114 protein-coding genes, 4 tRNA genes and 1 pseudogene (2 of these 119 running past the window's edge) are annotated in these 110,546 nt (G+C 62.8%); 79 read left to right on the forward strand and 40 right to left on the reverse strand.

All coding sequences use genetic code 11. From position 1 onward, the window contains the following. The 11 genes from cobD to HU763_RS06370 form a co-directional block, all read left to right on the forward strand. A protein-coding gene (cobD, locus tag HU763_RS06325; protein ID WP_186689607.1) for a threonine-phosphate decarboxylase CobD crosses the window boundary here: on the forward strand, positions 1 to 462 show its final stretch. Its footprint begins 531 nt before the window's first position; only the last 462 of its 993 coding nucleotides appear in the window; its start codon lies beyond the left edge, outside the window; its stop codon occupies positions 460 to 462. Beyond that, entirely contained in the window at positions 459 to 1,913 is a 1,455-nt protein-coding gene (locus HU763_RS06330) for a cobyric acid synthase (protein ID WP_186689605.1), read from the forward strand. Before cobD ends, HU763_RS06330 begins: the two co-directional genes overlap by 4 nt. Before the next feature lies 1 nt (position 1,914). Next, positions 1,915 to 2,436: a bifunctional adenosylcobinamide kinase/adenosylcobinamide-phosphate guanylyltransferase gene (gene cobU, locus HU763_RS06335; RefSeq protein WP_186689603.1), complete on the forward strand. Its 522-nt coding sequence runs from the start codon at positions 1,915 to 1,917 to the stop codon at positions 2,434 to 2,436. After that, complete coding sequence (cobT, locus tag HU763_RS06340) at positions 2,433 to 3,488, forward strand: nicotinate-nucleotide--dimethylbenzimidazole phosphoribosyltransferase (protein ID WP_170028732.1); 1,056 nt, start codon at positions 2,433 to 2,435, stop codon at positions 3,486 to 3,488. Before cobU ends, cobT begins: the two co-directional genes overlap by 4 nt. Beyond that, positions 3,485 to 4,051, forward strand: a complete 567-nt coding sequence (gene cobC, locus HU763_RS06345; protein WP_170028733.1) for an alpha-ribazole phosphatase family protein — start codon at positions 3,485 to 3,487, stop codon at positions 4,049 to 4,051. Before cobT ends, cobC begins: the two co-directional genes overlap by 4 nt. 1 nt (position 4,052) lies before the next feature. Beyond that, complete coding sequence (locus tag HU763_RS06350; RefSeq protein WP_186689601.1) at positions 4,053 to 4,775, forward strand: adenosylcobinamide-GDP ribazoletransferase; 723 nt, start codon at positions 4,053 to 4,055, stop codon at positions 4,773 to 4,775. A 198-nt stretch (positions 4,776 to 4,973) separates the two neighbouring features. After that, positions 4,974 to 6,089: a glycoside hydrolase family 5 protein gene (locus HU763_RS06355; protein WP_225931955.1), complete on the forward strand. Its 1,116-nt coding sequence runs from the start codon at positions 4,974 to 4,976 to the stop codon at positions 6,087 to 6,089. 62 nt (positions 6,090 to 6,151) lie between these two features. Continuing rightward, the gene (locus tag HU763_RS06360; RefSeq protein ID WP_186689598.1) at positions 6,152 to 6,556 is read left to right on the forward strand and encodes a MarR family winged helix-turn-helix transcriptional regulator; all 405 of its coding nucleotides are present in this window, start codon (positions 6,152 to 6,154) and stop codon (positions 6,554 to 6,556) included. Between the two features lie 63 nt (positions 6,557 to 6,619). After that, the gene (locus HU763_RS06365; RefSeq protein WP_189665877.1) at positions 6,620 to 7,822 is read left to right on the forward strand and encodes an MFS transporter; all 1,203 of its coding nucleotides are present in this window, start codon (positions 6,620 to 6,622) and stop codon (positions 7,820 to 7,822) included. After that, positions 7,819 to 7,941: a hypothetical protein gene (locus HU763_RS24850; protein WP_264081902.1), complete on the forward strand. Its 123-nt coding sequence runs from the start codon at positions 7,819 to 7,821 to the stop codon at positions 7,939 to 7,941. The genes HU763_RS06365 and HU763_RS24850 overlap by 4 nt, the downstream gene beginning before the upstream one ends. 46 nt (positions 7,942 to 7,987) lie before the next feature. Continuing rightward, positions 7,988 to 8,539 (forward strand): glutathione peroxidase, encoded by a 552-nt coding sequence (locus HU763_RS06370; protein WP_186689597.1) that lies wholly within the window; start codon positions 7,988 to 7,990, stop codon positions 8,537 to 8,539. 184 nt (positions 8,540 to 8,723) lie between these two features. Here the strand turns inward: HU763_RS06370 and HU763_RS06375 are convergent, their stop codons facing one another. Then, the gene (locus tag HU763_RS06375) at positions 8,724 to 8,984 is read right to left on the reverse strand and encodes a DUF2798 domain-containing protein (protein ID WP_186689596.1); all 261 of its coding nucleotides are present in this window, start codon (positions 8,982 to 8,984) and stop codon (positions 8,724 to 8,726) included. A 115-nt stretch (positions 8,985 to 9,099) separates the two neighbouring features. Between HU763_RS06375 and HU763_RS06380 the strand changes: the two genes are divergently transcribed. After that, positions 9,100 to 10,029, forward strand: coding sequence for a LysR family transcriptional regulator (locus tag HU763_RS06380; RefSeq protein ID WP_186689595.1), 930 nt, complete (start codon positions 9,100 to 9,102; stop codon positions 10,027 to 10,029). Positions 10,030 to 10,071: 42 nt separating this feature from the next. Here HU763_RS06380 and HU763_RS06385 read toward each other — a convergent pair whose 3' ends face one another. The 3 genes from HU763_RS06385 to HU763_RS06395 form a co-directional block, all read right to left on the reverse strand. Continuing rightward, a complete protein-coding gene (locus tag HU763_RS06385; RefSeq protein WP_186689594.1) occupies positions 10,072 to 11,352 on the reverse strand; it encodes an OmpP1/FadL family transporter in 1,281 nt (426 codons plus the stop codon). Between the two features lie 147 nt (positions 11,353 to 11,499). After that, positions 11,500 to 11,982 carry a hypothetical protein gene (locus HU763_RS06390; RefSeq protein ID WP_186689593.1) on the reverse strand — a complete coding sequence of 161 codons (483 nt, stop codon included), beginning with the start codon at positions 11,980 to 11,982 and terminating at the stop codon, positions 11,500 to 11,502. A 249-nt stretch (positions 11,983 to 12,231) separates the two neighbouring features. Then, entirely contained in the window at positions 12,232 to 12,456 is a 225-nt protein-coding gene (locus HU763_RS06395; RefSeq protein ID WP_003257337.1) for a hypothetical protein, read from the reverse strand. 1,103 nt (positions 12,457 to 13,559) lie between these two features. On the opposite strand from HU763_RS06395, the gene HU763_RS06400 reads away from it, so the two are divergent. Beyond that, complete coding sequence (locus HU763_RS06400; RefSeq protein ID WP_186689625.1) at positions 13,560 to 14,933, forward strand: DNA recombination protein RmuC; 1,374 nt, start codon at positions 13,560 to 13,562, stop codon at positions 14,931 to 14,933. Here HU763_RS06400 and HU763_RS06405 read toward each other — a convergent pair. Further along, positions 14,905 to 18,381, reverse strand: coding sequence for a hybrid sensor histidine kinase/response regulator (locus HU763_RS06405; protein WP_186689592.1), 3,477 nt, complete (start codon positions 18,379 to 18,381; stop codon positions 14,905 to 14,907). The genes HU763_RS06400 and HU763_RS06405 overlap by 29 nt on opposite strands. Before the next feature lie 183 nt (positions 18,382 to 18,564). Continuing rightward, entirely contained in the window at positions 18,565 to 19,743 is a 1,179-nt protein-coding gene (locus HU763_RS06410; RefSeq protein ID WP_186689590.1) for an MFS transporter, read from the reverse strand. A gap of 206 nt (positions 19,744 to 19,949) precedes the next feature. On the opposite strand from HU763_RS06410, the gene HU763_RS06415 reads away from it, so the two are divergent. The 3 genes from HU763_RS06415 (at position 19,950) to HU763_RS06425 (ending at position 22,938) form a co-directional block, all read left to right on the forward strand. Then, entirely contained in the window at positions 19,950 to 20,681 is a 732-nt protein-coding gene (locus HU763_RS06415; protein WP_186689588.1) for a GntR family transcriptional regulator, read from the forward strand. Positions 20,682 to 20,805: 124 nt separating this feature from the next. Further along, entirely contained in the window at positions 20,806 to 22,080 is a 1,275-nt protein-coding gene (locus tag HU763_RS06420) for an MFS transporter (RefSeq protein ID WP_186689586.1), read from the forward strand. Between the two features lie 24 nt (positions 22,081 to 22,104). Then, positions 22,105 to 22,938 carry an amidohydrolase family protein gene (locus tag HU763_RS06425; RefSeq protein ID WP_186689583.1) on the forward strand — a complete coding sequence of 278 codons (834 nt, stop codon included), beginning with the start codon at positions 22,105 to 22,107 and terminating at the stop codon, positions 22,936 to 22,938. Positions 22,939 to 23,036: 98 nt separating this feature from the next. Here the strand turns inward: HU763_RS06425 and HU763_RS24995 are convergent, their stop codons facing one another. Together HU763_RS24995 and HU763_RS25000 are read right to left on the reverse strand one after the other, a co-directional pair. Next, the gene (locus tag HU763_RS24995) at positions 23,037 to 23,900 is read right to left on the reverse strand and encodes a methyl-accepting chemotaxis protein (protein WP_372241563.1); all 864 of its coding nucleotides are present in this window, start codon (positions 23,898 to 23,900) and stop codon (positions 23,037 to 23,039) included. Further along, positions 23,892 to 24,956, reverse strand: a pseudogene (locus HU763_RS25000) (methyl-accepting chemotaxis protein); the annotation flags it as partial. The pseudogene HU763_RS25000 and the gene HU763_RS24995, both read right to left, overlap by 9 nt. Before the next feature lie 238 nt (positions 24,957 to 25,194). On the opposite strand from HU763_RS25000, the gene HU763_RS06435 reads away from it, so the two are divergent. Continuing rightward, positions 25,195 to 27,072: a 1-acyl-sn-glycerol-3-phosphate acyltransferase gene (locus tag HU763_RS06435; RefSeq protein ID WP_186689579.1), complete on the forward strand. Its 1,878-nt coding sequence runs from the start codon at positions 25,195 to 25,197 to the stop codon at positions 27,070 to 27,072. 9 nt (positions 27,073 to 27,081) lie between these two features. On the opposite strand, the gene sugE is transcribed toward HU763_RS06435, so the two are convergent. The 3 genes from sugE to rdgC all read right to left on the reverse strand — a co-directional run bounded on the left by sugE (position 27,082) and on the right by rdgC (position 29,647). Next, positions 27,082 to 27,399 carry a quaternary ammonium compound efflux SMR transporter SugE gene (gene sugE / locus HU763_RS06440; protein ID WP_170028748.1) on the reverse strand — a complete coding sequence of 106 codons (318 nt, stop codon included), beginning with the start codon at positions 27,397 to 27,399 and terminating at the stop codon, positions 27,082 to 27,084. Positions 27,400 to 27,569: 170 nt separating this feature from the next. Next, on the reverse strand, positions 27,570 to 28,547 hold the full coding sequence (locus tag HU763_RS06445) for a bile acid:sodium symporter family protein (RefSeq protein WP_186689577.1): 978 nt from the start codon (positions 28,545 to 28,547) through the stop codon (positions 27,570 to 27,572). A 179-nt stretch (positions 28,548 to 28,726) separates the two neighbouring features. Beyond that, the gene (gene rdgC / locus HU763_RS06450) at positions 28,727 to 29,647 is read right to left on the reverse strand and encodes a recombination-associated protein RdgC (protein ID WP_170028750.1); all 921 of its coding nucleotides are present in this window, start codon (positions 29,645 to 29,647) and stop codon (positions 28,727 to 28,729) included. Between the two features lie 216 nt (positions 29,648 to 29,863). Here rdgC and HU763_RS06455 point away from each other — a divergent pair. From HU763_RS06455 to HU763_RS06470, 4 genes are all read left to right on the forward strand, one after another. After that, a tRNA-Val gene (locus HU763_RS06455) sits at positions 29,864 to 29,939 on the forward strand. 13 nt (positions 29,940 to 29,952) lie between these two features. After that, a tRNA-Asp gene (locus HU763_RS06460) sits at positions 29,953 to 30,029 on the forward strand. Positions 30,030 to 30,198: 169 nt separating this feature from the next. Beyond that, a tRNA-Val gene (locus tag HU763_RS06465) sits at positions 30,199 to 30,274 on the forward strand. 13 nt (positions 30,275 to 30,287) lie between these two features. Continuing rightward, positions 30,288 to 30,364 (forward strand) — tRNA-Asp (locus HU763_RS06470). 81 nt (positions 30,365 to 30,445) lie between these two features. On the opposite strand, the gene HU763_RS06475 is transcribed toward HU763_RS06470, so the two are convergent. Then, complete coding sequence (locus HU763_RS06475) at positions 30,446 to 31,531, reverse strand: AraC family transcriptional regulator (RefSeq protein WP_338052984.1); 1,086 nt, start codon at positions 31,529 to 31,531, stop codon at positions 30,446 to 30,448. Positions 31,532 to 31,841: 310 nt separating this feature from the next. Here HU763_RS06475 and HU763_RS06480 point away from each other — a divergent pair, with 310 nt between their 5' ends. The 8 genes from HU763_RS06480 to HU763_RS06515 all read left to right on the forward strand — a co-directional run bounded on the left by HU763_RS06480 (position 31,842) and on the right by HU763_RS06515 (position 42,917). Further along, on the forward strand, positions 31,842 to 35,867 hold the full coding sequence (locus HU763_RS06480; RefSeq protein ID WP_186689576.1) for a bifunctional nitrate reductase/sulfite reductase flavoprotein subunit alpha: 4,026 nt from the start codon (positions 31,842 to 31,844) through the stop codon (positions 35,865 to 35,867). 304 nt (positions 35,868 to 36,171) lie between these two features. Continuing rightward, a complete protein-coding gene (gene nirB, locus HU763_RS06485) occupies positions 36,172 to 38,724 on the forward strand; it encodes a nitrite reductase large subunit NirB (RefSeq protein WP_186689574.1) in 2,553 nt (850 codons plus the stop codon). Further along, a complete protein-coding gene (nirD, locus tag HU763_RS06490; RefSeq protein WP_186689572.1) occupies positions 38,724 to 39,086 on the forward strand; it encodes a nitrite reductase small subunit NirD in 363 nt (120 codons plus the stop codon). The genes nirB and nirD overlap by 1 nt, the downstream gene beginning before the upstream one ends. Positions 39,087 to 39,310: 224 nt before the next feature. After that, a complete protein-coding gene (gene pcaQ / locus HU763_RS06495; RefSeq protein ID WP_186689570.1) occupies positions 39,311 to 40,243 on the forward strand; it encodes a pca operon transcription factor PcaQ in 933 nt (310 codons plus the stop codon). 360 nt (positions 40,244 to 40,603) lie between these two features. Further along, entirely contained in the window at positions 40,604 to 41,356 is a 753-nt protein-coding gene (locus HU763_RS06500) for a BamJ family beta-barrel-assembly machinery protein (protein ID WP_170028755.1), read from the forward strand. A gap of 296 nt (positions 41,357 to 41,652) precedes the next feature. Further along, on the forward strand, positions 41,653 to 42,093 hold the full coding sequence (locus HU763_RS06505) for a YkvA family protein (protein WP_170028756.1): 441 nt from the start codon (positions 41,653 to 41,655) through the stop codon (positions 42,091 to 42,093). A gap of 120 nt (positions 42,094 to 42,213) precedes the next feature. Next, positions 42,214 to 42,552: a helix-turn-helix domain-containing protein gene (locus tag HU763_RS06510; protein WP_170028757.1), complete on the forward strand. Its 339-nt coding sequence runs from the start codon at positions 42,214 to 42,216 to the stop codon at positions 42,550 to 42,552. Then, entirely contained in the window at positions 42,549 to 42,917 is a 369-nt protein-coding gene (locus HU763_RS06515) for a hypothetical protein (RefSeq protein WP_013971408.1), read from the forward strand. Before HU763_RS06510 ends, HU763_RS06515 begins: the two co-directional genes overlap by 4 nt. A 48-nt stretch (positions 42,918 to 42,965) precedes the next feature. Here HU763_RS06515 and HU763_RS06520 read toward each other — a convergent pair whose 3' ends face one another. Both HU763_RS06520 and HU763_RS06525 read right to left on the reverse strand, forming a co-directional pair. Then, on the reverse strand, positions 42,966 to 43,949 hold the full coding sequence (locus tag HU763_RS06520) for an EAL domain-containing protein (RefSeq protein ID WP_186689567.1): 984 nt from the start codon (positions 43,947 to 43,949) through the stop codon (positions 42,966 to 42,968). A gap of 118 nt (positions 43,950 to 44,067) precedes the next feature. Next, positions 44,068 to 46,149, reverse strand: coding sequence for a carboxy terminal-processing peptidase (locus HU763_RS06525; RefSeq protein WP_186689565.1), 2,082 nt, complete (start codon positions 46,147 to 46,149; stop codon positions 44,068 to 44,070). A gap of 143 nt (positions 46,150 to 46,292) precedes the next feature. Here HU763_RS06525 and HU763_RS06530 point away from each other — a divergent pair, with 143 nt between their 5' ends. After that, the gene (locus HU763_RS06530) at positions 46,293 to 47,255 is read left to right on the forward strand and encodes an NAD(P)H-quinone oxidoreductase (RefSeq protein ID WP_186689563.1); all 963 of its coding nucleotides are present in this window, start codon (positions 46,293 to 46,295) and stop codon (positions 47,253 to 47,255) included. 123 nt (positions 47,256 to 47,378) lie between these two features. Here the strand turns inward: HU763_RS06530 and HU763_RS06535 are convergent, their stop codons facing one another. From HU763_RS06535 to HU763_RS06560, 6 genes are all read right to left on the reverse strand, one after another. Further along, on the reverse strand, positions 47,379 to 48,032 hold the full coding sequence (locus HU763_RS06535; protein WP_186689561.1) for an HAD family hydrolase: 654 nt from the start codon (positions 48,030 to 48,032) through the stop codon (positions 47,379 to 47,381). 12 nt (positions 48,033 to 48,044) lie between these two features. Beyond that, a complete protein-coding gene (locus tag HU763_RS06540; protein WP_186689559.1) occupies positions 48,045 to 49,034 on the reverse strand; it encodes an ABC transporter ATP-binding protein in 990 nt (329 codons plus the stop codon). 1 nt (position 49,035) lies between these two features. Continuing rightward, complete coding sequence (locus HU763_RS06545; protein ID WP_170028763.1) at positions 49,036 to 49,830, reverse strand: ABC transporter permease; 795 nt, start codon at positions 49,828 to 49,830, stop codon at positions 49,036 to 49,038. Then, positions 49,820 to 50,671 carry an ABC transporter permease gene (locus HU763_RS06550; protein WP_170028764.1) on the reverse strand — a complete coding sequence of 284 codons (852 nt, stop codon included), beginning with the start codon at positions 50,669 to 50,671 and terminating at the stop codon, positions 49,820 to 49,822. Before HU763_RS06550 ends, HU763_RS06545 begins: the two co-directional genes overlap by 11 nt. After that, entirely contained in the window at positions 50,668 to 51,474 is an 807-nt protein-coding gene (locus HU763_RS06555) for an alkaline phosphatase family protein (protein ID WP_186689557.1), read from the reverse strand. The genes HU763_RS06550 and HU763_RS06555 overlap by 4 nt, the downstream gene beginning before the upstream one ends. A gap of 144 nt (positions 51,475 to 51,618) precedes the next feature. Continuing rightward, on the reverse strand, positions 51,619 to 52,683 hold the full coding sequence (locus HU763_RS06560; protein WP_186689555.1) for an ABC transporter substrate-binding protein: 1,065 nt from the start codon (positions 52,681 to 52,683) through the stop codon (positions 51,619 to 51,621). A 328-nt stretch (positions 52,684 to 53,011) separates the two neighbouring features. On the opposite strand from HU763_RS06560, the gene HU763_RS06565 reads away from it, so the two are divergent. Next, entirely contained in the window at positions 53,012 to 53,725 is a 714-nt protein-coding gene (locus tag HU763_RS06565; RefSeq protein WP_170028767.1) for a UTRA domain-containing protein, read from the forward strand. Between the two features lie 60 nt (positions 53,726 to 53,785). Here HU763_RS06565 and HU763_RS06570 read toward each other — a convergent pair whose 3' ends face one another. Then, complete coding sequence (locus HU763_RS06570; protein WP_170028768.1) at positions 53,786 to 55,942, reverse strand: mechanosensitive ion channel family protein; 2,157 nt, start codon at positions 55,940 to 55,942, stop codon at positions 53,786 to 53,788. 44 nt (positions 55,943 to 55,986) lie between these two features. Beyond that, positions 55,987 to 56,154 (reverse strand): hypothetical protein, encoded by a 168-nt coding sequence (locus tag HU763_RS06575; RefSeq protein WP_170028769.1) that lies wholly within the window; start codon positions 56,152 to 56,154, stop codon positions 55,987 to 55,989. A 687-nt stretch (positions 56,155 to 56,841) separates the two neighbouring features. On the opposite strand from HU763_RS06575, the gene HU763_RS06580 reads away from it, so the two are divergent. Then, positions 56,842 to 57,624, forward strand: coding sequence for a hypothetical protein (locus tag HU763_RS06580; RefSeq protein WP_186689553.1), 783 nt, complete (start codon positions 56,842 to 56,844; stop codon positions 57,622 to 57,624). Here HU763_RS06580 and HU763_RS06585 read toward each other — a convergent pair. From HU763_RS06585 to minC, 5 genes are all read right to left on the reverse strand, one after another. Further along, entirely contained in the window at positions 57,600 to 58,889 is a 1,290-nt protein-coding gene (locus tag HU763_RS06585; RefSeq protein ID WP_170028772.1) for a M18 family aminopeptidase, read from the reverse strand. The genes HU763_RS06580 and HU763_RS06585 overlap by 25 nt on opposite strands. Before the next feature lie 169 nt (positions 58,890 to 59,058). Next, positions 59,059 to 59,694, reverse strand: a complete 636-nt coding sequence (locus HU763_RS06590; protein ID WP_186689551.1) for an RluA family pseudouridine synthase — start codon at positions 59,692 to 59,694, stop codon at positions 59,059 to 59,061. A 154-nt stretch (positions 59,695 to 59,848) separates the two neighbouring features. Continuing rightward, entirely contained in the window at positions 59,849 to 60,103 is a 255-nt protein-coding gene (gene minE / locus HU763_RS06595) for a cell division topological specificity factor MinE (RefSeq protein WP_003252572.1), read from the reverse strand. 3 nt (positions 60,104 to 60,106) lie between these two features. Beyond that, positions 60,107 to 60,919, reverse strand: a complete 813-nt coding sequence (gene minD / locus HU763_RS06600; RefSeq protein WP_019097102.1) for a septum site-determining protein MinD — start codon at positions 60,917 to 60,919, stop codon at positions 60,107 to 60,109. Positions 60,920 to 61,019: 100 nt separating this feature from the next. Next, positions 61,020 to 61,778, reverse strand: coding sequence for a septum site-determining protein MinC (gene minC, locus HU763_RS06605; RefSeq protein WP_170028774.1), 759 nt, complete (start codon positions 61,776 to 61,778; stop codon positions 61,020 to 61,022). 111 nt (positions 61,779 to 61,889) lie between these two features. On the opposite strand from minC, the gene HU763_RS06610 reads away from it, so the two are divergent. After that, positions 61,890 to 62,825: a lipid A biosynthesis lauroyl acyltransferase gene (locus tag HU763_RS06610; RefSeq protein ID WP_186689549.1), complete on the forward strand. Its 936-nt coding sequence runs from the start codon at positions 61,890 to 61,892 to the stop codon at positions 62,823 to 62,825. 148 nt (positions 62,826 to 62,973) lie between these two features. After that, positions 62,974 to 64,122, forward strand: coding sequence for a patatin-like phospholipase family protein (locus HU763_RS06615; protein ID WP_186689547.1), 1,149 nt, complete (start codon positions 62,974 to 62,976; stop codon positions 64,120 to 64,122). Positions 64,123 to 64,177: 55 nt separating this feature from the next. On the opposite strand, the gene HU763_RS06620 is transcribed toward HU763_RS06615, so the two are convergent. Beyond that, positions 64,178 to 64,921 carry an MlaA family lipoprotein gene (locus HU763_RS06620; protein WP_420831050.1) on the reverse strand — a complete coding sequence of 248 codons (744 nt, stop codon included), beginning with the start codon at positions 64,919 to 64,921 and terminating at the stop codon, positions 64,178 to 64,180. 73 nt (positions 64,922 to 64,994) lie between these two features. Then, complete coding sequence (locus HU763_RS06625) at positions 64,995 to 66,293, reverse strand: ferredoxin reductase domain-containing protein (RefSeq protein WP_186689543.1); 1,299 nt, start codon at positions 66,291 to 66,293, stop codon at positions 64,995 to 64,997. Positions 66,294 to 66,483: 190 nt separating this feature from the next. On the opposite strand from HU763_RS06625, the gene HU763_RS06630 reads away from it, so the two are divergent. Continuing rightward, complete coding sequence (locus HU763_RS06630) at positions 66,484 to 66,861, forward strand: hypothetical protein (protein ID WP_186689541.1); 378 nt, start codon at positions 66,484 to 66,486, stop codon at positions 66,859 to 66,861. A 123-nt stretch (positions 66,862 to 66,984) separates the two neighbouring features. Here the strand turns inward: HU763_RS06630 and HU763_RS06635 are convergent, their stop codons facing one another. Beyond that, complete coding sequence (locus tag HU763_RS06635; RefSeq protein ID WP_186689539.1) at positions 66,985 to 68,553, reverse strand: glycoside hydrolase family 17 protein; 1,569 nt, start codon at positions 68,551 to 68,553, stop codon at positions 66,985 to 66,987. Positions 68,554 to 68,749: 196 nt separating this feature from the next. Here HU763_RS06635 and HU763_RS06640 point away from each other — a divergent pair, with 196 nt between their 5' ends. The 3 genes from HU763_RS06640 to HU763_RS06650 all read left to right on the forward strand — a co-directional run bounded on the left by HU763_RS06640 (position 68,750) and on the right by HU763_RS06650 (position 71,825). Then, positions 68,750 to 69,610: a glycine betaine ABC transporter substrate-binding protein gene (locus HU763_RS06640; RefSeq protein ID WP_186689538.1), complete on the forward strand. Its 861-nt coding sequence runs from the start codon at positions 68,750 to 68,752 to the stop codon at positions 69,608 to 69,610. 242 nt (positions 69,611 to 69,852) lie between these two features. Next, entirely contained in the window at positions 69,853 to 70,164 is a 312-nt protein-coding gene (locus HU763_RS06645) for a DUF485 domain-containing protein (protein WP_170028782.1), read from the forward strand. Beyond that, entirely contained in the window at positions 70,161 to 71,825 is a 1,665-nt protein-coding gene (locus HU763_RS06650) for a cation acetate symporter (protein WP_186689537.1), read from the forward strand. Before HU763_RS06645 ends, HU763_RS06650 begins: the two co-directional genes overlap by 4 nt. Positions 71,826 to 71,880: 55 nt before the next feature. On the opposite strand, the gene HU763_RS06655 is transcribed toward HU763_RS06650, so the two are convergent. Continuing rightward, entirely contained in the window at positions 71,881 to 72,033 is a 153-nt protein-coding gene (locus tag HU763_RS06655; RefSeq protein WP_003252624.1) for a DUF3309 family protein, read from the reverse strand. 213 nt (positions 72,034 to 72,246) lie between these two features. Between HU763_RS06655 and HU763_RS06660 the strand changes: the two genes are divergently transcribed. Both HU763_RS06660 and HU763_RS06665 read left to right on the forward strand, forming a co-directional pair. Next, the gene (locus tag HU763_RS06660) at positions 72,247 to 73,056 is read left to right on the forward strand and encodes an SDR family oxidoreductase (protein ID WP_186689536.1); all 810 of its coding nucleotides are present in this window, start codon (positions 72,247 to 72,249) and stop codon (positions 73,054 to 73,056) included. Between the two features lie 120 nt (positions 73,057 to 73,176). Beyond that, the gene (locus HU763_RS06665; protein WP_186689535.1) at positions 73,177 to 73,356 is read left to right on the forward strand and encodes a carbon storage regulator; all 180 of its coding nucleotides are present in this window, start codon (positions 73,177 to 73,179) and stop codon (positions 73,354 to 73,356) included. Between the two features lie 19 nt (positions 73,357 to 73,375). Here the strand turns inward: HU763_RS06665 and HU763_RS06670 are convergent, their stop codons facing one another. From HU763_RS06670 to HU763_RS06710, 9 genes are all read right to left on the reverse strand, one after another. Further along, positions 73,376 to 73,603, reverse strand: a complete 228-nt coding sequence (locus tag HU763_RS06670) for a YheU family protein (protein ID WP_051099660.1) — start codon at positions 73,601 to 73,603, stop codon at positions 73,376 to 73,378. Positions 73,604 to 73,773: 170 nt separating this feature from the next. Then, entirely contained in the window at positions 73,774 to 74,958 is a 1,185-nt protein-coding gene (locus HU763_RS06675) for an osmoprotectant NAGGN system M42 family peptidase (protein ID WP_170028786.1), read from the reverse strand. A 124-nt stretch (positions 74,959 to 75,082) separates the two neighbouring features. Next, complete coding sequence (ngg, locus tag HU763_RS06680; protein ID WP_186689534.1) at positions 75,083 to 76,828, reverse strand: N-acetylglutaminylglutamine synthetase; 1,746 nt, start codon at positions 76,826 to 76,828, stop codon at positions 75,083 to 75,085. A 3-nt stretch (positions 76,829 to 76,831) separates the two neighbouring features. Then, the gene (locus HU763_RS06685) at positions 76,832 to 78,619 is read right to left on the reverse strand and encodes an N-acetylglutaminylglutamine amidotransferase (RefSeq protein ID WP_186689533.1); all 1,788 of its coding nucleotides are present in this window, start codon (positions 78,617 to 78,619) and stop codon (positions 76,832 to 76,834) included. A gap of 36 nt (positions 78,620 to 78,655) precedes the next feature. Continuing rightward, positions 78,656 to 79,846, reverse strand: a complete 1,191-nt coding sequence (locus HU763_RS06690) for a site-specific integrase (RefSeq protein ID WP_186689532.1) — start codon at positions 79,844 to 79,846, stop codon at positions 78,656 to 78,658. A gap of 290 nt (positions 79,847 to 80,136) precedes the next feature. Next, positions 80,137 to 80,355 carry an Arc family DNA-binding protein gene (locus tag HU763_RS06695; RefSeq protein ID WP_186689531.1) on the reverse strand — a complete coding sequence of 73 codons (219 nt, stop codon included), beginning with the start codon at positions 80,353 to 80,355 and terminating at the stop codon, positions 80,137 to 80,139. Then, positions 80,345 to 80,536 carry a carbon storage regulator CsrA gene (gene csrA / locus HU763_RS06700; protein WP_186689530.1) on the reverse strand — a complete coding sequence of 64 codons (192 nt, stop codon included), beginning with the start codon at positions 80,534 to 80,536 and terminating at the stop codon, positions 80,345 to 80,347. Before csrA ends, HU763_RS06695 begins: the two co-directional genes overlap by 11 nt. Before the next feature lie 90 nt (positions 80,537 to 80,626). Further along, a complete protein-coding gene (locus tag HU763_RS06705; RefSeq protein ID WP_186689529.1) occupies positions 80,627 to 81,037 on the reverse strand; it encodes a LuxR C-terminal-related transcriptional regulator in 411 nt (136 codons plus the stop codon). A 118-nt stretch (positions 81,038 to 81,155) separates the two neighbouring features. Further along, positions 81,156 to 81,920, reverse strand: a complete 765-nt coding sequence (locus HU763_RS06710) for an XRE family transcriptional regulator (protein WP_186689528.1) — start codon at positions 81,918 to 81,920, stop codon at positions 81,156 to 81,158. Positions 81,921 to 82,045: 125 nt separating this feature from the next. Here HU763_RS06710 and HU763_RS06715 point away from each other — a divergent pair, with 125 nt between their 5' ends. From HU763_RS06715 to HU763_RS06905, 39 genes are all read left to right on the forward strand, one after another. Continuing rightward, positions 82,046 to 82,321, forward strand: coding sequence for a transcriptional regulator (locus HU763_RS06715; RefSeq protein ID WP_225931956.1), 276 nt, complete (start codon positions 82,046 to 82,048; stop codon positions 82,319 to 82,321). Further along, positions 82,321 to 82,548, forward strand: coding sequence for a Cro/CI family transcriptional regulator (locus HU763_RS06720; protein WP_225931930.1), 228 nt, complete (start codon positions 82,321 to 82,323; stop codon positions 82,546 to 82,548). The genes HU763_RS06715 and HU763_RS06720 overlap by 1 nt, the downstream gene beginning before the upstream one ends. 272 nt (positions 82,549 to 82,820) lie before the next feature. Further along, complete coding sequence (locus tag HU763_RS06725) at positions 82,821 to 83,138, forward strand: hypothetical protein (protein ID WP_189665876.1); 318 nt, start codon at positions 82,821 to 82,823, stop codon at positions 83,136 to 83,138. Beyond that, positions 83,135 to 83,449, forward strand: coding sequence for a hypothetical protein (locus HU763_RS06730; protein ID WP_186689526.1), 315 nt, complete (start codon positions 83,135 to 83,137; stop codon positions 83,447 to 83,449). The genes HU763_RS06725 and HU763_RS06730 overlap by 4 nt, the downstream gene beginning before the upstream one ends. Beyond that, a complete protein-coding gene (locus HU763_RS06735; protein ID WP_186689524.1) occupies positions 83,443 to 83,739 on the forward strand; it encodes a hypothetical protein in 297 nt (98 codons plus the stop codon). Before HU763_RS06730 ends, HU763_RS06735 begins: the two co-directional genes overlap by 7 nt. Next, positions 83,736 to 84,515: an ORF6N domain-containing protein gene (locus HU763_RS06740; protein WP_186689522.1), complete on the forward strand. Its 780-nt coding sequence runs from the start codon at positions 83,736 to 83,738 to the stop codon at positions 84,513 to 84,515. The genes HU763_RS06735 and HU763_RS06740 overlap by 4 nt, the downstream gene beginning before the upstream one ends. Further along, the gene (locus HU763_RS06745; RefSeq protein ID WP_186689521.1) at positions 84,512 to 85,117 is read left to right on the forward strand and encodes a hypothetical protein; all 606 of its coding nucleotides are present in this window, start codon (positions 84,512 to 84,514) and stop codon (positions 85,115 to 85,117) included. The genes HU763_RS06740 and HU763_RS06745 overlap by 4 nt, the downstream gene beginning before the upstream one ends. Next, entirely contained in the window at positions 85,114 to 85,344 is a 231-nt protein-coding gene (locus HU763_RS06750; protein WP_186689520.1) for a hypothetical protein, read from the forward strand. The genes HU763_RS06745 and HU763_RS06750 overlap by 4 nt, the downstream gene beginning before the upstream one ends. Before the next feature lie 23 nt (positions 85,345 to 85,367). Beyond that, a complete protein-coding gene (locus tag HU763_RS06755; RefSeq protein ID WP_225931957.1) occupies positions 85,368 to 86,096 on the forward strand; it encodes a helix-turn-helix domain-containing protein in 729 nt (242 codons plus the stop codon). After that, a complete protein-coding gene (locus HU763_RS06760) occupies positions 86,077 to 86,877 on the forward strand; it encodes an ATP-binding protein (RefSeq protein WP_186689519.1) in 801 nt (266 codons plus the stop codon). Before HU763_RS06755 ends, HU763_RS06760 begins: the two co-directional genes overlap by 20 nt. Then, the gene (locus HU763_RS06765; RefSeq protein ID WP_186689518.1) at positions 86,874 to 88,256 is read left to right on the forward strand and encodes a replicative DNA helicase; all 1,383 of its coding nucleotides are present in this window, start codon (positions 86,874 to 86,876) and stop codon (positions 88,254 to 88,256) included. Before HU763_RS06760 ends, HU763_RS06765 begins: the two co-directional genes overlap by 4 nt. Further along, positions 88,253 to 88,540 (forward strand): hypothetical protein, encoded by a 288-nt coding sequence (locus HU763_RS06770; protein WP_186689517.1) that lies wholly within the window; start codon positions 88,253 to 88,255, stop codon positions 88,538 to 88,540. Before HU763_RS06765 ends, HU763_RS06770 begins: the two co-directional genes overlap by 4 nt. After that, on the forward strand, positions 88,537 to 88,905 hold the full coding sequence (locus HU763_RS06775) for an antiterminator Q family protein (protein ID WP_186689516.1): 369 nt from the start codon (positions 88,537 to 88,539) through the stop codon (positions 88,903 to 88,905). Before HU763_RS06770 ends, HU763_RS06775 begins: the two co-directional genes overlap by 4 nt. A gap of 302 nt (positions 88,906 to 89,207) precedes the next feature. After that, on the forward strand, positions 89,208 to 89,615 hold the full coding sequence (locus HU763_RS06780) for a hypothetical protein (RefSeq protein WP_186689515.1): 408 nt from the start codon (positions 89,208 to 89,210) through the stop codon (positions 89,613 to 89,615). A 166-nt stretch (positions 89,616 to 89,781) separates the two neighbouring features. Next, a complete protein-coding gene (locus HU763_RS06785) occupies positions 89,782 to 90,063 on the forward strand; it encodes a hypothetical protein (protein WP_186689512.1) in 282 nt (93 codons plus the stop codon). An 86-nt stretch (positions 90,064 to 90,149) separates the two neighbouring features. Continuing rightward, positions 90,150 to 90,401 carry a hypothetical protein gene (locus HU763_RS06790; protein WP_186689510.1) on the forward strand — a complete coding sequence of 84 codons (252 nt, stop codon included), beginning with the start codon at positions 90,150 to 90,152 and terminating at the stop codon, positions 90,399 to 90,401. 161 nt (positions 90,402 to 90,562) lie between these two features. Beyond that, positions 90,563 to 90,886 carry a phage holin, lambda family gene (locus tag HU763_RS06795; protein ID WP_186689508.1) on the forward strand — a complete coding sequence of 108 codons (324 nt, stop codon included), beginning with the start codon at positions 90,563 to 90,565 and terminating at the stop codon, positions 90,884 to 90,886. A gap of 60 nt (positions 90,887 to 90,946) precedes the next feature. Next, complete coding sequence (locus HU763_RS06800) at positions 90,947 to 91,195, forward strand: hypothetical protein (RefSeq protein WP_186689627.1); 249 nt, start codon at positions 90,947 to 90,949, stop codon at positions 91,193 to 91,195. Continuing rightward, on the forward strand, positions 91,195 to 91,533 hold the full coding sequence (locus HU763_RS06805) for an HNH endonuclease (protein WP_186689506.1): 339 nt from the start codon (positions 91,195 to 91,197) through the stop codon (positions 91,531 to 91,533). Before HU763_RS06800 ends, HU763_RS06805 begins: the two co-directional genes overlap by 1 nt. A gap of 148 nt (positions 91,534 to 91,681) precedes the next feature. Continuing rightward, positions 91,682 to 92,188: a terminase small subunit gene (locus HU763_RS06810; protein WP_186689504.1), complete on the forward strand. Its 507-nt coding sequence runs from the start codon at positions 91,682 to 91,684 to the stop codon at positions 92,186 to 92,188. A gap of 2 nt (positions 92,189 to 92,190) precedes the next feature. Beyond that, a complete protein-coding gene (locus HU763_RS06815) occupies positions 92,191 to 93,882 on the forward strand; it encodes a terminase large subunit (protein WP_186689502.1) in 1,692 nt (563 codons plus the stop codon). After that, complete coding sequence (locus HU763_RS06820; protein ID WP_264081903.1) at positions 93,882 to 95,279, forward strand: phage portal protein; 1,398 nt, start codon at positions 93,882 to 93,884, stop codon at positions 95,277 to 95,279. The genes HU763_RS06815 and HU763_RS06820 overlap by 1 nt, the downstream gene beginning before the upstream one ends. Before the next feature lie 13 nt (positions 95,280 to 95,292). Further along, entirely contained in the window at positions 95,293 to 96,168 is an 876-nt protein-coding gene (locus tag HU763_RS06825) for a head maturation protease, ClpP-related (RefSeq protein WP_186689500.1), read from the forward strand. A gap of 14 nt (positions 96,169 to 96,182) precedes the next feature. Continuing rightward, positions 96,183 to 97,397, forward strand: coding sequence for a phage major capsid protein (locus HU763_RS06830; protein WP_186689498.1), 1,215 nt, complete (start codon positions 96,183 to 96,185; stop codon positions 97,395 to 97,397). Between the two features lie 43 nt (positions 97,398 to 97,440). After that, positions 97,441 to 97,830, forward strand: a complete 390-nt coding sequence (locus tag HU763_RS06835; protein WP_186689496.1) for a hypothetical protein — start codon at positions 97,441 to 97,443, stop codon at positions 97,828 to 97,830. A gap of 3 nt (positions 97,831 to 97,833) precedes the next feature. Further along, positions 97,834 to 98,310, forward strand: coding sequence for a head-tail connector protein (locus tag HU763_RS06840; protein ID WP_186689494.1), 477 nt, complete (start codon positions 97,834 to 97,836; stop codon positions 98,308 to 98,310). Continuing rightward, the gene (locus tag HU763_RS06845; RefSeq protein ID WP_186689492.1) at positions 98,310 to 98,654 is read left to right on the forward strand and encodes a phage head closure protein; all 345 of its coding nucleotides are present in this window, start codon (positions 98,310 to 98,312) and stop codon (positions 98,652 to 98,654) included. The genes HU763_RS06840 and HU763_RS06845 overlap by 1 nt, the downstream gene beginning before the upstream one ends. Continuing rightward, positions 98,644 to 99,108: an HK97-gp10 family putative phage morphogenesis protein gene (locus tag HU763_RS06850; protein WP_186689490.1), complete on the forward strand. Its 465-nt coding sequence runs from the start codon at positions 98,644 to 98,646 to the stop codon at positions 99,106 to 99,108. The genes HU763_RS06845 and HU763_RS06850 overlap by 11 nt, the downstream gene beginning before the upstream one ends. 7 nt (positions 99,109 to 99,115) lie before the next feature. Beyond that, positions 99,116 to 99,484 carry a DUF3168 domain-containing protein gene (locus tag HU763_RS06855; RefSeq protein ID WP_186689488.1) on the forward strand — a complete coding sequence of 123 codons (369 nt, stop codon included), beginning with the start codon at positions 99,116 to 99,118 and terminating at the stop codon, positions 99,482 to 99,484. 52 nt (positions 99,485 to 99,536) lie between these two features. Further along, entirely contained in the window at positions 99,537 to 100,052 is a 516-nt protein-coding gene (locus HU763_RS06860) for a phage tail tube protein (protein WP_186689486.1), read from the forward strand. Positions 100,053 to 100,061: 9 nt separating this feature from the next. After that, positions 100,062 to 100,400, forward strand: a complete 339-nt coding sequence (locus tag HU763_RS06865) for a phage tail assembly chaperone family protein, TAC (protein ID WP_054886651.1) — start codon at positions 100,062 to 100,064, stop codon at positions 100,398 to 100,400. Positions 100,401 to 100,429: 29 nt separating this feature from the next. After that, complete coding sequence (locus HU763_RS06870; RefSeq protein WP_186689484.1) at positions 100,430 to 100,684, forward strand: phage tail assembly protein T; 255 nt, start codon at positions 100,430 to 100,432, stop codon at positions 100,682 to 100,684. Between the two features lie 35 nt (positions 100,685 to 100,719). After that, positions 100,720 to 101,100 carry a hypothetical protein gene (locus tag HU763_RS06875; protein ID WP_186689482.1) on the forward strand — a complete coding sequence of 127 codons (381 nt, stop codon included), beginning with the start codon at positions 100,720 to 100,722 and terminating at the stop codon, positions 101,098 to 101,100. Between the two features lie 55 nt (positions 101,101 to 101,155). Continuing rightward, positions 101,156 to 104,557 carry a phage tail tape measure protein gene (locus HU763_RS06880; RefSeq protein ID WP_186689480.1) on the forward strand — a complete coding sequence of 1,134 codons (3,402 nt, stop codon included), beginning with the start codon at positions 101,156 to 101,158 and terminating at the stop codon, positions 104,555 to 104,557. Continuing rightward, positions 104,557 to 104,904 (forward strand): phage tail protein, encoded by a 348-nt coding sequence (locus HU763_RS06885; RefSeq protein ID WP_186689478.1) that lies wholly within the window; start codon positions 104,557 to 104,559, stop codon positions 104,902 to 104,904. Before HU763_RS06880 ends, HU763_RS06885 begins: the two co-directional genes overlap by 1 nt. 37 nt (positions 104,905 to 104,941) lie before the next feature. Beyond that, on the forward strand, positions 104,942 to 105,643 hold the full coding sequence (locus tag HU763_RS06890; protein WP_186689476.1) for a phage minor tail protein L: 702 nt from the start codon (positions 104,942 to 104,944) through the stop codon (positions 105,641 to 105,643). Between the two features lie 2 nt (positions 105,644 to 105,645). After that, positions 105,646 to 106,428 carry a C40 family peptidase gene (locus HU763_RS06895; RefSeq protein WP_186689474.1) on the forward strand — a complete coding sequence of 261 codons (783 nt, stop codon included), beginning with the start codon at positions 105,646 to 105,648 and terminating at the stop codon, positions 106,426 to 106,428. Beyond that, complete coding sequence (locus HU763_RS06900; protein ID WP_186689471.1) at positions 106,425 to 107,009, forward strand: tail assembly protein; 585 nt, start codon at positions 106,425 to 106,427, stop codon at positions 107,007 to 107,009. The genes HU763_RS06895 and HU763_RS06900 overlap by 4 nt, the downstream gene beginning before the upstream one ends. Positions 107,010 to 107,064: 55 nt before the next feature. Beyond that, on the forward strand, positions 107,065 to 110,546 hold the 5' portion of the coding sequence (locus HU763_RS06905; RefSeq protein WP_186689469.1) for a TipJ family phage tail tip protein. Its footprint extends 652 nt past the window's final position; the window shows 3,482 of its 4,134 coding nt (coding positions 1–3,482); its start codon is at positions 107,065 to 107,067; its stop codon lies off the right edge, out of view.

Raw genomic sequence — 110,546 nt, forward strand, 5'->3', positions numbered from 1 at the left:
CATGCCGATCGCCCGGGCCTGATAGTGCTGCGCTCATTCGGCAAGTTCTTCGGCCTGGCGGGCGTGCGCCTGGGCTTTGTCGCCGCCGAACGCAGCCTGTTGCTGCGCCTGGCCGAGTTGCTCGGCCCGTGGACCGTCAACGGCCCGACCCGGGTACTGGCCCAGGCCAGCCTGGCTGACCACGCCCGCCAGTGCCTGCAGGTTGAACGCTGCGCCGCCGCCAGCCAGCGGCTGGCCGTGATGCTGGACCGCGCCGGCCTGACGCCCAGCGGCGGTTGCGATCTGTTCCAGTACGTGCGCTGCGAGCACGCTGCGCAATTGCATGATTTTCTCGCTAGCCGTGGCATCCTGGTACGCCTGTTCGAGCAGCCACCGGCGATACGCCTGGGGCTGCCTGCCTGTGAAACAGATGAACTGCGCCTGGCCCAGGCCCTGGCGGCCTATCAGAAGGAAACGGCATGACCACCCTCATGGTGCAAGGCACCACCTCCGACGCGGGCAAGAGCACGCTGGTGACTGCGCTGTGCCGCTGGCTGTTGCGCCAGGGTGTCGGTGTGGTGCCGTTCAAGCCGCAGAACATGGCGCTGAACAGCGCAGTGACCGCCGACGGCGGTGAAATTGGCCGGGCCCAGGCAGTGCAGGCCCAGGCCTGCCGGCTGGAGCCGCACACCGACATGAACCCGGTGCTGCTCAAACCCAACAGCGACAGCGGCGCCCAGGTCATCATTCATGGTCGTGCCGTCGCCAGCATGAACGCGGTGGCCTACCACGACTACAAGGCCATCGCCATGCAGGCGGTGCTGGCCTCGCACCAACGCCTGAGCGCTGCCTGGCCGGTGGTCATGGTCGAAGGCGCGGGTTCGCCAGCGGAAATCAACTTGCGTGCCGGCGACATTGCCAACATGGGCTTTGCCGAAGCGGTGGACTGCCCGGTGATCCTGGTCGCCGACATCAACCGCGGCGGCGTGTTCGCCCACCTGGTGGGTACGCTGGAGTTGCTGTCGCCCAGCGAACAGGCGCGGGTCAAGGGCTTCGTCATCAACCGCTTCCGCGGTGACATCGCCTTGCTGCAGCCGGGGCTGGACTGGCTGCAGCAGCGCACCGGCAAGCCGGTGCTGGGTGTGCTGCCGTATGTCAGCGACCTGCATCTGGAAGCCGAGGACGGCATCGATGCGCGCCAGGCGGCCAAGGCCGGGCGCGTGCTCAAAGTAATCGTCCCGGTGCTGCCACGTATCAGCAACCACACCGACTTCGACCCGCTGCGCCTGCACCCGCAGGTGGACCTGCAGTTCATTGGCCCGGGCCAGCCGATCCCGGCTGCCGACCTGATCATCCTGCCGGGCTCGAAAAGCGTGCGCGGCGACCTGGCGCAACTGCGCGAACGCGGTTGGGACAAGGCCATCGAGCGGCACCTGCGCTATGGCGGCAAGCTGATCGGAATCTGCGGCGGCCTGCAGATGCTTGGCCGCGAAGTGCATGACCCGCTCGGCCTCGAAGGCGCTGCCGGCTCGAGCCCCGGGCTTGGCCTGTTCAATTACGCCACGGTGCTCGAAGCCGACAAGCAACTGCGCAACGTTGCCGGTACGCTGAGCCTTGAAGCAGCCCCGGTTGCCGGTTATGAAATTCACGCTGGCGTTACCAGCGGGCCAGCCCTGGAGCGGCCCGCCGTGCAGCTTGCCGATGGCCGTTGCGATGGCGCCCTCAGCGCCGATGGCCAGGTGCTTGCCACCTACCTGCACGGCCTGTTCGAAGGTAGCCAATCATGCGCGGCGCTGCTGCGCTGGGCTGGCCTGGAGGACGTGCAGAGCATCGATTACCAGGCCCTGCGCGAACGCGACATCGAGCGCCTGGCCGACCTCGTGGAAAAACACCTAGACACCGCGCGCCTGCGCCAGCTGTGTGGAGTGGCCTGACATGCGTAACCTGATCCTCGGCGGTGCCCGCTCCGGCAAGAGCCGCCTGGCCGAACAACTGGCCAACAGCAGCGGCCAGCCAGTGACCTACATCGCCACCAGCCAGCCGCTGGACGGTGAAATGAATACCCGTGTGCAGTTGCACCGCCAGCGGCGCCCGGCAGACTGGGGCCTGATCGAAGAGCCCCTGGCCCTGGCCGCCGTGCTGCGCGCCGAAGCGGCCGAAGGGCGCTGCCTGCTGGTGGATTGCCTGACCCTGTGGCTGACCAACCTGCTGATGCTGGAAGACGACCAGCGCCTGGCCGAGGAACGTGATGCGCTACTGGCCTGCCTGGAGCAACTGCCGGGCACTGTCATCCTGGTCAGTAACGAAACCGGCCTGGGCGTCGTGCCCATGGGCGAGCTGACCCGGCGCTATGTCGACCTGGCCGGCTGGCTGCACCAGGCCGTGGCCGAACGCTGCCAGCGCGTGGTGCTCACCGTGGCTGGCCTGCCCCTAATGCTCAAAGGACCTGCACTATGACTCAAGCCTGGTGGCGTGACGCCTGCCAACCCCTCGACACCGCCGCCATGGACCAGGCCCGCGCCCGCCAGCAGCAGCTGACCAAGCCTGCCGGTTCACTCGGCCAGCTGGAAGGCCTGGCCATTCAGCTGGCGGGCCTGCAAGGGCGTGAACGGCCAAGCCTGGAGCAGCTTGCCATCAGCCTTTTTGCCGGTGATCACGGCGTGGTCGAAGAGGGTATCTCGGCCTATCCGCAAGCGGTGACCGGGCAGATGCTGCGCAACTTCGTCGGCGGCGGCGCGGCAATCAGCGTGCTGGCGCGCCAGCTGCAGGCCAGCCTGGAAGTGATCGACCTGGGTACCATCGACCCGCATCTGCAGCTGCCTGGCGTACGCCATCTGCGCCTGGGCGCCGGCACGGCCAACTTCGCCCGCCAGCCAGCGATGACCGATGGCCAGTTGCAGGCGGCTCTGCAGGCCGGCCGCGACAGCGCGCTGCGCGCTGCCGAACAGGGCGCGCAGCTGTTCATCGGTGGCGAGATGGGCATTGGCAACACCACCGCCGCTGCAGCCTTGGCCAGCGTGCTGCTGGGCTGCCCGGCCATCGAGCTGAGCGGCCCAGGCACCGGCCTGGATGACGCTGGTGTACGGCACAAGGCCGAGGTCATCGAACGGGCACTGCGTCTGCATGGCCTGCGCGCCGAAGCGCCATTGCAGGCACTGGGCTGCGTGGGGGGCTTTGAAATCGCGGCGTTGGCGGGTGCCTACCTGGGCTGTGCACAGGCCGGTATCGCGGTGCTGGTGGATGGCTTCATCTGCAGTGTTGCCGCGCTGCTGGCGGTGCGCCTGAACCCGCAGTGCCGGGCCTGGCTACTGTTCGCCCACCAGGGCGCGGAGCCTGGGCACAAGGCGCTGCTGGCTGCATTGCAGGCCGAACCTTTGCTGGCGTTGGGCCTGCGCCTGGGCGAGGGTAGCGGGGCGGCCCTGGCGGTGCCGTTGTTGCGCCTGGCCTGTGCCCTGCACGGGCAGATGGCGACCTTTGCCGAAGCAGCAGTGGCGGACCGCCCGGCATGATCCTCGACCTGCTGCGCCATGGTGAAACAGCGCACGGCGGCCTGCGTGGCAGCCTCGATGATGCCCTGACCGACAAGGGCTGGGCGCAGATGCGCAGTGCCGTGGCCGAAGCCGGCCCGTGGCAGGTGCTGGTCAGTTCGCCGCTGCAGCGTTGTGCGCGTTTTGCCGATGAACTGGGTGCCCGCTTGAACCTGCCGGTGCAGCTTGAGCCGGCCCTGCAGGAGCTGCATTTCGGTGACTGGGAAGGCCGCAGCGCGGCGCAGATCATGGAACACCAGGCGGATGCACTGGGGCGCTTCTGGGCAGACCCATACGGGTTTACCCCGCCCAATGGTGAGCCGGTCGCGGTGTTTGCCGAGCGTGTATTGGCGGCTGTCGAGCGGCTGCGCCATGAGCATGCCGGCAAGCGTGTGCTGCTGATCACCCATGGCGGCGTGATGCGGCTGTTGCTGGCCCGTGCCCGTGGCTTGCCAAGGGCCCAGCTGCTGCAGGTAGAGGTCGGCCACGCTGCATTGATGCGGCTACTGCCGGGTGATGACGGCCACTGGATCGAAGGGCGCTGAGATGTTGCCGTTCTGGATTGCCTTGCAGTTTCTCAGCAGCTTGCCGGTGCGCCTGCCGGGCATGCCGGCACCGCGTGAAGTGGGGCGTTCGTTGTTGTGCTACCCGCTGGTAGGGTTGCTGTTCGGCCTGTTGCTGTGGCTGGCCAGCCACCTGCTGCAGGCGGCCCCGGCACCGCTGCATGCAGCTTTGCTGCTGACATTGTGGGTGCTGCTCAGCGGTGCCTTGCACCTGGATGGGCTGGCTGACAGCGCCGATGCCTGGCTGGGCGGTTTCGGCGACCGCGAGCGTACACTGCAGATCATGAAAGACCCGCGCAGCGGGCCGATTGCCGTGGTCACCCTGGTCTTGGTGCTATTGCTGAAGTTCTGTGCCCTGTGGGTACTGGTCGAGCAGGGTAGCGGGGTGCAGTTGCTGCTGGCACCGCTGATCGGGCGGGCGGCGATGCTCGGGTTGTTCCTGAGTACGCCCTACGTGCGCCCGGGCGGTCTGGGACAAGCGCTGGCCGAGCATCTGCCCCGGGCGGCGGCCGCTTGGGTGCTGCTGGGTTGTGCGCTCTTCTGCCTGGTCCTGAGCGGGTGGATCGTGGTGCTGGCGCTGGCCATATTCGGTTGGCTGCGGCAGCTGATGTGTCGGCGCCTCGGTGGCACCACCGGAGATACCGCTGGCGCGTTGCTGGAGTTGCTCGAACTGGGCGTTGTGCTGGGATTGGCGTTGGGCCTGTAGTAGCGCCCAAGACGTTTCTGTAGGCGCTTTCCGAGCTGAACGTGCCGGTAACCTCCTGAAAAAGCTTGGCAGAAGGTGCTATCGCTCACTGGCGTATGCTCGACCTTCCGCTAACGTGCGAGGAGGGGACGCATGCGTCACGTCATTCTTGGGGTTGTATTGCTGGTCGTCGGGCCTGTTGTAGCCGCTGCGGATCTCATTGCGTTCTGGGACACCCCTCGCCACGGTGGCAACAGCTTCAACCGGCTGCCTCCCGATCAAGCCTACTTCGATGCCTTGCGTGGTTATGGCGCGACTTGGGTGCGGCTGTCCTACGACAAATGGCAGCCGGCAGGACGTGACTTCCTGCTTGGCGATGCCGATGCCTATCAGGGCCTGCCCGCAGCCGACCTGGCCACCCTGCGTACCGCACTCGACCGAGCCCACCAGGCGGGGCTCAAGGTAGTTATCGCACCGCTCTCGCTGCCCGGCATGCGCTGGTCGCAAAACAACCAGGGCCCGTTCGACGACCGCCTGTGGCAGGACAAACGCTACTGGGTGCAGGCTGCCGCATTCTGGCGCGATATGGCCCGTGAGCTAAAGGCTCATCCGGCCATCGCGGCCTACAACTTGATCAATGAACCCGCGCCGGAGAAACACGGCGGCCTGGCCGAGCATGCCGACGCCAGGCAGATGCAGCAGTGGTACGCGCAAGCGCGGGGTAGCGCGCGTGATCTGCCGGCGCTGTATCAACAACTGATAGCGGCCATTCGTGAGCAAGATGCCGTGACACCGGTCATGGTCGATGCTGGTTGGTATGCGGCCGCCGACGCCTTTGATTACTGGCCAGCCCCCTTGGACGACCAGCGGGTGCTGTACAGCGTGCACATGTACGAGCCCTACACGGTCACCAGTGCGTCGAACATGAAGCGCAAGCGCCCCATCGCTTACCCCGGCCCGGCACCGTTCGCAGGGCAGATACAGCAGTGGGATGGCCAACGGGTGGCCCAGTACCTGGGGCAACCGCTCGATTGGGCCGAAACCATGAAGGTGCCACGCGAGCGCCTGGTGGTGGCTGAGTTTGGCTGCATGCGCAGGCTGCCGGGGTGCCGGCAATACCTGGAAGACGTGCTCGGCGTGCTGGAGCACAACCGCTTGCACTGGGCGTTCTACAGTTTTCGCGAAGACAGCTGGGATGGCATGGACTACGAACTGGGCTCGGCCAAGGTCCCATGGCGGTACTGGCAGGCGATCGAACAGGGGGCTCCGGACCCGTTGTCGCGCAAGGCCAGCGCGGAATTCGAACCGATCCGCAAACGCTTGAACCCGGAGTGAGGGTCATCGGCAAACTACGAAATATCTTGCAACGCTCATTATGCGGGTATATACACCTATCCATGCTGACCAGTGAATGCATCTGTACCCATCTGCGTCGTGCCGCCCGTGGGGTGAGCCGGCATTACGACGAGGCCCTTGCCGGCTTCGGGATCAATGTCGCGCAGTTTTCCCTGCTATGTCATCTGCAGCGGCTCGACCGGCCTAGTATTACCACCCTGGCCGAAGCCATGGGCCTGGAACGCAGTACCCTGGGCCGCAACTTGCGGGTGCTGGAGGCTGAAGGGTTGGTAGCCTTGGCCGATGGTGATGACCAGCGCAACCGCGTCGTGTTGTTGACCGACGCTGCTACGCAGCTGCTGCGCGACGCCTATCCGGCCTGGGAGCGAGCCCAGGCCGAACTGGTGGAACGCCTGGGAGCAGGGCAGCGGGATGAACTGGTGCGCTTGCTGGGCCTACTGGCTTGAATTGATACGACCTTAAGCGGGTATATACCCGTAAAACCTTGCGATGTGCTGGAGATAACGACAATGACTTCGGTGTGGCGAACCAGCGGGTGGGTACTGTTGGGGGCAGCGTTGATCCTGGCACTGTCCTTGGGTGTGCGGCATGGCTTCGGCCTGTTCCTGGCGCCGATGAGCGCCGACTTCGGTTGGGGGCGTGAGGTGTTCGCCTTTGCCATCGCCTTGCAGAACCTGATCTGGGGCTTGGCACAACCCTTTGCCGGTGCGCTGGCCGACCGCCTTGGTGCGGCGCGGGTGGTGATCATCGGCGGTATTCTCTACGCCACCGGCTTGGTCCTGATGGGTATGGCCGACTCGGCCTGGTCGCTGTCGCTGAGTGCTGGCTTGCTGATCGGCATCGGCCTGTCCGGCACTTCGTTCTCGGTCATTCTCGGTGTCGTCGGGCGTGCCGTGCCGGCAGACAAGCGCAGCATGGCCATGGGGATTGCCAGCGCCGCCGGCTCTTTCGGCCAGTTCGCCATGCTGCCGGGGACCCTTGGCCTGATCCAGTGGCTGGGCTGGTCCGCTGCACTGCTGGTGCTGGGCCTGCTGGTTGCACTGATCGTGCCTTTCGTCGGCATGCTGCGCGACCGCCCGCTGCCCAGCCATGGCACGGAACAGACCCTGGGCCAGGCCTTGCACGAAGCGTGTTCGCATTCCGGCTTCTGGCTGCTGGCCCTGGGCTTCTTCGTCTGCGGTTTCCAGGTGGTGTTCATTGGCGTGCACCTGCCGGCCTACCTGGTTGACCAGCATCTGCCCGCGACCACCGGGACCACGGTGCTGGCGCTGGTCGGCCTGTTCAACATCGTCGGTACGTTCACCGCGGGCTGGCTGGGCGGGCGCATGTCCAAGCCGCGCTTGCTGACCGGGTTGTATCTGCTGCGTGCGGTGGTCATCGTGCTGTTCCTCTGGGCGCCGGTGAGTGCGTTCAGCGCCTACCTGTTCGGCATTGCCATGGGCCTGTTGTGGCTGTCCACGGTGCCGCTTACCAACGGTACCGTGGCCACGCTGTTCGGCGTGCGCAACCTGTCCATGCTTGGCGGTATCGTCTTCCTGTTCCACCAGCTGGGTGCGTTTCTGGGGGGCTGGTTGGGTGGGGTGGTGTATGACCGTACCGGGAGCTACGACCTGGTCTGGCAGATTTCCATCCTGCTCAGCCTGCTGGCCGCCGCCCTGAGCTGGCCTGTGCGTGAGCGGCCGGTCGCCCGCCTGCAGGCCCAGGCCGCATGAACCGCTACCTGGGCCGCGGGCTGCTGGCCGTTGCCGCGTTGTTGCTGCTGGTGTTGGTCTGGTGGGGCTGGCACCAGGGCGGGATGGCGTTGATGCAACTGGGCATGAGTGTTTGTTAGGCGCTACCCTGCAAGCTCAAGGATTGTTTTGCAGGAGAAACGAACCATGCGTGCACATTGGTTGACGGTGTTGGTGCTGGCCCTGCTTGGCAGCGCTTCGAGCTGGGCTGCCGATTGCCCGGCCTTGTTGCAAGGCAGCCTGCCGGAGTTGCGGGGCAAGGGGCAGGTCGACCTGTGCCAGCGCTTTGCCGGCAAGCCGCTGGTGGTGGTCAATACGGCCAGCTATTGTGGCTTTGCACCGCAGTTCGAGGGGCTGGAGGCGACATACAAGGCGTATCACCAACAGGGCCTGGAAATGCTTGGTGTGCCCTCCAACGACTTCAAGCAGGAAGATGCCGATAGCGAGAAGACGGCCAAGGTCTGTTATGCCAACTATGGTGTCACCTTCACCATGACCAAGGCGCAGCCGGTGCGGGGCAAGGATGCGATTCCGCTGTTCGTCGAACTGGCCAGCCAGAGCAGTGCGCCGAAGTGGAATTTCTACAAGTACGTTATCGATCGCAAGGGCAAGGTGATCGGCAACTTTTCCAGCCTGACCAAACCGGATGACCCAGAATTCCGCGCTGCCATTGAAAAGGCCATCGCTTCGCAACAGTAATGTAACTGCTCTTGCTCTTGCTCTTGCTTCTAAGCGCGCAGTAGTCCAGGCGCCGCCGAATGCGACTTCAGGAGCCCTTCGTTCGGCCTCCTGAAGTCGCGAAGATCAAGATCAGGATCAAGATCAGAATCAAGATCAAGAGCAAGAGCAAAGTCAAAAGCGGGTTATGTGCCCGGGTGGCGTGTTACTTCGCCTGCACCGTCATCGCCACCAACCGCACTACCAACGGCCTGACCATCAATACGCAAACGAACGCCACCGGCATCGCCAATCGATAGGCCTTAAGCACATTACCCAGGTACTCCGGGTTGACCCCCGCATTCGCCGCAGTAATCACGAAGCACATCAACAGCGCCATGATCGACGACATGTAGAAGGCAAAAACATAGGGCGTGGCACCCGGATGTAGTTTGCGTCGGCCGCGCGCCTGCGACAGGTTGCTCATGTGAACTCCTCAAGGTTGGGTGGGAGGCGCAGGTTAGCAACGTACCTGTCAGCCGCTGTAGACCAGCCGTATTGAGTTCTTTATAAAGAGACTCTTACGAATCCAAGGGCCACGCATGGACCTGCTCAATGCCATCCGCAGCTTCATCAAGGTGGTTGAAGCCGGCAGCATCGCCGCCGGCGCCCGCAACTTGGGCCTGAGCCCGGCTGCAGTCAGCCAGAACCTGGCACGCCTGGAAGGCCACCTTCAGGTACGCCTGCTCAGCCGCACCACCCGCAGCATGGCGCTGACCCCCGCCGGCGCCCAGTACTACGAGCGTGTCAGGCACATCGAACGCGACCTGGCCCTGGCCGAACAAGCCATTACTACCCCCGACAGCGAGCCCCAGGGGCGTTTGTGCATTGCCTCGACCTCCGCCTTCGGCCGCCACGTGCTGGCACCGCTGATACCCGCGTTCAGTGCCCGCTACCCCATGCTGTCGATAGAACTGGTAACGACTGATCGCCGGGTCAACCATGCGCGGGAAGACGTGGATGTAAGCCTGCGCATTGCTCCACAGCTGGAAGACCAACTGCTGGCCCGCCACATTGCCCGTATACCGTTCATTTGCTGTGCCTCACCCGGTTACCTGCGCAGCGCCGGCGTGCCAGGCACGCCCGAAGCCTTGCGTGATCACCGTTGCCTGGTGTTTCGCTACCCCGTGGATGGGCGCTTCCTGCGCTGGGGATTCATGCGTGACGGGCTGCGTTTCGAGGCCGAGTTCGGTAGCGTATTGATCAGCGATGACATCGATGCCCTGACCCAGATGGCACTGCACGATGGTGGCATCACCCGCTTGGCCGAGTTCATCGTGCAGCCGCACCTGGCCTCCGGCGCGCTGGTGCCGTTGTTCGAATACAGCGACAAGGGCCAGGCCTATGCCCAGACTGAACCAATGGATATCTACCTGTGCCTGGCCGACCGTTTTGCCATGACCGCGAAAGTGCGTGTGTTCATGGACTACCTGCGCGAATGCCTGGGTGACAGCTGGCAATTGCAGGCATGAAAAAACCGCCACGCGGGCGGTTTTTCATGTAACGCGTACGAATCAGAAACGGTAGGTGAGGGAAGCACCAATACCGTGAGCGCTGTTCTCATACTTGGCTTGGTAGGTACCTTTCAACAGCTGTTGGGACGGAGAGCCCGACACATTGTTGACCTTGGTATCCTCTTCCCACAGGTACGAGTAGGCCACATCGATGGTCATGTCATCGTTCGGGCTCCAGCCGGCACCAAAGCTGACCGCTTTACGATCGCCAGTCGGAATGCGTGGCGAGCGATCGTGGTTGTTGGTGGGCGACTGGTCGACCGAGAAGCCTGCACGCAGGGTCCACTCCTTGTTGACCTTGTAGGCCGCGCCAATGGCGTGGGCCCAGGTGTCATGCCAGTTCTGCTCTTCGGTGATGGTCTGCAGCGGGTAACCCGCCGGTGCTTCGTTCTTCACAACGATGCTTTCCAGGCGGCTCCAGCGCGTCCAGGTACTGCCCGCGTACAGTGTCCAGTGGTCATCCAGCTCATGAGTGATCGAGAAGTCCACCGACTCCGGCGTCTTGATCTTCAGGCTGGCGTCGAACTTGCCGTTCAGGCCAAGCTGAGGAATCGGATAGGAAACACGGGTATCGCCTTCAAGCTTGTAGTCGACCATCGAGTGATAGGTCAGACCCAGACGGGTACGGTCTGTAGCTTGTACCAGAACACCGATGTTGTAACCGATGGCGGTGTCGTCGCCCTTGATCTTGATCTCGCCATCCGGGCCGCCGGGGCCCAGGAGCGCCTTGCTGCTCAGGTTCGAGCCCAGCTCACCCTTGATACGGTTGATGGTCGGGCCAAAGCCGATCGACACCTTGTCGTTGAAGGCATAGCTGATGGTTGGCTGGAAGGTGACGACCTCGACCTTGCTCTTCTTGCCCCAGTAGCGTGCCGCGTCATCGCTACCGTAGTCGGTGATCAGGCCAAACGGCACGTAGACGCCGAAGCCCACGCTCCAGTGATCATCGATCGGCTTGACGTAGTAACCCATGGGTACGCCCACGACCGGGACCATGTCGCCATCGGTTTCCCCCCCGAAATTGCTACCACGGCCCGAAATATCAGTCTTGGCAATGACGGCTGCGCCACCCACGGTGACCTGTTCACGCTTCAGGCGTGACATGCCGGCAGGGTTGCCATACACCGTGCTGGCATCTTCGGCAGAAGACGAACGCCCCGCAAAACCGGTTCCCATGCCGCTGATGCTTTGTTCGTTCAGCGCGAACCCGGCGGCGAGCAGCTGGCTGGATGCAAGAGCAACGGCAATGCCGAGGGAGGTTTTGAGCATTACTTTTTTCATTATTAGAAAACTCCTTGGGATCTCCGGGGCGAAACGCTACCAACAAATCACGCGCCGCGCTATAGCCTCGATCGCCGGAGATAGCGCGGTTTTGTAGGACAATCCGACCAAAATTCCTTTTTTTCCGGGTATTTTGTAGGACCCCTCTTAAGATGCTTGCGGCAATTTCCGGTCTATGCAGGTGTGCCAGGCGTGGGTGAAGTCGCGCAGACGGCCTTGCGGGTTGAAAATCTGTCGCCAGATGCGCGCCAATGCCAGCAGGTCGTCGGCGGCGGGCAAGGGGGTGGCCTGCTCTTCGACGAGCATCCAGGCAATGGCGGTGGAATAGCGCAGGTTGACCGTGAGTTCCAGGTGCGGACCGCCGAGGAAGGCGTGCTGGCTGGCCAGGCCGCGGACCAGGCTGGCCAGGTCGGGGTCGCGGGCCAGGTAATCGTCCCACAGTGCCTGGTGACGATGCTCGCCGATGCGGTACAGGCCATGCCCGCGTCGGTCATGCAAGGCCGCGCCCAAGGCCGACTGGCTAGCGGCGATACCCAGCAACAAGGCTTCGGCGCTGGCACTGTGACGGTTCAGGTAGACCAGGGTGGGTCGGATCACATACTGACACAATTCATTCGCCGCGATACCCATGATGCCCTCGAGCAGTTAAGGGCCGGACGGGCGCTGGAGCTTGGCAGCTGGTGAAGGATCAGGCCCGCCGGAAGCGGCAGGTGCCGCTCGTGTTGAAGTGTAGTGTGATAATGATGATGTAAAAGGCTGTTTTTAAATCGATTGCTGCCTGACGTGCCGGACTATATGCCTTAAGGCAATTACGCCAGGCCGGTTCAGGCAGGCTTGCGATGGAGCCATTCAGTGCTTGAATGCCGCACCATTCAGGGTTCACGCGGTGAGCGACTGACGGGTACGGGCGATAACCGCTTGCAGCGGTTCGCTGCGGCTGTATTGCTCCGGATACAGGCGCTCGGTGTGGCAGGCGACGCCATGTTCGTCCACCAGGGTGAAGCTGAAGCTGCCCTTGCGTGGGGCGACGATCAGGCACTTCAACGGCGAAAAGGCCTGGGAAAGGGTGCCAATGGCAGCCTGAATCTGATGATGAGTTTGCATATTGTTTGGAGGTTCCTGCTTTAAACACGGAGTTAGGATCCGTGCATGATAGAAACGTTCCAGTGACGCCTTTATTAAGGGACGAACGAACCTGACTGGAACAGGGCAGCCAGAGGGGGCGCAATCAAAAGTGGGCGCTTGGGCTGACTGGTAGGTACTTCGGAAGGCAGGCAGCACGCCGGGGCCAAGGTTCTAGGCCGTCGGGGTGGGATCCTGATCAATCTGTCACGTGATTCGTGCCTGAACAGCGCAAGGCTGGCGAGTGAATCATCGAATGGGCCCGTCCTGGTTTCAGCAGTGCCACTCTTGGGGGGAGCGGGTCTGCAAGGACGCTTGAGGCCAGAATTGACTTTCAGCTTGGTACTAACGAGGCGCACCTTACCGGAAATGCCAACGCTTGGCAAGCTTTACCGCTTTGCTCCGGCGAGCCGAACAGTATCGCGCGTAATGAGCGTGCTGGGAAGAGGGGCCAAACGGTCTGCAATCGGCTGGATGTTCCGTTTTCGTGCACTCAAATGAGGGTTCAGGGTGCACTTGTTCACAGTCGGTGCGGCGCTTGTAACGACTTGGCAACACGCTGTGACGGACTCGCCAATGCCTTGACTGGGCGGTTAAGTCAATGAAAAAAAACACTATTTTCAGCTGGTGAAAAAATCGTCAGTTTGAGCCAAAGCCCCGATCTACGCGGGTTTGCGGGGGATAGTAGGGGGTTGTCCACCGAGTTATCCACAGGAACTGTGGATTGTCCCAAGCGCTTGCTCTAGGACGGGCGTGCCAGCAATATAATGAACTGTCCGACAATCGACAGGTTCCAATGGGCCCTCAAGTCATTCACTTGATAACGTCAAGAAAAGATCGCTGAAAATTTTTTGGATTTTGCCGCAAACGCCTTGCCGGAATGCAAGAAATCGAGTGGCTGCGCCAAACCCGCGCCGTTAACGATTGCTGATAAGCTGCGCAGCAATCATCCAGCATCATTCGGGGTAGGCATGACAGTGGATCTGGCCAGCATTCTGCTGGGCTTGGTGGCAGGGGCTTTGCCCTGTCTGGGGTGGATCATGCAGTTACAGCGCCGCCAAGGCGCGCGGCAGGCCGAACAGGCGTTGCTTGAAGAACGCCTCAATGCCGCTCTGTTGGCCCAGGCTGGCCTGCAGGCGCAGCTGGAGGCCAGCCGCGATGAGATCAGTGACCTCAGCGAAGCCAACACGGTCAAGCAGGCCCAGCTGGCCGCCCAAGGCCGTGAGCTGGAATTGCTCCAGATCGACCGTGACAACGCCCGTGATGCCGCCCACGCCTGGAGCCTTGAGCGCGCCAACCGCGAAGCCGAACTGCGCCGCCTGGAAGCCCAGACTGCGCGCCTGGACGCCGAATTGCGTGAACAGCAGGAAAGCCACCAGCAGCGTCTGGAAGACCTGCAGGAAGCCCGGGACACCTTGCGTGCGCAGTTCGCCGACCTGGCCACGAAAATCTTCGACGAGCGAGAGCAGCGTTTCGCCCAGACCAGCCAGCAGCACCTCGGCCAGTTGCTCGACCCGCTGAAGGAGCGCATCCAGGCGTTCGAAAAGCGTGTGGAGGAAAGCTACCAGCAGGAAGCCCGCGAACGCTTTTCGCTGGGCAAGGAACTGGAGCGCCTGCAGCAGCTCAACCTGCGCCTGTCCGACGAAGCCACCAACCTGACCCAGGCCCTGAAGGGGCAGAAGACCCAGGGCAACTGGGGTGAGCTGATCCTCGAGCGGGTGCTGGAGCATGCCGGCCTGGAAAAGGGCCGCGAATACCAGACCCAGGTCAGCCTGAAGAGCAGCGACGGCGAGCGTTTCCAGCCCGATGTGCTGATCATGCTGCCCGGCGACAAGCAAGTGGTGGTGGATGCAAAGGTCAGCCTCACTGCCTACCAGCAGTTCGTCGCCAGCAACGACGACGCTGCGCTGAAGCAGCATGTGCAGTCGCTGCGCAGCCACGTCAAAGGCCTGTCGAGCAAGGACTACAACCGCCTCGAAGGCCTGCACAGCCTGGATTTCGTGCTGCTGTTCGTGCCGATCGAGGCGGCTTTCTCGGCCGCCCTGCAGGCCGAGCCGAACCTGTTCCAGGAAGCCTTCGACCGGCAGATTGTGATCGTCAGCCCGACCACCTTGCTCGCTACCCTGCGGGTGATCGACAGCCTGTGGAAGCAGGAGCGCCAGGGCCAGAACGCCCGCGAGATCGCCGAGCGCGCCGGCTGGCTGTATGACAAGTTCGTGCTGTTCATCCAGGACCTGGATGAGCTGGGCAGCCGCCTGCAGCAGGTCGACAAGGCCTATGCCGCCGCGCGCAACAAACTGTGCGAAGGGCGCGGCAACCTGGTCAGCCGCAGCGAACAGCTGAAAATGCTCGGGGCGCGCGCCAGCAAGAGCCTGCCGGCCGATTTGCTGGAGCGGGCGCTGTCCGACGAAGCATTGCCCGAAGAAGTGCTTACTGAACCAGGCTCAGATGGCGATTGAGCAGGGCACGCAGGGCCGCTGGCTTGACCGGCTTGGCCAGGTAATCCAGCCCCGAAGCGTGGACCATGGCGAGGGTTTCCTTGCTGCCGTCGGCGCTGATCACCACACCCGGCACCGGTTCGCCCAGGCGCGCGCGTAACCAGCCCATCAGCCCGATGCCGGTCTCGCCATCGTCCAGGTGGTAGTCCACCAGCGCCAGGTGCGGGCGCATGCCCTTGGCCAGCAAGGCTTCGCATTCGGCCTGGTTGCGTGCGGTCCACACCTGGCAACCCCAGCGGCTGAGCAGGCTGTTCATGCCGATGAGGATGCTGTCTTCGTTGTCCACGCACAGCACGTGCAGCCCGGCCAGCGGCTGACCGGCCTGTTCCGCCGGGGCACTGGCAACTGGTGCAGCCTGGCGGGCAATCGGCACGCTGACGCGGAATACCGTGCCTGTGCCCGGCCATGAGCGCACTTCCAGCGTGTGGCCGAGTACCCGGCACAGGCCGTCGGCGATCGCCAGGCCTAGGCCCAGGCCTTTCTCGGCGCGGGTCTGGTGACTGTCCAGACGCTTGAACTCCTGGAAAATCACCTGCAGCTTGTCGTCGGCGATACCCGGGCCACGGTCCCACACTTCCAGCCACAAGCGTTCACCCTGGCGCCGTACGCCCAGCAGGATCGGGCTCTTGCCGTAGCGCAGGGCATTGGTCAGGAAGTTCTGCAGCACCCGCCGCAGCAGCTTCATGTCGCTCTCCACCCGCAGGCGACTGCCGCGCAGGCGGAATTCCAGGCCTTTTTCGGCGGCCAGCACCTTGAACTCGGCGCCGAGGGTGTCGAACAGTTCGTTGAGGGCGAAGGGCTTGGGGTCCGGGGTGATCTTGCCGTTTTCCAGGCGCGAGATGTCCAGCAGGTCGCTGATCAGCTCTTCGGCCGAGCGCAGCGAGCTGTCCATGTGCTGCACCAGTTGCCGGGCCTCTTCGTTCATGCCTTCGGCCTGCTGCGACAGGGCTGCGGAGAACAGCCGTGCAGCGTTCAGCGGTTGCATCAGGTCATGGCTGACCGCCGCCAGGAAGCGGGTCTTCGACTGGCTCACGGCTTCGGCATGGCTCTTGGCTTCGGACAATGCCTGGTTCAGTTGCGACAGCTCGAAGGTACGTTCGGCAACCCGCTGCTCCAGGCTTTCATTGGCTTCACGCAGGGCCTGCTCGGCCTCGCGGAACGGGGTGATGTCGGTGAAGCTCATGACGAAGCCGCCGCCCGGCATCGGGTTGCCGATCAGTTCAATCACTCGGCCATTGGGGAACAGGCGTTCCGATGAATGCGCGCGGCCCTGGCGCATCCAGTGCAGGCGGCGGGCCACGTGCACCTGGGCTTCGCCGGGGCCGCACAGGCCGCGTTCGGCGTTGTAGCGGATGATATCGGCAATCGGCCGGCCGACGCTGATCAGCCCGTCGGGGTAGTTGAACAGCTCCAGGTAGCGACGGTTCCAGGCCACCAGGTGCAGGTTCTGGTCAACCACGCTGATGCCCTGGTTGATGTTCTCGATGGCGCCTTGCAGCAGGGCGCGGTTGAACTGCAGCACCTCGCTGGCTTCGTCGGCGATGCGCACCACGTCTTCCAGCTGCATGTCGCGGCCTTCGATGGCGGCCTTGACCACGGCGCGTGTCGATGAGGTGCCGAGCACCCCGGCGAGCAGGCGTTCGGTGTGTTCGATCCAGTCACCGTCGGCGTTCTGGTTGGGGTTGAAGCCCTTGCCCTGGCGATAGGCGAAGCGGATGAAGCTCTGCCGCGCGCGCTCTTCGCCGACAAAGCGCGAAGCCAGGGTCAGCAGGTCGTCGATCTGCACCGCCAGCAGCGGCTTGCTGCTGGGGCGGGCACTGGTCTGCTGGCCGATGAAGCGGCCGGCTTGCCAGTGCTCGGACACCCGCGTGCGCGATAACAGCGAGACCCAGCCGAACAGCGTGAAGTTGCCCGCCAGCGACAGCACCACGCCTTGGGTCAGCGGGCTGATCGGCAGGTTCAGCGGGTTGCCATGCAGCCACGCCAGCCCCGGAAACAGCTGCAGTGACCAGCCCACGCTGTGCGCGGCAATCGGCAGCACCAAGGTGTAGAACCACAGGAAGATGCCGGCCGCCAGGCCGGCGAACACGCCGCGGCGGTTGGCCTGCTTCCAGTACAGCGCGCCGAGCATGGCCGGGGTCAGTTGGGTCACGGCAGCGAAGGCGATCTGGCCGATGGTCGCCAGGCTGGCCGTGGAGCCCAGCAGGCGGTAGCTGACGTAGGCCAGCAGCAGGATCACCACGATGGTCACCCGGCGTACCGACAGCATCCAGTGGCGGAACGCCTCGAATGGCCGTTCGGCGTTGGTCCGGCGCAGCAGCCAGGGCAGCAGCATGTCGTTGGAAACCATGGTCGACAGCGCCACGGCCTCGACGATGACCATGCCGGTGGCGGCCGAGGCGCCGCCGATGAACGCCAGCAGGGCCAGGCTAGGGTGGGCCTCGGCCAGTGGCAGGCTGATGACGAACGAGTCGGAAATCACCGTGCCCGGCAGCAGCATCTGCCCGGCCAGGGCGATGGGCACCACGAATAGCGCGGCCAACGCCAGGTACATCGGGAATACCCAGCGCGCCAGGCGCATGTCCTGGGGTTCGATGTTCTCCACCACGGTGACGTGGAACTGCCGTGGCAGGCAGATGATCGCCATCATCGCCACGGCGGTCTGCACCACCATCGACGGCCAGTTGATGGTCTCCTGCCAGTAGTCCTGCAGGTGGACTGACTGGCGGGCCTGGCTGAACAAGTCATCGAAGCCGTCGTACAGGTTGAACACCACGAACACGCCCACGGCAAGGAAGGCCAGCAGCTTGATCAGCGATTCGAAGGCAATCGCCAGGACCATGCCACGGTGGTGCTCGGTCACGTCCAGGCTGCGGGTACCGAAAACGATGGCGAACAGTGCCAGCACCAGCGATACCACCAGCGCGGTGTCCTGCACGCGGGTGCCGGTGGCGTCGGCGCTGGCGCCGATCAGCAGGTTCACGCCCAGCACGATGCCTTTCAGTTGCAAGGCGATATAGGGCAACACGCCGACCAGGCAGATCAATGCCACCACCACCGCCAGGGTCTGCGACTTGCCGTAGCGTGCGGCGATGAAATCGGCGATCGAGGTGATGTTCTGCTGTTTGCTGATCAGCACCATCTTCTGCAGTACCCATGGGGCGAAGATCAACAGCAGCACCGGGCCCAGGTAGATCGGCAGGAACGCCCAGAGCTGTTCGGCGGCCTGGCCGACCGCGCCGAAGAAGGTCCAGCTGGTGCAGTACACCGCCAGCGACAGGCTGTACACCCAGGCACGCAGTTTCGGCGGCAACGGCGTGCTGCGGCGGTCGCCATAGAAGGCGATGGCGAACATGATGGCCATATAGGCCAGGGCGACCACGGCGATCAGCCCGCTGGACAACGACATGAAGACTCCGAAGCAAAAAAGATAACGCGGTCCCGATCAACCAGTCTGGCACGCAGGTGCCGCTTCGTCAGCGCAGACCATGGTCGCAGTGGCAGGTGGTCGCAGGGTGCAGCTGCAACCTGTGCCGGCGCCTGCGCCTGCTCCTGTTCGAGGGTACCCGCGTGGCAGCCGGCACAGGCATCGTCACCCTCGGCGGGTACCCAGCCAATAGAACACCCCCGCCAGTATCACCGACAACACCAGCAGGTAGAAGATCGCCCCCGGCCACAGCTGCACCAGGGCAAATCCCACCATCACCGGCCCCAGCGCTGCCCCCAGGTTGGACAGGTTCTGCGCGCCGTAATACACCCCGCGCAAGTGCTCCGGTGCGATCAGGTCGATGAACATGTATTCGGCGGGGATGACAATGATTTCGCCCAGGGTGAACACCAGCATCGCCAGGCACCACATCAGCGTCGACCCAGCCAGGGCAAAGCCCAGCAGCCCGGCGATGAACAGGCCCATCCCGGCCAGCAGCCAGGGCATCAGGCGCTGGCGGCTGATGCGTCGGCCGATCAGGTACTGCAAGGCAATCACCGTCACAGCGTTGGTGGTCACCAGGTAACCGACCAGGCGTGCCGCCTCGCCCGGGCTGCTGGTCACCACCAGGTACTGCGACAGGTAGGCAGTGAACTGGCCGAACACCACCGCGCTCAGCACCCCGCCGAGGGTAAAGCACACCAGCCGACGGTCACTGGCCAGGCCCAGAGCCACCTGGCCGAAGCCGGCGCCGGGCTGGTCCGCTGCGCTGGCCTGCAAACCGCGGTCGCCCAGGCGCCAGTAGGCCAGGCTCATGCCCAGGCCAAGCAGGGCCGAGGCGATGAATGGCAGGTGGCCGTCCAGCTCCAGCAGGGCCACGCCCAGCAGCGGCCCGGCAGCGTAGCCGATGTTGCTGAGGGTGTACTTGATGGCGAACACCTCGGCCCGCTCTTCCACTGGCAGCAACGCGCAGAAGCCCGCCTTGGCGGCGATGTCGACCACTGCCAGGGCCAGGTTTATCAGCACCAGGCAAATGAAAAACAGCATCGCTGCGCGGCTGGCAACGGCACCGACGAATGCCAACGCGAACAGCAGCGTGCAAGCGCTGACCAGCGTGTGGTTGCGCAAGGTATCGACCAGGTGGCCGCCATACAGGCTCAACAGCGAGGCGACAATCAGCGCACCGCCGATCAGCAGGCCGATCTGGCTGATCGGCAACTGGAAGTTGTCGGCCAGGTAGACCACCAGGTAGGGCAGGGTGAGGGCGCGAGCGACGGTGAGCGTGAAGGTAGTGAGCAGGAGCAGGCGAACGGTGTGCGGGTAGCGCTTTATGGCGGCGAGCATTGCCACATCCTTGTTGTGCTGATGTATGCCGGGCACAAGCATAAGCAATATCGCGAGGTGCACGCGATCCCGGTAAGCGTGCCTCGAGTTGCCGATCAGCATCGACGGCCCCGGCGACAGGTGGAGCATTGACAGCCCGTCAGCTAAGGGGAATACTCTGGAAAAATTCATATATATGTTTATATAACAAGACGAGAGCGAGACCCATGCACCCACTGACCGGTGATGCTCGACTGCCCCGCTACCAACAACTGCGCGACCATATGGTCGCGCAGATTGCCAACAACCGCTGGCGCCCGGGTGAGGCGATCCCGACCGAAGCAGCCCTGGCCAACGAGTTCGGCATGTCGGTCGGCACCGTGCGCAAGGCTGTCGATGTGCTGGTCGCCGAAGGCGTGCTGGAGCGCCAGCAGGGGCGCGGCACTTTCATCCGCCGGCCGCAGTTCCAGTCTTCGCTCTTCCGTTTCTTCCGCTTCGAAGCCGTCAATGGCGAACGCGTGGTGCCAGAAAGCCGCATCCTTTCCATCGAGCCGCTGGCCGCACCCTCGGCGGTTGCCGAAGCGCTGGGGCTGGCATTGGAAACCGAAGTGATCCGCATCGTCCGTACCCGTCTGCTCGGCGCCCAGCCGGTGCTGGCCGAAGAGATCTGGCTGCCGCGCCAGACCTTCCAGCCGCTGCTCGACGTTGACCTGAACAGCAAGGGCCCGCTGCTATACCCGATCTACGAGGAGCTGTGCGGGCAGCTGGTCGCCTACGCCGAAGAAACCCTGACCGCCGAGGCGGTCGACGCGGTGCATGGCCGCCTGCTGCAACTACCGGTCGATAGCCCGGTGGTGGTGATCGAGCGCCTGGCCCGTGACTACGCCGGCAAGCCATTGGAATGGCGCCGCTCGCGTGGTCATGCGCAGCACTTCCGCTACCGCATCGACATCCGCTAAGCCGGCCGCTTCCCCCGGTTACCCCATCTGCGCCGCGCTGCCACGGCGCAGTAGCTTTGCCTGCGCGGTCGCCAGCGCTTGTGCACGCCCGGCCGTAACACACACAACCAGAAGGATAACAATCATGTTCAGTTGGTATCGTCAGATCACCTCACGGGAGCGCAAGACATTCTGGGCCTGCTTCGGCGGCTGGTCGCTCGATGCGCTGGAAGTGCAGATGTTCGGCCTGGCCATCCCCGCGCTGATTGCCGCGTTCTCCCTGACCAAGGGCGACGCCGGCCTGATCAGCGGCCTGACCCTGGTGACTTCGGCAATCGGCGGCTGGCTGGGCGGCACCCTGTCCGACCGCTACGGCCGCGTGCGCACCTTGCAGTGGATGATTCTCTGGTTCTCGTCCTTCACCTTCCTCTCGGCGTTCGTCACCGGCTTCTACCCACTGCTGTTCGTCAAGGCCATGCAAGGCTTCGGCATCGGTGGCGAATGGGCTGCTGGCGCAGTGCTGATGGCGGAAACCATCAACCCGAAATACCGCGGCAAGGTCATGGGTACAGTACAGAGCGCCTGGGCCGTAGGTTGGGGGCTGGCGGTGGCGCTGTTCACGTTGATCTACTCGCTGGTGCCGCAGGAATTCGCCTGGCGGGTGATGTTCTTCGTCGGCTTGCTGCCGTCGTTGCTGATCATCTGGGTGCGCCGCAACGTGCCTGAGCCGGACAGCTTCCAGCGTTTGCAGAAAGAAAACGCCATCCCCACCAGCTTCTTCCGCTCCATGGCCGGCATCTTCCGCCCGGAACTGCTACGCGTGACCCTGCTCGGCGGCTTGCTTGGCCTGGGTGCCCACGGTGGCTACCACGCGGTGATGACCTGGCTGCCGACCTTCCTCAAGACCGAACGCAACCTTTCGGTGCTGAACTCCGGGGGCTACCTGGCAGTGATCATCGTGGCCTTCTGGTGTGGCTGCGTGGTCAGTGGCCTGCTGATCGACCGCATCGGCCGCCGCAAGAACATCCTGCTGTTCGCCCTGTGCTGCGTGCTGACCGTGCAGGCTTACGTGTTCTTTCCGCTGAGCAACACGCAGATGCTGTTCCTCGGCTTCCCGCTGGGTTTCTTCGCCGCCGGCATCCCGGCCAGCCTGGGCGCGTTCTTCAACGAGCTTTACCCGGCGGAAGTGCGTGGTGCCGGGGTGGGCTTCTGCTACAACTTCGGCCGCGTGCTGTCGGCGGTATTCCCGTTCCTGGTCGGCCACATGAGCGAGTCGATGTCACTGGGCAGTGCCATCGGCATCGACGCCGGTATCGCCTATGGCGTGGCCGTGATCGCCGCCCTGTGCCTGCCGGAGACTCGTGGTCGCAACCTCGAATCCACACCCGCTCCGGAAATGGCCGGCGCGGTCGCCAAGTAACCTGACATTGTCTATATGAGAACCATGCCCGACGCTCCTGCTGCATACCTCACCGCCATCGATAGCCACGCCCATGTCTTCAGCCGCTGGCTGAACCTTGCCAGCGAGCGGCGCTACGCGCCCAGCTACGATGCGCCGCTGGGTGACTACCTGAGCCAGTTGCAGGTTCATGGTTTCAGCCATGGCGTGCTGGTGCAACCCAGCTTCCTCGGTACTGACAACCGCTATCTGCTCAGTGCCCTGCAAACCATGCCGGGGCAGCTGCGCGGGGTGGTGATGCTGGAGCATGACGTCGAGCGTGAGAGCCTGGATGAAATGGCCCGGCTGGGGGTGCGTGGTGTACGCCTGAACCTCATGGGCCAGACGCTGCCTGACTTGACCGACGCCGGATGGCGGCCGTTGCTCGAGCGCATTGGCGAGCAGGGCTGGCATCTGGAGCTGCACCGGCAGATAGCCGATATCCCGGCGTTGGTGCGGGCGCTGCAACCTTATGGCCTGGACATCGTGATCGACCACTTCGGCCGGCCCGATGCCCGCCGTGGGCTGGGGCAACCTGGATTTGCCGAACTGCTGGCCCTGGGAGGGCAGGGCAAGGTGTGGGTGAAGGTTTCGGGCATCTATCGGCTGGAAGGCTCGGCCGAGGAAAATCTGGCGTTTGCCCGTTCGGCACTGTGTGCGCTGGAGGCGCATTATGGTGCGCAGCGCTTGATGTGGGGCAGTGACTGGCCGCATACCCAGCATGAGTCGGCGGTAAGCTTCGGTACTGCTGTCGAACAGTTCGAGGCCTTGGGCTGCTCGGCGCAATTGCGTCGAGCCCTGTTGGGGGATACCGCGCGGGCTTTGTTTGGTTTCGAGTAGGCGGTTGACTGCTACCTCTTGAGCAGTACGGTCCGCGCAGGAGCGGCCTTTTCGCGACACCAGGCCGTTCCTGCAAAAAACCTACAGCGATTCGCAGCTTACAGCCTGAAGTGGCTGATCATCTGCTGTAACTGGCCACCCAGGCGCGCCAGTTCCACGCTGGACGCCGATGTCTGCTGGCTCGCCTCCGCCGTCTGCTCGGAGATATCCCGCACCCTGACCACACTGCGGCTGATCCCTTCAGCCACCGCACTCTGCTGCGCTGATGCTGCGGCAATCTGCTGGTTCATCGACTGGATCCCGGAAACCCGTTGGGTTATCCCTTCCAGCGCCTGCCCCGCCTCGCGCACCAGCGCAACACTGCTCGCAGTCAAGCTCTGGCTTTCTTCCATCAATTCGCTGACCGAACGCGTGCCTTGTTCCAGGCTGCCGATCGCCTGCTCGATCTCCTCGGTAGACGCCTGGGTGCGCTGGGCCAGGCTGCGTACCTCATCTGCCACCACCGCAAAACCACGCCCGGCTTCACCCGCCCGGGCCGCTTCGATGGCAGCATTCAGCGCCAGCAGGTTGGTCTGCTCGGCCACCGCCTTGATCACATCCATGACCTTGCCGATACGCTGGCTTTCGCTGCGCAGCGCATTCATCGCCTCACCGGTGGCGCCTACCTGGTTGGCCAAGCGGTCGATCTGCGCCACCGCGCGGCTGACCACGTTGTCGCCTGCGCGGGCTTCGTCGTCGGTAGCGCTGGCGGCCTGCGAAGCTTCATCGGCATTGCTTGCCACTTCGTGCACGGTGGCGGCCATTTCCTGCATTGCGGTGGCCACCTGGTCGGTTTCGACTTTCTGGTTGTTGGCGCCGGCGCTGGTCTGTTCGGTGATGGCCGACAGCTCTTCGGTAGCGCTGGCAATCTGCGAAATGCCGTCGCGCACGTGGGTAATCAATGCCCGAAGGTTGCCGGTCATGCGCTGCAGTGCGTTCTGCAACTGGCCCACCTCGTCGCGGCGGGTACTGTTCGGCTGTTCGCCGAGGTCGCCCGCAGCCACCTGCTCCATGGCCTTCAGCACCTGGCGCAACGGCGCGCTGACCTGGCGGGCGATCAGTACTGCGGCCAACCCGCCAACCAGCAGGGCGAGCAGGGTGGTGACGATCTGCAGGGTCTTGGCGAACTGGCTGTCCTCGACCACTGACGTAGCCTGGGCATCGAGCAATTGGCCGATCAAGCCATTGAGCGTTTCCACGTCATTGCCCATCGCCGTACGGTAGGCCACCAGCTTGCTCACCTCGCCACGGAATGTTTCCACGGCGTCGGCATAGGCGCGCACCTGTCGGATCAACTGGTCGAATTCCCCGGCGAACTGACCGTTGAATGTGGCTACCAGTCCAGGCAGGTCGTTTACCGTGGTGGCGACCTGCGCGTTCATCAGCTTTTCGGTATCGGTGTTGGTGTTCCCGGTGTAGCCACGCACGTGGTAGCGCAGAAGGATCAGGTTTTCACGAATCTGGTTGATCGCTTCGCTGCGCACAAAACGCAGTTCGGCATCGGGCAGGGCGCGGACCTGCTCGCGAATGCGCTCGATGCTGCTGAACGACTGTGTGGCCAGCACGCCCATGTCCTTCTGTGCGGTGCGCATTTTCTGGTAGGACGCGAAGCTCAGCGCCTGGTTGCCGGCATACGCCTGCAGGGCCTGGTCAGCTTGGCCGAGCAGCGCCAGGTTTTGCGGCTTCACCAACGTGCTGCGCAGTTTGTCCAACGGTTTCTGGAAAGCATCCAGTGCCGCCTGCAGTGCCTTGCCTTCGTTTTCGTCGCCGTTAGCCATGGCATGGCGCAGGCGCGCTACGCGTAAGTCGCCCAGTGCATCGTTGAGGGCGGATACATCGCTGACCACTTGGCTGCGGCGCACCAGGCTGCCCAGCGCGTCCCAGCCAATCAGCGACTGGGCTAAGGTCAGGCACAGCACCAGACCGAAACCGAGGAAGAGCTTATTGGCGATTCTCAGGTCGCCGAACCAGGTAAACATAAACTGCTGAGCCCCTTTCTTGTGTATTGGAGGAGACCGGAGGTCTGTTTTTTCTGTCGGATATAGTCATCTATATGAATTGTCGGCGGGTGCGACGCAACCTTGATCGTGCAGCGCAAAAATAATGGCACTTGGCTATGTTTAGCCGGCGCTTGCCAGCCAACCCATTTCCCATGCAGATTTGTGGCTTGCCGCGCCTGGCAAGCCTCCAATCGAAAAGCCCTCAGGACCAAGGACGATGAGTCATTCCTCGCAATTCACCTTGCTCGGCAAGCGGCGTTTCCTGCCGTTCTTCATCACCCAGTCGCTGGGTGCGTTCAACGACAACCTGTTCAAGCAGTCGCTGATCCTGGCGATCCTGTTCAAGCTCAGCCTGGGCGACGGCGACCGTTCGATCTGGGTCAACCTGTGCGCCTTGCTGTTCATCCTGCCGTTCTTCCTGTTCTCGGCGCTGGGTGGGCAGTTTGGCGAGAAGTTCGCCAAGGACGCGCTGATCCGCGCGATCAAGCTGGCCGAGATCGCCATCATGGCGGTCGGCGCGCTCGGCTTCATCACCAACCACCTGGCGCTGATGCTGGTGGCGCTGTTCGGCATGGGCACGCATTCGGCGCTGTTCGGCCCGGTGAAATACTCGATCCTGCCGCAAGCCTTGCGCGAAGAAGAACTGGTCGGCGGCAACGGGCTGGTGGAAACCGGTACCTTCCTGGCCATCCTCGCCGGCACCATCGGCGCCGGGGTGATGATGTCGGCCGACAGCTATGCCACGGTGGTGGCCGGCGGCGTGGTCGGCACGGCGCTGCTGGGCTACCTGGCCAGCCGCTGGATCCCGCGGGCTGCCGCCGCTTCGCCGCAAATGCCACTGGACTGGAACATCTTCAGGCAGTCCTGGGCGATCCTGCGCATGGGCCTGGGCCAGCCGCCGGCGGTGTCGCGGTCGATCGTCGGCAACTCGTGGTTCTGGTTCGTCGGGGCCATCTACCTTACCCAGATCCCGGCCTATGCCAAGGACTGGCTGCACGGTGACGGTACGGTGGTGACCCTGGTGCTGACCCTGTTCTCGGTCGGCATCGCCCTGGGCTCGCTGCTGTGCGAGCGGCTGAGCGGGCGCAAGGTGGAAATCGGCCTGGTGCCGTTCGGCTCGTTCGGCCTGAGCCTGTTCGGCCTGCTGTGGTGGTGGCACTCCGGCGATGTGCCAGCTGCCGCGACGGCGCACGACTGGCTGGCGCTGCTGGGCATGGGCCAGGCCTGGTGGATCCTGCTGTCGATCGTCGGCCTTGGCGTGTTCGGTGGCTTCTATATCGTGCCGCTGTATGCGCTGATCCAGGCGCGCACTGCCGAAGACCAGCGTGCCCGGGTGATCGCCGCCAACAACATTCTCAATGCCTTGTTCATGGTGGTATCGGCGCTGCTCACCATTGCCCTGCTGGGCCTGGCCAAGCTGACCATCCCGCAGCTGTTCCTGGTGGTGTCGCTGCTCAATATCGCGGTGAACGTGTATATCTTCAGGATCGTGCCCGAGTTCACCATGCGCTTCCTGATCTGGCTGCTCAGCCATTCGATGTACCGCGTGCAGCACCGCGGCCTCGAGCGCATTCCCGAGCAAGGTGCGGCATTGCTGGTGTGCAACCACGTGTCGTTCGTCGACGCGCTGCTGCTCGGTGGGGCGATCCGTCGGCCGATCCGCTTTGTCATGTACTACAAGATCTACAACCTGCCAGTGCTCAACTTCGTGTTCCGCACCGCAGGTGCCATCCCGATTGCCGGGCGCAACGAAGACCTGGCCACCTACGAGCGCGCCTTCAGCCGGATTGCCGAGTACCTGGCGGATGGCGAGCTGGTGTGCATCTTCCCGGAGGGCAAGCTGACCGGGGATGGTGAAATCGATGTGTTCAAGGGCGGCGTCAACCGCATCCTCGCAGAAACACCGGTACCGGTGATTCCGCTGGCCTTGCAGGGGCTGTGGGGCAGCTTCTTCAGCCGTGACCCGGGCAAGGGCTTTTTCAAGCGCCTGTGGTCACGGGTAACCATCGTGGCAGGCGCCGCCATCCCGGTGGAGGCCGCGCAACCAGAAGCGTTGCGTGAGCAGGTCAGCCGCCTGCGCGGCGACCTGCGCTAGTGGCGGGTGTCAGCTGGCGCTGACTTTCAGGCCGACCAGGCCGGCAATGATCAGCGCCACGCTGACCAGGCGTACCAGGGCCATCGACTCGCCGAACAGGAGGATGCCGGCGATCACCGTGCCGACCGCGCCGACGCCGGTCCAGATGGCGTAGGCGGTGCCCAGCGGCAGTTCCTTCATGGCCAGGCCCAGCAAGCCCAGGCTGATGGCCATGGCGGCGACGGTGAGTACGGTGGGAAGCGGCTTGCTGAAGCCATCGGTGTATTTCAGGCCGACCGCCCAACCAACCTCGAACAGGCCGGCGAAGAACAGGATGATCCAGGACATGGTGCGTCTCCATCGTTGCGAAGGATGGGGCCGTCCCCGGGATGATCACGCGCTGCGTCGTGAGGTCGTCCTCACAGTGGGCACCATGGTGCACGCAGACAGTTCTCTGGGCAAGCCTGCGCTGGGCCTCTTCGCGCGGATACCTGCGAAGCGGCCCAGCGCGGGCAGCATCAATGCCTGGCAGGCTCCCCAGCTTCAGCTTCAGCTTCAGCTTCAGCCACAGGCTCACCCATGCGCCGGAACCAGGTCGACAGCAGCGCCCCGGAAATATTGTGCCAAACACTGAACAACGCGCTCGGCACCGCCGCCAATGGCGAGAAATGCGCCGCTGCCAGGGCCGCGCCCAAGCCGGAGTTCTGCATGCCTACCTCCAGCGCCAGCGCCTTGCGCTGGGCCAGCGGCAGCTTGCACAGCTTGCCGGTCAGGTAACCGAGCAAATAACCGAAGCTGTTGTGCAGCATTACCACGGCCATGATCAGCAACCCGGACTCGGCGATTTTCGCCTGGCTGGCCGCCACCACTGCGCAGACGATCATCACGATGCTGACCACCGACACCAGCGGCAGCACCTGCACCGCCGCCTGCACCTTGCTGCCGAGCAGGCGCTGGGCCAGCACGCCGAGCACGATCGGCAGCATCACCAGCTGCAGGATCGACCAGAACATGTCCATGAAGGATACCGGCAGCCAGGCCGAGGCGAGGAACCAGATCAGTGCCGGGGTCAGCAGCGGCGCGAGCAGGGTAGTCACTCCGGCAATCGCCACCGCCAACGCCAGGTCACCCCGTGACAGCCAGACCATCACGTTCGACGCCGTGCCGCTCGGGCAGCAGCCGACCAGGATCACGCCTACGGCGATTTCCGGCGGCAGCTGGAACAGCTGGCACAGGAGCCAGGCCATGCCCGGCATGATCACGAAGTGCGCGACCACGCCCAGCATCACCCGCCAGGGCTGACGGGCGAGGGCGGCAAAATCGTCGAGCTTGAGGGTGAGGCCCATGCCGAACATCACCAGGCCCAGCAGCGGCACGATGGCCACCTTGAGGGCGACGAACCATTGTGGCTGCAGGAAGGCCAGCACGGCGAATACCAGTACCCACAGGGCGAAGGTGTTGCCGACGAAGCGGCTGAGGGCGGCGAGGGCACGCATGGGGCAAGTCCTTTTTGTTATGGCTTTGTAATTTCAAGGGCGCAATCGCCGGCAAGCCAGCTGCCACAGGTACGGCCCAATATCAGACCTGTGCCGTACCTGTGGCAGCTGGCTTGCCGGCGCTTGGGCCGGTGCTGTCCGAGGATCTTCCCCATGCCAGCACCGGCATTCCATGGCCGTCAGACCCCTTGCGGAATCTCCTCGCCACCCAGCGCCTCGAACAGCGCCGGCAGGAACTCGGCAAAGGTCATCATCATCAGCTGGAAGCTGGCGTCGAACTGCTGTGCAGCTTCATCGCCGCCATCCTGTTCGGCCTGCTCCTGCAGCAGCTCCTCGAACTTCACGCGCTTGATCACCATCTTGTCGTCCAGCACGAACGACAGCTTGTCCTGCCAGGCCAGGGCCAGCTGGGTGACCACCTTGCCGGTGCTCAGGTGCAGCTGGATTTCCTCGCCGGTCAGGTCCTGGCGCTTGCAGCGCACGATGCCACCGTCTTCGGCGGTGTCGCGCAGTTCGCATTCGTCCAGCACGTAGAAGCCTTCGGCGGCCTGCTGCGACTTGACCCAGTCGGTCATGGTGGCGGTTGGCGCGATCTTCACCGTGGCCGGGCGCACGGGCAGCGAGCCCATCACTTCGCGCAGGGTCGACAGCAGGTCTTCGGCACGCTTGGCGCTGGCCGAGTTGACCAGGATCAGCCCCAGGCGCGGGGCGATGGCGGCGAAGATCATCGAGCGGCGGATGAATGCGCGCGGCAGGAAGGCCTGGATGATCTCGTCCTTGATCTGGTCGCGTTCCTTCTTGTAGACCTTGCGCATCTGCTCGGTCTCGATCTCTTCGACCTTTTCCTTGACCGCGTCATTGACCACGCTGCTGGGCAGGATGCGTTCTTCCTTGCGCGCGGCAATCAGCAGGTACTCGCCGCTGACATGCACCAGGGGAGCGTCTTCGCCCTTGCCGAATGGCGCGACGAAACCATAGGTGGTCAGCTCCTGGCTGGCGCAGGGGCGGGCCGGCTTGCTGGCCAGGGCCGCTTCCAGCGCTTCAGGCTCGAACGGGACTTCCTGGGTCAGGCGGTAGGTCAGCAGGTTCTTGAACCACATGAGGGGCAATCTCTCCTTAATGCATAAGGCGGGCATTATTCTCCGAGCGGTGCTCCGAGGCCAACCCTGTCAGAGGGCCAGCAGCTATCTGCATGCCAGGAAAATGCCCGGCAGCGCTAGGTCTTTGAAAGATCTGGAATTTTTTTTGAAAAAAGTTCAAAAAACGCTTGCCAGGGTAGCAAGCCGTCCGTAGAATGCGCGCCACACCGAGACGAAGGGTGATTAGCTCAGCCGGGAGAGCATCTGCCTTACAAGCAGAGGGTCGGCGGTTCGATCCCGTCATCACCCACCACTCGATGTTTAGCGCAGCGGTAGTTCAGTCGGTTAGAATACCGGCCTGTCACGCCGGGGGTCGCGGGTTCGAGTCCCGTCCGCTGCGCCATATTCCGCTTCCAGGGCCTACTGAACACCCGGAAGCAACAGAGAAAGCGACCTTAGGGTCGCTTTTTTTGTGTCTGTTTTTTGGTGTTTATCGAAATTTGCAAAAAAATCGATAAGTGCTTGCCACAGCGCGAAGTCGTCCGTAGAATGCGCGCCACACCGAGACACATGGGTGATTAGCTCAGCCGGGAGAGCATCTGCCTTACAAGCAGAGGGTCGGCGGTTCGATCCCGTCATCACCCACCACTCGATGTTTAGCGCAGCGGTAGTTCAGTCGGTTAGAATACCGGCCTGTCACGCCGGGGGTCGCGGGTTCGAGTCCCGTCCGCTGCGCCATATTCCACTTCCAGGGCCTACTGAACACCCGGAAGTCACAAAGAAAGCGACCTTCGGGTCGCTTTTTTTGTTTCTGCGCTTCTACAGCGCCTTTACCGGAATGCAGATGTCGCAGCTGAACTCACCGGTTTGCGGGTTGAATGCCGTAGCGGCGTAAAATCTTTCAAAGCACGGGCGGTCGTCACACTGCAGGCCGTTGGACGGCATCCACTCGCGAAGCAGCCGCGTCCAGGCGTCAGCGATGTTTTCCACCCTCCCTTTGAAGCTCGACAGCGCATAGCGCCCTCCCGGCAGGGTCTGGATGTCTGCCTGACCGCTGCTGACGAAATCGGCTGGCACCTCGACGCAAGCGTCATAACGGCACTTGTCGGCGGGCGTGATGGACGGGTCGTCATGACCGATACCGTAGCAAACGCCTTCGCTGAAACCGTGCGAGTACATCCAGGGCGTCATCTTGTTGCGCCAGAACTCGCCGATGGCGGGGCCGTAGGGGCCGATCAGGCGCTGGTAGGCCACGCGCGTTGCCGGTAAATCGATGATGCGTACATTCATGGCGGGATCCTTTGCCAATGGACAGGAGACGACAGCATCAGCGAATGCGCCCTGGTGTGCCTGATCCACATTGCTCGCAACCTGATCAGGATTGCTCTCTCCATCAGCGCGATGCTGGCCAATGGCTGCAACCAGCGCTGCTGCTCGCTGCGGAGCATTGGCCCGCCAGTCCGATGGCGTACAGCCAAACCTGAGCTTGAAGGCCCGTGCAAATGCCTCAGCCGAATTGAAGCCAGAAGCCAGGGCGGTCTCCAGCACTGTTTCATGGCTGCTGGCGGAAAGGCGCAGGGCTGCATTCTCCAGCCGTCTGCGCCGGATGTAGTTGCCCAGGGTCTCGCCCATCCAGGCAGCGAAGAGCCGATGGAAATGAAAACGTGAAAAATTGGCGACGTCGGCGAGTGCTGCGCCATCCAAAGGTTGCTCCAGGTGAGCATCGATATAGTTGAGCACGCGATTCATGCGTCGTGTGTACTCAGCGCGTGATGCCTGAGCGGCGGGGGCGGTCGTCATGGCGCAAACACTAGCCTCGGATTGGAAAAGTAGCGGCTCACGGGTTGCAGCGCAGTAGAACGCTTCCAGCGTTGCAAAAGCTAGTCTACCCGCTGCCATCAGCATGAATGTGCTCCAGCATGGCGCCAGGATGCCCGCGCGTGCCATTGCATGGTGCGCCACCAGTGCCGGCATCTTCGCCGCCCAGCCCACCCCCACAGTGCTGCTGCGCCCCCAGGCCTTGCGAAATCCTGGGGCGCGCCGGCATGCCCGCGAAAGGGCGGCACAGCTGGCCCACAAATTGCTGTTTCCCCTCCATCCTGGGCTATCAACGTCGACAGCCCGCAACATTTCACGACAAAGGCGCCGTGTTGCCCCGCTTGCCAAGCAAGCCGGGCAGCCGGCGCCTTTTTGCGTTCCAACAGGAGCCCGCCCCATGGCCAACAGCGAAGTACGCAGCGTCTGTCCCTATTGCGGCGTTGGTTGCGGCATCGTCATGAGCGTTGTCGATGGCAAGGTCGCCAAGATCAGCGGCGACAAGCAGCACCCCAGCAATTTCGGCCGCCTGTGCACCAAGGGCCTTACCGCACACCTGCCGCTGAGCGCCGCCGGGCGCCTGGCCGACGCCTATGTACGCCAGCAGCGCAACCAGCAGCCGGCACGTACCGGCATCGACCAGGCCATTGCCGAGGCCGCCGCACGCCTGCGCGGCATCCTCGACCGGCACGGCCCCGATGCCGTGGCGCTGTACGTGTCCGGGCAGATGTCGCTGGAAGCCCAGTACCTGGCCAACAAGCTGGCCAAGGGCTTCATCCGCACCCGTCATATCGAGTCCAACTCACGCCTGTGCATGGCCAGCGCCAGCAGTGGCTACAAGCTCTCGCTCGGCGCCGATGGCCCGCCCGGCAGCTACCAGGATTTCGACCACGCTGATGTGTTCCTGGTGATCGGCGCCAACATGGCTGACTGCCACCCGATCCTGTTCCTGCGCCTGCTCGACCGGGTCAAGGCGGGCGCCAAGCTGATTGTCGTCGACCCGCGGCGCAGTGCCACCGCCGACAAGGCCGACCTGTTCCTGCAGGTGCGCCCCGGCACTGACCTGGCCTTGCTCAACGGGCTGCTGCACCTGCTGCAGCGCAACGGCCATACCGACCCCGATTTCATCGCCCGCCATACCGAAGGCTGGGACGAACTGGTCGGCTTTCTCGACGACTACACCCCGCAACGCGTGGCCGCCATCACCGGCTTGGCCGAGGCCGACCTCATCAAGGCTGCCGAATGGATCGGTACCGCCAACAACTGGATGAGTTGCTGGACCATGGGCCTGAACCAGAGCATTCACGGCACCTGGCACAGCAACGCGCTGTGCAACCTGCACCTGGCCACCGGTGCCATCTGCCGCCTCGGCAGCGGGCCGTTCTCGCTGACCGGCCAGCCGAATGCCATGGGTGGCCGCGAGATGGGCTACATGGGCGCCGGGCTACCGGGCCAGCGCTCGGCGCTGGTAGCGGCAGACCGGGCCTTCGTCGAGCGGCAATGGGGCCTGGCGCCTGGCAGCCTGCGGGTAGAGGAAGGCGAGGGCACCATCGCCCTGTACCAGCAGATGAAGGCGGGGGAAGTCAAAGCCTGCTGGATCATCTGCAGCAACCCGGTGGCCAGCGTCGCCAATCGCCAGCAAGTGATCGAGGGCTTGCGCCAGGCCGAACTGGTGATCGCCCAGGACGCCTTTCTCGACACTGAAACCAACCGCTATGCCGACATCCTCCTGCCAGCCGCGCTGTGGGCCGAAGGCGAGGGCGTGATGATCAACAGCGAGCGCAACCTGACCCTGATGCCGCGCGCTGTCGCGCCACCCGGGCAGAGCCTGGCGGATTGGCGGATCATTGCCCGGGTCGCCTGCGCCATGGGCTACGCCGAGGCCTTCGACTACCCCGATGCCGAAGCGGTGTACGAAGAGATCCGCCGCTTCCACAACCCCGCAACCGGCTACGACCTGCGTGGCATCGGTTATGCCGAACTGCGCGAGCAACCGCGCCAGTGGCCCTGCGCGCCAGGCCGCGACAACCCGCGCAGCCCGTTACGCTACTGCAACGATGGCAGCAGCCAGGCGCTGGTGCACGATGCCCACGGCGAACGCCCGGCACTGGCCTTTGCCACCAGCAGCGGCAAGGCGCGCTTCTTCGCCCGGCCCTGGCTGCCAGCGGCGGAATTGCCCGATGCTGATTACCCCATGGTACTGAATACCGGCCGTGTGCAGCATCAGTGGCACACCCTGACCAAGACCGGCAAGGTGCCGGCGCTGAACAAACTCGAGCCTGGCCCTTTCGTCGAGCTCCACCGCGAAGATGCCGCGCGGCTGGGCATCACCGAAAACGACCAGGTCGCCATCCGCTCGCGCCGGGGGCAAGCCGTGCTGCCTGCGCGTATCAGCGACCGGGTGATGCCGGGCAACTGCTTTGCGCCGTTTCACTGGAACGACCTGGTTGGCGATCAGTTGGCGATCAATGCCGTCACCTGCGATGCGGTCGATCCACTGTCGTTGCAGCCGGCGTTCAAGCATTGTGCCGTGCAGCTGGAGCGGGCCGCCGGTGAACGCATCGAGGCGCTTGAACTGGACACTGCCATTGCGCAGCCAGCCTGCAGGCCGACCGCCGTCCTGGCCCGTGTGCTTGGCCTGGACACGCTGCCAGTGCCGGTGCTGGCCGAGGAACAACGCCACTATCTGCAAGGCTTCCTGCTGGGCCTGGAGCAGGCCGCTAGCGAGGCTGTGCCGTGCCTGCCAGCCAGTGCACCGCTGGCCGGCAACAGTCGGCTGTTCGTCGATGGCTTGCTGGCCGGGCTGTTCGCCCAGCCTGCGCCAGGGCACCAAGCCACGCTGGCAGCCCCTCGCCACCAGGTACTCTGGGCCTCGCAGACCGGCAATGGCGAGCGGCTGGCCGAGCGTTGTGCCGAGCGCCTGCGCGCTGCTGGCCTCGCTGTGCAGCTCGATTGCATGGATGCGGTCAGCCCACATCAACTGCAAGGCGCTGCCAGCGTGGTGTTGATTGCCAGTACCTTCGGCGATGGCGATGCGCCGGATAGCGCAGCGGCGTTCTGGCGTGCCTTGCAAGGCGAGGAGGGCGCCCATTGTGCCGAACTGCCCTATGCCGTGCTGGCCCTGGGCGATTCCAGTTACCAGCAGTTTTGCGGTTTTGGCCGCAAGCTCGACCAGCGCCTGGCCGAGCTGGGTGGGCGACGCCTGCTGCCACGGGTCGATTGCGAGCCGGATTACGACGATGCCTTCGCTGCCTGGCTCGATGCGCTGCTGCCAACCCTGGGCAGTGTCGCTGCGCCGCAGCCGCGCAGCGAAGCCGCACCGGCGGTGGCCTGCAGCAAGCAGCAACCCTGGGCTGCTAGCGTGCTGGAGAACCGCCTGCTCAACGGCGCGGGCGCCAGCAAGGAAACCCGTCAGCTGGTGTTCGACCTGAGCGGTAGCGGCTTGAGCTATGCCCCGGGTGATGCCCTGGGGGTGTGGCCGCGCAACTGCCCGGCTCTGGTCGACGAACTGCTGGCGCTGATGCAGCTCGATGGCCAGGCCATGATCGAGCTGAAAAACCAGCCTCCCATGCCGTTGATAGAAGCCCTGCAAGCGCACCTGGAAATCGCCAAGGTCACCCCGCAACAGTTGCAGGTGTTTGCCGGCAATGCCCCGGACCTGCAGCGGCTGCTGCAGCCCGAGTGCAAGGCCGAGCTGCAGGACTGGCTGTGGGGTCGGCAACTGGTCGATGTGTTGCATGCCTTCCCGCAGCAACTGCCGCTGGCCAGCTGGCTCGAGCTGCTCAAACCGCTGCAGCCGCGGTTGTACTCGATCAGCTCCAGCCCGCTGGCGCACCCTGGGCAAGTGCACCTGACCGTGTCCACGGTGCGCTATGGCTCACGCAAAGGCGTGTGCTCAAGCTTCCTTGCCGACCGCGCGCAGTCACTGAAGGTGGCGATCTTCCCGCAGGTGTCGAAGCACTTCCGGTTGCCCGAGGACGACAGTGTGCCGCTGATCATGGTCGGCCCCGGCACCGGCATTGCGCCGTTCCGGGCCTTCCTCGAGGAACGTGAGGCGCGCGGAGCCAAAGGCGCCAACTGGCTGTTCTTCGGTGAACAGTACGCGGCCACCGATTTCTATTACCGGGAGCAGTTGCTGGCCTGGCAGACCACAGGGCACTTGCGCCTGGACACGGCCTTCTCGCGGGACCAGGCGCAGAAAATCTATGTGCAGCAGCGCATGCTGGAGCGCGGCGCGGAGCTCTGGCAGTGGCTGCAGGCGGGGGCTTACTTCTATGTGTGCGGTGATGCGCAGCGCATGGCCAGGGATGTGGAGGCGGCGTTGCGGGTGATCGTGGCCGAGCATGGGGGCATGGATGCGGCGGCAGCTGCGGCTTATGTCGAGGCGCTGGGCAAGGCCAAGCGGTATCGGCGGGATGTGTATTGAATGCGCCAAGATGGGGAGTGATGCACTTGGAATGTGCGTTAACTGCGCTGGTGCTATCACCGGCAAGCCAGTTTCCACAGCTATCTCACCGCCCTGTGAAGCTGTGCCAGGCCTTGTAGACGCTGGCTTGGCGGCGATAGGGCAAGTCGTGGCAACAGCTTTGGCACAGTCCCTGCTTTAACCCGGTTACAACAACGCCCACTGATCAACGGCGATCAACCCGGGCCCCCTACCGTGATGAATACAGGCAAAGGCGCCTGGAGCTTCGGCTCCAGGCGCTTTTTTTTTGATCGAGGATCGGCTTATGAAGGCAACAGCGAGCAGCGGGCAACGACAGCGACTGGTCATCGTCGGCAACGGCATGGTCGGCCATCATTGCGTCGAACAACTGGTCAGCCGTGGCGCCCTGCAGCGCTTCGAGCTGCACGTGTTTGGCGACGAGCGGCAACGCGCCTATGACCGCGTGCACCTGTCCGAGTACTTCGGTGGCAGCTGCGCCGAAACCCTGGCCCTGTGCGGGCAGGACTTCTACAGCGCCAGCGGCGTGCATCTGCACCTCAGTGAAGCAGTGCTGGAAATCGACCGCGCGCGCGGCGAAGTGGTCACCGCCGAGGGGCGCTACGGCTATGACCAGCTGGTGCTGGCCACCGGCTCGTACCCCTTCGTACCGCCGATCGAAGGCTCCAGCGGCAACGCACGCCTGGTCTATCGCACCCTCGATGACCTCGACGCCATTCGCGCTGCCGCCGCCAATGCCCGCCGTGGCGTGGTGGTTGGCGGTGGCCTGCTCGGCCTGGAAGCGGCCAACGCCCTCAAGTCGCTGGGTCTGGAAGCCCACGTGGTGGAATTCGCCCCACGGCTGATGCCGGTGCAACTGGACGGCGAGGGTGGTGCCGCGCTCAAGGCCCGGATCGAAGCCCTGGGGGTGGGTGTGCACCTGTCGCGCGCCACCCAGTCGATCAGTGCCGGTGAAGACTACCGCTACCGCATGAACTTCGATGGCGGCGAACACCTGGAAACCGACCTGATCGTGTTTTCTGCCGGTATCCGCCCGCAGGATGCCCTGGGCCGAGCCTGCGGCCTGGACATCGCGGCGCGTGGCGGGGTGGTGATCGATAACCACTGCCGCAGCAGTGACCCACGCATCTTTGCCATCGGCGAGTGCGCGTCGTGGAACGGCAGCGTATTCGGCCTGGTCGCCCCGGGCTACAGCATGGCACGCAACCTGGCGGCATTGCTGATGGGGGAAGCCGCTGGCGAATTCACCGGTGCCGACATGTCGACCAAGCTCAAGCTGCTGGGTGTGGATGTCGGTTCGATCGGCGATGCCCACGGCGCCACCCCAGGCTCGCGCAGCTACCGCTTCATCGATGAAGCCAACAACGCCTACCGCCGGCTGGTGGTGGACGCCAGCGGCAAGCGCGTGCTCGGTGCGGTGCTGGTTGGCGACAACAGTTACTACGACACCTTGCTGCAATATGCACAGAATGGCATCACCCTGCCGGCCGACCCAGCAGCGCTGATCCTGCCGCAAGGTGGCGCGGCGCCGGCCCTGGGCGCCGATGCGCTGCCCGACAGCGCGACCCTCTGCTCCTGCCACAACGTCAGCAAGGGCGCGGTGTGTGCCGCCATCGACAGTGGCTGTGGCGACCTTGCCGCGGTCAAGGGCTGCACCAAGGCAGCGACTGGCTGTGGTGGTTGCGCGGCTCTGCTCAAGCAGGTGGTCGAGCACGAGCTGGGCGCCCGTGGCGTGGTGGTGGACAAGAGCCTGTGCGAGCACTTTGCCTACACCCGCCAGGAACTGTACGGGCTGGTGCGGGTAGAGGGCATCCGCACCTTCAACGAGCTGCTCGCACGCCATGGCAAGGGGCAGGTTGGCTGCGACATCTGCAAGCCGGCGGTGGGCAATATTCTCGCCTCGTGCTGGAACCAGCCGATCATGGACCCAGCGCTGGTGCCGCTGCAGGACACCAACGACACCTTCATGGCCAACATGCAGAAGAATGGTACCTACTCGGTGGTGCCACGCATCCCCGGCGGGGAAATCACCCCCGACAAACTCATCGTGATCGGCCAGGTGGCGAAGAAGTACGACCTGTACACCAAGATCACTGGTGGCCAGCGCATCGACCTGTTTGGCGCGCAGTTGCACGAACTGCCGCTGATCTGGGGCGAGCTGATCGAGGCCGGTTTCGAAACCGGCCACGCCTATGGCAAGTCGACCCGCACGGTGAAGTCATGCGTGGGCAGCACCTGGTGCCGCTACGGGGTGCAGGACAGTGTCGCCATGGCCCTGCGCCTGGAAGACCGCTACAAGGGCCTGCGCAGCCCGCACAAGCTCAAGTTCGCAGTGTCCGGCTGCACTCGAGAATGCGCCGAGGCGCAAAGCAAGGACATCGGTGTGATCGCTACCGAGAAAGGCTGGAACCTGTACGTGTGCGGCAACGGCGGCATGCGCCCGCGGCACGCCGAACTGTTCGCCACCGACCTCGACGACGAAACCCTGGTGCGCCTGATCGACCGAGTGCTGATGTTCTACATCCGCACCGCCGACAAGCTGCAGCGCACCTCGGTATGGCGCGAGAACCTGGAGGGCGGCCTGGACTACCTGAAACAGGTGGTCATCGACGACAGCCTGGGCCTGGCTGGCGAGCTGGAGGCGCAGATGCAGCATGTGGTCGACCAGTACCAATGCGAGTGGGCCAACGCCCTCAACGACCCCGAGAAACTCAAGCGCTTCCGCACCTTCGTCAACGATCGCCGCGCTGACCCGGACGTGCACTTCGTGCGCGAACGCGAACAGCGTCGGCCTGTGGCAGCGCTGCATCTGATCCCAACCGTCGAGGAGGCTGTGTGATGAACCTGTCCAATGCTGCAGTGAAAACCCAGGTGAACTGGCAAACGGTATGTCAGGCCGACGACCTGATAGCCGATTCCGGGGTGGTGGTATGGCTCGATGGCGCCCAGGTGGCGTTATTCTACCTGCCGGAGCAGGCCCAACCGCTGTACGCGGTGGACAACCGCGATCCGCGTTCCGGGGCCAATGTCATCGGCCGTGGGCTGGTGGGCACGTTGCAGGGCGAGTTGGTGGTAGCGGCGCCGTTGTACAAACAGCATTTCAGCCTGCACAGCGGGGAATGCCTGGAGGATTCGGCGCAGCGCTTGCGGGTTTGGCCGGTGCGCTTGAGGGGGCGTGCGGTGGAGTTGGCGGTGGATTGATGGGGGTGTTGTCGCCTGTGAGATCGAGCGCCGCTCGTGCGGCGCATCGCGGATAAATCCGCTCCTACAGCCTTGCAAACCGGCGGACAACCATGGCCTGTCAGGCATGGCCACGTTGCAACAAATGTAGAAGCGGATTTATCCGCGATGCGCCGCGCGGGCGGCGCTCGATCGCCAATACGGCGAAAATACCGCGACCAGCGCAATGGGTTAAGCTTGCGCCCATGAACCTCGACACCCGCATCAAGTACCGCCACCTGCTGTGCTTCCTGGAGATTGCCCGGCAGGGCAGCCTGGCCAGGGCTGCCGACGTGCTTGCGATCAGCCAGCCGGCCATCTCCAAGACCCTCAAGGAACTCGAAGCGCTGCTGGAAACGCGGCTGTTCGCGCGCAGCCGCCAGGGCGTCGAGCTGACTGCAGACGGGACTCGCTTCATGCGCTATGCCGGGCCCAGCGTGCAAGCCCTGCGCGATGGCGTCAGCAGCCTGCGTGGCGAAGCGCGGGCACCTTCGCAGGTCCGCATCGGCGTGCTGTCCACGGTCGAAGGCCTGCTCATGCCCGAGGTGTTGTGCCGCCTGCACCAGCGCCATGACGCGCTGGTGGTCAGTGTGGTTACCGGGGTCAGCGCGCAGTTGCTCGGCCAACTGCGCCTGGGCGAGCTGGAGCTGGTGGTTGGGCGCATGACCGACAGCCCACAGATCCAGGGCCTGTCGTTCGAGCACCTGTACAGCGAGTCGATGAGCCTGGTGGTGCGCCCGGGCCACCCGCTGCTGGCCAGCATGCCGGTCGAGCGGGCCCAGGTCGGGCGTTACCCACTGGTGTTGCCGCCAGCCGGCACAACCATCCGCCAGCATGCCGACAGCCTGTTCGTGCAATGCGGCATCCAGATGCCGGCACAGCGCCTGGAAACCCTGTCGCTGGCCCTCAGCCGGCGTTACCTGCTGGGCAGCGATGCGCTGTGGGTGGCACCGCGCGACGCGGTGCTGCTCGACCTGCGGCGCGGCGAGCTGGCCGAACTCGACCTGGGCGTGCGCGAGCCAGGTGGTTCGGTTGGCATCTGCCGCAACGCGGCCTTGCCACAGAGCCTCCCGGGGCAGTGGGTATGCGAGGTGCTGCGCGAGGTGGCCGGGCAGTACCGCGAGGGCGCCTACCCTTGAACAGCAGGGCAGGCGACCCGGGTTGGGTTGCCGTCTGGCCGATGGAGCCCTGTCAGTAATCAGCAACGCTCATTGCCCTGATTCTCTCATCAGGCCTCCCTGAAGCCTGTTTCCGATAGCCTGGCCATGCGCGGATCAGTATCCCCGCAGCGGCGGATAATGGCGTTATGGTATATCTTGGTCGAGCGAAACGTAACGAAGCATCTTTCGCATCCAATCAAGGCCTTTCTGCCGCGCGCAAGGCTGTGGAACTAATCCATGTCTGTCCGCTCTTATGCCGGTAGCCATCGGTTGGGGACGCCTGATAAGCTCGCGGCTTCTACCCTGATTGCCCTTATGGCGCATGAACAAGGAAATCACATGAAACAGCATCGTTTGGCGGCTGCGGTTGCCCTGGTAGGCCTGGTACTGGCTGGCTGTGATCAACAGACCAGCAGCCCCGAGCTGAAGACTCCGGCGCAGAAAGCCTCCTACGGTATCGGCCTGAACATGGGCAAGAGCCTTGCTCAGGAAGGCATGGAAGACCTTGATTCGAAAGCTGTTGCCCTCGGCATCGAAGACGCCGTCGGCAAGAAAGAACAGCGCATCAAGGATGAAGAGCTGGTAGAGGCTTTCACCGCGTTGCAGAAACGCGCAGAGGAACGCCTGGCCAAGGCCAGCGAAGAAGCCGCCTCTGCCGGCAAGAAATTCCTCGAGGAAAACGCCAAGAAACCAGGTGTGGTCACCACTGCCTCGGGCTTGCAGTATGAAGTGGTCAAGAAGGCTGACGGCCCGCAACCCAAGCCGACCGACGTGGTCACCGTGCACTATGAAGGCAAACTGATCGATGGCAAGGTGTTCGACAGCTCCGTCGAGCGCGGCAGCCCGATCGACCTGCCAGTCAGCGGCGTGATCCCGGGTTGGGTCGAAGCCCTGCAACTGATGCACGTTGGCGAGAAATACAAGCTGTTCATCCCGGCGGAACTGGCCTACGGCGCACAAAGCCCAAGCCCGCTGATTCCGGCCAACTCGGTGCTGGTGTTCGACCTGGAACTGATCGCCATCAAGGACCCGGCCCAGCTGCAAGGCGCCGAGCCGGGCGCCGAAGCCCCTGCCGAAGCGCCTGCCAAGTAATACCGGCTGGCCCTGCACAAAACGCCCCGTCCCGACGGGGCGTTTTCGTTTGTGCCGGGATGGTTGGACGAACCTGCACCTGCTGATACTGTCCGAGCAATTGCAGCGTGAAGAAGCTGCACGCTGGTGCTGCAAATCGTTTGCGGTGCACCGTACACAGGGTTTGAAACCACTGTGTAAAAAACGCCCGATCTGACCGGGGCCCTTGCCTGGCAGGCACCTGCGGTCGGAAACGTCGCCCTGTTCACAAGGTTATCCACAATAAATGTGGATAACCTTATCCGCCTGGAGGCTCCATGAGCGCACCTTGGAATTTCGCCCGTTTCCTGCCCTTGGCCGAACGCCTGCTCAGCCGTGGCCGGTTACCGGCCCTGCTGTTCGCGGTGGCCCGCAAAGGCCCGCGCCTCGGCCAGTTGCGGGAAGATGTAAAGCTGTTGCAGTCGCTGTGCCTGGCCTGGTGGCGTGGCGAGTACCGCGCCATCAGCGCCAAGGCCCTGGTCACCATCGTCGCCGGCCTGCTGTATTTCGTCAGCCCTATCGATGCCATACCGGACTGGCTGCTGGGAGTGGGCTTGCTCGACGACATCGCCGTGCTGGGCTGGGTACTGAAGACCGTGTCTGACGAGCTGGCGCGCTTCAAGGCCTGGCGCGACAGCCAGGCGCCGGAGCGGCTGCGCGTGGTCGAGCGCCTGCCGGCCACGGCGCAAGCCTTGCAGCTGGAGCGCAAGACGCAGTGAAACCGGCCTGAACGACACCTCGGTTGCAGCGCGACTGCACAGACCCCAGAGTTGGTAATATAATTGGCATAAGGGTTATGCCTACGGATTACATGCAGTAATCCTTACTGAGGGGGTTGTATGGGTATTCAGGTCATCAGCCGGGACGGTCAACCCGAGTACGCCGTGGTTCCCTGGGAGCAATACCAGGCGCTGCTCAAGGCAGCGGGGCAGGCGCCTGCCGAGGCGGCTGCGAGTGACCCGGGCAGCGCCGCTGCCAGCGCGCCATTGCCGGCATTCAGTGAGGTGGCGCAGATTCGCCAGGCCAAGGGCATTGCCCCTGAGCAACTGGCGCGCAATGTCGGTGTAAGCCCGGCGTACCTGGCCATGATCGAAGCGGGCGAACGCCAACCGGACGCGGCCATCCGCCGCGCCCTGGCCTGGCACCTGGGCGTGGCTGGCTGGAGCGAGCCATCATGAGCCAGGTCAGGATCAGCCGTCAGCACTGGGATAACCTGCTGGGTGAGCTTGACCTGGCCCGCCGTCAACGTCACTTGTTGACCTACCGTGCGCTGATCGAGCGCTTGCAACTGCCCAGCCCGGCCATGCAGACACTGACCGCAGCGCTGGAGTACCTGGCAGTACTGGATGCCCGCGCCGAACAGCCCTTGCGCAGTTCGCTGGTCATCAGCCAGGGCGCCAGCCGCTTGCCGCGTACCGGTTTTTTTGAGTGCGTGGAGCGCCTGGGGCGTTTCTCCGGGCCGGTGGATGGCATGGAGGCGGCGTCGTGGCATGCCTCCGAAGTCGTCCGGGTGTTCGAGTACAGCTACCCTGAAACAGCCTGATTCGTTGCCTGTTCCGGCCTCTTCGCGGGTAAACCCGCTCCCACAGGTTCACCACAGGTCTTGAGCCTTGTGTTCTATCTGTGGGAGCGGGTTTACCCGCGAAGAGGCCGGAACAACGGGCAAAGCATCCCTGTGGATCATCCCGCAAGCCCTGCCATCGGCATCCACCACCTCCAATACCTCCAGGTGCCGGTGCCGGCCAAACAACTCCAGCAACTGCCCAATCGTCGCATTGAGCCGCACCGTCGGCTGTTCGGCCTGCGGAACGTTCATCAGCGCCAGTAGCGGCCGGCTTTCGCGCACGCCCAACGCCTGCGGGCGCCCCAGCAGATAGCCCTGGACCAGGTCCACACCCATCTCGACCAGCACCGCCAGCTCCTCTGCCAGCTCGATCCCTTCGGCAATTACCTGCGCCTTCGACGCCCTGGCAATCTGCAGGATCGAACCGACGAACTCGCGCTTGAGCGGGTCGCGGTGAATGCCGTCGATGAAGTGGCGGTCGATCTTCACGTATTCCGGGCGCAGTTCCGACCACAGGCGCAAGCTGGAATAGCCTGCCCCGAGGTCGTCGAGGGCGATCGAAAAGCCCATGTCACGGTAGTGGTGCAGGGCATTGGAGAGCAGCTGGAAGTCGTCGGTCGGGGTATGTTCGGTCAGCTCGATCACCACCCGGCTGGGCGCCAGGCCGACCTGCTCGAGCAGTTTCAGGGTCTGGCCGGACGGGTAGTCCGGCTCCAGCAGCGACTCCGGCGAGACATTGAGAAACAGCTGGCCTTGCAACTGCTGTTCGCTGAACCGGCGACAGGCCGACTCCCGGCAGGCGGCCTCCAGCTCGGTCAGGCGCCCGGCCTGGCGGGCGATGGTAAACAGGTTCAGCGGAGCGTGCAGCGGGCTGTTGGACGGGCCGCGGCTCAGCGCTTCGTGGCCGAACACCCGTTGCTCGCTCAGGCGCATGATCGGCTGGAACAGGCTGTGAATGCTGCGTTGAGCCAGGATGGCACTCAAGGCACTGAGCTGTTCGGCGACGGTCATGATGGATTCCTGAAAATGAAAGGGCCGGACGCTTGCACGTCCGGCCCCTCTATTTCACGACAGCGCGATGACTGTTTGATGACAGGTCACATTAATTTGCCATCATTGCTGCCGTTGCTTACTTCTTGGCCACCTTGGTGCTTGCACTGAGGTAGTCGATCAGGATGCGGCCGGTTTCCGCCAGGTAGGCGTCGTCTTCCGGCTTGGTGTTTTCATCCTCGGTCGGCAAGGCGTCTTCGTCCTCTTTTTTCAGCTCTTTCAGCGGCTCTTCACCCTTGGCCTTGCGGCGGATGTTTTCCAACGCCAGCTGCTTGGCCTCGATTTCATCATGGCGCGCGCGGCGGTCCTGTTCGTTGAGGCTGACGGTTTTCTCGTTCAGCAGCTTCTGGGTCAGGGCCAGGCGGTCGCGGATATAGGTAAATTCCGCGTCCTTGTCGCTGCGCGCTTCATGCTGCGCCTTGAGCTGGGCCAGGAACGGCTTGAACGGGTCGGCCGCCGGCTTGACCACCGGGCGGATGGTGTCCCACGGCATGGCTTCGGGCAGTGCACTCTCGCCGATTTCCTTGGTGTCGATGATCGACGGGTAGCCGATATCCGGCAGCACACCCTGATGCTGGGTGCTCTGCCCGGACACCCGGTAGAACTTGGCCAGGGTCAGCTTCAGCTCGCCATGGTTGAGCGGCTGGATGGTCTGCACGGTGCCTTTGCCGAAGGTCTGGCCACCGATGATCAGGGCTCGGTGATAGTCCTGCATGGCGCCGGCGAAGATCTCCGACGCCGAGGCCGACAGGCGGTTGACCAGCAGGGCCAGCGGGCCTTTGTAGAAGGCGCCGGGGTTTTCATCTTCCAGCACGTCGACACGGCCGTCGCTGTTGCGCACCAGCACGGTGGGGCCTTTCTCGATGAACAGGCTGGTCAGTTCGGTGGCTTCCTGCAACGAGCCGCCGCCGTTGTTGCGCAGGTCGATGACCACGCCGTCGACTTTTTCCTTCTGCAGTTCGGTGAGCAGCTTCTTCACGTCACGCGTGGTGCTCTTGTATTCCGGGTCACCGGCGCGGTAGGCCTTGAAGTCCAGGTAGAAGGCCGGGATCTCGATGATGCCGAGCTTGTAGTCACGCCCGTCCTGCTTGAGCTTGAGCACCGACTTCTTCGCCGCCTGCTCTTCGAGCTTCACGGCTTCGCGGGTGATCGAGACGATCTTGCTGGTCTGGTCGCTAGGTGCGTTGCTGGCCGGGATGATTTCCAGGCGCACCACCGAACCTTTCGGGCCACGGATCAGCTTGACCACTTCGTCCAGGCGCCAGCCGACCACGTCGACCATCTCCTTGTTGCCCTGGGCCACGCCGATGATCTTGTCGGCCGGGGCCACCTGCTTGGTCTTGGCCGCCGGGCCTGCCGGCACCAGGCGCACGATCTTGACCTGGTCGTTGTCGCTTTGCAGTACCGCGCCGATGCCTTCGAGCGACAGGCTCATGTTGATGTCGAAGTTTTCCGCGTTGTCAGGCGACAGGTAGTTGGTGTGCGGGTCGTAGGACTGGGCGAAGGTGTTGATATAGGCCTGGAAGATATCCTCGGCACGGGTCTGGTCCAGGCGCGCCAGCTGGTTCTTGTAGCGCTTGGTCAGGGTTTCCTGGATCTGCTTGGGTTCCTTGCCGGCGATCTTCTGGCGCAGCACCTCGTCTTTCACCCGCTTGCGCCACAGCTCGTCGAGCGCGGCCTGGTCCTTCAGCCATGGGGCGTCCTTGCGGTCGATCAGCAAGGTCTCCTTGGCGCTGAAGTCGATCTTGTCCACGCCCTTGTCCAGCTCGGCCAGGGCGAAGTCCAGGCGTTGCTTGACGCGGTCGAGGTAGCGTTTGTAGATGGTGAAGCCCGGGTCCAGGTTGCCGCTCTTGAGGAAATCGTCGAATTGCGTTTTCCACTTGTCGAATTCGGCGATGTCGGCGGCGGTGAAGTAGCTGCGCGCCGGGTCCAGCAGCTTGATGTAGCTGTCATAGATGATGGCCGAACGGGCATCGTCCAGCGGCGGCTTGCTGTAGTGATGGCGCTTGAGCAATTCCACCACGTTGAGGCTGGCGACGATCTCGTCACGGTCCGGCTGCAGGCTGTCCCACTTGTTGGCGGCCGCCGCATTGCCGCCGAGCGTGAGGCTGCCCAGGCCGATCATCAGCGCCAGGGCGGTGCTTGGGAGGAAATGCTTCATGCTGATTCGACGTGGAGGCAATTGATCACGCATAGTAGGCCGTCTTTTCCGTTCGCCGGTTGCAAAAAACCGGACGCATACTGCAAAAAGCCTGGGACATAGCATTCCCAGGCTCGGTCATATGATTCAACTATGGAGGCACTGTGAAGGCATTGCAAGGCGTTGACGGACATGTGGCTTGGGTCGAGGCCGAACGCCCGACCTGCGACGCGGGCCAAGTGCGCATTCGCGTGGCTGCTGCGGGGCTGAACCGCGCCGATCTGCTGCAGATGAAAGGTTTGTACCCACCACCACCAGGCGCCAGCCCATACATGGGCCTGGAGTGTTCCGGCGTGATCGAAGAAGTGGGCGCCGGTGCCGACTGGCGGGTGGGTGACCGTGTTTGCGCGCTGCTGGCCAGCGGCGCCATGGCCGAGGAAGTGGTGGTGGATGCCCGCCACGTGCTGCCTGTGCCCGAAGGCGTGAGCCTGCACGAGGCGGCGGGGTTGCCGGAGGTGTATGCCACTGCCTGGCTGAACATCTTCCAGCTGGGTGGCGTGAAAGCTGGCGAGAAGGTGTTGGTACATGCTGGCGCCAGCGGCGTTGGCTCGGCCGCCATCCAGCTGTGCAAGGCATTCGGTAGCCCGGTGTGGGTCAGCGTCGGTTCGCAGGACCGCCTGGCCTACTGCGAGGCGCTGGGCGCCGCCGGTGGTGTGGTACGTAACGAAAACCTGGAAGCGCTGGAAGGTTTCGGCCCGTTCGATGTGATTCTCGACCCGGTGGGTGCCAGTTACGGCGAGCTCAACCTCAAGTTGCTGGCGCGTGACGGGCGCTGGGTGATCATCGGGCTGATGGGCGGGCGCAAGTTCGAGCTGGACCTGGCACAGGTATTGGGCAAGCGCCTGGAGATTACCGGCTCCACGCTGCGCAACCGCGATGACGGCTTCAAGGCCGAGCTGCTGCGCGATTTGCAGCTGCAGGTTTGGCCGCTGTTTGCCGAAGGGCGCCTGTCGCCGCAGCTTGTGGATACCTACCCGGTGGAGTTCGCCCAGGCGGCGTATGCCGAGCTTGAGACCAACCAGGTGTCGGGCAAGCTGGTGATGGTGATCGACCCTAGCCTGGCGTAAGCAGGCGCGGCCTCTCCGCGGGTGAACCCGCTCCCCCAGGGATTACCACAGGCTTGAAAACTGTGGGGTCCCTGTGGGAGCGGGTTTACCCGCGAAAGGGCCGGTGCAGGCGATGCGATTACCTCAGGCCCAGCTCAGGATCGGCCACTTGTTGATCTCGGCATGCTCTCGCAATACCGCATCGGGGTTCACCACATGCGGATGATCCACCTTCAACAACAACGGCAAATCGTTCCGCGAATCAGAATAGAAACTCGCCCCTTCCAGGTTCTCCTGTTCCTGATCCAGCCACTCCAGCAGCCGGGTGATCTTGCCCTCGCGGTAGGTCAGCACCCCATGGGTCTGGCCGGTATACACCCCGTTCACCGCCTCCAGCTCGATCGCCAGGTACTCGTCCACGCCCAGCCGCGCTGCAATCGGCCCGACCAGGTGCGTGCCCGAAGCGGAAATGATCAGGATCCGGTCCCCGCGCTGGCGGTGCTCGGCAATGCAGCGGCAGGCATCGCCATAGATGATTGGCTCGATCACTTCCTCGACCCACGGCTCGACCAAGTGCTGGACCTCTTCCAGGGTGCGCCCGGCAATCGGTTCCAGGCTGAAGGCCATGTACTCCTCCATCCTCAGGTGGCCTCTGCCATAGGCCTCCATCAGTTCATGGTCACGGCGCAGGAAGGCCTTGCCGTCGACCCAGCCCAGCCGGGCCATCTGCTCGCTCCACAGCGACGCGCAGTCGCCGTGGATCAGGGTTTCGTCCAGATCGAAAATTGCCAGTGCCATGGGTAACTCTCCTTAGGCCACTTCCCGTAGTGCCGTGGGGTCGATCGACAGGCTTACCCGCTGCCCGTCTGCGTGCAGGTCGGCCGCCGAGCGGTTGAGCACGTCGACCACCAGCTCGACCTCGCGCACCCGGACCCGGTAGCGAATCACATTGCCCAGCAGGCTGTGGCTGCGCACTTCCGCGTCCAGTGCGCCATCGCGGCCCAGGGTGATCGATTCCGGGCGGATTGCCAGGCGGCTGGCCACCGGGCGCTGCAGCAGGCGGCTGGCGCTGTCGGCGTCGAGCAGGTTGTAGTTGCCGATGAAGCCGGCGGCAAACAGGTCCACCGGCGCGGTGTAGAGGGTTTCGGCGTCGCCACTCTGGACGATGCGCCCCTGGTTCATCAGGAAGATGCGGTCGGACATGGTCAGCGCTTCTTCCTGGTCGTGGGTGACAAAGATGGTGGTCAGGCCCAGCTCGCGCTGGATGGCGCGAATCTGCTCGCGCAGGTGCTTGCGAATGCGCGCATCCAGCGCCGACAGCGGCTCGTCGAGCAGCAGCAGGCGCGGGCGGGTGACCAGCGAACGGGCCAGGGCCACGCGCTGGCACTGGCCACCGGACAGCTGGTGCGGGTAGCGCCCGGAGAAGTTGCCCAGCTCCACCAGCTCCAGTGCTTCACGCACACGCTGCTGGCTTTCATCGGCCTTGACCTTCTGCATGCGCAGGCCGAAGGCCACGTTCTGCTCCACGGTCATGTTGGGGAACAGCGCGTAGCTCTGGAACACCATGCCGATGCCGCGTTTCTGCGGGCTCAGCGGCACGATGTCGTGGCCGTCGAGCAGGATCTGCCCGCTGTCCACCGGGGTCAGCCCGGCGATGCAGCGCAGCAGCGTCGACTTGCCGCAGCCGGACGGGCCGAGCAGGGTGACGAACTCGCCGCGTTGGATGTGGCAGTCGATGTTTTCGAACACCGGGCTGCCGGCGTAGCTCTTGTGCAGTTTCTGTACGCTGACGAAGCTCATGTCAGGTCTTGTCCTTGTTCAGGCGGTTGGCGACCCAGGTCAGTACCAGCACGAAGGCGAAGTACGAGATCACCAGCGCGCTGTTGAAATGGCCGCTGCTGTTGCGCATGTTGTTCAGGTACACCTGCAAGGTCTCGTAGCGGGTGCCGACCAGCAGGTTGGCAAACACGAATTCGCCGAACAGGAACGAGAACGACAGCAGCAGGGCTACCATCAGGCCCTTGCGCAGGTTGGGCAGCACCACCAGCAGCGCCGCCTGCCAGGTACTGGCACCGAGCAGTTGGGCGGCGTCCATCAGGTCGCGCAGGTTGATCGCCTGCAGGTTGTTGGTGATGGCCCGGTACATGAACGGCAGGGCGATGGTGAAATAGCAGCCGATCAGGATCCAGGGCGTGCCGACCATCGCCATGGGCCCGCTGCCGTACAGCTGCAGCAGCCCCACCGAGGACACCACCGGTGGTACCGCGAACGGCAGCAGGATGAGGATGTTCATCAGCGCGTCGAGCCTGGGGAAGTGGTAGTGCACCACGAACAGCAGCGGCAGGATCAGCACCACCGACAGCAGCAGTGCACCCACGCACACCAGCAATGACTGGGCAAAGGCGGCCAGAAAGCGCGGCTCGCTCCACAGCGCCAGGTACCACTTGAAGGTCAGCCCGCTGGGTAGCAGGCTGGCCGACCAGCTGGTGGCCAGCGAGTAGAGCAGGGTGCCGGCCAGAGGCAACAGCAGGATGAGGAACAGCAGGTAGACCACGGCGCGGTGGTACCAGCCGCCGGAGCGCGTGTCAGCGTGCATGGTAGCTCCTTTTCAGCAGCCATTGATGCACCACCGTGACCAGCGTCATCAGCCCCACCAGGACCATGGCCAGGGCGCTGGCCAGGTTGGGGTCGAGGCTGATGTCACCGGCCACCAGGCCAGCGATGCGGATCGGTAGTACGTTGAAATTACCGGTGGTCAACGCGTACACGGTGGCGTAGGCACCGAGGGCATTGGCCAGCAGGATGACGAAGGTGCCCAGCAGTGCCGGGGTCAGCACCGGCAGGCCGATGTGCCGCCAGAACTGCCAATGGCTGGCACCCAGCAGCGCGGCCGACTCGCGCCAGTCTTCACGCAGGGCGTCGAATGCCGGGTACAGCAGCAGCACGCCAAGCGGGATCTGGAAGTAGGTGTACACCAGGATCAGCCCGCTCTTGGAGTAGATGCTGAAGTCTTCCAGCAGGCCGGCCTGCTTCAGCAGCAAGGTCAACGCGCCGTTGAAGCCAAGCAGGATGATGAAGGCGAAGGCCAGCGGCACCCCGGCGAAGTTGCTGGTCATGTTGGCGAAGGCGCTGACGAAGTCGCGCAGCTTCGAGTCCACCTGGCGTAGCGAGTAGGCGCCGAGGGTGGCAATGACGATGCCGAACAGGCTCGACCAGAAGCTGATCTCCAGGCTGCGTTGCAGGGCCTGCAGGTAGAACTTCGAGGCGAACACCTTGCTGAAGTTGGCCACGCCCCAGCCCGCTTCCGATTGCAGGCTGTTGATCGCCACCCAGGCCAGCGGGGCGATCTGGAAGATGACGAAGAACACGGCGAACGGTAGCAGGCAGAGCAGGGCCAGGTAGCGGCCACGGTTGCTGCTGCGCTTGGGCGCAATCACTTCAGCAACTCCCGGCAGACGCTCTTGTCATGCGGCGCGCCAAGCAGCTCGCAGATGGTCCCGCACAGCTCGGTCTGCAGCGGCTTGGCTGCCGGGTCCAGGCTGAACGCATCGCCGAAGACGAACAGCGGTACTTCGCGCTCCTCGGCGAGCAGGCCGTTATGCGAGCGGTCGTTGTTCATGCCGTGGTCGGCGGTGACCAGTACCTGGTAACCCTCGGCGAGCCAGCCCGGCAGGTAGTCGGCCAGCAGGATATCGGCGCTGCGCGCGGCGTTGCGGTACTGGCTGCTGTCCAGGCCGTGGTGGTGGCCGACATCGTCGATGCTCATCGGGTGTACCAGCAGGAAGTTGGGGGTATGGCGGCGGCGCAGGTATTCGCCATCGGCCAGCAGGTGCGAATCGGGATAACGGTCGTCCCAGTAGAACAGCCCATGCTGGATCGGCAGCTTGGGGGCGTGGGTGTGGCGGTCGCGCTGCGGGTCGAAGGGCGAGCGGTTGTACAGCTCGCTGATCCAGTGGTAGGCCGCCGCGGCAGTGCTCAGGTTGGCTTCGCGGGCGTAGTGGAACACGCTGCGCTGGCTGGACAAGCGGTTGACCTTGTTGTGCACGATGCCGCTGTCGATCGGCGGCACACCGGTGAGAATGCACTCGTACAGCGGCCGGGACAGCGATGGCAGCTCGCATTCCACGCGGTACAGCGCGGCGCGGTCAGCCTCGACATAGGCATGCAGGTGGCCCATGGCATGGTGGGCGACCTGGTAGTTGAGGCCGTCGAGCAGGACCAGGATGACGTTGTGTTGCATGGTGGCTCCAGTCATATACGCGTTGGCTTCTTCGCGGGCTCGCCCGCTCCCACAGGTACTGCAGAAGCCTCAAACCTGTAGAGGTCCTGTGGGAGCGGGCGAGCCCGCGAAAAGGCCGGATCAGGCACTGCAAAAGCTAGCCATTTACTCCATCTCGATGATCACTTGCTCCTGCCACATCTGCGGCAGTGCCTTGGAGGTCTTCTCCCAGGCTTCGGCATTCTTGATCGGCTGCGCCGCCTGGTACTGCTCGTTGGGCAGCAGCTTGGCCTGGACATCGTCCGGCAGCTTCAGGTGCTCGGCACGGATCGGCCGCGCATGCCCTTTGGCCAGGTTGATCTGCCCGGCATCGCTGAAGATGTACTCGCGCGTCAGCTTGGCCGCGTTCGGGTGCTTGGCATACTTGTTGATGATGGTGGTGTAGCCGGAGATTACCGAGCCGTCCGACGGGATCAGCACTTCGAAACGCTTGGGGTCGATCTGTTCGCGGTAGCTGAGGCCGTTGAAGTCCCATACCACGCCAACTTCCACCTCGCCCTTTTCCAGGGTCTGGATGGTCGGGTTGGCCAGCGACAGGCGCTTCTGCTGGGCCAGTTTGGTGAACAGCTGCAGGCCCGGCGCCACGTTGTTCTCGTCGCCATTGTAGGCGATGGCCGCTGCCAGCACGCCGTTGGCGGCCTGGGCGGCGGTACCGACATCGCCGATAGCGACCTTGTACTTGCCTTTTTCCAGGTCATGCCAGGTTTTCGGGCGCTCGCTTTCCTTGACCAGGTCCTTGTTGATGATGAAGGCGATGGTGCCGGTATAGGCCAGCGCCCAATGGCCGTCCTGGTCCTTGGCCCAGGCCGGTACCTGCTCCCAGGTGCTGGGCTTGTAGGGCTGGCTCACGCCCTTGGTCACGGCGATCGGGCCGAACGCGGCACCGACGTCGCCGATGTCGGCGCTGGCGTTGTCCTTCTCGGCTTCGAACTTGGCAATTTCCTGGGCCGAGCTCATGTCGGTGTCGCTGTGCTTGAGCCCGTACTTGCTGGCCAGGTCTTCCCAGGTGCCTTTCCAGTTGGCCCAGGCATCGGGCATGCCCACGCTGTTGACGTTACCTTCCTTGCGGGCCGCGTCTTCCAGGGCCTTGAGGTCGGTACCGGCGGCCATGGCCGTGGTGCACAGGGCGATGGCCGAACCGAGCAGTGACGCCATGAAGAACTTTTTCATCCGAAGCTCCTTTGGGTGAGTGCCTTGCGAATCGTTGTTATGAGTAAAGCCGTTGCCTGAGACCCCTTGGTCTAGGTCAGCAAACCTTGAGCCAAGGTAGGCCGCTTGCGTGACAATTTGATGTAGGGCAAAGCCTGCGCCGGTGTAAGCGGGTTCCTGGCAGTACAGCGTAGACCATGGCCAGCCCCCGGTTTTGCGGGGCTGGCCCGATTCTGGCAGTGCGTCTGGTGCAGCTTTGTCACAGGATGTTCATCAGCCCTGCCTAGGCTTGCACTATTCTCCAGATGCCCCGTTATGGGGCTGGACTAGTCCAGATAGGTAACCTTTGATGCAGTCGATGCCTCCGCGTGCGGTAACAGCCATCTGCCATGCCCTGCAGGAGCAGATCGAGCACGGCCTGTTGGCGCCGGGCGGCAAGCTGCCGGCGGAACGCAGGCTCAGCGAGGTGTTCGACACCACCCGCATCACCTTGCGTGAAGCGTTGGTGCAGCTGGAAGCCCAGGGGCTGATCTACCGCGAAGAGCGGCGCGGCTGGTTCGTCGCGCCCGAGCGGCTGACCTACGACCTGATCCAGCGCAGCCACTTCCACGCCATGGTGCGTGACCAAGGGCGGGTGGCCAGTACCGAATTGCTCTCCGCGCGACTGCAGCCGGCCTCGGCCGCCATTTGTGCGCGCCTGCAGTTGCCGGCGTTGTCCAGCGTGGTGCGCATCTGCCGGTTGCGGCGGATCGACGGGCGGGCGGTGCTGTATGCCGAGCATTACCTCAACCCGCGGTATTTCCCGGCGATCCTCGAACAGGACCTGGCCCAGTCGCTGACCGAGATCTATGGGCGGGTGTATGGCATCCAGTATGGGCAGGTGTGCTTCGAGATCTGGCCGACGGCGTTGCCGGTGGAGGCGGCCAGTGCGTTGAAAGTGTCGGCGGGCAGCCCCGGGTTGCATATCACCCGGGTCAACAGCGACCAGCATGGAAACCTGATCGACTGCGACCTGGAGTATTGGCGGCATGATGCCATCCGCATTCGTGCCCAGGTGGGTTGATCATGGTTTTTGGGGCCGCTGTAGGAGCGGCCTTGTGTCGCGATGGGGCGCGAAGCGGCGCTAGTTCGATACGGCGTTGCCATCCGCCATCGTGCCACCCGCCGCCGTCACCACCTGTACCGACAACCGCGGCGTCGCCAGGTCCAGCCCCGCTTCATCCAGCTGCCGCTTCAACGCCAGGTTGAACGCCCGCGACACCTCCCACTGCTTGATCGGCGCGGTCTTGAACCGCGCCCGCAGGATCGCCGACCCCGACTCGAAGCTTTCCACGCCCTGCAGCTCCAGCGGCGACCAGATATTGCGGCGCATCAGCGGGTCGTTGCGCAGCTTCTGCCCCACCTCGCGAACCAGGCTGATCGCCTGGTCGATGTTCATGCTGTGCGGGATGGCCACGCGGAAGATCGCGTAGCCGAACTCGCGCGAGTAGTTCTTGATGCTCTTGATCTCGCTGAACGGGATGGTATGCACGATGCCGTCGATATCGCGCAGGCGCACGGTACGGATGGTCAGCCCTTCGACCGTGCCCAGGTGGCCGCCGACATCCACGTAGTCATCGATGGCCAGCGAGTCTTCGATAATGATGAACAGCCCGGTGATCAGGTCGGCCACCAGCGATTGCGCGCCAAAACCGATGGCCAGGCCGATCACCCCGGCACCGGCCAGCAGCGGGGTGACGTTCATGCCCATGTTGGCCAGGGCGACGATGACCGCGATGATGAAAATGACCACGAACATCACGTTGCGGATCAACGGCATCATGGTTTGCGCACGGGCGTTGGCCAGGCCTCGGCGTGAACGCACCAGGGCGTGGTGCACGGCGGTGTCGGCGAGAATCCACACCAGCCAGGCGACAATCAGCGTGCCGGCCAGGCCGAGCAGGCGCAGGCTTATGTCGTGGCCTTCGCCTTCGGCGAAGCTGATCATCGACAGGCCCCACACGCGCAGGCCCAGTTCGATGAACACCAGCCAGATGAACAGGTGCACCAGCAGGTAGGCAAAATTGCGCAGGCGTTCGGCGTACACCGCCTGGCGCTTGGTGGCCCGCTTGGGGTTGGCGGCATGGCGGCGCACCAGGCCGTTGAGCACCATGCACACCACCACCAGCACGGTGCACATCAGCGACTGGCGCAGGGCGGTGCTGGTGTCGCCGGCGGAAACGAAGGTCGCGAACAGCGAGATGGCCACCAGGATCAGCGCCGGCACGAACCAGAAGCTGCCGAGGATTTCGATGGTGTCGCTGAGGGTGCGCCGGGTCAGGCGCCGTGACAGCGGCTGGTTGCGGATCAGGTGGGCGATGGGCCGGCGAAAGCGCAGGATGAACAGCCCCGTGCACAGCGCCGCAATCACGTTGGCCAGGGTCGCCAGGGCATGCGCCAGGTGGGTGCCGAGGGCGACCGTCAGGCGTGGGTCGCTCATCGCCTCGCCGAACGCGGCGAAACTGCCGATCAGCCACAGCGGGCGGAATGCCTGGTGGCGCAGGATGTACAGGGCGCGGTGGCGGTGCGGGCCGTCGAGCAGCGAAAAGGCGATCACGCAGATCGCCGAGAAGCAGGTGCCCACCACCAACGCATAGGCCAGCACCATGGCCAGCGATTTGCCCAGCGACGGCGGCAGCACGAAGCTCAGGTATACGGTAAACACCAGCGCCACCAGCCATGGGCCGAGTTTGCGCAGGGCAAAGCGCACCAGGTCCCAGGTGCGGGGATGCTGCGGCAACTCCTCGCTCAAGCCAAAGCGCAGGCGTACCCGGTGGCCAACCCAGTTGAAGGCATAGGCCAGCACACTCCATACGGCGATGACTGCCGCGAAGCCGAACAGGATGGCCGGCCACTGGTGCACCGGCACCACCAGCTCGGCCAGTTCGGCCTGGGCCTGTTCGATTTCCGCAGCCCAACGGTGGAACGGGCTGGCATCGCCGCTGAACTGCTTTTCGAGATCATGCAGGGCGCCGCCGATCAGGCCGAGCACGCCTTGTTCGACGTTGGGTTGCGATTGTTGGGTGGCATCGCGCAGCTTTTTCAGGTCGGCCAGCAGCTTGGCCCGCTGCTGGTCGTTTTCCAGGTTTTTGATCACCTCGTCCAGCGACTTGCCCAGCGGTTCGCTGGCTTCCGCTTGCGCGGGCGCGCTACCGCCAAGCAGGCCAGGCAGGCCGGCGGCTTGTACCGGTGGGAGGAACAGCAACAGCAGCAGGAACAGGCAACGCAGGAAGGCGGGCACGGGTAAAACTACCTCAGGTCAAACGATTGACCGAGTGTAGAGGTTTATGACGGCAGCTGCTCCAGGATCTTCCAGCAGGTGAGGCCAAAGATGCCCAGTGTGCCGACCCACATCATTACCACGCCGAGGTTGCGCTCGCGCAGGCTGAAGCCGACGGTCAGCAGCAACAGGAACAGGAACACCGGCACGAACAAGGAGAGGAACGGGGACATGGCAGTGGTCCTTCGGCGATGAGAGCGGTTGCGTTGAGTATAGTTCGCGCCGGGCTAAAGCGGGGTTGATCTGAATCACAGAAATTTTCAAGTAGGGTTTGTGGATTTTTCCTACATGTTTATCAGACCGACTTCCTACAAAGAATTTAGCGGTTCCGCCGATGGCTTGAGGGACACGTTGTATGTCTTTCACGGCATTTGGGGGAGCGCTTCATGAAGCTACCAGTACTCGTTGTTTTTTCGATGGTAACGCTGACCTTCAGCGGATTTGCACAAGCACAGAACAACGTTGCAACGTGACCGTCGATAATCAGACGGATTCAACTGCCCAGTTTACGTTTGAACATCTGGTGGGGACTGCCAATCCAATGTTTTCGGCTGTGCAGAGAAAACAAGCCAGCACTGCAAAAGTGACCAGTTATTCGCCCTTGGTATCGGGCATGCGGTTCACCTACACGTCCGGGGCGAAGGCTTGTCGGTTTTCGGCTTCACATACCTCTGGCACAGGTAATACGCCTGTCTGGAACAAGGACGCTCGCTCCATTGGCTCATCCAGAGCGACGTGTTCGGTAGTTTTGCAGCGCGTGTCGGCGCAGCCACCTTACGATTACACCGTCAAGTTCACCATCCAGTAATCCTGACGGATACTGCTTCAAATGCTCCCGCACATTCCTTCTGGAGAACAGAATGAAAATTACCGGTATTCCTGCCAATATCTTGCCCGTGCGAACTTCCGTGGCGCTCGAGAAGACAGAGCCATTACCACGACCAGCCTCGACCAGTGTGAGACTGTCTGAAGAAGGGCGGGATCTGGCTGCGCATTCGAATGAGACGAGAGCCAGCTATCAGCGCATCTATGGCACTCCTACGCTGGATGACCGCGTGAATATAGAATACGACAGGGTCGGGTATGAGAATTATGTCAAACGGCATTTGCCAGAGAACTACTCTGCCGAGCGCACCGAGTTATTCTACAAATCCGTGCAGTATATGGTTGACGTTGCGGATGGGAAATATCCGAAAAACAACCCGTTTGCCGGTCTGGGCAGGGATACACTGGTCGCCATACAGGAAGACGAAGGCAATTTTACCGAGATGGAGCGTGCGGCAGCCGGGCGTGCCAAGTACGAACTTGATCAGGCTTACTTTGGCCGCATTTTTGCCTACACCGACAGTACCAGGGATCTACGGGTTTTATTCAGGGGATATCTCGAATACCTCGATAACCTTACGCCTGTAGAACGTCTTGCTTATCCGGATAACGAGCACGAACTCGTGGCTGAACGGTTGGCACATGCCCAGAAAGAAACTGGCAGCCTCCCCGAAGATTTCTCGCTGTGGAAATACATCAACTGGGACCCCAAAGGCCGCCTCAACCTGGAAGCCCTGCTTGATCCGTCGAAAACAGAGCCCGCCCCGGCACTCGAGGCGGGCCCTGCCGCGGATCACGGCAGCTCGCGGCTGCGGTAGAACGCCGTCAGTACCTTCACCAGGTGCGCCAGGTCATGGCTGCCGCACAGTTCGCGAATCGAGTGCATGGCAAAGGTCGGCAGGCCGATGTCGACCGTACGTACGCCCAGGTGGCTGGCGGTGATCGGGCCGATGGTCGAGCCGCAGCCCATGTCGCTGCGCACCACGAAGCTCTGCACCGGCACCTCTTCGGCCATGCACAGGTGCCGGAAGAACCCGGCGGTTTCGCTGTTGGTGGCGTAGCGCTGGTTGTTGTTGACCTTGATCACCGGCCCGGCATTGAGCTTGGGCCCGTGGTTGCCGTCATGCTTGTCGGCGTAGTTGGGGTGCACGCCGTGGGCGTTGTCGGCCGACACCATCAGCGAGCGCTGGATGGTGCGCACGTAGGCATCGCCATCCGGCAGCAGGCGCTGCAGGGTCTGCTCCAGCATCGGGCCGTCGGCGCCGCAGGCCGAGCAACTGCCGACTTCTTCGTGGTCGTTGCACACCAGCACGCAGGTTTCATCGCTGTCCGCGGTGAGCAGGGCCTGCAGGCCGGCGTAGCACGACAACAGGTTGTCCAGGCGCGCGCCAGCGATGAAGTCGCCGTTCAGGCCGACCAGCGCGGCATCCTGGGTGTCGTAGAAGCTCAGTTCGTAATCCAGCACCACGTCGGCGATCAGTTCATGCTCGCGGGCCAGCTGCTCGGTGAGCAGGGCGCGGAAGTCGATGCGCTCGTCACCAGCCACCTGGGCCAGGATCGGCGGCAGTTCGTTCTGCGGGTTGATCGCCCAGCCTTCGTTGGCGGTGCGGTTGAGGTGAATGGCCAGGTTGGGGATGATCGCGATCGGCAGCTTGAAGTCGATCAACTGGCTTTCGACCTTGCCGTCACGGCGGTAGGTGACCCGGCCAGCCAGCGACAGGTCGCGGTCGAACCATGGCGCCAGCAGCGCGCCGCCATACACTTCGACGCCCAGCTGCAGGAAGCCCTGGCGCTGCAGCTCGGGCTGCGGTTTGACCCGCAGGCACGGGCTGTCGGTGTGCGCGCCGACCATGCGGATGCCGTTCAGCAGCGGCGCTTGCTTGCCCAGCTTGATGGCGATGATCGACGAGTCGTTACGGGTGAGGTAGTAGCGGCCGCCAGGCACGGTGGCCCAGCTGTCGCGTTCGTCCAGGCGCTGGTAGCCGGCAGCTTCCAGGCGCTGGGCCAGGCTGGCGGTGGCGTGGAAAGGCGTAGGGGAGGCCTTGAGGAAGTCGATCAGGCCAGAATTCAGTGCGTCGCGCATAGCTCACTCCAGACAGCAGTGGCGCGAGTTTAGCGTATTGGGTCGACAATTTGTGTCTGCCTCTTCGCGGCTAAAGCCGCTCCCACAAGGACCGCACCGCTTTCAAGGGCCGTGCAGTACCTGTGGGAGCGGCTTTAGCCGCGAAGAGGCCGGTAAAGGCGATACAAGATCAGAACGGCGCCGGGCACTCGAACTTCATCCGCGCCCCGGAAACCGGGTGGGTAAAGCTCAGCATCGACGCATGCAGGCACAGCCGCTCATGGGCCGCCAGCGCCTCGGGGTTGGCATACAGGCGGTCACCCAGCAGCGGGTGCCCGATCGACAGCATGTGCACGCGCAGCTGGTGCGAGCGCCCGGTAATCGGCGTCAGCTCGACCCGGCAATGGTCGCCACAGCGCTCGATGATGCGCCAGAAGGTCAACGCATGCTTGCCCAGCTCGTGGTCCACCACATGCCGTGGCTTGGTCGGCGGGTCGTAGCGCAGTGGCAGGTCGATGCTGCCGCTGTCCAGCGCCGGCTGGCCCCAGCACAGTGCGGTGTAGGCCTTTTCGGTTTCGCGGTCGTGGAACTGGCGCGACAGTTCACGGTGGCTATCGGCATCGCGGGCCAGCAGGATGATGCCGGAGGTTTCCCAGTCCAGGCGGTGCACGATCAGCGCATCGGGATAGCCGTTTTCCTGCAGGCGGGTGATCAGGCAGTCCTTGTTGTCCTCGGCACGGCCCGGTACCGACAGCAGCAGGGTCGGTTTGTTGATCACCAGGATGGCGGCGTCTTCGTGCAGGATCTGGATGTTGGACAGCGGCATTGCAGGGTCTCTGTTGAAACGGGGGAAAGCCATTGGGGCCGCTTTGCGGCCCATCGCGACGCAAGGCCGCTCCTGCACCGGGGTAGGCATTCCCGGCAGGGCGGCCTTGCGTCGCGATGGGCTGCACAGCAGCCCCAATGGCTGATTGCGCGGATCAGCGATCCGGCAACGTGATGTTCAGTTCCAGAATCGAGCAGCTGCCCTGGTTTTCCAGTTCGATATGCACGTCATCGTTGCCGATGTTCACATACTTGCGGATCACTTCCAGCAGTTCCTTTTGCAGCGCTGGCAGGTAGTCCGGCTCGCTGCGTTGGCCGCGCTCGTGCGCCACGATGATCTGTAGACGCTCTTTCGCTACCGACGCGCTGGTCTGTTTCTGTCTGCCACGAAAGAAGTCAAAAAGGTTCATGGTTTACTTGCCTCCAAACAGGCGCGCGAAGAATCCTTGCTTCGGCACTTCGATGAACCGCAGGGGCTTCTCTTTGCCCAGCAGACGGTCGACGGTATCGCTATAGGCCTGGCCGGCATCGCTCTGGTCGTCGAGGATGACCGGGATACCCTGGTTGGAAGCCTTCAGCACGGCCTGGGATTCCGGGATCACGCCCTTGAGCTTGATCGCCAGGATCTCTTCGACGTCGGCGATGCTCAACATTTCGCCCTTTTCCACGCGCTCCGGGTGGTAGCGGGTGATCAGCAGGTGTTCCTTGATCGGCTCTTCGCCGTTCTCGGAGCGGCGCGACTTGCTCGACAGGATGCCCAGCATGCGGTCGGAGTCACGTACCGAGGAAACCTCGGGGTTGGTCACCACGATGGCTTCGTCGGCGAAGTACATGGCCAGGTGCGCACCTTTCTCGATGCCGGCTGGCGAATCGCAGATGACGAACTCGAAGTCTTTCTTCAGCTCCATCAGCACCTTTTCCACGCCTTCCTGGGTCAGCGCGTCCTTGTCACGGGTCTGGCTGGCCGCCAGCACGTACAGGTTCTCCAGGCGCTTGTCCTTGATCAGGGCCTGTTGCAGGTTGGCTTCGCCGTTGACCACGTTGACGAAGTCGTACACCACGCGGCGTTCGCAGCCCATGATCAGGTCGAGGTTACGCAGGCCTACGTCGAAGTCGACGATGACAGTCTTGTGGCCACGCAGTGCGAGGCCGGTACCAATGGCGGCGCTGGTGGTGGTCTTGCCCACACCCCCCTTGCCGGAAGTAACCACGAGAATCTTGGCCAAGGTGTTTCACCCCTAAAATAATCGGGACGCAAGTCCCTGCAAAAATACAAATAATTGGCAACGACAAAAAAGTTGCACTAAAAATGCTGGCAAGTATCCGTTAAAGACGGGTGATGTTCAACACGTCGCCAGACAGGCTGACTTGCACCCCGGTGCCCCACAGCGGGTCGCGGCGCAGGTCTTCGCAAACCTTGTACTGGCCGGCGATGGAGACCATTTCGGCGGTCATCTGCTGGCAGAAGATACGCGCCTTGGTATTGCCCTTGATGCCGGCCAGGGCGCGGCCGCGCATGGCGCCGTACACATGGATATTGCCATCGGCCAGAAGTTCCGCCCCCGGGCTGACCGAGGCAGTCACCACCAGGTCGCCGCCCTGGGCGTAGATCTGCTGGCCGCCACGCACCGGCGCGGTGATGATGCGGGTCGGGCGCACCTCGGGCTCGAGGATCGGCGGCGGCACCGGGGCCGGCTCGGGCTTCTTCACCTCGGGCTCGGGCTCCAGCGGCCGTTCGCGGGCACCGGACGGCGGCAGCACCGGCAGGTCGATGGCAATGGCGGCGGCAATGTCCTCGATACGGTTGGCGCGGATGGCCAGGGTGCGCAGGCCGTGGTGGCGGCAGATCCGCATCAAGCCAGGCAGGTCGATTGCGCCCACGTCGGCCGGCAGCTTGTCCAGCGCCAGCACCAGCGGCGTGTTGCTGAAGAAGTTCGGTGCCTGGGCGACTTTGGCCGCCAGCTGGCGGTCAAGGGCCTCAAGGTCATTGCGCGCCAGTTCCAGTACGGTAATGGCAAGCATGCTGCCCTTGAGCTGGAACACGGAGGCGGAGTCGGGTGTGTGGTTTGGGCTCATGGTCTGCATAGACGGCTTGTTGCGAAAAAAGTGCCCTGACTTATAACGATAAGACCGGTTGCCCGCAACATGCGCTGATCCGTTGTAGAATGCGCGGCCTTTGTCTTTCCGGAAGCTTCAATGGAACGTCCGCGTTTTCGTCCCTATTTCCTTCACCCTCGTTTCTGGGGCCTGTGGCTGGGCCTGGGCCTGCTGTGGCTGGTGGTCCAGCTGCCGTACCGGGTGCTGTTGAAGGTCGGTGCCGCGCTGGGGGCGGTGATGTACCGCTTTGCCGGTGAGCGGCGGCGCATTGCCGCGCGCAACCTGGAGCTGTGTTTCCCGGAGCTGTCGGTCGACGAGCGGCAGCGTCTGCTCAAGGCCAATTTCGCTTCTACCGGCATCGCCTTCTTCGAAATGGCCATGAGCTGGTGGTGGCCCAAGGCACGCCTGGCGCGCCTGGCGCATGTCGAGGGGCTGGAGCACCTGCAGGCCGCCCAGCAGGCGGGGCAGGGCGCGATCCTGATGGCGGTGCACTTCACCACCCTGGAAATCGGCGCCGCGCTGCTCGGCCAGCAGCACACCATCGACGGCATGTACCGCGAGCATGGCAACCCGTTGTTCGATTTCATCCAGCGCAGCGGCCGCGAGCGGCATAACCTCGACTCGCTGGCAGTGGAGCGCGAGGATGTGCGCGGCATGCTCAAGCTGCTGCGTTCGGGCCGGGCGATCTGGTACGCACCGGACCAGGACTACGGTGCCAAGCAGAGCATCTTCGTACCGTTGTTCGGCATCCCGGCAGCGACGGTGACCGCCACCACCAAGTTCGCCCGCCTGGGCAAGGCGCAGGTGATTCCGTTCACCCAGAAGCGCCTGGAGGATGGCAGCGGCTATCGTCTGGTGATACACCCGCCGCTGGCCGACTTCCCCGGCGAAAGCGAGGAGGCCGACTGCCTGCGCATCAACCAGTGGGTCGAGCGCGTGTTGCGTGAATGCCCCGAGCAGTACCTGTGGGCGCACCGGCGCTTCAAGTCGCGGCCCGAAGGGGCACCGCGGCTGTATGACAAGAAAAACCGCTGAGCCTGCTTTGCCTGTGCCGGCCTATTCGCGGGTAAACCCGCTCCCACAGGTTCTGCACAGGCCTTGAAAGCTGTGCAATACCTGTGGGAGCGGGTTTACCCGCGAATAGGCCGGCACTGACAGCACATCAACTCCAGGAAGGACTCGTATGGCCCCACCCCCGGTAACCGGTCTTATCCTTTCTGGCGGCGGCGCCCGTGCCGCCTACCAGGTCGGCGTGCTGGCCGGCATCGCCGAGCTGTTGCCTGCCGGCGCACATAACCCGTTCCCGGTCATCGTCGGCACCTCTGCCGGCGCCATCAACGCGGTGACCCTGGCCAGTGGCGCGACGCACTTCCATGACACGGTGCAAAAGCTCACGGCGTTCTGGCAGAACTTCCGCAGCCACCTGGTCATCCGCAGCGACTGGCCTGGCGTGGTCCGCCAGGCCAGTCGCTTCGTTGCCCACAACCTGCTGGGCCTGGGCCGCCCGGGGCCGGTGGCGTTGCTCGACAGCAGCCCACTGCGCAACCTTCTGCAGTCGCACCTGAACCTGGACGGGATCGCGCATTCCCTGGCTGCCGAACAATTGCGGGCCGTCGCGGTGACCGCATTCGGCTATGAGTCCGGCCAGGCAGTGACTTTCTACCAGGGCCGCGGCACCATCGAAGCCTGGTTGCGCCACCGCCGCATTGGCATGCCGGCGCCTTTGACCATCGACCACCTGTTGGCCAGCGCGGCCATCCCGTTGCTGTTCGCTCCGGTACAGCTCGGCGATGAGTATTACGGTGATGGCGCAGTACGCCAGTCGGCGCCGATCAGCCCGGCCCTGCACCTGGGCGCCAGCCGCGTTCTGGTGGTCGGGGTCAGCGGCAACCCGCAGCGGCCAGCGCCGCCCTTGCCGGCCCAGCGCATATTCAGCGGGCAGCAGCCGAGCCTGGCGCAGATTGGTGGGCACATGCTCAACAGTACGTTCATCGACAGCCTGGAAGACGACATCGAACTGCTGCAGCGCCTCAACCACCTCAGCCGCCTGTTGCCGGCGCACCTCGATGCCCGGCGCCTGGGGCTGGCACCCATCGACGTGCTGGTGGTGGCGCCCAGCCAACCGCTGGACGAGATCGCCGCACGCCACCGGCGCGAGCTGCCGGCGGCGTTGCGCGTGTTCCTGCGCGGGCCGGGGGCGACCCGGACCAGCGGCGCGGGGGTGTTGAGTTACCTGCTGTTCGAGGCCAGCTATTGCAGCGAGCTGATCGAACTGGGGCGCAGGGATGCCTTGGCCAAGAAGCGGGAGTTGTGCCAGTTCCTCGGTATCTGATGCTGCCTGTTCAGGCCCTGTCGCCGGCAAGCTGGCGACAGGGGCGAGAGCGCTGTTATTCGGCTATCTGCAGCTTGCGCGCCTGGGTATACACATAGCGCACCTTTTCATACTCGAACGGCGAGTTGAGCTGGCCGTAGCGGAAGTTGGTGGTATAGCGCTTGTCCACCACGCGCAGGGCAAAGATTTCCGGGTGGTCACTGCTGGCTTCGGCCACGTTCAGGTAGTTGATCGCCTGCTCGCCGGCATAGTCCACCACCAGCCCGGTGGTGTCGCGCAGGTTCGACGGCCCCAACACCGGCAGCATCAGGTACGGGCCGTCCGGCACGCCGTAGAAGCCCAGGGTCTGGCCAAAGTCCTCGCTCTGGCGCGGCAGGCCCATCTTGGTCGCCGGGTCCCACAGCCCACCGACGCCGATGATGGTGTTGAACATCAGCCGTGCAGTGATCTCCGCCGAACGCTTGGCCTTGAGCTGCAACACGCTGTTGAACAGGTTCGGCACATCGCCCAGGTTATTGAAGAAGTTGCTCACGCCGGTCCGCACGAAGCGCGGCGTGACGTATTGGTAACCGCTGACCAGTGGCAGCAGGACCCATTGGTCGAGGCGGTAGTTGAAGTGATAGATGCGCCGGTTGATCGACTCCAGCGGGTCGTACACGTTCAGCGCTTCCAGGGTGGAGCGCTCGAATTCTCGCTGGTCCAGCCCCGGGTTGAATTTCAGTTCGCGCAGCGGGTCGGTAAAACCATCGGCTTCCGGCGCCAGCGGCGCGGCGGTCACCTGCGGGTCGGCCTCGATCACGCTGGCCCGCGGGGCGGTCTCGGCAGCCAGGGCATGGCCGGCGGCTAACAGGGCAGTGGCGAGGAGGAGTTTGTTAACCACGGAAGAACTCCAGCATGGCGTCACTGTTGACGCGGTAATTGAGGTTGCCGCAATGGCCGCCGTGCGGGTAAAGGGTCAGGCGGTCGCCGAACACCTTGCGCAGGAAACCGATGTCGCCCGGGCCGAGGATGACATCGTCGGCGTTGTGCATCACGGCGATCTTGTCGCTGCTGCGCAGGTAGTCTTCCAGGGCATACAGGCTGACCTGGTTGACCAGCTGCAGGATGCTGTTGCCGTCGGTGCGGGCGCGCCACATGGGGATCACCTGCTCGGTCATGTAGCAGTCGAAGTCGCACTGCAACGCGCGCTTGAAGAACGGCGTGAGGCTGCTGCCCTCGGTAATCGGGAACTTCGGCGGAATGATCAGGCCGCGGCGGTTGATCAGGTCGGAGGTGAAGGCGATGTCGGCTGCGGAGAAGCGGAACGACGTGCCGATCAGCATGGCCATCTGTTCGTTGGACAGGTGCTGGCGCGACTGCTGGAAGTCGTACAGCAGGGCTTCATTGAGGTCGATGTAGCCTTTTTCCTGGAAGTAGCGGGTCAGCTTGGCCAGCATCAACTCGTAGAAGGTGGTGCTGCGGTCGATGCCCTTGACCTGGGTTTGCACCAGTTTGTCGAGGTTGTTGATCGAGGTGTACAGGTTGACCGGTGGGTTCAGCAGCAGCACGCGCTTGAAATTGAAGCTGCGGCGGGTTTCATCCAGGTGGCTGACAAAGGCGGCATCCAGTGCCCCCAGGCTGTAGCCGGTGAGATAGAACTCGCTGACCGGCAGGCGCGGGTGCTGGGCACGCACGGCCTGCATCACCCGGTACATGTCTTCGGCGTCTTCCTGGCTGACGCCAGGGGTGGCGAAGCGTGAAGCGGCGCTCATGAAGTCGTAACTGGTGGGTGAGGACAGTTGCACCACGTGGAAGCCGGCCTGGTAGAACAGCTTCTTCAGGTATTCGTTGATGCTGCTGGTGTAGGGCGCGCCAGTGCCGGCAATGATGAAGATCAGCGGTGCTTCACGGTCCTGGCGGGCCAGGCGGTACTTGAGCTTCTTCACCGCCCAGAAGTTGTCGGGCAGGCTGAACTCGCGGTCCGGGCGCAGGTTGAGGCTGTAGTCGGACTGGCTGATTTCGTCGTCGCCAGGCAGGCTGGGGCGCTGGTCCGGCGGCGTGGTGGCGATGGTCGCCTCGAACGGGTTGGTCAAGGGGTAGCCATAGCTCGCGGCGTCGATATCCCGCGCCGAAGCGGCCACAGCCAGGAGCAGGCCGCCAAGCAAGGCAGCGAGGCGCAAAGATCGAAGCATGTAATCCCCCAAAAGAACGCAAGGTCGAGCAGTGTGCAGGCTAGGACCACAGCGGGCCGGGCAAAGTTGCCAGGCGTGGTGGCCTTTTGTGTGCTTGTTATCTGCAACATAGCTGCAGGGTTGTGATTTTGCCTTACAACAAGCCATAAGCGATCATGGATGCTTTCGATTACCGCTATTGGAGAACTGGATGTCTCGGTCGCTGCCGCTTGCGCTGCTTGTGCTGTTTCTGGGGCTTTGGCTTGCTGCCAGTTATGGCGTGCGCTATGGGCTGATGGAGGATGGCCAGTGGGTGGGGTTGTGCACGGCGCCGGCGGCTTACTGGCAATGTGAGGTGCGGTCGTTGCTGGGGTTGGGCATCCATCATCAGGTGCTGGCCTGGGGCGGGCTCGGGCTGGCGCTGCTGGCGCAGGTAGTTGGCGGCCGCGGCGGCTGGTGGCTGGCGCTGGTGGCGCTGGTGTTCGCAGTGCCGGCACTGGTGCTGTATACCGCCAGCATTGCCGTGTTCGCGCTGGTGCTGGCGGGGCTGCGCTTGGTGCGAGACGCTGGGGCCACGCCGTCCCTGTAGGAGCGGCCTTGTGTCGCGATGGGCTGCGCAGCAGCCCCGGCAATCTTGAGTCGTAGTCGAGATCCCGGGGGCCGCTTTGCGGCCCATCGCGACACAAGGCCGCTCCTACGGCGATAGTTGTTTTCAGGCCTTGCGCGTAATCCGCAAGCTGCGCCACAACGCCGCCGTCATCAGCACACTGACCAGCGCCCACAGCCAGGCCTGCTGGTTCTCCAGCCCTTCCACGAACAACTGCGGCGCCACCCCGGCACCCACGATGAACGCCAGCAACGCCACTTCCGCCCGCCGCGCCGCTACCGGCCACAGCGCAAACACCAGCGCCGGCAAGGCCAGCGCTGCGCTGGGGAAGCTGCGATAGCGTGGGTCGAATACCATTGCCAGCATGCTCACCGCCGCGGCAAAGCCCGCCGCCAGCAGCAGCCAGCCCGCGCGTGCCTGCAGCCAGGCGAACAGCCGCTCGCGCCAGCCGGCGCGCCGTGCCAGGGCCAGCACGGCATGGGCCAGCACCAGCAGGTTCAGCCCCGCCAGCAACAGCGCCCACAGCCATTCCCCGGCAAACCGCGCATGGGTGCGCATCAACTCGCCCCACAGCCCCAGGCAACCTGCGCCAAACGCCGCCAGCAGCGGTAGCAGCAGGGCGGTTGCCGGTGTAGCAGGGCGCCCGGCAAACACCAGCATGGCCGCCGCCAGCAGCGCACTGGCCAGCAACCACTGCGGCCAGTGCGGCAAGTTGCTCACTGGCCCTTCGAGTACGCCCTTGTCCTGCCGGTCGGCATCGTAAAGCCCCCAGTAACCGCCGACCGCCCCTTCGTTGGCGCGCTTCCATGGCTGGTCGAACGCCTCGATCAGGTTGTAGTGCCAGCCGTTGCTTTCCGCCATGGCGACGAAGCCGCGGATGAAGCGCGCCTCGTTGACCCGGCTCGGTACCGCGGTGTCGCGCTGGCGGCCTTCGCTGGGCCAGCCGGTTTCGCCGATCAATATGTCCTTGGGCGCGAAGCGCGTGCCGAATACCCGGCGCACATCGGCGACGTGGGCCAAGGCTTGATCGATGCCACGCGGGTCATCCTCCCAGTACGGCAGCAGGTGGATGGTGAGGAAGTCCACTGCCGGCGCCACTTGCGGGTGCTGCAGCCAGAACTCCCACACATCGGCGTAGGTCACCGGCACCTTTACCTGGCTTTTCACCCGGGCGATCAGCGTGGCCAGTTGTGTACCGGTGACTTCCTTGCGCAGCAGCGTCTCGTTGCCGACGATCACCGCGCTGACCACGTCGGGGTTGGCGTTGGCGGCGGCGATCAGCAGCTCGATTTCCTTCTCGGTGTCGGCCGCGTGGGCGTTGACCCAGGCGCCGAGCATCACCTTCAGCCCATGTTTGCGGGCCAGCGCCGGAATTGCCTCAAGGCCGCTCATCGAATAGGTGCGGATGCACTGAAAACGCTCGGCGAGCAATGCCAGGTCGGCGTCCATGCGTGCCGGGCGCAGGCGGAACGGCCGGTCGTAGGGCGACTGGTCCTTGTCGAACGGTGTGTACGAGGCGCATTGCAGCTTGTGCGTCGGGCTGGCGGCATCGGGCAGCTGCACCGGCTTGCCGAGCCCGTACCAGAGCCCTCCCAGGCCCAGCAGGGCAAGCACGCAGGCAAACAGGTACAACGGCAACAGCAGGCGGGCAGAGCGGGGCATCGGGCGGTCCATCGTCAGGTGCAAAAGGCTAGATAGTAGCCTGACGCCAAACCTTTGGCATGCAAGGATCGCGCAGGTCGGCACTGGCGGATGGCGCTAATGGCATAGTGCTGTCGCATATGGGCGGGTACAGGTCGCACGTGGAGCAGGTCGCCCGGTGTGGCAGGAAGATGATGCAATCTCCTAGACCTGACGAGGGGATGCTTTGATGGCTGCTTTGAGAAAAATGCGACGTTTCCTGGGTGTGGGCACCGCCCTGGTAATGGCCATGGGCGCTGCACAGGCAATGGCTAAAGAAGTAAGCATTGGTTACGTGGATGGTTGGGCCGACAGCGTGGCAACCACCAACGTGGCCGCCGAAGTGATCAAGCAGAAGCTCGGCTACGACGTCAAGCTGCAGGCTGTGGCCACCGGGATCATGTGGCAGGGCGTGGCCACCGGCAAGCTCGATGCCATGTTGTCGGCTTGGTTGCCGGTGACCCATGGCGAATACTGGGCCAAGAACAAGGACAACGTGGTCGACTACGGCCCGAACTTCAAGGACGCCAAGATCGGCCTGATCGTCCCCGAGTACGTCAAGGCGGTGAGCATCGCCGACCTCAAGACCGACGACAGCTTCAAGCAGAAGATCGTCGGCATCGACGCCGGCTCTGGCGTCATGCTCAAGACCGAGCAGGCCATCAAGGATTACGACCTGACCGGCTACAAGCTGCAGGCCAGCTCCGGCGCGGCGATGACGGCAGAACTGGGCCGTGCCTACAACAAGCAGCAGTCGATCGCGGTGACCGGCTGGGTACCGCACTGGATGTTCGCCAAGTGGAAGCTGAAGTTCCTCGAAGACCCGAAAGGCGTGTACGGCGCTGCGGAAACCGTGAACAGCATCGGCAGCAAGGAACTGGCGAGCAAGGCGCCGGAAGTGGCGGAGTTCCTGAAGAAGTTCAGCTGGCAGTCGAAGGACGAGATTGGCGAGGTAATGCTGGCGATCCAGGAAGGGGCCAAGCCTGAAGCGGCGGCCAAGGACTGGGTGGCCAAGCACCCTGATCGGGTGAAGGAGTGGACCGGCAAGTAACAACCCGTCAGGGCCAGTTTTGCTGCTTCGCGGGCACGCCCGCTCCCACAGGAACTGCACCGACTTCAAGGGCAGCGAAAATCCTGTGGGAGCGGGCGTGCCCGCGAATGGCCCTTCACTTTGTTACGCAACTGGTAAAACACCGTTGCATCTAAGACTAAGGTCGTCTGGTTGGCGTCCGACAGCCGCATAAAGTAGGGGTCGTGGGTACCACCCCTATCTGTGCTGCTAGGACAAAAACAATGAACGACAGCATTTACCTCTCGATACAAAACAGCCCCCGTTTCAAGGAGCTGGTCACCAAGCGCGAACGGTTCGCCTGGATTCTCTCGGCGATCATGCTCGGCCTGTATTGCGCCTTCATCCTCCTGATTGCCTACGGTCCGCAGATCCTCGGCACCAAGCTCAGCCCGGACTCCTCGATTACCTGGGGCATTCCCCTGGGCGTCGGCCTGATCGTCTCGGCATTCGTGCTGACCGCCATCTACGTGCGCCGCGCCAATGGCGAGTTCGATGAGCTGAACAAGGCCATCCTGAAGGAGGCGCAACAATGATTCGTCATGCCAAAACCCTGGCCGTACTGGCCTGCGGCGTCTTCGCACCCGCCGTGTGGGCTGCCGATGCCCTGACCGGCGAGGTGCAGAAACAACCGCTGAACGTTTCCGCCATCGCCATGTTCGTGGCCTTCGTCGCCTTCACCCTGGGCATTACCTACTGGGCCTCCAAGCGCAACAAGTCGGCCTCTGACTACTACGCCGCCGGTGGCAAGATCACGGGCTTCCAGAACGGCCTGGCGATTGCCGGTGACTACATGTCGGCGGCCTCGTTCCTGGGTATTTCCGCGCTGGTGTTCACCTCGGGCTACGATGGCCTGATCTACTCGATCGGCTTCCTGGTCGGCTGGCCGATCATCCTCTTCCTGATCGCCGAACGCCTGCGCAACCTGGGCAAGTACACCTTTGCCGACGTGGCCTCGTACCGCCTCGGGCAGAAGGAAATCCGCACCCTGTCGGCGTCCGGTTCGCTGGTGGTGGTAGCGTTCTACCTGATTGCGCAGATGGTCGGTGCCGGCAAGCTGATCGAGCTGCTGTTCGGCCTGGACTACCACGTGGCGGTGATCCTGGTGGGTATCCTGATGTGCCTGTACGTGCTGTTCGGCGGCATGCTGGCCACCACCTGGGTACAGATCATCAAGGCGGTGCTGCTGCTGTCCGGGGCCAGCTTCATGGCGCTGATGGTGATGAAGCACGTGGGCTTCGACTTCAACACGCTGTTCTCCGAAGCGATCAAGGTGCATGCCAAGGGCGAAGCGATCATGAGCCCGGGCGGCCTGGTCAAGGACCCGATCTCGGCCTTCTCGCTGGGCCTGGCGCTGATGTTCGGTACCGCCGGCCTGCCGCATATCCTGATGCGCTTCTTCACCGTCAGTGACGCCAAGGAAGCGCGCAAGAGCGTGCTGTATGCCACCGGTTTCATCGGCTACTTCTACATCCTGACCTTCATCATCGGCTTTGGCGCCATCCTGCTGGTCAGCACCAACCCGGCCTTCAAGGACGCCGCCGGCGCCCTGCTCGGTGGCAACAACATGGCCGCGGTGCACCTGGCCAATGCCGTAGGCGGCAGCGTGTTCCTCGGCTTCATCTCGGCGGTGGCCTTCGCCACCATCCTGGCGGTGGTCGCTGGCCTGACCCTGGCCGGTGCCTCGGCGGTGTCCCACGACCTGTACGCCAGCGTATGGCGCAAGGGCAAGGCCAACGACAAGGACGAGATCCGTGTGTCGAAGATCACCACCGTCGCCCTGGGCGTACTGGCGATCGGCCTGGGCATCCTGTTCGAGAAGCAGAATATCGCCTTCATGGTCGGGCTGGCGTTCTCCATCGCCGCCAGCTGCAACTTCCCGGTACTGCTGCTCTCGATGTACTGGAAGAAACTGACCACCCGCGGTGCCATGATCGGCGGCTGGCTGGGCCTGGTGAGTGCAGTGACGCTGATGGTCCTCGGCCCGACCATCTGGGTACAGATCCTCGGCCACGAAAAGCCGATCTACCCGTACGAGTATCCGGCACTGTTCTCGATGCTGATCGCCTTCATCGGTATCTGGTTCTTCTCGATCACCGACAAGTCCAAGGCTGCCGAAGACGAACGTGCGCTGTTCTTCCCGCAGTTCGTGCGTTCGCAGACTGGCCTGGGGGCATCGGGCGCTGTTTCGCACTGATCCTCACGGCAATGAAAAAACCGCGCTTCGGCGCGGTTTTTTCATGTCTGCGGCGCTAGATCATGCCTAGCAGCAACAACACCAGCAGGATCACCAGCACCACGCCGATGATGCCGGACGGGCCGTAGCCCCAGCTGCGTGAATGTGGGAAGACCGGTAAGCCACCAATCAACAGCAGAATCAGGATGATGATCAGAATCGTGGTCATGACGGAGTCCTTGCGTGGTTGGGGGTCAAGGGCCTCGGACTGCTGGCCTCTTGTAAATTGGGACCGACGCCGCTTGGGAAAGATTCCATTGGTGTACGGACAGTGCTGGCCACGGACGCATGCTGCCCCATTCACTACCCTGATGAACCCTGCCGTTACCCAGGCCCTTGTTTAGACTCCAGGTCACTCTTCATGCAAACAAGGCCAGCCACCATGCAAAACCGCATCATGATCACCGGCGCCGGGTCCGGCCTCGGTCGCGAGATCGCCCTGCGCTGGGCGCGCGAGGGCTGGCGCCTGGCGTTGGCCGACGTCAACGAAGGCGGCCTGCGCGATACCCTGGAAGGCGTGCGCAAGGCCGGCGGCGACGGCTTCGTCCAGCGCTGCGACGTGCGTGACTACAGCCAGCTCACCGCCCTGGCCCAAGCCTGCAGCGAGCAGTTCGGCGGCATCGATGTGATCGTCAACAATGCCGGTGTCGCTTCGGGCGGGTTCTTCGCCGAACTGTCGCTGGAAGACTGGGACTGGCAGATCGCGGTCAACCTGATGGGCGTGGTCAAGGGCTGCAAGGCTTTCCTGCCGCTGCTGGAGCGCAGCAAGGGGCGCATCATCAACATCGCCTCGATGGCCGCGCTGATGCAGGGGCCGGGCATGAGCAACTACAACGTGGCCAAGGCCGGCGTGCTGGCCTTGTCGGAGAGCCTGCTGGTGGAATTGCGCCAGCTCGAGGTTGCGGTGCATGTGGTGTGCCCGTCGTTCTTCCAGACCAACCTGCTGGATTCGTTCCGCGGGCCGAACCCGGCGATGAAGGCGCAGGTGGGCAAACTGCTGGAAGGCTCGCCGATCAATGCGGCGGACATTGCCGACTACATCCATCAGCAGGTCAGCGCCGGCGAGTTCCTCATCCTGCCCCACGAGGCCGGGCGCCAGGCTTGGCAACTGAAGCGCCAGGCGCCCGAGCGGCTGTATGACGAGATGGCCGACATGGCGGTGAAAATGCGCGCCAAAGCCCATTCCCGCTGATTGATCTGTAAGGAAAATTACCTAGAAATGTAGGGCGCTTCTGATTATCAGCGGAACTATTGAGTAGCCAAATGCCAGCAAGGCAGGCTCCGGTTTTCCCTTTCGCTGGAGGACTGGAGCATGTTGGTAATTGGACGCGAAGTGGGGCAGGTCATCGTGATCGGCGATGACATTCGGCTCATGGTGGTGGAAACGCGGGACGGAATGGTCCGCTTTGGCGTGGATGCACCGCGCGAAGTGGCGGTGCATCGGGCCGAAGTGTACAGGCGCATCAAGGAGGCCAAGCCAGGCAAAGCCTGATGGCGCCGGCCCAGGCCTGCTAGTCGAGCAACTCGCGCGGCACATCATGCCTGGCCAGCAGCTGGCACTGCTGGCTTTCCGGGTCGAACAGGATGAACGCCTGGCCCTTGGCCAAGGCCTGGCGCACCCGCAGCACACGGGTTTCCAGCGGGGTATCGTCGCCGTTGTCGGTGCCGTCGCGGGTGACGAAGTCTTCGATCAGGCGGGTCAGGGTTTCGGCTTGCAGTTGGTCGTAAGGGATCAGCATGGTGGGCGGAGCCTAGGGAATTGATGGGCGCATGCTACGCGAAACACCTGGCCTTTTGGGGCCGCGTTGCGGCCCGATCGCCGGCTGGGCGGAGCCCACAGGCCTCGGGCATCCCGCTGTTCCGTGGGCGCTGGCTTGCCGGCGATCGGGCTGCAACGCAGCCCTTGGCCTCAAGCCTTGTGACCGACCAGGCTATCCACCGCCGGCACCCGGGTATCACTTTCCATCTGCGCATCATGCTCCAACTGGTGGCTGAAGCGCTCCAACGAGGTATTGGCCGGTTGCGAGTCGCTGGCAAACACTGGCGGGCTGAGCAGGTACGCCGACAGCAACCGGCTCAGCGCCGCCAGGCTGTCGATGTGCGTACGTTCGTAGCCATGGGTGGCATCGCAGCCAAACGCCACCAGCGCGGTACGAATATCGTGCCCGGCGGTCACCGCCGAATGGGCATCGCTGAAGTAATAGCGGAACAGGTCGCGGCGCACCGGCAGGTCGTGGTCGCCGGCCAGTTTCAGCAAGTGCCGCGACAGATGGTAGTCGTAAGGCCCCGACGAGTCCTGCATGGCCACGCTCACGGCATGTTCGCTGGAAGCCTGGCCGGGCGCTACCGGGGCGATGTCGATACCGACGAACTCGCTGACGTCCCAGGGCAGCGCCCCGGCCGCACCCGAGCCGGTCTCTTCGGTAATGGTGAACAGCGGGTGGCAGTCGATCAGCGGCTGGCGGCCGCTTTCCACCACCGCTTTCAGCGCTGCCAGCAGCGCGGCGACACCGGCCTTGTCGTCCAGGTGGCGGGCGCTGATGTGGCCGCTTTCGGTGAATTCGGGCAGCGGGTCGAAGGCGACGAAGTCACCGATGCTCAGGCCCAGCGCCTCGCAATCGGCGCGCGTGGCGCAGTAGGCGTCCAGGCGCACTTCCACATGCTCCCAGCTGATCGGCATCTGGTCGATGGCGGTGTTGAAGGCGTGCCCGCTGGCCATCAGTGGCAGCACGCTGCCACGGAACACGCCGGTGTCGGTGAACACGCTGACCCGGCTGCCCTCGGCGAAGCGGCTCGACCAGCAGCCGACCGGCGCCAGGGCCAGGCGACCGTTGTCGAGCAACTGGCGGACGCTGGCGCCAATGGTGTCGAGGTGGGCGGACACGGCGCGGTCCGGCGAGTTTTGCCGGCCCTTGAGCGTAGCGCGGATGGTGCCGCGGCGGGTCAGCTCGAAGGGAATGCCCAGCTCCTCCAGGCGTTCGGCCACGTAGCGCACGATGGTGTCGGTGAAACCGGTGGGGCTGGGGATGGCGAGCATCTCCAGCAGCACGCGTTTGAGGTAGTCGAGATCGGGTTCGGGGAGTCGTTCGGACATGAGTACTCCTTGGAAGTTGCATTGATTCTTCGCGGGCACGCCCGCTCCCACAGAGCCCCCACAAGTCTCAACAATTGCGCTGCCCCTGTGGGAGCGGGCGTGCCCGCGAAGAGGCCATCAGTCGTTACGCCAAAGGCCGGCTATGCGGGAACAGCAGGTCGATGAAACGCTCGGCGGTCGGTTGCGGTTCGTGGTTGGCCAACCCGGCCCGCTCGTTGGCCTCGATGATCACGTACTCCGGCTGCTCGGCATCGCGCACCATGAAGTCCAACCCCACCACCGGGATCTCCAGTGCCCGCGCTGCCCGCACGGCGGCCTCGGCCAGTGCCGGGTGCAAGCGTTCGGTCACGTCTTCGAGGGTGCCGCCGGTGTGCAGGTTGGCGGTGCGCCGCACGGCCAGGCGCTGGCCCGCAGGCAGGACATCGTCGTAGCCATGGCCCGCGGTGCCCAGGGTGCGTTCGGTCTCTTCGTCCACGGGGATCCTGCTCTCGCCCCCGGTGGCCGCCTGGCGCCGTCGGCTCTGGGCGTCGATCAGCTGGCGAATGCTGTGCTTGCCATCGCCCACCACCTGCGCCGGGTGGCGAATGGCGGCCGCCACTACTTCATAACCGATGACCACGATGCGCAGGTCATGCCCGGCATGGAAGCTTTCCAGCAACACGCGGCTGTCGAACTGGCGTGCCTGTTCGACGGCGCGGGTGATGTCCTCGATGCTGGTGAGGTTGACGGCAACCCCTTGGCCCTGCTCGCCATCGACCGGTTTGACCACCACCGCCGCGTGCTCTTCGAGAAACGCCAGGTTGTCGTCGGCATTGCCGGCCAGCTGCTGTGCCGGCACCTTGAGCCCGGCGTTGTGCAGGGCTTGCCGGGTCAGGCGCTTGTCCTGGCACAGGGTCATGGTCACGGCGCTGGTCAGGTCGCTGAGCGATTCCCGGCAGCGGATGCGGCGCCCGCCCAGGCTGAGGGTGAACAGCCCGGCAGCGGCATCATCGACCTGCACCTCGATACCCCGGCGCAGGGCCTCGTCGACGATGATGCGCGCATACGGGTTGAGGTCGGCCTGCGGCCCGGGGCCGAGGAACAGCTGCTCGTTGATGCCGTTCTTGCGCTTGACCGCGAAGGTCGGCAGGTTGCGAAACCCCAGCTTCTGGTACAGGCGCTTGGCCTGGCGGTTGTCGTGCAGCACCGACAGGTCCAGGTAGGCCAGGCCGCGGCTCATGAAGTGCTCGATCAGGTGGCGCACCAGCACTTCGCCGACGCCGGGGCGGGTACATTGCGGGTCCACCGCCAGGCACCAGAGGCTGCTGCCGTGCTCGGGGTCGTCGAACGCCTTGGCATGGTTCAGGCCCATGACGCTGCCGATGACCGCACCGCTGTCTTCGTCTTCGGCCAGCCAGTAGACGGGGCCGCCCTGGTCAAGCGGGGTGAGCAGCTCGGGGACGACCGGCAACATGCCGCGCGCCTGGTACAGGGTGTTGATCGCCTGCCAGTCACCGGGGTTCTGTGCCCGGCGCACGCGGAAACCACGGAACACCCGCTGTGCCGGGCGATAGTCGGGGAACCACAGGCGCAGGGTGTCGGACGGGTCGAGGAACAGTTGTTGTGGTGCATGGGCCAGCACCTGTTGGGGCGCGGCCACGTACAACGCGATGTCACGTTCGCCCGGGCACTCGCCCAGCAGGTCCTCGGCCAGCCTGGCCGGGTCGGCGTAGGTATGGCCGATCAGCAGCCGGCCCCAGCCGCAATGCACGGCGCGTGGCTGGTCGTGGGGCTGGCTGCCATCACCGGCCAGGCGCGCCTGCAGGCGTTCGTAGGAGGGCGCCTGGCCGCGCAGCAGGCGCTGGCCGTAGGCAGTTTCGTGGGCTTTCATCGCTCAGAGTCCTTGTTCGGTCAGCCACAGGTTCAGTGCCGCCAGCTGCCACAGCTTGGAGCCGCGCAGCGGGGTCAACTGGCCGTGCGGGTTGTTCAGCAGGCGGTCGAGCATGGCCGGGTTGAACAACCCGCGGTCCTGGCTGGGGTCGGTCAGCAGTTCCCGCACCCAGCCAAGGGTGGCGCCATCCAGGTGCTTCAGGCCCGGTACCGGGAAGTAGCCCTTCTTGCGGTCGATCACCTCGTGCGGGATCACCCGTCGTGCAGCTTGCTTGAGTACCTGCTTGCCGCCGTCGGGCAGCTTGAAGCGTGCGGGAATGCGCGCCGACAGTTCCACCAGGCGGTAATCGAGGAACGGTGTGCGTGCCTCCAGGCCCCAGGCCATGGTCATGTTGTCCACCCGTTTGACCGGGTCGTCGACCAGCATCACCGTGCTGTCCAGGCGCAGCGCCTTGTCGACCGCATCGGGGGCACCGGGGCGGGCGAAATGTTCGCGCACGAACTCGCCCGCGGCATCGGTTTCCAGCAGCCAGGGCGTTTGCACGGTGTCGCGGTATTCGGCGTGGCTACGGTCGAAAAAGGCTTCGCGGTAGGCGCTGAAGGGGTCCTCGGCGCCGTCCACCTGCGGGTACCAGTGGTAGCCGGCGAACAGTTCATCGGCGCCCTGGCCGCTTTGCACGCCCTTGCAGTGCTTCGCCACTTCCCGCGACAGCAGGTAGAAGGCGATGCAGTCGTGGCTGACCATCGGTTCGCTCATGGCGCGGAACGCCGCCGGCAGTTGCTCGATGACCTCATGCTCGGCAATACGCAACTGGTGGTGACGGGTGCCGTAATGCCGGGCGATCAGGTCGGAGTACTGGAACTCGTCGCCGCGTTCGCCGCCGGCATCCTCGAAACCGATGGAGAAGGTCGACAGGTCGTCCACGCCCGCTTCGCGCAGCAGGCCGACCAGCAGGCTGGAGTCGACCCCGCCGGACAGCAGCACGCCCACGTCCACCGCGGCACGTTGGCGGATGGCCACGGCCTCGCGGGTGGCGTCGAGCACCCGGGTGGTCCAGCCTTCGAGGTCCAGCTCGCGCTCGTCGGGCGTGGCGCCGTAATGCAGCTGCCACCAGGTCTGGCGTTCCACTTCGCCATGGCGGTCGATGCGCATCCAGGTGCCGGGTTCGAGCTTCTGCACATTGGCCAGCAGGGTGCGTGGCGCTGGTACCACCGCGTGGAAGTTCAGGTAGTGGTTGAGCGCTACCGGGTCGAGCATCGGGTCGATGTCACCGCCCTTGAGCAGCGCCGGCAGGGTCGAGGCGAACCGCAGGCGCTCGCCGTTGCGCGACAGGTACAAGGGCTTGACGCCCAGGCGGTCGCGGGCGAGGAACAAGCGCTGGTTGTCACGCTCCCAGATGGCCAGGGCGAACATGCCGTTGAGCTTGGGCAGCAAGGCGGCGCCCCAGGCGTGGTAGCCCTTGAGCAGCACCTCGGTGTCGCCGTCGGACCAGAAGGTGTAGCCCAGCGCCTGCAGCTCCTGGCGCAGTTCGGGGAAGTTGTAGATGGCGCCGTTGAACGCCAGTGACAGGCCCAGGGTGTTGTCGACCATCGGCTGCGCCGAGCCGTCGGACAAGTCCATGATTTTCAGGCGCCGGTGGCCCAGGGCGATCGGGCCCTGGCTATGGAAGCCCCAGGCATCCGGGCCGCGCGGCGCCAGGTGATGGGTGATGCGCTCTACCGCAGCCAGGTCGGCTGGGCGAGGGGCTTGGTCGATCGGGGTGAAACGCAACTCTCCTGCTAATCCGCACATGTAACGTAAACCCTTTGAGTTTCGGCACTCTTGGCGTTACTGGCTCTTAGCTCGTACCACTTTTGTACCACTTTCCAGCGCTTTCAGCTTATCAAGCTCGGCCCAGTCGTTAGGCGAGTTGATCCACTTGGCATACGTGGAAAGCAAAACCTGCACACTGTGCCCTAGTTGCGCGGCAATAAATGCCGGGTTCATGCCGGCCATCAGGCACATAGTCGCATAAGTGTGGCGCGTGTCGTACATCCTGCGGCGCCTGATTCCAAGCTTCCGCAGCGCTGCCAGCCAGTAGCGTTTTTGACTCGTCTCGGAGCGAATGAACATCTCCGAGCGGTCACCCAACCCACTGGGCGCGAACAAGTAATCTGAACGAGCCTCGGTGAGCGGTCTGGCTTTTTCGAGCGCATGCAGGGCGCGATCGTTCAATAAAACTTTCCGGGTGCGCTTCGTTTTGGTGCGATCCTGGATTACTCCACGGATCTGAATGCGGCGCACGTTAGCAGTCTTTCCGCGGCTGTCGATCTCGCTCCAGCGCAGAGCCATCACCTCTCCAGGCCGCATACCGGTGTAGAAACAGAACTCGAAATAGGCCGCGTAAATTGCCGTCATGCCGCTCGTCGTCTCGTACAGATGAGCAATGATCGAATCCGCTTCATCCTTGGTGAAGGGGTCGACCTCGCGCTTCGGAACCTTCGCGCCAGGGATAGACAGGGCGGGGTTTCGGACGATTAGCTCATCAATGACCGCCTGCTGGAAGATTGATACCAACAGCCCGACCACTCCTTTTCGACGGATCGGGGAAGTCCATTTGATGTCGTTCATGATCTTGCGCAGCCGCACCGACGTGATGGTATCGATAGGTAGCTCGGCCAGGTACGGTATCCAATACACCTGTAACGCGGATCTGTAGTTTTTGCGGGTACCCTCAACGATCTGCAGGCTGTTGAGCCAGTCCTGAGCATAATCGAAGAAGACCGGCATGGTTTGTTCCTGAATCACCACGCTGCGGGTATTCGGGAACAGCTCGGCGTATTTCTCTGCTGTCAGAGCGCCGAGCTTGTCCAGGCCCTTTACTTGAGCACGTAAACTCGCTGCTGCTGCGATTCCTTTCGCGGTCTGAGGGAAGGGGAGCGTCTCGCAGCACCGCTTCTTGTTCCAGGTGAAGCGAATTCGGATTGAGCGCCCAACAAGCTCGACTCCGGCCGGCAGGTCCACAGGCTTTCGATCCATTCGTCATATCTCCTTTTGCTGTATATGATTCTGCCGTTGATCTTCATCCACACCCAGCTGGGGATGATTCCTTTCTCACGCTTGCGCTGAAGCGCCTTCGCTGTACATCCCACCAGCTCGCCCATTCGTTTTTCGGTAACCTTGTCATGCACTAGGTCTTCAGCCAAATTCTCTGCTGCCGCCATTGCCTTTCCTCCTGACGCGCCAGGTTTAGGTTGTCGAGTTGATCTGCCCAAAGGTTTCTCCTTGGTTCTGAAGGGCATCCCGCAATAGGAGTAGGGCGGTCTGACTCATGGCTGCTGCTCCTTTGCTTTATTGGCCATGACCAACGCACTGAGCAGCACCTGCTGGCGCTGCTGCATGTTCAGGTATTCCCGGATCGCTTTCACGATCAGCGAGTTCATTGAGCGGTCATCTGCGTCCGCAGCGCTGGCTACTTGGTCACGCATGCCGTCAGGCAGGCGAACAACGAATTTGTCAGCGGAGCGGGAGCCGTATTCAAAGGCCATGGCTGACCTCCTGTGCCTTTTGCGCTTGGATGCGCTCGTAGATTTCTTGGCGGTGCACGGCCACACCTTCAGGCGCTTCGATACCCAGGCGAACCTGCATTCCGTTTACATCCAGCACCGTCACGCTGATGTCATCGTTGATGCGGATGGTTTCGCCTACCCGGCGAGTGAGGATCAACATGGTCAATGTCCTTTTTGAAGCAAGCCGATGGCCTGCCGCAGTTGTTGGCTTTCGCAAAAATCAGGGTTGGGTCAGGTCAGGCGCGCAGCGTCACGCCACCGCCAAGGCGCACTCGGCGCGCCGGGTTGCTACACGGGTTTCGATCTGTCGCTCTCCGCCACTACCGCCACGGCGGATTCGCATTGCCTGGTCGTCGCCGATCATTCCGTGGATAGCCATTATTAACGCCATGGCGGTAGCGGCAGGGCTGATGATCTGACGCTTAAACGCTTCGAGCACCAGGCCGCGAATTGTCTTGGCGCCGAGCTTTAGACGAGCCGCCTCCAGGCGTTTCTCGACAGTTTTCGGAGCAATCCCCATTACTTGGGCGACCTGCTTCACAGTCAGGTCAGCAGCAGCAAGCAGCGTGGCTTCCAATTCGCGTGGAGCCAGGCCCATGCCGAGGTGTCCGGTCCAGCCGCTGGTGGTGATGGTGTTGATGGTGTTGATGGTGGTTGTCATTGGAAGCTCCATGCTCGGTTGCGATGGAGGCGAGATTACAAATCAAATTTGTACTTTGCAAATGATAATTGTAGTTCGGGGCAAAAAAAACCAGGCGTGGCCTGGTTTGTCGGTTCTCTCACCACAGCACAGAGGACCAGAAGACCCTTCCGATTATGGTGATTTCTTTCTCTTCCATGTCGTCGAGGGTGTATTCCTCGTCTGGGTACTCTTCTCGATTGAAGCTGCGCAAGCGTATGCCCCCGTCCGGTAGGCGATGCAGCATCTTGATTCGAAGATGTCCATTGTGATTGACGGCATAAATTTTGCCGTCACGCACAACAGTGGAACCGGTGTCGACGCCTACCGTGCTCCCATCAGGAAGCGCTGGTGCCATGCTGTCACCGTGAACCGTTACACATACAGCTTGATCAAATTGCACCCCTTGATTGCGCAGGGTTAGCTTGCCAAACCGGATTTTCCTTCTAGACGACAGCTCTACAACAGTTCTGCCGGAGCCAGCTGAAAGCTCCACTTCACGCAAAAATGGTACTTCCACCTCATCATCCTCAAGAGGGGTATCGTCATTCCAAGGCGACAGTTTTTCAGCCATGCTCGCTTCATGCTTTGGGCGAGGCTTTTCAAGCATCTCCCGAATCAGGTTAAGGGTGTTGCCGCCATTCCCTGGCCCGCCTCGAGCCTCAAGGGTGGCCCCAATGAGGAGCTCAGGTGCAACGCCAATTGCCTGGGCGATATCCCCTAGCATGCTTGCTCTCGGTACCGAGCGGCCCGACTCCCATGCCTGGACGGATTGCGGGGTGATGCCAAGTCGGCGCGCCAGCTCAGACTGGTTGATGCCGGCAGCTTTTCTCCCCGTCGAGATGAGTTCAGCGACTGTTTTCATGGGGCAAGAATACAACCTTATGTTGTAGGGGTTCACTGCAAATATCGTTTGTAATTTTAAAATTACGACTGTAGTCTCTCGGGCAACGTCATAAGTCCGTGAGAGACACCATGAGCATTCAGGTCATGGCTTCGGTAATCAAAGCAGTCGGCAGTCAAACTGCTCTCGCAAAGATTCTGAAGTGCACCCCGCAAAACGTTCAGCGCATGTGCGCCACCGGCCGCGTGCCTCCAAAGCATGTTTTGCGTATTGAATCGGCATCGGGGGTATCTCGCGGTCTTATTCGTCCTGATTTGTACCCGGAAGCTGCCCTCACCTTGGACGGAAGCTTACCCGCAGGAGAGGTAAGTGGTCAGCCGTACAAACCCTCTGTGAATCTATCCAGTGCTGGAGGTGTGTAGTGAAGAAGCGCGCCGATCCACTCAGGGCCTTTTTTGACGGAAAGGATATCGCTTTGGCGGATTTCGTCAGAGCCCAAGGGCGCAGTAATGCGGCGAAAGCTCTAGGTTGCACGCCGCCTGCTATTTCAAAAGCGATTGGGGCATCAAGAGAAATCTACGTTGTGGTTCAGGAGGGCGGTACCGCTCAAGCATTTGAAATCAGCCGCTTTCCGGGCCGGGGCACCTAGAACTATCGCATTTTTTGCAATGACCCCGTTCATCATCTACGGCGAAACCAGAGGTATTCTTTCGCCGCTGGTAGCAACTAGGAATCAACACATGCATCCAGCAGCTGCGTCACCTAAAGGATTTACCAATCCGCCCTAAGCGGGAGCGGACCCGCCAATTTCTGCATCTGGCTTAGCCCAGAAAGCAGAAAACCCGGCTTCGCAGGCCGGGCTTCTTAACCAGCTCCTTGCAGGGAGCCTTTTGTGAATCTTCGTCTGTGGAGGACGATATCGTGCACCCAAAAAATACCACCACGCCATCACCGGCGCAACTGCCGAACCTCAAGAAGATGGAGTTCGGCGACCCTGATCTCCAGGGGGGGCGCTTGTTTGTTATCCAGGAAGGCGTCGACCTAGTCGAGGGTTTGCGCTTCGCAGCGGACCTCGGTGACGGGGTTCACCAACTTGCTAATCGACTGGCTGCCTCCATCAACGATGGTGAGCTGGCATACCTCAGTGAGGTACGCGCGCTGGCGTTCCTTGGGGAGGTCGCAAGTACGCTGACCCGTGCCAGTCAGTACGCGCTGCAAAAAATGGGAGAGCAGCCATGAGCACTTTACCCATGACGCGCGCCCATGAGTTCAACACTCAGGGCTTGCACTCAGTATTCGAGGCCGTTGGCGGCATCCCAATTTACGAGTCGCTCGACGCTGCCACTGATCGCCTTGAGGCAGTCGTGGCCGGCCTTCGGGAGCTGATGCAAGAGCCAGCCGTCACGCAACACGCCACGCTCGTCTTCTATGCAGCGGAATCAGCGCTGGCGCTTGTGTATGCAGCTCACGCCGGAGTCGATCCTCAGCAGGATGGCGCGCCACAAAATGCAGAATCTCCAGTTCGTGGCGCGAGAGGTGCAGCATGCTGACCGTACGAACTGAACTGATGCCAGCGCTGGCTGCTGGGGTGATCGTCCAGGATGTAACCCTTTCCGCAGAAGAGATCGCCAAGTTCAACGAGGCCCGGGAGGCGTTCCGAGCAATCAAAGCCTTGTATTGGGCGCATGTCGTGCCTTCGCTCGGCGGATTCGGCAATCCTGTAACCGGGGAGCTTGAACGCCTGTTTGAGCGGGTCGTTTTCGACACGCGCAATTTCCTTTACCCGCACCGCGACGCGGCTGCCTTCCACGAAGCAAAGGATGTGGGAGGTGGGGTATGAGCCTAGTCACCATCCACAACACTCAGCTGCCCGTCGTCGAGTTTCGCGGTCAGCGTGTCGTCACTCTGGCGATGATCGATCAGGTACATGGCCGTCCCGAAGGTACTGCCAAACGCAACTTCACGGAGAACCGCCGGCGGTTTGTTGATGGGCGCCATTGCTTCGAAGTAGGTCGGGACGAAATTCGTACCGACCTTCCTGAAGCAACCTTCAGCCCATACGCGCCGAAGGGCGTCCTGATGACTGAGCGTGGTTACCTGATGCTGGTGAAGGCCTTCACCGACGACCTGGCATGGGAGGTTCAGGAGCAGCTGGTGGATCGTTATTTCCGGCCTACTCCTGAGCAGGCTCCCGCGCTGCCTACCGACTACATCACGGCTCTGGAACACCTGCTGGCCTCGAAGCGCTCCGAGCAGTTGGCGCTCGAGCAGCGGGATCAGGCGATCGCCACCAAGGCCGAGATCGGCAGCCGGCGCGAAGCCACGGCGATGGCCACCGCTTCCGCAGCGGTCCGCAAGGTCATGCACCTGGAGAACGAGCTGGGTCGTGGTTGCCAGCACGCCACTGTGACGGCGGTTGAAAAGGCCGCCCATCGGAGCTTCGGCAGTCAGGGTTTCCGCCCGCTCAAGAACTGGTGCGACAGCCACGGCGTGGCCGCCCCAAAAGTCCATGACCCTCGATTCGGCTGGGTTCGCTCCTGGCCGGCTGCCGCCTGGGCAGCCGTTTACCAAATTGACCTGGCCGATCTGTTCGGCGCCGTGGGAGAACCCGCATGACCAACGTATTGAATTTCCCAGCGCCAGCCGAAGTGGAAGTGATCAGCGAAGAGGTCTTTCGGAAGTACACCGACGCGGCGCTACTGCTGAAGTGCTTTGAGGTAGTGCAGGGCGCGCTCGATGTGATCAACGAGCCCGAGTACTCCATCGAGAAAGAAGACGATACCCACATAGATCTCATCAAGGCCTTCTACGCAATCAAGGTGCTGTTCGCGCGCAAGACCGGTCATGACGCGGTCGACGTGACCCAAGAGCATTGGGAGGCCATGCGTCGGCATTTGCTGGAGGGCGCGCCTTACCCGGACCAACTCATCCCGATCGCGCGCGCATTCATCAGCCCAACCCCTCCGGAAGAGTACCGCCACCTGAGCAATCTGGAACTGGCCTGCGCGGCGTACAACGCTAGCGACAAGGTGAGGCTTGGCTCCAACGCCACTCTGTCAGCTGACAACGCGCAAATAAAAGCGACTGTGGCCGTCGAGGCAATTAACGCAACCACCGCCCTTGGCATCCTGGTGCGCCGGCTGTCAGGTGGCACGCTGACGGATATGGCGCAGATCGTGGGTGGAATCACGGGTCTCTCATCGGGGACCCTCCAATGACTACGACCACGAACCCCTCCCAGGCGCTACCGCAGCGCGCAGGCGCAACGATCATCAATGGACCCTGGCCAACCTACAGCCAGTTCAAGGGCCTGCCTGAGCGCGAGCGCTGGACTATCTACGAACTCGCCAAGGCTGGTCGACGCGCCCTGGAAGGCAACGGCTTTGAAATGGCCGAGAGCTACGACGCATTTGTGCGCCGCGTGACAGAGGAGCTTGAGCTGTGAGCACACAAAGAAAGTTCCAGGGCGTGTGGATTCCAGCCTCTCTGTGGCTGGATCACTCTCTAACTACAAATGAGAAAGTGATGCTAGTGGAGATCAGCAGCCTCGAGGATGACGTGCGCGGCTGTTTTGCCACTAACGCCCACTTCGCTGATTTCTTCGGCCTTTCGGTATCACGGGTATCCGAGATCATCAGCGGGCTGGCAGAGCGCGGCTTGATCACGATCGACCAGATCCGGGAAGGCAAGCGAGTTGTCGAGCGCCGGGTTCGGCTTTCTAACCCCTTCGATAAACCGAAGACCCCTTCGGAAAACGCTGCGAACCCCTTCGGAAAAGGCGGCGAACCCCCTTCGGAAAAGGCGAAGGGGAGTAATACACCTATGAGTAATACAAAGAGGGTTAAAGACCTACCCGCATCGGGCGCAGAAGCGGCCGCTGGATTCGAGCAATTCTGGAAGCTGTATCCCAAGAAGAAGAGCCGCAAGGATGCCCTGAAGGCCTGGGTCAAGCTCAGCCCTGACGCTGACCTGCAGGCAGCCATGATCACAGCTCTCGCCAACCACTGCGCATCCCGTGACTGGACCAAGGATGGCGGGCAGTACATCCCGAACCCGGCCACCTGGCTGAACGGCGAGCGCTGGCAGGACGTTCTGCAGCCCGCCGGCGCGACTGCTCAAGGTGGCGCCTTCAACAACCTCCCGCACCACACCGATGACATGTACCAGGAGAGCCACGATGGCCGTTCGAATTTCTGATCTGTTCCACCGTCGCCCCTTCATGCGCATTTTCTCCGGCGACTGCGCCGTGCATGGCCAGGTCGACATGAGCGAAGTCGAGCAGCTGGACGGGTCGATGCTGGCGCGTGGCTGCAAGCGCTGCGCCTGGGAGGCCCTGCACACCACGCCCCGCGAATCGGCAGAGCGCGCCCTGGCCACCGCCCAACGCAAGGCTGAGGACTCCATGGCCGCGCTTATTGGAGCTGGAATCACCCCACGCTTTGCTACCGCGACCTTCGACAGCTACCGGGCTGAAACTGACCCTCAGCGCAAGGCTCTGGCCAAATGCCGTGCCTACGCAGAACAGTTCCCGGCCAACTTCCGGGCCGGCCGGTCGCTGCTGCTGACCGGCAACGTCGGCTGCGGCAAGACGCACCTGGCCAGCGCGATTATCCGCACCATTGTGGCCGACCGGTGCCGAGCGCTGATCATCCCGGCCGGAGATATCGTGAGTATCGCCCGCGCGTCGATGGTGCCCGGTTCGGGCTACACCGACCGCGATGTGACGGTCCACCTTGGCGCCCTGGATCTGCTGGTGATTGATGAGGTCGGCGCACAGAAGGGCAGCGAGTATGAACTGGGGCTGCTGCACAGCATCATTGACCGTCGGTACCAGGCGGTGTTGCCGACCGTGATGATCAGCAACTTGAGCGCCGATGGCCTCAAGTCTTACATCGGCGACCGCGCCCTTGACCGCTTGCGGCAGAACGGCGGGCAGCAGGTTGGCTTCACTTGGTCCTCGATGAGGGCGTTGGCATGAGAGCGCTCTACAGCGACGAGGCCGAGCACGGTGTGCTTGGCGCGGTCATTCACGCTTCGCTTCAGCAGGATGTAGGCCTGGTTGAGGACATGCTCGGCCAGATGACCTCGGCCGACTTCTATCATGCCGACAATGCGGCCCTGTTCGAAGCCATGGTTGAGTGCCGGGGCCGAAGCATGCCTATCGATCCAGTCACAGTCGGAACCGTTCGACGCACCCTACCCAGCGGCGACGCCACCATCGCATATGCAGCAGAGCTGGCCAACAAAGTCCCCTCATTTGCCAATTGGAAGGCCTACGCCAAGCATGTCAAAGAGTGGGGGGTAATCCGCCGCATCATCGAAATCGGTGGCCAAGCTCAAGGAATGGTCCACGAGGGAGCTCCTACAGCCGAGGTAATCGCTGCCGCCCAACAGGCCATGGCTGACCTGCGTGATCTTCACAGCGGGGGCGGGAGCTACAAGCGCATGAGCGATGTTCTGCCCGCGGTACTTGAAGGGATGCAGGACGTACTGGACGACAAGACGCCGCCCAAGAAGTCCACAGGCCTTGCTGATCTGGACAAGCTGGTCGACTACCTCCCACCCAAGTCCATGATTGTGATTGGGGGGCGGCCGGCTTCTGGCAAAACCATGCTGGGGTTGCAGATCCTGCAGCACATCGCCACTCGAGGCCAGGGCGTGGGACTGGCTGTCAGCTTGGAAATGCCCAATGAACAACTGACCCTGCGCTCCATTGCCTCTCTCGGTGGTGTGGACTTGAAACGTCTTCGGGAAGTGAAGTCACTGGACCAGGATGAATGGAGGCGAGTCGAATCCGCCGCAGGAAAGATCAAGCAGGCCGAGCTCTACCTTATCGACCAGCCAGGAATGACCATGCCGGAGATCAGGGCTGAGGCCAGGTCCCTGATGCGCGAAAAGGGTCTCGACGTTCTGCTGATCGACTACCTGCAAATCATTGGTTTCGACAGCCGCGTGCCTAGCCGGACAGAGGCGGTGGCTCGCAACTCAACAGCCATCATGAACCTCAGTCGGGAGCTGGGAATTCCGATCATCGCTCTCGCCCAGGTCAATCGTGGTCCGTCGAGCAGGCCCAACAAGAAGCCCCAGGCGAGCGACCTGAAGGACAGTGGCCAGATCGAGCAGGACGCCGACATGGTCATTCTGGTGCACCACGACCCCGAGTCGGAAGCCGGTCAGAACGGTGTCACAGAGCTGATTGTGGACAAGAACCGGCACGGCTCTTCTGGCTCTTGCTTGGTCCACCGGCAAGGTCAGTATGGGCGGTTCGCCAACTTCGCCGGCACGTTACCAAGCGACGATGAGATTGAAGCGGGCCGCAACAGCTATGCCCAGCGCTATAAGGGGAGCAACCAATGAGTAATGTCACCTCGGCACTGCCGCGCAAAAGCCTTACCGCCGTTGAGTGCAAGTTCCTCAAGGTGGGCAACCGCATGCTGCTGGAGCAGAACAACGGCCGCATCGCATCAGCAGCCCTGATGGACATCGTGGCTGATTGGCACGCCGCGCGCGCCAACGTGGGATTCGAGCAGTTCGCCAAGGGCTGGATCACCGAAGGCAACGCCAAGAACAAACACGCTGACAAGCTACTACGCGAGCTGTTCGGCCTGGCCAACGACCCAACGCCCCGGAGAGCTGCATGAAGAAACGGACCTACGTGGATAAGCCTTTGGGCGATACCGAGTACCTGCTGGAGCAGTGGGGATGGTGGCGGATGGACGGGATGGGAGTGCCTGGGTACGTCTCGCAGATGGCTGCAGTAATGAGCCAGCGCAACCCCATATCAACAACCAGAAGCTACAACATCAAGGATGAGGTAGCTGAACTGGTGGACGGTGTCCTGGCTAAGCTGATCAAGCGAGACCCGCAAATGGGAGACTTCGTGTGGTTTTACTTCGGCGCAAAGTGGCCTGCCAACCGGATCGGGCGAGAAAATGGGATGTCCGAGCGGAAGGCCTGGGAGCTCATCAAGGCAGGTGTGGCGTGGATAGACGGAGCTTTGAGCTAGTGAAAGGGTAGACTGTCAAGAGACTATCTATGTTTCATGGTGACACTGGCGTAGTGTCTTGGTATGCTGCGTCAGTGTCGTAACTTGGAGCATAGGTAATGGTATCCAGAACTGATGATGTGAGCAGCACAAGGTGCGTTGTAGTTTTCACTAACAGAGGCTTGCAACGCATGTACAGGGAGGGTGGTAGTCAAGCATGGAGGATGGATGCGGCGAGAGCGTCAAAGTGCAAGTACGTAATTTGCGTCCAGAACCGTAACGCCACGTGGGGGCAGCCTACAGCGAACCACAAGGAAGCATTCTTGATCGCCGAAATTGCTCGAATAGAGTCGTCGACCGAGAGCCCTGACCGACAGATGATTAAATTCAGGTCAGTGGCAGAGATATCAGTGCCTAACATGTGGGACGGGAACAGGAATCCAGTCTCTTACATGACGCTGGGGGACTTCGGGATTCAGACCTATGAAGATCTGTGCAACCTCAAATTCAATAAGCTCTTTAACTTTCCAGGTCCTGAGGTAAGCACCGTCTCACCAGGGGATGATTACGTTGCAGCAGAGGTTGAGGCAGAGAGTGCCCAGCATGCCGTTGGGTCTTGTTCAGATGGAGAGGAAGCGCCTCAGGCGTTGACCATAGAGCAAGCAAAAAAGGGATTGGCTTTGAAATTCGGGCTGCGGGTTGAGCAGATTGAAATTTTGATACGAGCTTAAAAAAAAAGCTTTCCGTACGGATAAACACCTGTTTTCATAGCAGCGTGTCCAGCTTGCAAGCAACGCGACACAGTGAAACCTAGGCCATTTCAACCGGGGTTTTCCGTATTACGCAGCTGCTGTAACCTCGACGCTGCCACTTGGCATTACTAGCAGAGGGACCAGCATGCAACGCAATAGTGAATTGGCAAAAGAAATTCTGGAAAGCATCATCATAGAAGACCATGGCGGCGGGGGGCTCTACCGTGAAGAGATCCATGCCGTGTTTGAGGAGCGATATCCGGACCGTGAACCTGGTCGCTTCGATCGTCTCGAATATCACCTGTCGCTTTTGGTATCGGGTGGTTTTTTGACTTTTACCCCGGACGACAAAGGTAATCGTAAGAATGACAATTTCGAGATGACATGGGCCGGGCACGACTTTGTCCAATTCGGCTTGGCAAATTGACGCCATAAGCTCAGCCATAGTGCTGGGCTTTTTGTTGATTTGGCCATTCTAGCCAGATAGTTTTCGTGCCTCATTAAGGAGTACGTATGGGTAATATTTCTGCTGTCCAGCATTCGCTGGGCAAAGCCAAGGCCTTGGCCGGTCACTTCGCGACGGCGATTGAGATCGGGCCAGATGAGCCTGATTTGGTTTGGGTCGTGTTTTCTGGCGAAAAGGTTGTAGGCGTTTTTAAGGACTGGGAATCAGCCAGTGCGAAGGTCGGAGAAATATTGCAGGTTCAGTTGAAGCACTGGCTTGAAGCTAGGAAAGCTAACGAGAGCTCACTGTCACTCGGGTGAAAATCATCCGGGTGTCTTGAAAATCAAAGCCCGATCATCAGATAGAAGGCCCTGGCATTTGCCGGGGCTTTTTCGTTTTCGGCCCCACCACACCCATCGCCCCGAGCTGGGAGTGCTGTTGGGGCCGAATCTATTCCGCTCCCCAAAAGGGAGGAACCGAGATGCCAAGCATGCCCGAGAAGGATCCTGGCCTGTGGGCCGCTGTGCTCACCTGGGTGATTGCCCACCAACCCCAGCTTGGCGCCGCTGGCCTGTCCGTCGCGATTGCCGTCCTCCGGGTGGTGTATGGCGGCGGCACTCGGCGGCAGATGTTCTTGGAGGGCGCCTTGTGTGGCCTCATCACGCTGGCCTTGGTGCCGCTGCTCGAATGGATGGGATTGCCGCAGGGCATGGCCACCTTCGCCGGCGGAATGGTTGGCTTCATGGGTGTGGAGAAGCTTCGCGGCTACTCCGACCTGTTCCTGTCCCGCAAGGCTCAAGGTTGATGAGCTGCATCGGATGCGCCGCTCGGCGCGAATGGATCAACAAGTGGACAAAGGTGGCGTATGAGCGGGCCAAATCACTCTTCGACGGTAACCCTAGCCGAGTTCAAGGTGAAGCCGGAACAGATGCCGATGATCCAGGAGAACGAGCAGGCCTTCCTGTCGATCTTCAAACAGATCCTGGCCGAGCAGGCCAAGACTAACGAACTGCTGGCCGGCTTCCTCCAGGCGCTGGCAGAAGACCAGGGCCTGGAACCCGACGCTGCGCCTAGAGCCTACCTGAGCGGCGCGCCCGTTCACGGTGGCCGCTGATGGCCAGGCTCACCTCCCTCAAGCCAGCCGTGCAAGCCCAGCCATCAAGGCTGGCAACGGTCAACCCGGAGTCATGGCGAACGGCGAAGGGGACAGCTGCCCAGCGTGGCTATGGGTACAAGTGGCAAGTGGCGCGGGCCGAATGGCTCCAAGCCAACCCACTGTGCGTGTACTGCCAGCGTGACGGGCGGGTGACTGTAGGCAATGTCGTCGACCACATCGTCCCGCACAGGGGCGACATGAAGCTGTTCTGGAACCGAGGCAACTGGCAGACCCTGTGCCGGCATTGTCACGACGTGGTGAAGTCAGCCGAGGAGGCCGCCGGCCAGATCGGCTGATGCACGTCAGCGTCGTGCTACAGACGAATGAGGCACGTCACTTCCCCGATTACGAGGGGAGGGGTGGGTCGAGAGTTCATGGCTTTTCGCTTCCAGACCACCCGTCCCCACACGCGCAGATTTTATTTCCCTATTGAGATTTTTGTTAATGGCTTTAACACCCAAAAAACGCGACTTCATCGCCGCGGTGAGGGGAGGTGCGTCCAATCGCGACGCGGCCATTGCGGCTGGATGCCCCGAAAAGACTGCCTCTGCGGCTGGTTCCCGGCTCGCAAAAGACCCGGATGTGATTGCCGAACTGCTCAAACTGAACGCCCTGCATCCTGTTAAAGGGGTTGTTAAAGGTGTTAAAGGCGAAACGGATGACTCGGGCCTGGCGGAAGCGGTCGGCGAGGTCGAGCCTGTCGGTTTTGAGCTTGGGACGGCCTTGATGCATCGGGATCCCAAGTCATTCCTCTTGGCGGTTATGAATGACCTGGGCACAGAGCCGAAATTGCGCGTCGACGCGGCCAAAGCGCTCATGCCTTTTGTGCATCAGCGCAAAGGTGAGGGCGGTAAAAAGGAAGAGCGCCAGAAAGCCGCCGAGCAGGCTGCGAGCAAGTTCGGCCGCCAGGCGCCACCAAAGCTGGTCGCTGAAAACGGCAAGAAGGTGTAGCGATGGAATGGACCACCGCCTGCATCGATTGGGAAGAGCGTTTGATTTCAAGGCGTTCGATCATTCCGCCGCCGATTTTCCCTGAAGAAGCCGAACGAGCCCTGCAGATTTTCAAGGAGCTCAAGGTTCCCGATCTGCCTGGCAAGCCGCGCATGGCGGATTGCTGCGACGAATGGGTTTTCGATTTTGTCAGAGCCATTTTTGGTGGGTACGACAGCGAAACCGGTAAGCAGCTGATCCGTGAGTTTGGCCTGCTGATCAGCAAGAAGAACACCAAGTCCACTATCGCCGCGGGCATCATGCTGACAGCATTGATACTCTGCTGGCGTGAGGAAGAGGAACACCTGATCCTGGCGCCGACGCGGGAGGTTGCAGACAACGCCTTCAAGCCGGCCGCCGCGATGGTTAGGGCGGATGAAGAGCTATCCGCGATGTTCCACGTCCAGGACCACATTCGGACGATCACCGACCGCACCACCAAAAATAGCCTTAAGGTAGTGGCAGCCGATACCGACACGGTATCCGGCAAGAAGGCCGGCAAGGTTCTGGTGGATGAGCTGTGGGTTTTCGGCAAGAAGGCCGGCGCCGAGGCCATGTTCATGGAGGCCCTCGGCGGCCAAGTGTCGCGCGATGAGGGTTGGGTCATCTACCTGACCACGCAGAGCGACGAGCCGCCAGCCGGCGTGTTTAAAGAGCGGCTGAAATATTGGCGTGATGTTCGGGACGGGATTGTCGAAGACCTCAAAACGCTGGGTATTTTGTACGAATTCCCGGCCTGCATGGTCAGCGACAAGGCTTACCTGAAACCCGAGAACTTCTACATCACCAACCCGAACCTGGGGCTTTCCGTCAGTGCCGAGTGGCTTGAAGATCAGCTCAAAAAAAGGCTGGCGACCAGCGACGGCTCGCTGCAGAAGTTTCTGGCGAAGCACCTCAATATTGAGATCGGACTCAACCTGCGCACCGACCGGTGGGCGGGCGCCGATCATTGGGAGTCGGCTGCCGAGACTGGAATGACTCTCGAAAGCCTGCTTGAGCGGTCAGAGGTGGTCACCGTAGGTATTGACGGTGGTGGTCTGGATGACCTGCTTGGGCTCACCGTACTTGGGCGCGAGATGGGTTCTCGGCGCTGGCTGCATTGGTCGCACGGCTGGGCGCACAAGATCGTATTTGAGCGCCGGAAGGACATAGCCCCCGCACTGCTGGATTTCCAGAAGGATGGAGACCTTTCGGTGGTTGATCGTCCTGGTGATGACGTGATTGATGTCGCGGACATCATCTGCGACATCAGGGATCGCGGCCTGCTGCCGGAGAAGCTGGCAATCGGTGTGGACTCGGCCGGTATCGGCGACATCGTCGACGAGCTGACCACCCAAGAGCGCGGGATCACCATGGAGCAGATCGTGGCCATCTCGCAGGGCTGGAAGCTCAACGGCGCGATCAAGACGACCGAGCGCAAAGTGGCCGGGGGCGAACTGCTCCACTGCGGCAGCGCGCTGATGAACTGGTGTGTCGGTAATGCCCGTATCGTCCCGCAAGGCAATGCCATCACGGTTACCAAGCAGGCCAGCGGCTCGGCGAAGATAGACCCGCTCATGTCGACATTCGATGCTGTTTCGCTGATGGCGCTGAACCCGGAAGGCTCTGGTGATCTCCAGGGCTTCTTTGATAACCCGATCATGGTAGGAATCTGATGGCCGACAAGAAACCGGGCCGGGTGAAGGCTGCGCTGCAAAACTGGCTTGGGGTGCCGATCGGCCTGAAGGACGGCGCATTTTGGCAAGAGTGGTTCGGCAGCTCTGCATCTGGAAAGCACGTATCGGTCGACAAAGCCATGCAGCTGTCCACTGTGTGGGCGTGTGTGAGGCTGCTGTCCGAGTCCGTTTCCACGCTTCCGCTCAAGCTGTACCGGCGCCTCCCTGACGGATCTCGCGAGGTTGCCAAAGACCATCCGCTGTACCGCGTATTGTGCCGCATCCCGAACGCAGAGATGACCCCGCAGCGATTCATGCTGCTGGTGGTGGCGAGCATTTGCCTGCGAGGCAATGCATTCGTCGAGAAGAAGATGATCGGCAGCAGGATTATTGCCTTGATACCGCTTCTTCCCCAGTGCATGAGGGTGAAGCGTCAGGACAACGGTCGCCTGAAGTACACGTACAGCGAGAATGGCGTGGATCGCGACATTCCCGAGAAGAACCTAATGCACATCCGCGGCTTTGGCCTGGACGGGGTGTGCGGGATGCTTCCGGTAACCACCGGGCGGGAGATCTTCGGCTCGGCGATGGCGATAGAGGAGGCCGCGGCGAAAGTGTTCGCACAGGGCATGCAGGCGTCCGGCATCCTGAGCAGCGACGCCAAGATCACGCCGCAGCAGCGCGAGCAGCTTCGGGCCAGCATGCAGGCGTTCATGGGATCGAAGAACGCCGGCAAGATCATGGTGGCGGAGGCCGGCTTCAAGTACCAGGGCATTACGATGAACCCTGAGGCGGCCCAGATGCTGGAGTCCAGGTCTTTCGGAATCGAGGAGATGTGCCGCTGGTTCCGCGTGCCACCGTTCATGGTTGGGCACATGGACAAGCAGTCGAGCTGGGCTGCCTCGGTTGAGGCGCAGAACCTGCACTTCCTCACCAACAGCCTACGACCGTTGCTGGTCAATATCGAGCAGGAGATCACTCGCTGCCTGATCGGTGAAGCCGATGCTGAAGACTACTTCGCTGAGTTTGCGGTGGAAGGCCTGCTGCGTGCGGACAGCGCCGGCCGCGGGGCCTGGTACAACACGGCTCTGCAAAATGGCTGGATGTCTCGAAACGAGGTGCGCCGGCTGGAGAATCTGCCGCCTATCCCGGGCGGTGACACCTACACGGTCCAGTCTGCGCTGGTGCCTCTTGATCAACTCGGGAAGCCGAGCGCAGGCGTATCGCCGGCTGCTTCTGCATTCATGCTTCGGCTGGTCTCGGCGCGCAACAACGACGACCGAGAGGCCATCAACAAGGCGGTCGAGCTGGCGTCCCAGGCTCTGGAAGCCGGAAACCCGGACGGCCCAATGATGGCCCACGCGCTGATATCGATGCCGCTGCTCAAAGCGGCCTGACCTGGAGTAACCCATGACTCTCAAGACACTACCGGCAGCGCCGGCGGTGCGGCCGCACGCGCGCGTCGAATCCGACCTACTGCCCAAGGCCATGGAGCGCTGGAATCCAGCGATCAAGGCGGCAGCCGGTGACGGCTCCACCACCATCACCATGTACGACCCGATCGGCATGGACTGGTGGACGGGCGAAGGCGTCACCGCCAAGCGCGTCAGTGCCGCACTTCGCAGCATCGGCGACAAAGACATCACCGTGAAGATCAACAGCCCAGGCGGCGATGTTTTCGAAGGCTTGGCGATCTACAACCTGCTGCGCGAGCACAAGGGCAAGGTAACCGTCCAGGTGCTTGGCCTGGCTGCCTCGGCTGCATCGTTCATCGCCATGGCCGGCGATGAGATCCAGATCGCCCGCGCCGGCTTCATGATGATCCACAACGCCTGGACCATCGCCGCCGGCGACCGAAACGACTTCACCGAGGTCGCCGATTTCCTCGACCAGATCGACGCAACCCTTGCCGACATCTACTCGGTCAGGACGGGCGATGACGCCGCAGCGATGCGCACCCTGATGGACGTTGAGACCTGGATGGGGGGCAGCGCGGCCGTCGAGGCCGGCTTCGCTGACGGGCTTCTTCCGTCGGATGCGGCCCAGGAAGACCCGAAAGCCAGTGCGCCTCAGCAGGTCGCGGCGCGACGCCTGGACACGATCCTGGCCAAACAGGGCATGCCTCGCTCCGAGCGCCGATCCCTGATTCAAGAACTCAAGGGGGGTACGCCTGGCGCTGCCCCCTCCGGTACGCGAAGCGCTGCCGAACCCCCGGCCGATCTGGCCAACCACTTTGCCGATCTACAGGCCGCCATGTCGCGGTTTTCGGCAGCAGCCCTCAAATAACCGGAGAAGATCCCATGGCAGACAACACCGCTGACCTGCTGAAGCAGGTTTCCGCCGAGCTCAAGCAGGCGACCAGCGATTTCAGCAAACAGGCCGAAAACGCCCTGGCCGAGGCCAAGAAGGCCGGCAGCCTGTCCGAAGAAACCAAGGCCGCCGTCGATGAGATGGCCACCAAGTTCAACAGCCTGACCGAGGCTGAGAAGCAGCTGAAAGCCCAGCTGGGCGAACTCGAACAGGAGTTCGCGCGCCTGCCTTCGGCTGGCACCCCGCAGACCCAGGACAGCCTGGGTGGCGTCGTGATCAAAAGCGAAGCCCTGAAGCAGTTCGCGGCCAGCATCGAGGGCGGCAAGCGCGTCAGCATTCCGGTCAGCGCCGCCTTGCTGTCCACCGACGTTCCGGCTGGCATCGTCGAGCCTCAGCGGCTGCCCGGCATTGACACCGCGCCGAAGCAGCGCCTGTTCATCCGCGACCTGATCGCCCCGGGCCGAACCACTGCGCCGGCCATCTTCTGGGTGCAGCAGACCGGTTTTACCAACGCCGCCAAGGTCGTGGCCGAAGGCACTGCCAAACCGTACTCGAGCATCGAATTCGCGTCGAAGCTCACCGCAGTGTCGACCATCGCCCACATGTTCAAGGCCTCCAAGCAGATCTTGGACGACTTCGCCCAGCTGGGTTCGACCATCGACGTCGAAATGCGCTACGGCCTCAAGTACGTCGAGGAGCAGGAGATCCTGTTCGGTGACGGCACTGGCGTGCACTTGCACGGCATCGTCCCTCAGGCCTCGAAGTATGTCCCGGCCTTCGAGGTGGAGAATCGGTCAGGCATCGATGATCTCCGCCTGGCGATGTTGCAAGCCCAGCTGGCGCGCTTGCCGGCTTCCGGTCACGTCCTGCACTTCATGGACTGGGCCAAGATCGAGCTGACCAAAGACACGCTGGGCCGCTACATCCTCGCCAACCCGCTGGGCCTGGCTGGCCCGGTGCTGTGGGGGCTGCCTGTCGTGGCAACCGAGGTTGCTGCCTTCCTGGGCAAGTTCCTGACCGGCGCATTCCAGACCGGCGCCCAGTTGTTCGACCGTGAAGACGCCAACGTGGTCATCTCGACCGAGAACGCCGACGACTTCGAGAAGAACCTGATCTCGATCCGCTGTGAAGAGCGTGCGGCCTTGGCGGTGAAGCGGCCGGAAGCGTTCATCTTCGGCGAGTTCGCCGCCCCGGTCACCCCGTAACCCTGAGTGAGGGCCGCCCGGGCGGCGGCCCCTGGAGGCATTCATGAAACTGAAAACCCTGAAACCTCTGTACCTGGGCGGCCAAACGCTGGTGGAGGGTACGCCTTTCGAGACCATCGAACAGCACGGGCGCCAGTTGATCCAGAAGGGCTATGCCGACCTGGACGACTCGGAGGGCGAGGTGGTGGTGACCATTTCGCAGGAAGATGCAGCCGGCGCGGGCGTGCTGACCACCAGCAGCCTGGGGGCGGTAGCCTTGCCGATTGCTCCGCCAGTCGCCGCCTTCAAGGCTAAGCACAAAGGCGCTGGCAAGTACATCGTGGTGGACGCTGAAGGCAACCAGGTTGGCGAGTTCTCCGGTAACCAGGAAGAAGCCAATGCGGAAGCTGAGAGACTGATCGCCGGTGGCGAGCCGGCGCAGGCCGAGGAGTAACCCATGCCAGTTATCGCCATCGATCTGGCCATGCATCACCTGCTGGCCGAGGCAGAAGACCAAGTGCTGGTCGAGGCGCAGCTTGGCGCAGCGGAAGACGCGGCGATGAGTTTCCTCAACCGGCGCTTCTACCTGGATCAGGTGGCCCTCGACCAGGCCCGCGCCGGCGTGTCGGCATCCATACAGCAAGCCAGGGAGGTGAACGCGGCGGCGGTTGCTGCTGCGGAAGCCGAGCAGGATCACACCCTGCGTTGCCGCCTGCTCGAGCACGCCCGCCAGGCTCTGGCCGACGCCTACGATCAGGCTGACTCCATCGCGTATGGCATGGTGCTCAACCCTGCGATCCAGGCTGCTTGCCTGCTCAAGTTGGGCCATCTGTTCGCCAACCGCGAGGAGGTAGTCACCGGGTCGACCGCTGTCGAGCTGCCGCTGGCATCCCAGCACCTGCTGATGCCTTACCGCATCCGGATGGGTGTGTGATGCAGGCCGGCAAGCTCCGGCACAGGATCGATATCGAGGAGAAAACCACTCCCCGAGATCCGGTGACTGGTGACTATGGAGAACCGCAGTGGGTAGTGCGCTGGCCAAAATGTCCGGCTCAGGTGGTGCCCATGTCTGCCAGGGACCGGGTCGATGCCCAGGCCCAGCAGTCAGAGGCCACGGGGCGCATGGTCATCCGATACCGTCCAGGCATCGACTCAACCATGCGTATCATCTACCGCGGTGAGATCTACAGCATTGAAGGCCCTCCACTGGAGGACCCCAAGTCCGGCCTGGAGTACTTGACGCTTTTGGTTTCCAAGGGGATGAAGGATGGCCAATGAGATCTCTGTGCGTCTGCAAGGGCTGAAGGCCGCCACCGATAAGATGGTCGGTCTGGCCCCCAAGCTGCGCCGAAGCGGCCTGCGTAAGGCAGCCCGCCAAGCCATGAACATCGTCAGGGACGACGCCAGGGATAGGGCCAGGGCTCTGGATGACCCCGACACCACCGAGAAAATCTGGAAAAACATCATCACCCAGGACTCAGCCCGACAGGGCCGGCGCGAGGGTGGCGTAGTGATGAAGGTTGGTATTCGCGGTGGTGCCAGTTCGAACCAGTACAGCCAGGACGCCAGCGGCAACCCCGGCGGCGACACCCGGCACTGGCGATACCTGGAGTTCGGCACCAAGCACAACCCGCCGGCACCATTCATGCGACCGGCGTTCTCGACAAACGTCAACGCCGTGACTGAGCGCTTCGTGCAGGTGTTCAATCAAGAAATCGACGCAGCACTGTGAGGAACCCATGGAGGCGCCAATTTTCGCCGTTTGTTCGGCAAACCCGGGGGTGGCTGCGCTGCTGGGCGCCGGCATTGATTGCCGGCTTTTTTCCTTTGGGGAAGCCCCGGAGAACCCGGTCAAGCCGTATGTTGTCTGGAGCGTTATTTCCGGCAATCCAGAGAACTACTTGGCCAGTCGTCCTGACGCCGACGGCTTCACCCTGCAACTGGACGTGTATGCCGCAACTGGCGCGCCGGTGCTAGCCGTCACCAAGGCGCTGTGTGCAGCGATCGAGCCGCGCGCCTACGTCGTCCGCTGGGGAGCTACGGACCGCGACCCGGATACCAAGGACTACCACCGCAGTTTCGACGTGGACTGGATAGTCCCCCGCTGAACCTACCGAGCCCGCCCAGTGCGGGTTTTCTTTTGCCCGACAGGAGACCACCATGTCGATTTTGACCCAAGGCACCCAGGTCTTTGCCCTGGTGCCGCCTGCCACTGGCACCGGCCCGATGACCGTGATGGAGGTGGAGTGCGCCACCGCCTTCAACCCTGGCGGCTCCCCCAAGGAGCAGATTGAGGATACCTGCCTCAGCTCCGACGAGCGTACCTACAAGCCTGGCCTTCGTACTCCGGGCCAGGCTTCGCTGACCATCAACGCCGACCCGAAAAGCCCGAGCCACGTCCGGCTGCATCAGCTCTCCGAGGCAAATGGTGACACCACTATGAAATGGGCAGTGGGTTGGTCCGACGGCCCGCGGGATGCTGAAGGTAAGCCGACCGCGCTGCCGACAGTGAACGCAGACGGTGATGACTTCGAGTTGCCAGCTAGTCGAACCTGGTTCTTGTTCCAGGGGTATGTCGCTGACTTCCCGTTCGACTTCGCCGCCAACGCCGTGGTCAGCACCGCGGTTTCCATTCAGCGCTCGGGCGGTTCCGCCTGGGTACCAAAAACCGCCTAAGGGGTAACCATGGATCTCGCGCAACTGAAGAAGAAAGGGGGCGTCATCGCTGACGCCCTGGTGCCGAAGGAAGTCGAGTGGAAGCACGCCGACAAGAACGGCAAGCCCATCACCGACAAATTCACCGTGCACGTCCGCCGGCACGCCTTCGGCGTCATGGAGGCCATGTTCGCCGGCGGTGAGGCCGAGCGCTTTAAGAACGCCCGCTACCTGGCCGCTTCGATTATGCTGGGCAAGGACGGCACCGAAGAACTGCCGTTCGACGATGCCGTTAACCTCGACTCGGCCCTGGGCATCGTCTTGCTCAATGCCGTCAATGAGGTGAACAACCCTCCAGCAAAGAGCTGACCCCGGCTGACGAGCTGTGGCATGAGCTGGTGCTGAACGGGATAGGCGGGACTACGATCGCAGAGGCCAAGGCCGCGCTGTCCTATGCGGAAGTGCTGGCCTGGGTCGCCTACCGGGACAAGCATGGATCACTCAATCTCGGACGCCGAATTGAGCTCACCGGCGCCTTGATTGCGCTGCAGGTCAACCGCGGCTCAGGCGGCAAGGCGGATCTGTACGACTTCATGCCACACCATGTCCGGCCGGGGACGGGTCTTGAGCAGGCGATGAGGGAATGGTCATGATCTGGTAGAGTTTCACTTTTTACGGGAGGGATCCCATGCAGATTGCCATCCTTGTGGTGCTTACACTTATCTTGATCGTTCTGGCGCCCTGGCTCCTTGCTGTCGTTGCTGCCGCGGCGGTTGCCTACGGCTTGTGGGTAGTGGTCACTGGAGTGGTGTTCTTCCTGCTGTTAGTCGGCGTGACGTGGTACCACAGTGTTCAGTCGCGCAGGCCCGTAATCTCAAGTAAAACTGAGATGGCAATTCAGCGCGCGAACGAGGAGTTCAGGCGCAAGCAGGCCCAGCAGGCTGCTGAAGATGTGTTAGATGAGCCCGCTCAGGAAAAGCCGAAAAGGCTGATCGCCTGTCGATCTTGTTCGGCCAACATCGAAAAGTTCAGCATGTTCTGTCCAGCCTGCGGCAAAAAACCCATATAGGCGAGCAACACACGAAACCCGCGAAAGCGGGTTTTTTTATGCCCGGAGAAAATCTATGGCAAGCAGATCGCTTGGCACTCTCACCCTCGATCTGATAGCCAGGATTGGCGGGTTTCAGCAAGGGATGGATCAGGCTGCTCGCTCCACGCAGAGAAGCATGGGTCAGGTTGCCAGGCATGCCGAGTCGGCCTCGGCGAGTGTTGCAGGGTCTTTCAAGACCATTGCCGGTGCGGCAGCCGCGTTTTTCAGTGCTCAGCAGGTCGTTGAGTACTCGCAGACGTGGGTTGGTGTACAGAACCGCATCAAGCAGGTATCCGAGACGTTTGACGAGTTCTCCAAGCAGTCGTCTTCGGTGTTCTCGATTGCGCAGAATTCGCAGTCCTCCCTGGAGGCAACGGCCGAGCTCTACCAGCGGATCGCAGCTTCATCGGGACAGCTTGGCGCAACCCAAGAGAAGGTCGCCCAAGTCACGCAGAACATCAGCAAGGCTATGTCTGCCAGCGGGGTGTCCGCTGAGTCAGCCCAGGCTGCTCTGGTTCAGCTCGGTCAGGCTTTTGCGTCGGGTGTGCTTCGCGGGGAAGAGCTCAACTCTGTGCTCGAGCAAGCTCCTGGACTGGCTCAAGCTATTGCTGACGGATTGGGAGTAGCCCGCGAGTCACTTCGCTCAATGGGCGAAGCAGGAAAGCTGACCTCCAAAGAGGTCTTCGCCGCCATCCTGAGCCAGACTAGGTCGATCGATGATGCTTTCGCAAGGTCGCAGACAACGGTGTCCGGCGCCTTCCAGGTGATGGAAAATAGCGCTGCCAAATTCTTTGGCACGCTGGACGAAACGCTTGGGATCACCAAGAGCTTCGTCCAAACCGCGCTCTCGGTCTCTGCAGCATGGGATGCGTCTGGGGTCGAGACGTTCACCCAGGTGATGAAAACCGGTCTGTACGTTGCTCTTGCGCGCGTCGCAGCTGGATTCGTTAGCGCTACTGGTGCCAAGTATCTCGACATCAAGGCTACGCAGGAGCAGTTGTATGCCAATTCCCTTGCAGCAGCGGGCGAGCTCAGAAGGGCGGAAGCCGTAAAAGCTGGTGCAGTAGCAGATGTCGAGTCTGCGGCCAGGGCGGTGGCCAATGCCAAGGCCAAGGTAACCGCCGATCGGCAGGTGATCACCTCTGAGGTTGCCCGGCTCGAATCTGTGCAGGCAGCGCTGGCATCGGAGAAGCTGCTCGAAGCGCAGCGCCTGCAGGCACAGATATCAGATGTTGGTCGGCAGCAATCCATTGCACGCATGGCAGAGTTGCGCCTTGCTGAGGTGGCGATCACCAACCAGTTGACGGCTGCCGAAGCAAAGCTGGCGACAACCACGCTGGCGACGTCTGCCCAAGTGACCGCGGCCATCAACCAGCAGACTGTCGCAAAAGAAGCGTTGGCCGTCGCCAACACTCAAGTAAACGCCACACAGATTGCAGCCACGGTATCCATGGGAGCATGGTTCTCCGCGAGCACCGCCATGGGGGCCTCAATGCTCGCGCTGCGCAATGCGGCAAGCGGTGTTCTGCGAATGGCGGCTGGGTGGCCAGGCTTGATCCTGACCGTCGGCGCGCTGGCGCTGTCCTTCATCGACTTCGGCGACAAGGCTGAGGAGGGTGCCGGCAAAGCAGCGAACGCCTTCGAAGACGCCTCGACACGCATCCGCCAGGCTTCCCGGTCCATGCTCCCGGAGAATCTGAGCACCCAGTCCTACGATCAGTTGCAGGATCGATTGAAGGGGCTGCAGGCCGAGCTCAAGGAAGCCGAGAAGCTGCAGGAGCGGTTCCAGAAGGGGGTCGACGACAAGAGCGACGTGCCTTTTGAAACATCGCTCGACGCCTCGAAAGAGAAGGCAGACGCGCTCAGGCTGGCCATCCAGTCGGTGCAGAAGGAACTGAATAGCTCCCGCTTGGCGTCGGATAAGGAGGGCAGCACCTACCTCAAGAACCTCGAAAAGCAGGCCGTGGTTGCGGGCAAGCTCACCGAAGTGGAGAAGTTGCGAGCCCAGATCGCCGCTGGCGCAGTCAAGTTCTCGCCAGTTGACGAGAAGAAGGCCCTGGCCGCCGCAGAGGCAATCGACAAGGCGAACAAGGCTCTGAAGGAGTCGAAGGCTGGTGACAAGGACAGCAAAGCGCTCGGTCGGCGTTTTGAGGAAATGGAGGAGGGTTATCAGCGGCAGATCGAGCTGATCAACACATCGACCGACAAGCGCAAGAATGCGACCGAGGCCGAGAAGTTGGCCTTCGAGGTCTCCACCGGCAAGCTGGAGGGCGTCAATGCTCAGCAGCGTAAGCGCCTGGAAGGCCTTGCGGCTGAACTCGACGCACTGAAGAAGCTGAAGCAGGCCGAGGAGGATGCTAGGAAGTTGGCCTCCTTCCGGTCCAGCGTGAACGAGGATTACCTGACAGCCAAGAATGGTTTCGATCAGGAGCTTGCTGGCGCCGGGCGCGGCGACAAGTACAAGGAGCGGCTGAAAGAGCGCCTGGCGATCGAGGAAGACTTCAACCGCCAGCAGCGTGAATTGGTGCTGCAGCGCAATAGCGGCGATATCAGCCAGGAGCTGTACGACCAGGAAACGCAAGTCCTGAGTGACGCCCTGGCCCAGCGGTTGGAGCTGCAGAACGACTACTACAGCCGGCTCGATGAGGCGCAAGCCAACTGGATGGACGGCGTCACCAGCGCCTGGGAGAACTTCGCCGACGCCGCAACCAACTACTCAGCCATGGCCGCCGACGCCTCCACGTCGGTGCTGGGCAGTGCGAAGAGTGAGCTAAGCACGTTCCTCTCCGATGTGGCCACCGGCTCCGCAGATGCCGGTGATGCGCTGATGGACATGATCACCGGCTTCGGCAAGGCCTTCGTCGGCGCGCTTGCAGACATGGCTGCTCAATGGCTGGTGTACCAGGCCGTGCAGCTGCTGGTGGGCAAGACAACGCAATCGAGCGCGGGCATTGCCATGGTGGCCAATGCGCAGGCAACGGCGTTCCAGGCCAGCCTTGCCGCCTTCGCGTCGACTGCAGCCATCCCGATAGTCGGCCCGGCAGCAGCGCCTGCAGCAGCTGCAGCGGCGGCCGCAGCGACAGCGCCTATGGTGGCCGGCGTGGCTTCCGCCGCACTGACAGGGATGGCCCACGACGGTATCGACAGCATCCCCCGTGAGGGTACCTGGTTGCTCGATGGCGGCGAGCGGGTGCTGAACCCGAACCAGAACCGCGACCTGACCCAGTACTTGCGCAACGCGAACGATGCTGGCGCGGGCGCTGGGCTTGGCGGCGGCATCACCATCAACGCACCGGTTACCGTCCAGGCCCAGCCGGGCATGAGCGATGAAGCGGCGCGGCGACAAGGAGAGATGATGGGGCAGGCGTTCAGGCAAACCATCCGTGAGGTCGTTAACGAAGAGTTCGCCCAGGGCGGCTCGATGTGGAGGCGGTAATGCCCGATACATTCAGCTTCTGTACCAGAGTCGGCGCCTCTGGCGAGATCAAGCACCGGGTCTGGGAGAACGAGTTTGGGGACGGCTACGTCCAGTCAGGCGGTACCGGCATCAACGGAAAATCGCAGGAATGGTCGCACCAGGCCACTGGAGGCTTGGAGGATGGCCAGGAGCTGCGGCAGATGCGCGATTTCCTCGACCGCCACGAAGGCTACAAGTCGTTCCTTTGGACGCCGCCTGGCGGTACCCAGGGCCGGTACAAGGTCAAGGACTACAAACTCGACCCTCAAGGCGCCGGCCTGTTCAGGATCAGCTTCACGATGAAGCAGGTCTTCACCCCTTACTGACCCCGCCCGCGCGGGGTTTCTTTTTTCTGAGGCCTCCATGACTTTTGAGACCGATATCCAGAAGCTCGAGCCTGGCAACCAGATTCGGCTGTACGAGGTGGACGCCACCCGCCTTGGCGGCAACATCATGCGCTTCCATGGCCACGCCCAAGAGGGCGACATCATCTGGCAAGGTCAGTTGTACGAGCCGATCCAGATCGAGGCCAAGGGCTTCGACATCCGTGGCGACGGCAGGCCGGCCACACCAACCCTGCAGCTGGTGAACGAGATCGGCGGTGTGCGCGGTGCGGTATCGGCGCTGTGCCTGGCCCTCAAGGATCTGGCCGGCGCCCGAGTGAAAGTCATCGAGACCTTTCGGCACTTTCTGGACGCGGCCAATTTCCAGGATGGCAACCCCAACGCCGCTAACCAGTCCCGGGAAAACCTCTGGTTCATTGAGCAGAAGACCGAGGAAGACCGCGAGCAAGTGACGTTCCAGCTGTCGAGTCCACTTGACCTGGGCGGCGTGCAGCTGCCCAGCCAGCAAATCACCAAGCTTTGCCGCTGGGCCACGCGCGGCGGGTACCGGGGTGAGGCCTGCGCCTATGCTGGCGCGGCGATGTTCACCAAGCAGAACGAACCCACCGATAACCCCGCGCTAGACCGCTGCGCCGGCCGCTGGAACAGCTGCAAGCTGCGCGGCAACACCCGTCGTTTCGGCGGCTCAATGGGCGCAAGCCTGATCGCCAGTTCGAGGTAACCATGCGCATCAACCAACAGCTGCAGGCCGCGATTCGCGAGCATGCGGAACGCGAACACCCGGCCGAGGCGTGTGGCGTACTGATCAAGACCGAAGCCGGCCGTGAGTACGTGCCGTGTCGCAACCTGGCCAGGACGCCGCGCGACCAGTTCACCCTGCACCATGAAGACCTGGCGGCAGCCGAAGACCGCGGCGAGTTGCTGGCGATCATCCACAGCCACCCGGATGCCAGCCCACGCCCGAGCATGGCTGATCGCGTCAGCTGCGAGTTGCATGAACTGCCGTGGGGCATCGTGGCCTGGCCCGGGGGCGACATGGAATGGTTTAAACCTTCCGGCTACACCGCGCCACTACTGGGCCGAGAGTTCTCGCATGGGCTGCTTGATTGCTGGAGCGCCTGCCGCGATTGGTATGCCCGGGAGGCCGGGCTGCAGCTGCCGAACTTCGAGCGCAAGGATCTGTGGTGGGAGCAGGCCGACGGCCCGAGCCTGTACGAGGACAACTTCAAGGGTGCCGGCTTCTACCAGGTCAACGAGCCCCGCCGAGGCGACATGCTCGTCTTCATGGTGCCGTCACCGGGGCGACCGTGCTACCACCCGAACCACGCGGCAATCTACCTCGGCAATGAGCCCGCCCTGGCCAGCGAGGACGCTCCGGCGCTGGGCGGATCTGGCCCGTTCATCTACCACCACATGGCCGGCCGGGCCTCTACTCGCGATATCTACGGCTGGTCGATGGCCAACCGTTGCCGGCTGATACTCCGGCACAAGGACTACCAGCCATGAAGCGAACGGTAAAACTCTACGGCGTGCTCCGCAAACACTTCGGGCGGGAGTATCTGCTGGATGTCCAGAGCCCGCGCGACGCCGTGCAGGCGCTGTGCAGCCTGGTGCCAGGCTTTGAAAAGTTCCTGGCCACGGGCGAGGAGCGTGGCCTGGTGTTCACCGTGTTCTCGGGGCGGCGCAACCTGGGAGTTGAGGAGTTGGACCTGCAGGGAAGCGATGCAGAGGAAATCCGCATTGCGCCGATCATCCAGGGCAGCAAGCAGGGCGGCCTGTTCCAGGTGGTGCTTGGCGCTGTGCTGGTGGTCGCCGGGGTGTTCACCGGCGGCCTGTCGTCAGGTGTGGGCATCGCGATGATGGCCGGTGGTGCTGCCCTTGCCCTGGGCGGGGTGGTGCAGATGCTCTCGCCAACGGCCAAGACCGGCAGCCTTGATCGCAACGAGGACGGCAACAACCCCAGTTACGGCTTCGGCTCGGCGGTGACAACCATCGCCCAGGGCAACCCCTATCCGGTGCTCTACGGCGAACGGGAGATCGGCGGGGCTATCGAGTCCGGCGGGGTGTACCCACAAGACAAGCTGTAGCCACGGCTCGATTCCCTGACCTGCTTCGGCAGGTTTTTTTGTTTCTGGAGGAAGAATGGGCGCAGAAGTGAAGCGCAAGACCCCGGCCCCGCGTGCGCAACGCCGCCAGATCAGCGGGCACAAGGGCGGCAGCAAGAAGCCGAAGCAGCCCAGCATCGCTTCGAACAGCGTGCCGTCGATCTCTACGGCACGCCTGGTCTACCTGTGGAGCTGGGGGCCGATCGTTGGCCCGGTGAACGGGCTTCGCTCGGTCAAGCTCGACGGGACGCCGCTCGTGGCCGAAGACGGCACGGTCAACTATCCGGGCGTGAAGTGGCAGTTTCGCTCGGGCGAACTGCATCAGGAGCGTCTGGATGGCGTGACGGAGTCCAGCAACGAGATCCAGGTCGGCCAGGAGCTGCGCACCACCGCACCCTGGGTCCACTCGATCAACAACCCCGTGATTGATGCCGTTCGAGTTCGGTTCTCCTGGCCTGTGCTGCAGGCCCAAGACAGCGGCGGCAACATCAACGGCGTACGCATCGACTATGCAGTCGACGTAGCTACCGATGGCGGCTCATATCAGCAAGTGCTGGCGTCGAGCGTGAGCCGCAAGAATGTCACCAAGTACGAGCGGTCGCACCGCATCGAGCTGCCAGAGGGTACCAGCTGGACAATCCGCGCACGCCGCTTGACGCCTGAGGCCAACAGCTCGCTGGTGCAAGATGCCATGGTCGTCGAGGCGATCGCTGAGGTGGTCGATAGCGATCAGGAATACCCGCTCACGGCGGTTGGTTGCGTGGAATACGACGCCCAGCAGTTCGGTGGAGACTTCCCGAAAATCGCTGTCCTGATGCGTGGCCGGATAATCCGCGTGCCGATGAACTACGACCCTGAGACCCGAACCTATGCCACCTCGGGTGCGGGCACCACAAATGGCGTTTGGGACGGATCTTTCAAGGAGGCCTACACCAACAACCCGGCCTGGGTGTTCTACGACCTGGTGCTGCATCCTTACTATGGCCTGGGCGACCGTATTGATGCGTCAATGATTAACCGCTGGTCACTGTACCGTATCGCCCAATGGTGCGATCAGCTGGTGCCGGACGGGAAAGGGCAGGGTGGTATGGAGCCGCGCTTCACCTGCAACCTCTACCTGCAGAAGCAGGCAGACGCCTGGGCAGTGCTGCAGGACCTGGCCGCGATCTTCCATGGTTTGGCCTATTGGGATGGCAGCCAGATCGCGGTGAATGCCGACATGCCTCAAGACCCGGTGTACACCTACAGCCCCTCCCAGATCCTGGGCGACGGCGTGGTCAAGTACACCGGCAGCAAATGGCGTGACCGCCACAGCCTCGCCCTGGTCTCGTTCGATGATCCGAACCAGGGCTTTGAGACGGATAAGGAGCCGGTGTTCGATGAGGATGCCATGGCTGAGTACGGTGTGCGTGATGTGTCCGTCGAGGCCGTGGGATGCACCAGCCGTGGCCAGGCCCAACGCGCGGGCAAGTGGGCGCTACTGACCGAGCAATTACAGATCCGCGGCGCAACGATCAACGTGGGCCTCGATGGCTACATCCCGAAGCCCGGCACGGTGATCGCGCTGTCCGACCCGATGCTGGCCGGCAGGGCCAACGGCGGCCGGATCGCCGCTGTCGCTGGGCGTGTCGTGACACTCGACCGTGACGTTGAGGTGCCGACCGGTGCCCGTTTGCTGGTGAACCTGCCAAGCGGCAAGGCTGAAACGCGACAGATCCGCTCGGCGGCGGGCCGCCAGATCACCGTAATGGCCGACTTCAGCGAGCCACCGCAGCCGGAGTGTGCCTGGGCGATCGATTACGACGACCTGAAGCTAATGCAGTTCTACGTCCGCAACGTGACCCGGCCGGAATGGACCCGTTTCCAGCTGGAGCTGATCCAGCACGAACCGAGCAAGTTCGACGCCATTGACCACGGCACCATGATCGACGACAGGCCGATCAGTGTGTTGCCACCTGGGGTGCAGGATGCTCCCGCCCGAGTGCTGATCAGCAGCCACTCTGCTGTGGACCAGGGCATCGCAGTAACCACCATGACCATTGGATGGGACGCCGCACCAGGTGCCGTTGCATATGACGTGGAATGGCGCTGGGGTTCCCGTGACTGGATCAAGGTATCGCGCACTGGCGAGCTGGCGGTGGATGTTCGCGGGGTATATGCCGGCCAGTACCTGGCCCGCGTTCGTGCAGTCAACGCCATGGACGTTTCTTCTATCCCGACTTCCTCCGTGCTGACAGATGTTGCAGGCAAGACTACGCCGCCGCCTGCAGTGACGTACCTCACTGCCAGTTCGCTGATCTTCGGGATATCGCTTAAATGGGGCATCCCACCAGGTGCCGAGGATACCCAGCGGACAGAGATCTGGTACGGGCCAACGAACAGCCTGGAGGCAGCAACGAAGTTGGCCGACCTGGCCTACCCGCAGGCCGAGTACGTGATGCAAGGCCTGAAGGCCGGCGTCTCGTTCTTCTTCTGGGCGCGCCTTGTGGACCGGACCGGCAATGTCGGCCCATGGTATCCCGTCGATGGTGGCGTGCTTGGCCAGTCTGGGGCGGATGCCAGCCCGGTATTGGAACTGATCAGCGGCCAGATCACCGAGAGTGAACTGGGGCAGGACCTGCTGAAGGAGATCGAGAAAATCTCCGGCGACTTCCCCGGCTCTGTCAATGATCGGATCAACGAAGCGAAGCAGGAACTGGAGGGCTTGATCACTGAGTTGACCGACCCGCTCGAGTACGTGGCGACCAACGCCTATGCCAAGAACGATGCGGTGCGCAGCGGCCACCGCCTGTACATGGCGATCGCGCCGGTGCCGGCAGCAGCTGACGGCAGCAATGCTCCGCCGAACCCGACTTACTGGGTCGACATCGGTAGCATTGCCGAGACGGCAAATGGCCTGGCACAGGCGGTGGCGAAAAACACCACGGACATCGCGACGGTAGACGGGAAGGTGACGGTGACTGCGGCCATGCTGCAGGCCGTGCAGTCGGCGTACCGTGACGAAAATCCGGAAGGTGCGCTCACCGATGCGCTACGGGGCTGGGATACGCTTGCCAAGGTGTCCGAAGAGTCGCGCACCAGGGCGACCCAGAACGAGGCTATGGCCAGCCGGATGACAACGGTCGAGGCCAGTGTCGGCGAGAGCAAGGGCAGCATCCGCAGCCTCGAGCAGACCGTTGTCACGAATGAGCAGGCCACAGCCAGCCGATTCCTGGATGTAAACACCAAGGTCGGAAACAACTCGGCCAGCCTCTCGGCGCTGGAGAAGACGGTCACCGACAATGAGTCGTCGACGGCCTCTCGGCTTGAGACGGTCAACTCCAGAGTAGACGCTACAAATACCGCGCTCGATCAGGAGAAGGCCGACCGTGCGGATGGGATTGCCGGGGAGAGGGCGCTTCGTGAGGCATCCATTAGTGAGGAGGCTGCCACCCGCGCGGATGCCGACCAGGCGCTGGGCGTCCGCATTGGTTACATGGAGGCCTCTTTCACGATACCGCAGGCCGAGCGAGATGACAG

This window comes from Pseudomonas anuradhapurensis (assembly GCF_014269225.2).
Lineage (GTDB): Bacteria > Pseudomonadota > Gammaproteobacteria > Pseudomonadales > Pseudomonadaceae > Aquipseudomonas > Aquipseudomonas anuradhapurensis.

Bases quoted from the DNA above. Each gene is read 5' to 3' on its own strand.
- HU763_RS06330 (WP_186689605.1), top strand. From the start codon at position 459: ATGACCACCCTCATGGTGCAAGGCACCACCTCCGACGCGGGCAAGAGC.
- cobU (WP_186689603.1), top strand. From the start codon at position 1,915: ATGCGTAACCTGATCCTCGGCGGTGCCCGCTCCGGCAAGAGCCGCCTG.
- cobT (WP_170028732.1), top strand. From the start codon at position 2,433: ATGACTCAAGCCTGGTGGCGTGACGCCTGCCAACCCCTCGACACCGCC.
- cobC (WP_170028733.1), top strand. From the start codon at position 3,485: ATGATCCTCGACCTGCTGCGCCATGGTGAAACAGCGCACGGCGGCCTG.
- HU763_RS06350 (WP_186689601.1), top strand. From the start codon at position 4,053: ATGTTGCCGTTCTGGATTGCCTTGCAGTTTCTCAGCAGCTTGCCGGTG.
- HU763_RS06360 (WP_186689598.1), top strand. From the start codon at position 6,152: ATGCTGACCAGTGAATGCATCTGTACCCATCTGCGTCGTGCCGCCCGT.
- HU763_RS06365 (WP_189665877.1), top strand. From the start codon at position 6,620: ATGACTTCGGTGTGGCGAACCAGCGGGTGGGTACTGTTGGGGGCAGCG.
- HU763_RS24850 (WP_264081902.1), top strand. From the start codon at position 7,819: ATGAACCGCTACCTGGGCCGCGGGCTGCTGGCCGTTGCCGCGTTGTTG.
- HU763_RS06370 (WP_186689597.1), top strand. From the start codon at position 7,988: ATGCGTGCACATTGGTTGACGGTGTTGGTGCTGGCCCTGCTTGGCAGC.
- HU763_RS06375 (WP_186689596.1), bottom strand. From the start codon at position 8,984: ATGAGCAACCTGTCGCAGGCGCGCGGCCGACGCAAACTACATCCGGGT.
- HU763_RS06380 (WP_186689595.1), top strand. From the start codon at position 9,100: ATGGACCTGCTCAATGCCATCCGCAGCTTCATCAAGGTGGTTGAAGCC.
- HU763_RS06385 (WP_186689594.1), bottom strand. From the start codon at position 11,352: ATGAAAAAAGTAATGCTCAAAACCTCCCTCGGCATTGCCGTTGCTCTT.
- HU763_RS06390 (WP_186689593.1), bottom strand. From the start codon at position 11,982: ATGGGTATCGCGGCGAATGAATTGTGTCAGTATGTGATCCGACCCACC.
- HU763_RS06395 (WP_003257337.1), bottom strand. From the start codon at position 12,456: ATGCAAACTCATCATCAGATTCAGGCTGCCATTGGCACCCTTTCCCAG.
- HU763_RS06405 (WP_186689592.1), bottom strand. From the start codon at position 18,381: ATGTCGTTGTCCAGCGGGCTGATCGCCGTGGTCGCCCTGGCCTATATG.
- HU763_RS06410 (WP_186689590.1), bottom strand. From the start codon at position 19,743: ATGCTCGCCGCCATAAAGCGCTACCCGCACACCGTTCGCCTGCTCCTG.
- HU763_RS06415 (WP_186689588.1), top strand. From the start codon at position 19,950: ATGCACCCACTGACCGGTGATGCTCGACTGCCCCGCTACCAACAACTG.
- HU763_RS06420 (WP_186689586.1), top strand. From the start codon at position 20,806: ATGTTCAGTTGGTATCGTCAGATCACCTCACGGGAGCGCAAGACATTC.
- HU763_RS06425 (WP_186689583.1), top strand. From the start codon at position 22,105: ATGCCCGACGCTCCTGCTGCATACCTCACCGCCATCGATAGCCACGCC.
- HU763_RS24995 (WP_372241563.1), bottom strand. From the start codon at position 23,900: ATGACCGGCAACCTTCGGGCATTGATTACCCACGTGCGCGACGGCATT.
- HU763_RS06435 (WP_186689579.1), top strand. From the start codon at position 25,195: ATGAGTCATTCCTCGCAATTCACCTTGCTCGGCAAGCGGCGTTTCCTG.
- sugE (WP_170028748.1), bottom strand. From the start codon at position 27,399: ATGTCCTGGATCATCCTGTTCTTCGCCGGCCTGTTCGAGGTTGGTTGG.
- HU763_RS06445 (WP_186689577.1), bottom strand. From the start codon at position 28,547: ATGCGTGCCCTCGCCGCCCTCAGCCGCTTCGTCGGCAACACCTTCGCC.
- rdgC (WP_170028750.1), bottom strand. From the start codon at position 29,647: ATGTGGTTCAAGAACCTGCTGACCTACCGCCTGACCCAGGAAGTCCCG.
- HU763_RS06475 (WP_338052984.1), bottom strand. From the start codon at position 31,531: ATGCTGATGGCAGCGGGTAGACTAGCTTTTGCAACGCTGGAAGCGTTC.
- HU763_RS06480 (WP_186689576.1), top strand. From the start codon at position 31,842: ATGGCCAACAGCGAAGTACGCAGCGTCTGTCCCTATTGCGGCGTTGGT.
- nirB (WP_186689574.1), top strand. From the start codon at position 36,172: ATGAAGGCAACAGCGAGCAGCGGGCAACGACAGCGACTGGTCATCGTC.
- nirD (WP_186689572.1), top strand. From the start codon at position 38,724: ATGAACCTGTCCAATGCTGCAGTGAAAACCCAGGTGAACTGGCAAACG.
- pcaQ (WP_186689570.1), top strand. From the start codon at position 39,311: ATGAACCTCGACACCCGCATCAAGTACCGCCACCTGCTGTGCTTCCTG.
- HU763_RS06500 (WP_170028755.1), top strand. From the start codon at position 40,604: ATGAAACAGCATCGTTTGGCGGCTGCGGTTGCCCTGGTAGGCCTGGTA.
- HU763_RS06505 (WP_170028756.1), top strand. From the start codon at position 41,653: ATGAGCGCACCTTGGAATTTCGCCCGTTTCCTGCCCTTGGCCGAACGC.
- HU763_RS06510 (WP_170028757.1), top strand. From the start codon at position 42,214: ATGGGTATTCAGGTCATCAGCCGGGACGGTCAACCCGAGTACGCCGTG.
- HU763_RS06515 (WP_013971408.1), top strand. From the start codon at position 42,549: ATGAGCCAGGTCAGGATCAGCCGTCAGCACTGGGATAACCTGCTGGGT.
- HU763_RS06520 (WP_186689567.1), bottom strand. From the start codon at position 43,949: ATGACCGTCGCCGAACAGCTCAGTGCCTTGAGTGCCATCCTGGCTCAA.
- HU763_RS06525 (WP_186689565.1), bottom strand. From the start codon at position 46,149: ATGAAGCATTTCCTCCCAAGCACCGCCCTGGCGCTGATGATCGGCCTG.
- HU763_RS06535 (WP_186689561.1), bottom strand. From the start codon at position 48,032: ATGGCACTGGCAATTTTCGATCTGGACGAAACCCTGATCCACGGCGAC.
- HU763_RS06540 (WP_186689559.1), bottom strand. From the start codon at position 49,034: ATGAGCTTCGTCAGCGTACAGAAACTGCACAAGAGCTACGCCGGCAGC.
- HU763_RS06545 (WP_170028763.1), bottom strand. From the start codon at position 49,830: ATGCACGCTGACACGCGCTCCGGCGGCTGGTACCACCGCGCCGTGGTC.
- HU763_RS06555 (WP_186689557.1), bottom strand. From the start codon at position 51,474: ATGCAACACAACGTCATCCTGGTCCTGCTCGACGGCCTCAACTACCAG.
- HU763_RS06560 (WP_186689555.1), bottom strand. From the start codon at position 52,683: ATGAAAAAGTTCTTCATGGCGTCACTGCTCGGTTCGGCCATCGCCCTG.
- HU763_RS06565 (WP_170028767.1), top strand. From the start codon at position 53,012: ATGCAGTCGATGCCTCCGCGTGCGGTAACAGCCATCTGCCATGCCCTG.
- HU763_RS06575 (WP_170028769.1), bottom strand. From the start codon at position 56,154: ATGTCCCCGTTCCTCTCCTTGTTCGTGCCGGTGTTCCTGTTCCTGTTG.
- HU763_RS06580 (WP_186689553.1), top strand. From the start codon at position 56,842: ATGAAAATTACCGGTATTCCTGCCAATATCTTGCCCGTGCGAACTTCC.
- HU763_RS06585 (WP_170028772.1), bottom strand. From the start codon at position 58,889: ATGCGCGACGCACTGAATTCTGGCCTGATCGACTTCCTCAAGGCCTCC.
- HU763_RS06590 (WP_186689551.1), bottom strand. From the start codon at position 59,694: ATGCCGCTGTCCAACATCCAGATCCTGCACGAAGACGCCGCCATCCTG.
- minE (WP_003252572.1), bottom strand. From the start codon at position 60,103: ATGAACCTTTTTGACTTCTTTCGTGGCAGACAGAAACAGACCAGCGCG.
- minC (WP_170028774.1), bottom strand. From the start codon at position 61,778: ATGCAGACCATGAGCCCAAACCACACACCCGACTCCGCCTCCGTGTTC.
- HU763_RS06610 (WP_186689549.1), top strand. From the start codon at position 61,890: ATGGAACGTCCGCGTTTTCGTCCCTATTTCCTTCACCCTCGTTTCTGG.
- HU763_RS06615 (WP_186689547.1), top strand. From the start codon at position 62,974: ATGGCCCCACCCCCGGTAACCGGTCTTATCCTTTCTGGCGGCGGCGCC.
- HU763_RS06625 (WP_186689543.1), bottom strand. From the start codon at position 66,293: ATGCTTCGATCTTTGCGCCTCGCTGCCTTGCTTGGCGGCCTGCTCCTG.
- HU763_RS06630 (WP_186689541.1), top strand. From the start codon at position 66,484: ATGTCTCGGTCGCTGCCGCTTGCGCTGCTTGTGCTGTTTCTGGGGCTT.
- HU763_RS06635 (WP_186689539.1), bottom strand. From the start codon at position 68,553: ATGGACCGCCCGATGCCCCGCTCTGCCCGCCTGCTGTTGCCGTTGTAC.
- HU763_RS06640 (WP_186689538.1), top strand. From the start codon at position 68,750: ATGGCTGCTTTGAGAAAAATGCGACGTTTCCTGGGTGTGGGCACCGCC.
- HU763_RS06645 (WP_170028782.1), top strand. From the start codon at position 69,853: ATGAACGACAGCATTTACCTCTCGATACAAAACAGCCCCCGTTTCAAG.
- HU763_RS06650 (WP_186689537.1), top strand. From the start codon at position 70,161: ATGATTCGTCATGCCAAAACCCTGGCCGTACTGGCCTGCGGCGTCTTC.
- HU763_RS06655 (WP_003252624.1), bottom strand. From the start codon at position 72,033: ATGACCACGATTCTGATCATCATCCTGATTCTGCTGTTGATTGGTGGC.
- HU763_RS06660 (WP_186689536.1), top strand. From the start codon at position 72,247: ATGCAAAACCGCATCATGATCACCGGCGCCGGGTCCGGCCTCGGTCGC.
- HU763_RS06665 (WP_186689535.1), top strand. From the start codon at position 73,177: ATGTTGGTAATTGGACGCGAAGTGGGGCAGGTCATCGTGATCGGCGAT.
- HU763_RS06670 (WP_051099660.1), bottom strand. From the start codon at position 73,603: ATGCTGATCCCTTACGACCAACTGCAAGCCGAAACCCTGACCCGCCTG.
- HU763_RS06675 (WP_170028786.1), bottom strand. From the start codon at position 74,958: ATGTCCGAACGACTCCCCGAACCCGATCTCGACTACCTCAAACGCGTG.
- ngg (WP_186689534.1), bottom strand. From the start codon at position 76,828: ATGAAAGCCCACGAAACTGCCTACGGCCAGCGCCTGCTGCGCGGCCAG.
- HU763_RS06685 (WP_186689533.1), bottom strand. From the start codon at position 78,619: ATGTGCGGATTAGCAGGAGAGTTGCGTTTCACCCCGATCGACCAAGCC.
- HU763_RS06690 (WP_186689532.1), bottom strand. From the start codon at position 79,846: ATGGATCGAAAGCCTGTGGACCTGCCGGCCGGAGTCGAGCTTGTTGGG.
- HU763_RS06695 (WP_186689531.1), bottom strand. From the start codon at position 80,355: ATGGCCTTTGAATACGGCTCCCGCTCCGCTGACAAATTCGTTGTTCGC.
- csrA (WP_186689530.1), bottom strand. From the start codon at position 80,536: ATGTTGATCCTCACTCGCCGGGTAGGCGAAACCATCCGCATCAACGAT.
- HU763_RS06705 (WP_186689529.1), bottom strand. From the start codon at position 81,037: ATGACAACCACCATCAACACCATCAACACCATCACCACCAGCGGCTGG.
- HU763_RS06710 (WP_186689528.1), bottom strand. From the start codon at position 81,920: ATGAAAACAGTCGCTGAACTCATCTCGACGGGGAGAAAAGCTGCCGGC.
- HU763_RS06715 (WP_225931956.1), top strand. From the start codon at position 82,046: ATGGCTTCGGTAATCAAAGCAGTCGGCAGTCAAACTGCTCTCGCAAAG.
- HU763_RS06730 (WP_186689526.1), top strand. From the start codon at position 83,135: ATGAGCACTTTACCCATGACGCGCGCCCATGAGTTCAACACTCAGGGC.
- HU763_RS06735 (WP_186689524.1), top strand. From the start codon at position 83,443: ATGCTGACCGTACGAACTGAACTGATGCCAGCGCTGGCTGCTGGGGTG.
- HU763_RS06740 (WP_186689522.1), top strand. From the start codon at position 83,736: ATGAGCCTAGTCACCATCCACAACACTCAGCTGCCCGTCGTCGAGTTT.
- HU763_RS06745 (WP_186689521.1), top strand. From the start codon at position 84,512: ATGACCAACGTATTGAATTTCCCAGCGCCAGCCGAAGTGGAAGTGATC.
- HU763_RS06750 (WP_186689520.1), top strand. From the start codon at position 85,114: ATGACTACGACCACGAACCCCTCCCAGGCGCTACCGCAGCGCGCAGGC.
- HU763_RS06760 (WP_186689519.1), top strand. From the start codon at position 86,077: ATGGCCGTTCGAATTTCTGATCTGTTCCACCGTCGCCCCTTCATGCGC.
- HU763_RS06765 (WP_186689518.1), top strand. From the start codon at position 86,874: ATGAGAGCGCTCTACAGCGACGAGGCCGAGCACGGTGTGCTTGGCGCG.
- HU763_RS06770 (WP_186689517.1), top strand. From the start codon at position 88,253: ATGAGTAATGTCACCTCGGCACTGCCGCGCAAAAGCCTTACCGCCGTT.
- HU763_RS06775 (WP_186689516.1), top strand. From the start codon at position 88,537: ATGAAGAAACGGACCTACGTGGATAAGCCTTTGGGCGATACCGAGTAC.
- HU763_RS06785 (WP_186689512.1), top strand. From the start codon at position 89,782: ATGCAACGCAATAGTGAATTGGCAAAAGAAATTCTGGAAAGCATCATC.
- HU763_RS06790 (WP_186689510.1), top strand. From the start codon at position 90,150: ATGGGTAATATTTCTGCTGTCCAGCATTCGCTGGGCAAAGCCAAGGCC.
- HU763_RS06795 (WP_186689508.1), top strand. From the start codon at position 90,563: ATGCCAAGCATGCCCGAGAAGGATCCTGGCCTGTGGGCCGCTGTGCTC.
- HU763_RS06800 (WP_186689627.1), top strand. From the start codon at position 90,947: ATGAGCGGGCCAAATCACTCTTCGACGGTAACCCTAGCCGAGTTCAAG.
- HU763_RS06805 (WP_186689506.1), top strand. From the start codon at position 91,195: ATGGCCAGGCTCACCTCCCTCAAGCCAGCCGTGCAAGCCCAGCCATCA.
- HU763_RS06810 (WP_186689504.1), top strand. From the start codon at position 91,682: ATGGCTTTAACACCCAAAAAACGCGACTTCATCGCCGCGGTGAGGGGA.
- HU763_RS06815 (WP_186689502.1), top strand. From the start codon at position 92,191: ATGGAATGGACCACCGCCTGCATCGATTGGGAAGAGCGTTTGATTTCA.
- HU763_RS06820 (WP_264081903.1), top strand. From the start codon at position 93,882: ATGGCCGACAAGAAACCGGGCCGGGTGAAGGCTGCGCTGCAAAACTGG.
- HU763_RS06825 (WP_186689500.1), top strand. From the start codon at position 95,293: ATGACTCTCAAGACACTACCGGCAGCGCCGGCGGTGCGGCCGCACGCG.
- HU763_RS06830 (WP_186689498.1), top strand. From the start codon at position 96,183: ATGGCAGACAACACCGCTGACCTGCTGAAGCAGGTTTCCGCCGAGCTC.
- HU763_RS06835 (WP_186689496.1), top strand. From the start codon at position 97,441: ATGAAACTGAAAACCCTGAAACCTCTGTACCTGGGCGGCCAAACGCTG.
- HU763_RS06840 (WP_186689494.1), top strand. From the start codon at position 97,834: ATGCCAGTTATCGCCATCGATCTGGCCATGCATCACCTGCTGGCCGAG.
- HU763_RS06845 (WP_186689492.1), top strand. From the start codon at position 98,310: ATGCAGGCCGGCAAGCTCCGGCACAGGATCGATATCGAGGAGAAAACC.
- HU763_RS06850 (WP_186689490.1), top strand. From the start codon at position 98,644: ATGGCCAATGAGATCTCTGTGCGTCTGCAAGGGCTGAAGGCCGCCACC.
- HU763_RS06855 (WP_186689488.1), top strand. From the start codon at position 99,116: ATGGAGGCGCCAATTTTCGCCGTTTGTTCGGCAAACCCGGGGGTGGCT.
- HU763_RS06860 (WP_186689486.1), top strand. From the start codon at position 99,537: ATGTCGATTTTGACCCAAGGCACCCAGGTCTTTGCCCTGGTGCCGCCT.
- HU763_RS06865 (WP_054886651.1), top strand. From the start codon at position 100,062: ATGGATCTCGCGCAACTGAAGAAGAAAGGGGGCGTCATCGCTGACGCC.
- HU763_RS06875 (WP_186689482.1), top strand. From the start codon at position 100,720: ATGCAGATTGCCATCCTTGTGGTGCTTACACTTATCTTGATCGTTCTG.
- HU763_RS06880 (WP_186689480.1), top strand. From the start codon at position 101,156: ATGGCAAGCAGATCGCTTGGCACTCTCACCCTCGATCTGATAGCCAGG.
- HU763_RS06885 (WP_186689478.1), top strand. From the start codon at position 104,557: ATGCCCGATACATTCAGCTTCTGTACCAGAGTCGGCGCCTCTGGCGAG.
- HU763_RS06890 (WP_186689476.1), top strand. From the start codon at position 104,942: ATGACTTTTGAGACCGATATCCAGAAGCTCGAGCCTGGCAACCAGATT.
- HU763_RS06895 (WP_186689474.1), top strand. From the start codon at position 105,646: ATGCGCATCAACCAACAGCTGCAGGCCGCGATTCGCGAGCATGCGGAA.
- HU763_RS06900 (WP_186689471.1), top strand. From the start codon at position 106,425: ATGAAGCGAACGGTAAAACTCTACGGCGTGCTCCGCAAACACTTCGGG.